This window comes from Actinomadura sediminis (assembly GCF_042675525.1).
Lineage (GTDB): Bacteria > Actinomycetota > Actinomycetes > Streptosporangiales > Streptosporangiaceae > Spirillospora > Spirillospora sediminis.
On record NZ_JBHTJA010000002.1, the window covers coordinates 54,508 to 165,114 of the forward strand.

Here is a 110,607-nt window from a genome sequence, read left to right on the forward strand (position 1 = left end):
CAGCGCAGGGCACGCGGCGGGGCCGGGAAACGTCCACGCCGACGACGATCCGGCATGTGCTGGGGAAAGGCGTCATCGTTCTCGTCTCGATCCGAGTGTGCACGGAAGACGGGGGCATCGGACCGGGTACGCGGTCCGATGCCCCCTTCGGCTGCTCCGGCCTACTTCTCGATGGTTATCCGCTTGGTCTCGCTCTTGGCGGCCTTGGGCACCGGCACGTGGACGGTGAGGATGCCCTTGTCGTAGGTCGCCTTGATTTCATCGGCGTCGGTGTCGGCCGGGAGTGTGAACGACCGGGTGAAGGAGCCGTAGTGGAACTCCGACCGGTGCGCGTTCTTCTTCTCCTCGTGGCGTTCGGCGTGGATGCGCAGGATGCCGCCGGCGACGGTGATCTCGACGTCCCTGTCGGGGTCGATACCGGGCAGCTCGGCGCGGATCACAATGCCGCCGTCCTCGACGTAGTTCTCCACGCGCATGGTCTGTCCCGCGGCGGTCCGGATGAGGCTGAACGGGGACTCGATCCAGTCGAACAGGTCCGGGAAGATGCCCCGTGTCTCGCGCCGCTCCAACCCGCTCATGGTGCCTCCTCAGCTTGGGGGTCTGCGGACGCCGCTGCAGGAGAGCGACTTCGTCGCGTTCTCCTCATCGGCGGCTGCCCACCTTCATGCTTTATCGGGCGGTGCCGTCCTCCCAAGGCCATGGGTCCTGCCCGTCCGGGACCAAGGTCCGTGCCGCCGGCCAACCGCTCGGCCAGAGCGGCAGGCCGCGGCCGCCGCAGGCCCGGCGTGGGCGCGCCTGCGGCCATCAGTCAGGGGCCAGACGGCCCTGGCCCGGGTGCGCTGCCGGCTGGGGGAGCACGGGCTCGACCCGGTAGAGGGACGGCATGCCTCCCGTGCGCGGAGAGGTCTCACGGTGGACGCCGGCCAGCGCTGCGATCAGGTCGTGAGCGGTGATCAGCCCGACCAGGCGCCATGGTCGTTAGCCACCGGCGCATAGTCTCGGCCCGTCTCCAGCATGCCCCGGGCCGCCGCGGCGACCGTGGATTCCGGACGCACCGCCGCCGGGCGCCGGGAGGGCAGGAGGTTCGTCACGGGCCGCCGGGCGTCGCGCGGGGCGGTGGCGTTTCAGGCGGAGGTCAGCGTCTGGGCGTCGACGACGCCCAGGAAGCCGCCCTCCACGTCGGTGACCGGCAGGTGTGGTGGACCTCGGCCTTGCACATCAGCTCCCAGGCCATGAGCACGGACTCGTCCTCGGCGATGGTGAGCAGGTCACGGGTCATCAGCTCGGCAACGGTGCGTTGCTCCAGTGGGGTGGCCGTGGCTCCCCTTTCCAGGCCTTTTGGTGCGGTCATCACCGCAGCTTGGCCAGTCGCTCGTCGTACTCCTCGGTGTCGATCTCACCGCGCGCATACCGCTCGGCGAGGCATAGCCACATCCAGCCGGGCCGCCGCCGGGGTCGGCGATCGCCAGGGCGTATCCGATGTTCATGTGACACCTCCTGACGTTTCCAGGCTCCCGGGCCTCCGGTAAGGGGCTCTAGGGCCGAAGGCCCCTGGCATCGGTGGACCCACGCCTCTGAACACCGCGTCCGCGGGCGACCAGGCTCGAAGGTCAGGAGGGGATGAGATGGACGGACGAGAGGTCCTGGTCGGTTTCGACGCTTCACCGGCCGCCGAACGCGCGCTGCGCTGGGCGGCGGTCGAGGCCTCCCTGCGGGGGATGCCCTTGGGGGTCTGTCACGCGTGGCACTGGCCGTATCCGCAACATGCGCAAGACCGTGGCGCGATGCAGATCGTCCGCAGGATGGGTGCGCTGACGTTGGACGACGGTCTTCGGCTCGCACGCGAGACCGTCCCCGGCCTGGACGTGCGGCCGGTGCTGTTGAAGGGCACGCCCTCGGGAGCGCTGCTGGCCGCGTCGGCGGACGCTGCGCTCATCGTGCTCGGCGCCCGGGGGGCGGGCGGCTTCGACAGGCTTCCGCTCGGGTCCGCGGCCGTGCACGTCCCGGCGCATGCCGACCGTCCGGTGGTCGTGGTGCCCGCCCATGACGAGCCCGAGCGGGCGACACGGATCGTCGTCGGGATCGACGGCTCCCCGGCCAGCGAGACCGCGCTGCGGTTCGCGCTCGCCGAAGCTCGCCTGCGCGGTGCCGTGGTGACGCTGGTGTGCGCATGGTGGGACCCTGGTGCGCTGCCCGGCCCCGACCGGCTCCCGTTCACCGGCCCGCAGGCCGTCAAGGAGCAGGCCAAGGCGCGGTTCACCAGCTCCGTGGGGCCGTGCCTGGTCGACTATCCCGACGTCGCGGTCGAAGAGCGCTTCGTGAGAGAGCGCGCCGGACGCGTCCTGGCCGACAACGCCCGCGACGCGATGCTGCTGGTGGTCGGCGATCACGGGATCGAATCGTCCCCCACCACGCTGCTCGGCGCGGTCACCCGGGCCGTGCTGCACGAGATGCCCAGCCCGGTCGCGGTCGTCCATGAACGCGACCCGAAACCGCAGGAGTCGTCATGATGCGAGTGCTGGTGGCCTACGCCTCCGAACGCGGAGGAACCGCCGAGATCGCCGACTGGATCGGCACCGCGCTGCGCGAGGCGGGGCTGGACGCCGACGTCCGCCCGGCCGGCGAGATCGCGGGGCTGGGCGGGTATGACGCCGCCGTGCTCGGTGGCGCCCTGTACGCGGGGCGCTGGCACCGGGAGGCGCGGCATTTCGTCCGCCATCACGCCGATGCGCTGGCGCACCGGCCGGTGTGGCTGTTCAGCAGCGGGCCGCTGGACCACACCGCCGAGGAGAAGCAGATCGCGCTCGCACCCGGCGTCGCCAAGGTCGCCCGGCGGCTGAACGCCCGCGGCCACGCCACCTTCGGCGGACGCCTGTCTCCGGACGCCCAGGGCTTCCTGGCCTCCAAGATCGCCAAGCGGTCGAGCGGCGACTTCCGTGACCGCGGCCAGGTCACCGAGTGGGCCGCCGGGATCGCTCGGGAACTGCGAGGAGCCGCGGTATGAGCAGGCCAGGCAGGAACATGATCGTCGTTGGGGCCGACGAGTCGGAATCGAGCCTGCTCGCCATCGACTGGGCCGCCGACGAGTCGGTCCGGCGCGGGGCGGCACTGCACGTGGTCAATGTCGTCACTCCGTGGTTGGTCGACGTCCCGGGAGACCCGGGAGCGACCCGGGTCCGGCAGCAGCTGCTCGACCACGGCCGCGACGTCGTCGGCCTCGCCGTGGCCCGCGCCCGCGATCGCGTCCCCGGCCTCGAGGTGACGGGGGAGCACGCCGGCGGGCAGCCCGCCAGGGTCCTCATCGAACGGGCCGCGGCGGGCGACTCGGTCAGCGGTTTTGGAGGTCACCAATCTTCGCCAAGCTCGGTATGAGCCGCCGCACCCAGGCCGCTGCCCGTCCTGCCCCCGGAGAACAATCCCTTCATGGACGACCACCTGGTCTACGCGATCGTGCTCATCGGCCTGGCCCTGGTCAACGCCGGCGACACCCTGGGCCTCGGCCGCTGGTGGGGCGACACACGCCTCGTCCAGCGCCTCCCCATCCTCAAGTAGACCCCGAACACCTAGGGACGCCTACGCAGGTAGGCGTCCCTAGGAATGGTGACGTCCCTCCTCCGTGCCCAGGACTTTCGGCTCTTACCTGCGGAAACGGAGCGATCGACACTGAAAGTAGGCGAGGAACCGACCTGAAAGAGGGGTGGACCGATGAGCGAGATGAGGGTCGTACACAGCGAGGGCCACGCTTCGCCGCGCTCGTCCGGGATCACGTGATCCATGTTGACCAGCCGTACACGGCAGGTGGCCTGGATGCCGGTCCGACACCTGTCGAGTTGTTCGTGGCATCCCTGGCCGCCTGCGCCGCGCATTACGCACGGCAGTACCTGGCGCGGTGCCACCTGCCCGCGGACGGGCTGGAGGTCACCGCGGGCTTCACCATGAGCGCGGGCGCGCCTGCCCGGGTGTCCAGGGTCGAACTGCGGGTGCGTCCTGCTCTCCGGTTGTCGGACGCGGACACCGGCGGACTCCTGGCGGCCGTCATGGGCTGCACGGTCCACAACTCGATCGTTGATCCGCCGCGCATCGACGTGCGGCTGGAGAGCGAAGCCCAGGCCGCCTGACTCCGGCGGCGGAGGACGCCACCCTTGCGGTGGTGGGTGCCCTGTCTGAGAAGTCGGAGGGAGAGGCAGTCGAGTGAGCATGGTGATGGCGGCCGATCTCGCGCACGAGCCGTTTCTGAGCGGCATGAGGACCGCCGATCTCGGCAGGCTGGCGTCGGCGGCACGGTTCACCAGCGTCCCCGCGGGGCGCCGCCTCTTCGAGGAGGGGACGCCTGCCGAGCGGTTCTGGCTGCTCCGGGAGGGGACGGTGGCCGTCGACCTGGACATGCCCGGCGGCGGGCGGGTCGTCATCGAGACGTTGGGGCCGGGGTCGGTGGTGGGCTGGTCGTGGCTGTTCCGCCCGCACCGGTGGAGGTTCGGGGGCGTGGCGGCCACGCTGGTTCGGGCGATCGAGGTCGACGGCCGGCTGCTCCGGACGCTGTGCGCCGTCGATCCGTCGCTGGGTTACGAGCTGACGCGCCGCTTCGGCGAGCTGGTCGTGGAGCGGCTCGAGGCAACCCGGAGCCGGCCGGCGGCGGATGCCCCGGCGAGGTAGGTCCGAGGACTGCTGGTCGGCAGGACGTCAGGGTGTCAGGTGAGTTCGTCCGTGGGGTCGATGCGTTCCGTGGTGACGCCGCCAGGGCGCAAGGGGATCCGGCGTCCGGTGATGCTGCGGGGGCTAAGCCGGACGAAGGATGCGTCGGCCCAGGCGAGGCGGCCGACCTGGACGCCGCGGAGCAGCGCCAGGCAGGTGACTCGGTCGAGCGTTTCCAGGTTGGGTGGTCAGGAGGCCTCGATTCGCGTGCCCGCGGTGCCGGACAGGAGCGCGGGGACGTCGGTGAGCGAGCCGATGACCGCGACGGCGCCGCAGCGCTGCTCGGCGAAGTGGCAGGCCGCCTAAGGTGTTCTGTCTTGTGAGGTGGAGGCCCGGGCCCCGCGGGTTGCCGCTGACCGTGCTGCACGCCTGGGGCGCCTATCACGGCGGCCCGATCACCGTGCCCGTCCTCGATGTGAGGAGGATCGCGGAGGACACTCTGAACGACGCATTGAGCATGTCCGGGAGGTGTCGCCCGACCTGAAGGTGCGGGCGGTGCTCCGGTGGTGGGCGGCGCCCGGCAGCCTGATCGAGGCGGGTGAAAGCGCGGATCTGGTCGTGCCGGCCCCCGCGGTCTCGGCGGGTTCGTCGGGCTGGTGCTCGGTTCGGTGGGTGCGCGGTGGCCGCGCATGCCGCATGGACGGTTCGGCGGCCTCGCGGGTGGCATTGGCGATGAGCTTCGCCGAGGCCGACGAGCGTGGGCTGTCGTTGAGCGTGGTGGTCGCCTGGGGTCCGGTGCCCGTGAGGGACCTGCCGCCGCTGGTGGACGAAGTGGGCCTGCGCGAGGCGACCGAGACCGCTCTCGCGCGGCCGTGATTCCGCTGCGCGAGCGCCATCCCGGGTGGACGTGCGGGCCGAGGTCGTGGCCGGAGCTCCGAGGGATGTCCTGCTCGACGCGGCGGGTGAGGCGTGTCTGCTCGTCGTCGGCTCGCGGGGCTCGGCGGCTTCCAGGGCCTGCCGCTCGGGTCGGTCAGTCACGCTTAGGTCCACCACGCGCCATGCCCGGTGGCGGTCGTCCACGCTCCCCGGTGAGGCGGAGGACCTCAGGGACGAAGGTCCCCCGGGCCGGTGACCTTGGGACGATGATCCGCGGACCGGACCCGTCCGACGCTGGAGGCATGGCACAGGACCTCACGAGCGCGCGGGTGTTCGCGCTGCTGACCGATGGAACGCAGGTCGAGATCAGGCGGCTGGACGCGGCGGATCGGGACGTCGTGTGCGAGCTGCACCGCGGCCTGAGCGAGCAAAGCCTGTACCTGCGGTTCTTCGGCCTCAATCAGGCGATGGCAGGACAGGTGGCCGACCGGATCTGCCGCTCCGGCGGCGGCGATCACGCGGCCCTCGGCGCCTGGCTGGGCGGTGACCTGGTCGGCGTGGCCGAGTACGAGCCGACCGGCGTGCCCGGGGAGGCCGACGTCGCGATGGCGGTGGCCGACCGGATGCATCACCGGGGCGTCGGGACCTTGCTCCTGGAGCATCTCGGGTCGCTGGCCCGCGCCAACGGGGTGGTGGCGTTCCGCGCGGACACCCTGGCCGAGAACACCGCGATGCTGCGCGTCTTCGCCGACGCGGGGATGTCGGCCCGCCGCGAGGCCTCGGGGGGCGTCGTGGAGCTGACGCTTCCGCTCGTCTCCGACGAGGGCTACCTCGACGCGGTGGCCGAGCGTGAACGCCGCGCGGACGTGGCCAGCCTGCAGCGGCTTCTACAGCCCCGGATGGTCGTGGTCGTCGGCGCGTCCCGCCGACGGGGGACGGTCGGTGCCGAGATCCTGCGCAATATCGTCGACGGCGGGTTCAAAGGAACCGTCTACGCGGTCAACCCGCATTCGGCGGGCGCCGATCTGCACGGGGTGCCGTGCGTGAACGCGCTCGCCGATCTTCCCGAGCCGCCCGACCTTGTGGTCATCACCGTGCCCGCGGGGGCGGTGCCGGGCGTGGCCGCCGCGTGCGGGCGGTCCGGGGCGTCCGCCCTCGTGGTGATCAGCTCCGGGCTGTCGGCCGCGCAGGGACGCGATCTGCTGGCGATCTGCCGCGAGCACGGCATGCGGCTGGTCGGGCCGAACTGCCTGGGAATCGCCAACACCGCGATCGGGCTGGACGCGACGTTCGGCGCCCACCGCCCCCTGGCCGGGGCCGCGGGCGTGGCGGTGCAGTCCGGCGGCGTCGGGATCGCCTTGACCGAGCGGCTGTCCAGCCTCGGCATCGGTGTCTCCACGTTCGCCTCCGTCGGGGACAAATACGACGTTAGCGCCAACGACATGCTCATGTGGTGGGAGTCGGACGAGACGACCCGGTTGGGCATCCTGCATGTGGAGTCGTTCGGCAACCCGCGCAAGTTCGCGCGGACGGCCCGCCGGGTCGCCGTGCGGATGCCGCTGCTGACCGTGCTGGCGGGCCGGTCGCTGCCCGGGACCCGGGCGGCCGCGTCGCACACCGCGGCAGCCGCGACCCCGGAGATCACCCGGCGGGCCCTGTTCGCGCAGGCCGGGATCGTGGCAACCGACGACCTGGGGGAACTGGTCGACGCCGCCGCGCTGCTGGCGACCCAGCCGCCGCCGGACGGGCCGCGGGTGGCGGTGGTGTCCAACGCGGGCGGCGGCGGGGTGCTGGCCGCCGACGCCTGCGCCGATGCCGGGCTCGCCGTCCCCGTCCTGGGACCGGCCACGCAGCGCCGCCTCGCCGACCTGCTTCCGGTGTGCGCGGCGGTCGCCAACCCCGTCGACACCACGGCCGCCGTGTCCGTCGAGTCGTTCCACCGTGCGCTCGATGTGGTCGCCGAGGATGAAGCGGTCGACGCCGTACTCGCGCTGGTGGCGCCGACGGCGCTAGGCGACCTGCGAGAGGCGCTCGCCGGCGGCGGCAAGCCGCTGGCGGGTGTGGTGCTGGGCCAGGCGGAGACCGTCGCGATCACCGATGACGGCGTCCCCTGCTACGCCTACCCGGAGAACGCGGTCCGCGCGCTCGCACACGCGTGGTCGCACGCCCGGCGGCTTGGTGCCCCGCCCGGCGCACCGCCCACGTTGCCCGGTCTGCGGCCGGACGAGGCGGTGGGCATCACCGCCGGGTTCCTGGCCGCCTACCCGGACGGTGGATGGCTACCGCCCGTCGACACCTTCCGGCTATTGGAATCCTACGGGTTGCCGCTGGCGCCCTGGCGCTGGGCCCGGTCGGAGGACGAGGCGGCCGCGGCCGCCGGGGAACTGGGCGGCCCGGTCGCGTTGAAGGCGCACGTGCCGGGGGTCGTCCACAAGACCGCGGCGGGCGCCCTGCAACTCGACCTGCACGGGGACAAGGACGTCCGCGGCGCCTTCCGGCGACTCGCCGATCGGTTCGGCGGCGACCTCGAAGGCGTGGTCGTCCAGGCCATGGCGGACGAGGGCGTCGAGGTGCTGTGCGGCGCCGTCCAGGAAGAGGTGTTCGGCGCCGTGGTCGTCTTCGGCGCCGGCGGCATCGACACCGACGCGCTGGCCGATCGCGCCGCCCGCCTGGCCCCGCTCACCGCTCAGGAGGCCGACGACCTGATCCGTGAGCCCCGCCTTTCCGTCCTTCTGCTGGGTCATCCCGCCCGCGCGGTCGGTGACGTCGGGGCGCTGCGCGACACGCTGCTGCGCCTGTCCAGGCTGGTGGCCGACCATCCCGAGATCGCCGAGCTCGACCTCAATCCCACCATCGTCCGCCCGGACGGGGTGGTGGCCGTCGACGCCCGCGTCCGTGTAGCGCCCCGCAGCACGTGGGACCCCTACCTGCGCCGCCTCCGCTAACGGGAACGCACAGGCCGGATCCGTTCGGCCGGGCGTTTGGCCCTGCTGGACGAAGCGCGGGAGCATGGAGGTCAGGTGGCCGTCCAGCCAACCGAGAGCGGCGGCGCAGGCGGTGCGGGTGCCGGCGCCGCAGTGCTCATCGAGCAGCGGGAACAGCGCGCGCATTTCGACGGCCAGCGGCGGGGAGACCGACCGGGCCACGTCGTCCAGCAGGACGTTGAACATCATGGCAACCCGGTGGGCTCCCGCCTCGTCGGCGTCGTCGGCGTGCGGTTCCGCGTTCATGGCCGACAGTAGCCGCCAGGCGCGCAGCAGCCGGGTCGGCGCGGTCACCTCATAGTCTTCGTGGTCTTCGTGCGCTTCGCGGCCGACGCCGATCGGGGTGGTCATCCGCGCCGGCCGGTGCGTCTGCGCGGGCCGCTTCCCGTGATCGTGTGGCCGGTGCCGGTGGTCATCAGTCTCGCCTCCTCGTGTTCGGAGCCGATCAGTCGGTTGAAGGTCAGGGGAGGCGGACGTGGCCGTTGCGGGCCTTCCACAGGAAGTACTTCTCGAGGGCGAGCTTGGCCACGCGCGCCTGAGGGCGGGGGAGCAGCACGCCCGCCTTGCGCGGCGGCAGCTGGCGGTCGGCGAGAATCATCACGCCGTTGCTGCCGGCGTCCATGACGCACACGGCGGGGCTGTCGCCGAAGCTCTGGTGGCGAGTCTGCTCCTCGCCGCGGATCCGATCGGCGACGTTGGCGGCCGCCACGCGCGCCTGGACCTCGGTGGGGAAGCCGGTCTTGGAGACGCCGACCGGGATGGCCGTCGTCCACGGGACGGTCACGGCGGCGGCGACGCCGACGGTGTGGATGTTCGGGTAGGTGATCGCCTGGTAGGTGTCGTGCACGGGGACGAAGCCCTTGGCGTCCGCGAGCCCGGGCGCGGCGGCGACGACCGGCCGGCCGAGGAACGGTTCGGCGCTCACGTAGGTCAGCGGCACCCGCTTGTTCAGCCCGGCCTTCCTGAGCTGGTAGGCGGTGTTGAACCGGAACTCGTACGCCGCGCCGAAGCAGTCGGTGCCCTGGACGGCGCCGATCACCATCGGGCCGGGGTCGTCCAGGAATCGCCGCCAGCCCTCGCCCGCCTCCTCGGCATCGGGCAGCGTGGTGATGGTATGGACGCCGTTGGCCGGTTTCAGACCGGCACGCGGCCATGTCGTTGCGGTGGCCGGTGGCGATGACCAGGCAGTCGTAGGCGTAGGTCCCCGCGGTCGTCTTGACCCGCTTGGCGAGGGGCGCGGTCGCCTTGGCCTCGGCGTGGACGAACTCGACGCCGTGCGTCTCGAAGGTCGGCGCGAGCGGGAAGGCGATGTCGGCTCCGGTGCGCTTGCCGAACGGAACCCAGATGAGCGACGGGTTGAACAGGAACCGGTCGGACGCCGACACCACGGTGACGTCCACGTCCCCGTTCCAGGGCGCGATTGACGCTGATCGCCGCGGTCAGCCCGCCGAAGTTCCCGCCGAGGACCAGGACCTTCTTGCGCATCACGCTCACCTTCCCCGCCAGGGGCCTCCACCTCCAGGCCCGCGCCGGGGCGGCCGTTCCGGTACGCGCGAACGTCCCCCGGGCAAGGACGTTCGGTCCTTCCAGCAGGACAAGGTCGGTGGCCCGGCTCAGGCCGGGACCCGCGCCCTCTCCTCGAGGAGTTCGCCGATGCCGTCGCGGAGGCCCGCGCACAACGTCCCGAGGTCGGGGACGGTGTCATGGTCGGCGGTGACCCCGAACGACAGGCCGCCGTCGTAGGAGACCACGCCGATCGAGATCCGCAGGCCGACGACGATCGGGATATAGGGGGCCAGCTCCAGCATCCTGCGACCCATCATGTACAGCGGGAGCGACGGCCCGGGGACGTTGGTGACGATCGTGTGGACCAGCGGCTGTCGCAACCGCAAGGCCGTGTGAGCGGCCACGGCGAGGACACCGGGGACGCCGCCGAGGAGGTTGACGAAGGCGTCGGGACCGGCGGCCCGCCCGCCGGTCTTCCAGGCGTCCATCTGCTCTCGGACCAGCCGGAACCGGCGCAGGGGATCGGCCTTGCCGCACGGCAGGTCGACCAGGACCGCCGACACGCGGTTCGACAGCACGCCGCGCTCGCCGTCCGGCCGCACGGACACCGGGACCACGGCACACACGACCGAATCATCCGTGAGCATGCGGCGCGCGGCCAGCAGACCCCGGACCCCGGACGCCGCCGCGGCCGGCGCGACGTCGTTGACCGACCCGCCGAACACGCCCCGGATCTGGTCCACCTCGTCCATCCCGACGCCGACCCGCGACCATCGGCGAGCCGGACCGGTCGGGCCGTTGAGTCTCGACGCACCTGATCCCCAGAGCCGCGCCGCGTACCGGGCAGTGCGCCCGTGACGGCGGCCGAATCCCGCAGCGCGGGCAGGAACAGCCGGGACGCCTGCCGCCCGAATCCCTTCAGCCCATCCGCGACCCCATCGCGTATGAGGGCCCACGCGGGCGGTTCGGGCTCGGGCGTCCATGTGTGCGGATCGGCCGGGGACCAGCCGGGCTCGAGGTCCAGCAGCACGGCGAGCAGGTCGATGCCCGCCAGCCCGTCGACCATGCAGTGGTGCACTGAAGATCAATGCCCAGCGGCCGTCCTCCAGGCCGTCGACCGGCCACACCTCCCACGGGGACCGGGACAGCTCCAGCCGCCGGCCGAGGATGCATCCCGCCAGTTCGTGCAGCTCAGCAGGCCCGCCGGGGGTTGGAGCGGTCGCATGGAGGACGTGGTCGCTGAACGTGAAGCGCTGATCGTCCACCCAGACGGGGTGGGCGAGGTGGAGTGGAATGGTCCGGACGCGCTGCCGGCAGCGCGGCGCGAGCCGGAGCCGGGCGAAGATCTCCCGCACCAGATCCGGGAACTCGGGCGCCGGGCCCTCGACCACGGTCCCGATCCCGATCTGGAGCGGCCTGGTGTCGTTCTCGGCGGTGCCGGCCGCCGGCTGCTTGCTCTTCGAGCGCCGCGACCTCACCGGCGACTGAACCGCCGCCCGGTCCCGGCCGGGAAGTGCAGGGCGAGGGCGCCGGGAAGGATCGGCAGCCAGAAGCTGAGCACCCTGTAGACGAGGACGGTCACGACGGCCTCGGTCGGCCCGGTCCCGAAGGCCACCAGCGCCAGCACGAGGACGGGTTCGACGATCCCCACGCCACCCGGAAGGGGGCCGAGCAACCTCAACGGGATCAGCAGCAGGTAGACGGCCGCCAGGACGGCGGGGGAGATCGGCGCGTTCATGGCATGACAGACGGCCAGGAAGGCGAGCACCGAGCAGGTGGTGACCGCAGAGCTGCCCGCGAGCAGCGCGATGAGGCGCCTGGGACGGTCCAGCCGTTGGGGCAGACCGGCCGCGGCGGCCCGCAGGGGTGGGAGGAGCTCGGCCCGGCGGCGCCACAGCAGGACCGTGCCGAGCGACGTGACCGCCGTGACGGCCAGGATCATGGGCTGCGACCAGTCCGGCGACTGCGGTGATCCCCAACCTTGCGCAGTGGCGGAGGCCAGCGCGAGAGACAGGGCGGTGAGGTGGACCAGCGCGCCGGTCAGCCGGGTGAGCGCGATGGTCGTGGCGGCCTCGTGCGGTCCGGCCCCGTGGTCGCCGAGATAGGCGCCGAGGACGGCGCCGCCGCCCCGGCCGGTCGGATGCTGGCGGGAGAGATAGGACGCGGCGGCCTGATGCAGGCAGGTTCGTCCGAATGCCAGGTCTCGGAGGGAGGCGCCCATAAAGGCGAGCGCGGCGGCGGCGTAGGAGGCCGCGACCAGCAGCGCGGCCAGCAGGAGCCATCGGAGGTGGACGTCCGCGAGCACCGGCACGGGGGAGCGCAGGCCCGTGACGCCGATGAGCGCGTGGTAAGTGGCGTATCCGGCGGCGACGAGAAGCAGCAGGGACCACGGCCGGGACGGGATCCGTGACAGCGGCCGGGGCGCGATGCCGGTGGCGCCCGCACCGGTCAGCTCCCGGCGAAGTTCGTCCAAGAGGAGGGGGCGGTCCCGGAGCGCCGTCCGGGTGGACCCCGCGAGGGCGAGCGGTTGCAGGTAGGGCACGGCGACCTCGGCGGCGGGGAGCCCGAGCACGTCGACCGCGGCCTGGACGGCCCGCCGCGGGCCGGTGACCAGTGCGGTGGAGACGAGGAGTTCGGCCACGTCCTGCGCCAGCCGCCCGTCGCCGGCGGCGTCCTCGGCGAAACCGAAGTCGACGAGCACGGGACGCCCGCCGGTGTCCACCAGGACGTTCGCCAGCCGCAGGTCGCGATGGGCGATCCGCGCCGCGCGGAGCTTCGCGACCTCCGACCACAGCCGCCGGAGGCAGGCGTCATCGAGCGGAGGGAGGGCACGGCCGCCGGTCTCGATCGCCTCCTCGGCGAGGATCCAGGTCCCGGGCCCCGCGGGCGCCACGCCGATGACGGCGGGGACGCGGGCGCCGGCGGCGGCCGCGCGCAGGAGCATGTACGCCTCGTGCTCCACCTGCCGCTTGGGGGTCGCCATCGGTGCCTCGTCCTCGACCTCGCGGTAGAGCAGGAACCGGGCGGCCTTGAACAGCAGATCGGCGTCGCGCTGGTCGCGGCCGAGCGCCTTGACGAAGACCGCACGCCCGTCGGCGGTGACGGCGGTGAAGGGGACCGAGCCGCGGGCATCGGCCTTGAGCGGAGCGACCTCTGCGCCGGTCAGGCCGCAGCGGGCGAGTCCCGCGGCGACCTGTTCGGGTGCCGGGACGTGGTTCGGCGTGCCGCAGACGAGGTGGACCGCGCCGCCGACCGCCCAGCCGAGCGCGGTCCCGGCGACGACGTCGAGCGGGAAATGGGCGCCGACGTAGACGCGGCTCACCGACACGGCGATCGCGACCGCCCACAGGACCCACCGGACCGGGCGGCGGACGTGCGCCGAGGCGACGGTGGCCAGCGCGGCGGACACGGCGGCGTGGCCGGACACGAATCCGAGCCCGCCCTCGTGCGCGCCGCGCAGGACGACCTCCGACAGCAGCGCACCGGGCCGTCCGCGGTCGGCGAGGTCCTTGACCAGCTTGGCCAGCAGCCAGGCGAGGGAACCGCCCAGAGCCAGGTCGGCGGCCAGCCGGACCCGACGGACGGCCAGCGCCGCCGCGGCGGTCACCGCCACGGCGCCGAGCGCGCCCGTCTGCATCACGACGTGGACCGGCCGGAACAGCCAACCCGGCAAGCCGTTGATCAGGCGTAACACGCCGGCCTCCGGGCCCAGCAGCAATCCGTCCGCGGCGAAGAGGGCCAGGGAGAGGCACAGGGCGAGCCCGGCGGCGACCCGGATCACGTCGGACGGATGCCGTGCCGTGGCGGGCGCCCCCACCGGGAACAGGCCGAGGCGGGGTACCGTGAGGTGGCGCGGGCGGAGCCGTCGCTTGCGAAGGGGCCCAGAAGGCACATGCTCTGGGCTGATGATGCGACGCGCCGCCGCAGGCGCGTGCGGCGTGGCTGAGGCCGTCATAGTGAGGAGCCGGGCCGCGTCCTCGTCGAGCAGTGCCGGTGTCGTATCGGTCTCCGCCCGCCCCCAGCCGACGATCCACGGCCGCCCCTGCCCGTCGACCAGGACGTTCTCCGGCGTGAGATCGCGGTGGGCGATCCGGTCGCGGCGCAGTGCCGCACCTTGCCGCCACAGGTCGTCCAGCGTGTCCCGCGCCGACTCGCCGGGCCCGTCCAGCGGCCGCCCGTCCACGTGCTCCATGACCAGGGCCCAGGTGCCAGGGCCGACCTCGGTCACGAACCTGACGGCCGGCACCCGCGCACCGGCCCGCCGAGCGCGCATGAGCAGATAGCCCTCGTGCTCGGCCAGGTGCTTGGCGGTGGCGAACGGCGGCTCGCCCGGCCTGCGCCGCCACAGCCGGCCGAGCCGGTGCAGGGTGTCGGCGTCGCGCTGGTCGCGTCCGATCACCTTGACGAAGAGCCGTCCGGCCGAGGTGTCCGCGGCGAACGGGACCGCGTGCCGCAGATCGCCCAGCACGCGGTGCGCGTCCGTCACGGTCAGCCCGTGCCTGGTGAGCGTCTCCCGGACCGCCGCGAGCCGGGGCCGGTGCCCCGGCGTCCCGACGACGAGCAGAGCCGCCGCGCCCGCCGCCCAGCCCACCGCCGCACCGCCGAGCGCGTCCAGCGGGAAGTGCGCGCCCACGTAGACCCGTGCCGTGCCGACGGCGGCGACCACCAGCCACAGGACGCGCCGGTACGGGCGGGGCAGGTAGGCGCCCGCGATCGTGACCAGGGCCGCGGCCACCGCGGTGTGCCCGGCGACGAAGCCGGTGCCCCAGGGGCTCGCGTCCGCCCGGAGTGCCACACCGTCCAGCAACGCCGCGGGGCGCGGCCGTCCGGACACGTCCTTGACGACCTTGGCCGCGATCCACGCGAGCGTCCCGCCCCCGCACAGCGTGACGGCCAGGCGGAACCTGCGCAGGAGGACGGCGCCCAGCGCGGCGAGCGCGACGGCACCGAGCCAGCCGGCCTGCATCAGCAGCCACACGGGCGGCTCGACCGCGTCGGGAAGGTCGTTCACCAGCCGGAACAGGTCGGCGTCCCAGCCGGGCACGCCCCGGCTCGCCGCGACCAGCGCCGCCAGCGAGGCCAGGGCGAGCACCAGCCGGACGGCGTCCATCGGGTGCCGGAACACCTCTTCGTGCGACCGCGCGGCGACCGCCGGGCGGACCCACCGCCACCACGGCCACAACAGCCCGCCCACCGGCAGGTAGAGCAGGTAGGTGAAGAACCGGAACAGCAGCACGCCCGCCGTCACCGCCGGCAGGTCGGCCCCGGTGAGATCCAGCCCGCCGATCAGCGCCAGGTCCAGCACGCCCGCGCTACCGGGCGTGAGCGGGATGACGGTCACCTGCCGCGCGACCGTATAGACGGCGAACGCCTCCAGGACCCCGACCCGGGTCACGCCCGCCGCCTGCAGCGAGGCGTACAGCACCGCGAAGACGCACACGTGGTAGCCCACGGACGACAGCGTCAGCGCCGGCCACCGGGCGCGGATCAGCTCACGCGCCCCGGCCTGGAACCTCGCCACATCACCGGTGTGGCCGTCCACCCCGCGGTGCAGCAGCCGCGCGACCGGACGCGCCGCGCGGGCACCGGCGGCCACGATGGCCGACGCCGCGCGATCGTTCCAGAGCATGACGCCCGCAAGCGCCACCATCACGGCGGCCAAGCCCAGCCCCAGCACCCCCGCGCCGCGCACCTGCGGCGGCACGTCCGACGCCAGCGCGAGCAGACCCAGCGCGAGCAGCGGCAGGGTCAGCCGGGTGAGGACGTTCCACAGGCCGGTCACCAGCACCTGCAGCGCGATCGGCCCCGCCCGGAAACCGAGCTCGCGGCACATCGTGACGTTCAACGCCGCCCCGGCGGCCCCACCGCCCGGCAGGGCGTAGGACAGCGCGGTGGTCACCACGTTCATGACCGATGCGGGAACGATCTTCAGGCCCGGGAGCGCCGCGCTGAGGCCAACGGCCGACAGCAGCACCGACAGGGCCGTGAGCCCTGCCAGCAGGACGAGCTCGAGGGCGCTCACCCGCGTCCGCAGGATCTCGGTGACCCTCTCCAGGTCCACCAGGCCGGGCAGCACCTTGCCGAAGATCGCGGCGACGACCAGGAGCGCGACGGCACGCCCGAACCACGTCCGGGCACGTCCCCGGGCCGTGTCGCGACCCTCGTAGGCAGATGAGCCGGCGTGGTCCGGCTCGACGATCCGCGTCACCGGCGTCTCCTTCCGGGCTGTCAGTGCGTGGCCGGGGCGTGGACATCGGCCAGAACGAAGTAGTTCTCTTCCTCCTGGGCGAAGTGCAGCCGGAGGACGGCGTACATCTCCTGGATGCTCCGCCGCAGGTCATCGGTGGTATCCGCTGATGCGGGGCTTGCTCGAAGCTCGGCCGTGAGCGCGCCGATGCGCCGGGCCAGCTCGGCGATCTCGGTGTGCCCGCGGCTCATCGGGCCGGTCGGGTCGCAGCCGCCCAGCGCCCGCGCGACGGCGGGGTAGAGCAGCCGTTCGTCTTTGCGTTCGTGGGTGGCGAGGTCGGTCAGGAACCCGGTGAGGGTGCCGATCGCCGCGTCGCGTTCCCGGCCGGCGGAGGCGGTGATCGCGTCCGCCAGGGCGGGCAGCCGTTCGATCCGAGGCCACAGGGCCCGGTGCTCCTCGTCCAGCTGGCGGACGAGTTCGGCCTCGTCGCCGCGCAGGCGCGGGGCGCGGTCGCGGCCCGGGCCGAGGACGCGCAGCGCGGACAGGATCGCGGCGACGTCGATGCCCTCCTGGAGCAGCGCGCCCGCCGCCGGGGCCAGCAGCCCGAACGCCGCCGCGACCATCGCGGCCAGGGACAGGCCCATGCCCGCCAGGACGCTCTGCCGCGCCACCGTCCGGGTGCGTCGCGCGATGGCCAGGGTCTCGGCCAGCCGCTCCAGCCGGTCCACGGTGATCACCACGTCGGCCGCCTCGGACGAGGCCGTGGCGCCGCGGGCACCGAGCGCGACGCCGACTCCGGCGGCGGCCAGCGCGGGCGCGTCGTTGACCCCGTCGCCGACCATCACGGTCGCCGCGCGGGTGCTCTCGGCGCGGGTGACGCCGACCTTCCCGGCGGGTGTCAGCCCGGGGTGGACGGCGTCGGCGCCGACCAGCTCGGCGATCGGCCCGGCGACGTCCGCGCGGTCGCCGGTCACCATGACCGTCCGGGCGATCCCGGCGTGGCGGAGCAGCCGGAAGGTGCGGGGCGCGTCGGGGCGGAGGCGGTCGCGCAGAAGCAGCGCGGCCGCGATCCGCCCGTCAACGCCGACGAACACGGTGCTCGCGCCACGTGCGGCAGCGCGGCTCCGCACCCGGTCCAGCCAGGCGGCGTCGCCTTCCCCGGCCCAGGTCGCCTTCCCGACGCTGACCCGGTGACCGTTCACCGTGCCCCGCACGCCCTGCCCCGGGGTCTCGGTGACGTCGGACGGCTCGGTGAGCCGCAGCCCGCGTTCGGTGGCGGCGCGCACGATCGCCGAGGCCAGCACGTGCGGGGAGACCTGGTCGAGGGAGGCGGCGAGCAGCAGCGGGGCCGCGGCGGTCACGCGGCGGGTGGGGACGATCTCGGTGAGTGCGGGACGTCCGGTGGTGACGGTGCCGGTCTTGTCGAACAGCAGCACCCGGACACGGGCGAGGCGCTCCAGCGTGCCGCCGCCCTTCACCACGACACCGCGGCGTGCGCAGCGCGACAGGCCGGAGACGAAGGCGATGGGTGCCGCGATGATCAGCGGGCAGGGGGTGGCGACCACCAGCACCGCGACGGCCCGCACCGGATCCCCGGAGGCGAGCCATGCGGCCCCGGCCAGCAGCAGCGTGAGCGGCAGGAAGACCGCCGAGTACCGGTCGGCAAGCCGCACGAACGGCGCGTTCTCGGCGGCGGCCTCTTCCGCCAGCCGGACGATCCCCGCGTAGGTGCTGGAGCGGGCGTCGCTGGTGGCGCGCAGCGCGAACGGCCGGCCGGCGTTGACCGTCCCGGCGCGTACCGCGTCCCCGGCGGGACGCTCCACCGGCAGCGGCTCCCCGGTCAGCGTGGATTCGTCCAGGACGGCGGTCCCGGACTCCACCTGCCCGTCCACCGGGACGGTCTCACCGGCCCGGACCAGTAGCCGGTCGCCGGGCCGGACCTCGCCGACGCCGACCGTGTCCAGACCGGTGGCGGTCCGGCGATGCGCGACGCGGGGCGCGAGCGACAGCAGGGCGCCGAGGTCGCGGCGGGCGCGGCGCCCCGCACGTTCCTCCAGCAGCCGGCCGCCGGTGAGCATCACGGCGATCACGGCGCCCGCGAATGCCTCGCCGACGGCCAGGGACCCGGCCAGCGCCAGCACCGCGATCACGTCGCTGCCGAACCTGCGGTGCAGCAGGCCGTCCACGACCCACCACACCGCCGGGCCGAGCGCGAGCACCGTCACCAGCAGCCAGACGACGTCACCGGCGTCCGTGCCGGCCGTCCAGCGCACCGTGGCACCTGCCGCCAGACCTCCGCCGGTCACGGTGAAGAGCACGTCATGGCCGTGCCGCATGAGCGTACTTCGTGCGTCCATAGCGCCGCCCTTCGAGTCTCGCCTCCCACGCTCGCCGGTGATGACCGGGGTCGCCCAGGGGCGGACGGGCGGCCGCGGGCGCGCCGATCGGCCCGTCTTTCGAGGGCGGGTGGCCACCCGCCGGGGGGACTTCCGGCCCTACGAAGGCGGCGCCCCCGCGATGAAGCGGGGAACCCAGTGGCCGTGTTCACCAGCCCCGACACCCGACCTGCTGGGCCGTACGGAACCAGCCACCGCCGTGAAGAGGAGGACCCGATGACCGAGCCGATCGTCGTCGGCGCCGACGGATCCGACGACGCCGGTCGCGCCCTTGACTGGTCCGCCGACGAAGCCGTCCTGCGCGACCGCCCGCTGCACATCGTGCATGCCGTGGAGATCCGGCACTACAGGGCGCCCGTGTTCGCACCGCCCGAGACGCGGAGGACCTGAACCGTGCCGGCGACAGCATCCTGGCCGCCGCCCGGGACCGCGTCCAGAAGCGCCGGCCGGACCTGCTGACGGCGACCGCCTTGGTCACCGGTTCTCCGGCTCCTCTTGCCGAGCTCTCGGTGCCTCTCGCTCCGTGCCAGTGGGGACGAACGTCCCTCACCGCCACGTGCGAAAGCCCCTGTGCGGAGGCAGGAGCCGGAGAAACCGTAGAAGCGGACACCGAGTCTGCAAGGAGAAGATGATGAGCACCGTCATCCGCAGAGCCGCGCTACCCGCCCTCGCCGCCGGTGCCTACGCCGCTCTGGTCCGTCCTCGCCTGCTGCGTTGGGGCGCGACCGCCGAAGAGTCGGCGGCCGTGTATCCAGGCGACGACCTCGTTCAGGACGCGACGGCACAGTCGACCATGGCCGTCTCGTTGCCCGCGCCGCCGGAGGAGGTCTGGCCGTGGCTGGTCCAGATGGGCTGCGGGCGAGGCGGATGGTACAGCTGGGACCTGCTCGACCACGGCGGGCGGCCGAGCGCCGACCGCATTCACCTCGAATGGCAGGAAACGGCGCTCGGTGACCATCTGCCCACGGTGCCCGGCGGCGGATCCTGCTTCCTGGTCGAGATGCTCGATAAGCCTCGGACCCTGATACTGCGGGCCGACCTGGAATTGCCGTCCGGTAGGCCGTTCGACCCGCGCGGCCCCAGGCCCAAGGCCTACACCGACGGGATCTGGGCGTTCCACCTGCGGTCGCTGCCCGACGGCGGGACACGGCTGGTCGTCCGCACGCGCGGGCGGGGGAGCCCCGCCATGGCAGACCGCCTCGTCGCCTGGCTGTTCGGCGAGCCCGCGCATTTCATCATGCAGCACCGGCAATTCCGCAACCTTCGCCGTCGTGTCAGCGGAGACGGAGGCGGGCGCGGGCCTTCGGGTCAGCGTTTGAGAAGTGCCGCACGAGCGTGCGGTAAACGGCGAAATGGCAGGAGAAATTCGACGAAGGCCAACGTCGGCGATTGGATAATCGTGCGCGGCCACCAGGTGGGAGAGCCGGCCCGCAAGGCGCTGGTCCTCGACATTCACGGGACCGACGGCACCCCTCCTTACGTCGTGGAATGGGACGACGGGCACGTCAGCACCTACTTCCCGGCCGCGGACGCCGTCGTCGAGGCGCACGCGGCGACCGGTCGGCCGAGCTGAGGGATGCGCGCCATTCCGGAGACGGCCATGAGCGGGGAGGGACGATGTTCTCCGATCGGCGGGACGCGGGAAGGCAGCTGGCCGCCAGGCTGCACCGATACAGCGGCACGAACGTGCTGGTACTCGGGCTCGCCGGGGGCGGGCTCGGCGTGGCGGCCGAGACGGCCGCGTCGCTCGGCGCGCCGCTGGACGCGCTCGTCGTGCGCGAGCTCACCCTCTCGGACGGTGCGCCTGTGGGCGCGATCTCGGAGGGCCGGGTACGCGTTCTGGACGAGGCCGCCGTCCGGCAGGCGAAGGCCGGTGACGAGGAGATCCGAGGGCTTGAGCGGCGTGCGCGCGCCGACGCGCGAACGCTCGGCCTCCGGCTCCGCTCGGGCCGCCCGCGCCGTCCACTGACCGGTCGCGCCGCCATCGTCGTCGACGACGGCGCGGCGTCCCGGCCCGTTCTGGATGTGGCGTGCCGCGACGCCCGGGCGGAAGGCGCGGCACGGGTCGTCGTCGCCGTGCCCGCCGCGTCACCGGCCGACGTCGACAATCTGCGGACGGTCGCCGATGAGGTGGTGTGCCTTCTTTCCCCTGCCTTCTTTACCACGGCGAGCGACTTCTACCTGGACTTCAGGCCGGTCGCCGAGGCCGACCTCACCCGACTGATCGTACGCGCGGCCGAGTACACGGCCTGACGGCCATCGCGACCTGCAGCACGTTTTCGACACCGGCCGGCTGGCCGGCACCGGATGCCTGTCGACCTTTCCGGTCGACCAACGGAGGAGCATGCCGCGGCCGCCTCGTTCGCCCCGAACCCCGCCTACTTCGACCCGGCCGCGCTGTGCGAGCTGGCCGTCGAGGCGGAATGCAACGCCATCGCCAGCACCGTCGGCGTCCCGGGCCATGACCTCCCGGCGGTACGCGCACCGGATCCCGTTCATCACCAAGACCAACCACAACCAGCTGCTCAGCTATCCCAACACCTACGACCAGGTGATGTTCGCCTCCGTCCGGCAGGCGTTCGACCTAGGCGCCGTCGCCGTCGGGGCCACGGTCTACTTCGGCGCCCCCGAGAGCATGCGGCAGGTGCAGGAGGTGCGGGAGGCGTTCACCACGTGCACGAGCTGGGGACGTTCACCGTCCTGTGGGCCTACCTGCGCAACAGCGCCTTCACCAAGGACGGTGTCGGCTACCACGTCAGCGCCGACCTGACCGGGCAGGCCGACCACCTGGCTGCCACCGTCGAGGCCGACATCGTCAAGCAGAAGCAGCCGCAGAACAACGGCGGGTTCCGTGCGCTCGACTTCGGCAAGACGGATGAGCGGGTGTACGGCGAGCCGACCACCGGGCACCCGGTCGATCTCATGCGCTGGCAGGTCGCCAACTGCTACATGGGACGGGTCGGGCTGATCAACTCCGGAGGTGCCTCGGCCGGAGGCGGCGACCTGGCCAAGGTCGTCCGCGCCGCCGTCATCGACAAGCGCGCGGGCGGCATGGGCCTGATCGTCGGACGCAAGTCGTTCCAGCGCCCCCGGGACGAGGGCGTCGCGCTCCTGCAGGCCGTCCAGGACGTCTACCTCGACGACACCGTCGCCATCGCCTGGCCACAACCCGTTCGGGCTGGGAAGACGGGGTACAGGTTCGATCCCTCGATCGGGTGATCACTCACCCCTCGGCACCGATTCAGTGGCTTATGTGGGGAATACTGGCTATGTGCCTGAGGACTCTGACGCCGGCCGGGACCGGGCGCGGCTGATCCTGCCGCAGTTGCAGCTGGACGATCTACTGACCGAGCTCCAGGCGCGGCTGGAGGCGGCGCGGTCGACGCGGGACCGCGTGCACGCGCTGCTGGAGGCCGTGGTGTCCGTCGGCAGCGAGCTGGACTTGGAGTCGGTGCTGCGGCGGATCACCGAGGCCGCGACCACGCTGGTCGATGCCCGCTACGGCGCGCTGGGGGTGATCGATGAGGGAGGCGAGCGGCTGGTCCAGTTCGTTACGGTCGGTGTCGGTGACAAGGAGATCGAGGCGATCGGGCACTGGCCGCACGGTCACGGGATCCTGGGGCTGCTGATCCGCGAGCCGCATTCGATTCGCCTGCCCGATCTCGGCGAGCATCGCGATTCCTACGGCTTCCCGGCGAACCATCCGCCGATGCGGACGTTCCTGGGCGTACCGATCCGGGTGCGGGATGAGGTGTTCGGCAACCTGTACCTGACCGAGAAGGCGGGCGGCGAGGAGTTCGATCAAGAGGACGAGGTCGTGGTGACCGCGCTGGCCACCGCCGCCGGCGTCGCGATCGAGAACGCCCGGCTGTACCAGGAGGCGCGGCGGCGAGAGCGCTGGCTGGAGGCTTCACAGGAAATTTCCACGGCGTTGCTGTCGGGCACAGACCCGCACGAGGTGACCACGCTGGTGGCCCAGCGCGCCAGGGAGATCGCCGACGCCCATTTGGCGACGGTGGCACTGGTCGAAGAAGGAGACACCGATTTCGTCGTAGAGTGCGCGCACGGCGAGGGCGCCGACGATCTCGTAGGACTGCGGGTGCCCCTGGACCATTCGGTGGCCGGTCCGGTGTTCGCCGAAGGTGTGGCGTTGCGGCTGGCCGACGGGAACGCGGCGGCACATGAGGCGAACGTCCCAGAGCGGGTGCCCATCGGACCGCTGATCGTGGTGCCGCTCGGCGTGGGCGCCTCGGCACGCGGGGTGATCTCGGTGATCAACCCGCCGGGCGGCCCGGTGTTCTCCGAGGGGACGCAGCGGCTGCTGGAGGCGTTCGCCGGGCAGGCGGCCGTGGCGCTGGAGCTGGCCGAGCGGCGCCGCGACGCCGAGCGGCTGACACTGCTGGAGGACCGCGACCGCATCGCCCGGGACCTGCACGACACGGTGATCCAGCGGCTGTTCGCCACCGCGATGGCGTTGATGGCGACGCTGAAGCTGGTGCAGCGGAAGGAGGTGGCGGTGCGGGTGCAGCGCGCGGTGGACGACCTGGACGACACCATCCGCCAGATCCGCTCGTCCATCTTCGCCTTGCAGGTCGCCGACGAGGAGGAGTCGCTGCGCAGCCGGATCCACGCGCTGGTCGACATGGCCGCAGAGCAGCTGCAGTTCGCGCCGTCGGTGAGGCTGGACGGGCTCTTGGACACGGTGGTCGACGAGGAGACCGGCGAGCATCTGCTGGCCGTCGTCCAGGAGGCGCTGTCCAACGTGGCCCGGCACGCCCAGGCCACCGAGACGGCGGTGAACATCGATGTCGGCGACGATGTCACGGTGCGGGTCGAGGATGACGGCGTCGGCATACCCGAGGACGGCCGCCGCAGCGGACTCCGCAACATCGACGACCGAGCCAGGACCTTGGGCGGCACGAGTACGGCCGAGCCACGGCCTGGCGGCGGGACCGCCCTGACATGGCAGGTACCCCTCAAGCAGAACTGACCGGTCAACGGCTCGCCAACCCCTGACCGAGCACACACCGGATCGCCTTACCGGGCGCCGGTCTCCCCGGGCTTCGGCCGCCGGCCCCTCCGTAAGGGCCGTTGGTCACCTGATCAGGGAACTCCGCCCTGGATTGTCTATACCTCTCCCGGCGATAGTCGAAGTGAGCGAGACCATCGGAGGCAGGGATGACGGCGATCGGGCTAGACGACGTCCAGCACGACCGATCCGCATGGCGCGGGTTTCACGGCAGGACGTGGCGGGAGCACATCGACGTACGCGATTTCGTCCAAGCGAACTACATACCTTACGAAGGCGACGCCTCGTTCCTCCAAGGCTCCACGGAGCGCACGCGCGAGGTCTGGGGACGGATCGCCGCCATGTTCGCCGAGGTGCGCCGCCGCGGCATCCTCGACGTGGACGCCTCGACACCGTCCTCGATCACCTCGCACGCGCCCGGCTACATCGATCGTGACCGCGAGCTGATCGTGGGCCTGCAGACCGACGCGCCGTCATGCCGGACGGCGGCCTGCGCATGGTGGAGAAGGGCCTGGGGGCCGACGGCTACTACCTGGACCCGCCCGTCCGGACCATCTTCACCGCGTACCGCAAGGCCCACAACGACGGCGTGTTCGACGCCTACACACCCGAGATCATGCGGGCCCGGCGCTCGCACATCGTCACCGGCCTGCCGGACGCCTACGGCCGGGGGCGCATCATCGGCGACTACCGCCAGGTCGCGCTCTACGGCGTGGACCGTCTGATCGAGGCCAAGCGCGCCGACCGGCGCACGCTGGACGACCTGCCCTCCAGCGTCGACGTGATCCGCGACCGCGAGGAACTCGCCGAGCAGATCCGCGCGCTGCACGAGCTCAAACACATGGCTGCCTCCTACGGATACGACATATCCGGCCCCGCTCGCACCGGGACGCGAGGCCCTTCAATGGCTGTACTTCGGCTACCTGGCCGCCATCAAGGAGCAGAACGGCGCCGCAATGTCGCTCGGTCGCGCGTCCACCTTTTGCGATACCTACCTGCAACGCGACCTCGACGAGGGCCGTCTGGACGAGACGGCCGCCCAAGAACTGATCGACGACTTCCTGGTCAAACTGCGGCTCGTCCGGTTCCCGCGCATCGCCCGCCGCGGTATCGAGACCTCCAACCGGCTCGGCCGGCACCGCTGGGTCGTCGAGCGCACCGTGTCGTGGATGAATCGCTGCCGTCGGCTGCACCGCCGCTACGAGCGCAAGGCCGAGCATTTCCTGGCCTTCGTCGGCATCGCCGCCACCCTCATCTGCTACCGCCACCTCACCAAATGAGACGACGTCCTAGACCGTGTCCTACCTGGTGGGTTTGATTAGGCGTTGTAGCAGGTGAGGGCGGCGGCGAGAGCGAGAAAGATCAGGTATTCGCGGGGAGCGTTCGTAGCGTGGGGGCAGGCGACGGTAGCCGGTCAGCCAGGAGATGGTGCGCTCGATCACTCGGCCGATGCCGTCCGAGCCGTTTGCCGGACCGGACACCGATACGGGCAACGCGCGGGAGGGTTCCCACGGTGCGGAGCCATCGGCGCAGGCCGGGACGGTCGTATGCCTTACCGCGTGCAGAACGTCGGCCTGGCGGAACCAGGCCCGTTTTGGGGCGTGTCTCGTTGGGAATCCGGCCAACATCGGCGCCAGGCTGTGCACGTCGCAGACGTTGCCCGCCGAGACGCCCACCACGAGGTGCAGCCCGGTCGCGTCGGACAGAACAAGCAACTTGGAGCGGTTCCCCTGGTCGACGGGACTGGGCACGGTATGCCCGCCCCACTTTCTTGAGCGCAGTGCCTCCGTCTCGGGGAGCCCGAATCGGGAGCCAGCACACTTCGCCCGCCCCGGACTGGAACGACGTGGGCAGGGCGTTTGTGCAGGTGAGAGGCTCCCCGATCGACTCAGGCCGACGTTAATCGACTTTCTTTTCTGCCGAGAACTAATGTTCTGGGGATGATGTATCCCGGGTCGCATGCCTGTCAACCCGTCGGTTCGGCGGAGACCGCCGATGCGCGACAGTGACCGCCATGACGTCCGAGAACGCCGCGAGCGCCGCCGGCCTGCGGATCCGTCCGCCGCGCCAGGAGCGCAGCCGTCAGGTGTGGGCGCGGATCCCGGACGTCGGCGTGCAGGTCGTCGAGGAAGGTGGGTACGAGGCGTTCACCATCGCCGCGGTCTGCGGGCGCGCCGATGTCGCGCCGCCCACCGTCTACGCCCGTGTCGACACCAAGGACGCCCTGTTCCTGGCCGTCTACGAGCACGGAATTGCGCAGGTCAGCGCCTCGCAAGAGGTTTTCAGTGATCAGCGGCGGTGGGACGGCCTCGCCCCCGAGCGCCTGGTGAGGGAAGCGGTCACCGAACTCGCCGGAGTGTTCTTCCGCCATGTGCGCTTCCTGCGGGCCGTGGTCCTGATCTCCGGTGCGCATCCCGAGGTCGAGCGGCGCGGTTCGGTCCACGCCCGCCGGCTGGGCGAGGAGTTCACCGCCGTCCTGCTGCGCGCCGCCGACCGCATCGCTCCCCGGACCCGGCCGCCGCGGCCCGCGCGTGCTTCACCATGCTCTTCTCCGCGCTGGTACTCCGCGTCGCCTACGAGTCCGGCTTCACCGCGCCGGCGACCACCGACGAGGTCTTCACCGCGCAGCTCGTCCAGATCGCGGCCGGCTACCTGCTGAACCCGCCCATCGGGCACGGGCCGGCGAGCCACTGAGGGCAAGCGCAGGAGGCGCCGGGGGGCGTGCCGGGGCCGGTCGAGTTCGAGACCGGGTTTCCGATCGCGCCGCCGGTCATGCCCGACCGGGACCGTTATCCGGTCCGCGTCCGGTTCTCCGCACGGTATTCGGCTCCACCTGGGCGGCTGTTAGCGCTATCTGAATGGGCCTTCAGCCGTGGACCGGGCCGTGAGGGGCGTGTTGGAGAGCCGGGCCGAACGGGCCTGCTCTTCCTGTGATCCGTTGTGTGTCCGGAATGCGAAGGCATTGACACGGCCGCGCGTTAGCGCAAACATTCGCTCAGCGCATTCGGGACGTGGAGGCACGATGGGCGAGTCGACGGCCAGGGGACCGGCCGAGGGACGGCGGGTCCTCATGGAGGACGTGGCGGCGCTGGCCGGTGTCTCTGCCATGACGGTCTCCCGCGTCCTCAACTCGCCCGAGAAGGTGCGCGCCTCCACCCGCGCCCGGGTGCTCGCCGCGGTTCGCGAGCTGGACTACCGGCCGAACGTGGCCGCGCGAGTTCTGGTGACCGGACGGTCCGGAGTGCTGGGCGTGGTCAGCTTCGACACCACGCTCTACGGTCCGGCCTCGACGGTGTACGGCATCGAGCGGGCGGCGCGCGAGCACGACTACCTGATCAACATCGTCAGCCTGGACACGCTGAACCGGCGGTCGATCGGTGAGGCCGTCGAAAGGCTGCGCGGTCAGGCGGTCGACGGCATCATCATCGTGGCGCCCCATGTGTCGGCGGCCCAGGGGCTGCGCGGTCTTCCCGCGGAGCTGCCGATCGTGGTGGTCGGCGCGGCCGAGGAACTGCCCTTCCCGCTGGCCGCGGTCGATCAGCACGCCGGGGCGGCGCAGGCCACGCGCCATCTCCTCGACATGGGCCATGAGACGGTCTGGCACCTGTCCGGCCCGACCGACTGGGTCGACGCCGACGGGCGGGTGGCGGGCTGGCGCGCGGCCCTGGCGGCGGGCGGGTGCCGGGAACCCGTTCCGCTGGTGGGCGACTGGACTGCCCAGTCCGGGTACGACCTGGGCAGGACGATCGCTCGCGATCCGTCCGTCACCGCGGTGTTCGCCGCGAACGACGCCATGGCCCTCGGTCTGCTGCGCGCACTGAGCGAGGCGGGCCGCCGGGTTCCCCGAGATGTCAGTGTCGTCGGCTTCGACAACGTCCCCGAGTCCCCGTTCTTCGCTCCGCCATTGACCACCGTCCGGCAGAACTTCGGTGAGGTCGGGCGGCACGCGTTCACCCTGCTGATGGACCGCATCGGCCGTCCCGGCACGGTCGGCGCCCACAATCGGCGCATCGTCGCCCCCGAACTCATCGTCCGCGAGAGCACGGCCGCCTTCCGAGGCTGAGCCCCGTCGTCGTCCGCCCAGTCCTGTCCGCTCACTCTTAATGTTAGCGCTAACACGCTGCCTTTCGCGCATTTCCAAGCCCACCGAAGGAGTACCCCCAATGTTGCGACGAATTCTCGCCGCCGTCACGAGCGCCGTGCTCGTCCTGACGGCCCTGACCGCCTGTGGCGACTCAGGCTCGGGATCCGGCTCCGGCTCGATCACCCTGGGGTTCTCCCAGGTCGGAGCCGAGAGCGGCTGGCGGACGGCGAACACCAGGTCGATCAAGGAGGAGGCCGAGGCGGCCGGGATCGACCTCAAGTTCGCCGACGCCCAGCAGAAGCAGGAGAACCAGATCGCGGCGATCCGCTCCTTCATCAAGCAGAAGGTCGACGTCATCGCCTTCTCGCCCGTCGTCGTCACCGGCTGGGACGCGGTCCTCAAGGAGGCGAAGGCCGCCGGCATCCCGGTCGTGCTCACCGACCGCGCGGTGGACTCCGACCCGTCGATGTACGTGACGTTCCTCGGCTCGGACTTCGTCGAGGAGGGCAGGAAGGCCGGCCGGTGGCTGGTCGAGGAGAACAAGGACACCAAGGAGCCGGTGAACATCGTCCAGCTCGAGGGGACGGTCGGCGCGGCCCCGGCGATCGACCGCAAGAAGGGCTTCGAGGAGGTCATCAAGACCAACCCGAACCTCAAGGTGATCGCCTCGCAGTCCGGTGAGTTCACCCGCGCCAAGGGCAAGGAGGTCATGCAGGCCCTGCTGAAGGCGCACAAGGACATCGACGTGCTGTACGCGCACAACGACGACATGGGTCTCGGCGCGATGCAGGCGATCGAGGAGGCCGGGCTCAAGCCCGGCGACGACATCAAGATCATCACGGTGGACGCCGTCAAGGACGGGATGCAGGCCCTCGTCGACGGCAAGTTCAACTTCATCGTGGAGTGCAACCCGCTTCTGGGCGGACAGCTGATGGAGATCGTCAAGAAGGTGCACGCGGACGAGCCCGTCGAGCGGCGGATCGTCACCGAGGAGACGGTGTTCGATCAGGAGGCCGCGAAGAAGGCCCTTCCCACCCGCAAGTACTGACCCTCGTGCTCCCGCCGTGTCCGCAGCGGCCGCCGCGGACCCGGCGGGAGCCGGCACGACAGGCCCATGAACGAGGCCAGAAGGTGAGGAGGGCACTGTGACCGAACCCGTTCTGGAGGTCACCGGCGTCTCCAAGCAGTTCCCGGGAGTCCGCGCGCTCGACGACGTGACCTTCCGGTTGTTCCCGGGAGAGATCCACGCCCTCATGGGGGAGAACGGCGCCGGGAAGTCCACGCTGATCAAGGTCCTCACGGGCGTCCACCAGGCCGACGAGGGCCGGATGACGCTGGACGGCGAGGAGCGGCGGATCCACGACCCGACGCACGCCCAGAGGCTCGGCATCAGCACCGTCTACCAGGAGGTCAACCTCTGCCCCAATCTGTCCGTCGCGGAGAACATCTTCATCGGCCGCGAGCCCCGGAGGTTCGGCCGGATCGACTGGCCGCTGATCAGGCGCAGGTCCGCCGAGCTGCTGTCCCGGCTCGATCTGGACGTCGATGTGGCGGCGCCGCTCGACGCGCAGTCCCTCGCCGTCCAGCAGCTCGTCGCGATCGTGCGGGCCGTCGACCTGGACGCCAAGGTCCTCATCCTGGACGAGCCGACGTCCAGTCTCGACCGCGGCGAGGTGGAACGGCTGTTCGGGGTGATGCGGCGGCTGCGCGAGGACGGCGTGGCGATCCTGTTCGTCTCGCACTTCCTCGACCAGATCTACGAGGTCTGCGACCGGGTCACCGTGCTGCGCAACGGCGGGCTGGTCGGGGAGTACCCGATCGGCGAACTCGGCCGGTTCGACCTGGTGTCGCGGATGACCGGCCGAGAACTGCGCGACCTGGAAGAACTGGAAGAGACCACGCCCGCCATCGAGCGCGGGAAACGGCTGATGTCCCTGGATCGCGCCGGGCGGACCGGCGCGATCGCCCCGGTCGATCTGGAGATCCACGAAGGGGAGATCGTCGGCCTGGCCGGGCTGCTCGGATCGGGACGCTCGGAACTGGCCCGGCTCGCCTTCGGCGCGGAGGCCGCCGACACCGGGCACGTCCGGGTGGGGGAGGAGACCGTTGCGGTGCGGACGCCGCGCGTCGCGATCGCCCACGGCATCGCGTTCTGCCCCGAGGACCGCAAGGGCGACGGCCTGATCATGGACCTGACCGTCGGGGAGAACATCGTCCTCGCCCTCCAGGCGGCCCGCGGGTGGATGCGGCCATTGCCGCCCGGCCGCCGCGACGAACTGGTCGGCGAGTACATCAGGACGCTGCGGATCCAGCCGCCGTCGCCGGGCACGCCGGTCCGCAATCTCAGCGGCGGCAACCAGCAGAAGGTACTGCTCGCGCGGTGGCTCATCACCCGGCCCCGGCTGCTGATCCTGGACGAGCCGACCCGCGGCATCGACGTCGGCGCCAAGACCGAGATCCAGAGGCTCGTCGTGTCCCTCGCCGGCGACGGGATGGGCGTGCTGTTCATCTCCGCGGAGCTGGAAGAGGTCCTGCGGCTCTCGCACAAGGTGGAGGTGCTGCGCGACCGGAGGCTCGTCGCGGAGCTCGCCAACGACGGGTCCCTCACCCCCGAGCGCCTCCTCGCCACGATCGCGGACGGAGCGTCATGAACGTCATGGACCGGGCGAACCTTGCCCATCTGACGAGGCACCGGCTGTTCTGGCCGGTCGCGGTGCTCGTGCTGCTGCTGCTGGTCAACGCAGTGATCACTCCGGACTTCCTCGCCATCAAGGTCCGGCAGGGGCACCTGTACGGCAGCCTGATCGACATCCTGCGGTTCGGCGCGCCGCTGATCATGGTGTCGCTCGGCATGACCGTGGTCATCGCCACCAGGGGCATCGACCTCTCGGTGGGCTCGGTGGTGGCGATCAGCGGTGCGATGGCCTGCTACCTGCTCAGCGGGGGGCACGCGCTGGCCACCGCCCTCGCGGTGAGCCTGGCGCTGTGCCTGGTGCTCGGCCTCTGGAACGGGCTGCTGGTCACCCGGCTGAAGATCCAGCCGATCATCGCGACGCTCATCCTCATGGTCGGCGGGCGCGGCATCGCCCAGCTGATCACCGGCGGGCAGATCATCACGATCGACCAGGACTCGGGGTATTCGACGATCGGCGGCGGCCACCTGCTGGGGCTGCCCGTCGCGGTCCTCATCGTCCTGGCCGCCGTGGCGGCGGCGGCCGTGCTCGTCCGCAGGACCGCGCTCGGGATGCTGCTGGAGTCGGTCGGCGGCAACGCCGAGGCGTCCCGGCTCGTCGGCATCCGCGCGTCTGGGCTGATCATGCTCGGCTACGTGTTCTGCGCCATGTGCGCGGGGGTCGCCGGGTGGATGATCTCCTCGGACGTATCCGCGGCCGACGGCAACAACGCCGGGCTGTGGATCGAGCTCGACGCGATCCTCGCGGTGGTGCTCGGCGGGACCGCGCTCACCGGGGGACGGTTCTCCATCGCGGGCACCGTCGTCGGCGCGCTCATCATCCAGACGCTGGCCACGACGATCTACACCGCCGGGATCCCGCCGCGCACCACGCTCGTGTTCGAGGCCGTCGTCGTCACCATCGTGTTCCTGCTCCAGTCCCCGGCGTTCCGCGCCAAGGTCGGCCGCCGCCGTCCGGGCGGCCCCCTTTCGCCGCCCACGGACCCGCCCTCCGCGGACAAGAAGGTGGAGATGCCCGCATGACCACCGCGCTCGCCCTGCCGGCGGTGCACCGCCGGCACGTCCCGGTCCTCGTGACGCTCGGCCTGTTCGTCCTGGCCTTCGTCACCGGGGCGCTGCGATACGAGAACTTCGGGACCGCGCAGGTCTTCGCCGACCTGTTCATCGACAACGCCTTCCTCCTCGTCGTCGCCATCGGCATGACCTTCGTCATCCTGAGCGGGGGCATCGACCTGTCGGTCGGGTCGGTCGTCGCCCTGTCGGGGATGCTGTGCGCCGTCGGCACGTCAGAGCTCGGCCTGCCCGGCCCGCTGGTGATCCTTTTCGTCCTGCTCGTCGGGACGGTGTTCGGCGCCGCGATGGGCTACGTGATCCACGTCTTCGAGATCCAGCCGTTCATCGCCACGCTCGCCGGGATGTTCCTCGCCCGCGGCCTGTGCTTCACCATCAGCGAGAAACAGATCTCCATCGAGAACGGCTTCTTCGACGCCGTCGCGCTGAACCGGCTGCCCCTGCCGGGCGGCGTCCGTGTCTCCGCGGGAGCGATCATCGCCCTCGTCGTCTTCTCCGTGGCCGTGTACGTCCTGCACTGGACGCGGACCGGGCGCAACGTCTACGCCGTCGGCGGCGGCGAGCAGTCCGCGCTGCTCATGGGCCTGCCCGTCGCCCGAACGAAGATCCAAGTGTACGCCGTCAGCGGGTTCTGCTCCGCCCTCGGCGGCGTCCTGTTCGCCTTCTACACCCTGTCCGGGGACGGCCTGCACGCCGTCGGCATGGAACTGGACGCCATCGCCGCCGTCGTCATCGGCGGCGCCGTCCTGACCGGCGGCTCCGGATACGTGTTCGGCACCCTTCTCGGCGTCCTGGTCCTGGCCGTCATCAAGACCATGCTCACCTTCGAGGGCACGCTCAGTTCCTGGTGGACCCGCATCGCCATCAGCGTCCTGCTGTTCGCGTTCATCGGCCTGCAGCGGCTGGTCGGCACCCGGAGAAAGGCCCGCTCGCCCGAAGGGTAGGCGTGCGGTACAACCGGCCTGCGGGGGCGACGTGCCGGCCGGAACCGCGATGGCGACCCGCCCGCGCCGCCGCCGTCCCGCAGGACGGGGCGACGCGGGCCGGGTCGCTCTAAGGAGTACACCGCGGCCCGCACGGCCGCGGCCTGCCGCGCCCTGGGCGTGGTGCAGTCGATGGGCCGGGTCGGCTGCGCCCTGGACAATGCCGCCGCTGAGGCGTTCGACAGCACCTTGAAGGTCGAGTTCGTCCACCGGCACCGCTTCACCACCCGCGCTGAGGCCCGCATCAAGGTCGCGACCTGGATCGCCGACTTCTACAACACCAGCCGCAGGCACAGCGCCAACGACGGACTCGCCCCGATCACGTTCGAGCGCCAGATGGCAGAAGCACGGAGAGCATCAACGGCCCAGCTCAGGGCTGAAGTGGCATAACAACGTCTCCACGCTTTGAGGGGATCGACACGGCAACAGCGCGATCGCACTGCCCACCGCACGGCTGCTGGTGCGCATCGCCGGCAACACCGATGCGCTCGACGCGATCACCACGTCCGTAGCCGTCACACGCTGGCTTGCCTCGCGCGGCTACCCCTGCGTGGAGCCCGCCGACGTAGATCCGTTCTCTGTCTTCGGACGAGTGGTCTCAATTTGGCGACTCCTGGACGTGGCCGAGGAGCCACCCGGAAGCGGCGCCGAACTCGGCCGACTACTCCGCGAACTACACCGCCAGCCCAACCACCGATCCCCTTGCAGCACCTCACCGACCCGTTCGAGAGCGTGGCGGCGTGCCACGCAAGGGCTACCCGCCGGAGTTCCGTCGCAAGGTGTTGGATCTGGTCGAGGCCGGACGCCCGGCCCGGGAGGTCGCCCGTGATCTAGGGATCAGCGATCAGACTATCTGCACCTGGCGCAAGCAGGATCTGATCGACGAGGGTCAGCTGCCCGGGGTCACGACGACCGAGCAGGCCGAACTGCTGGCCGCCCGTAAGCGGATCCGGGAGCTGGAGACCGAGCTGTCGGTCACCAAGCGGGCGATCGAGCTGGTGCGAGAGGTGGTGCCCCCAAAAGGCGGTTCGAAGCGATCGCGGTGATGGCCAGCGAAGGTCTGCCGGTCCAGGTCGCCTGCCGGGTGCTGGAGGTGTCAGAGTCGGGCTACTTCGCCTGGCGGAGCCGGTCGCCCTCGCCGCGATCGCTGCGGCACGCATGGCTGACCGAGCGGATCCGGCGGATCCACGCCGCCTCTCGTGGCGCCTACGGCGCGCGTCGTGTCCATGCCGAGCTCACCTTGGGCAGCGGCCTGGTCGTGTGGCACGGCACCGTGGAGATGCTGATGCAGCGCGAGGGCATCCGGGGCCTGCCCGGCAGCCGGCGACGCCGTCCGGTCCCACAGGTCCCAACCGCGGCCGATCTGGCCGACCGGGACTTCCACCGGGACGCCCCCAACAAGCTATGGGTCACCGACATCACCGAACACCCCACCCGTGAGGGCAAGGTGTACTGCTGCGTCGTCCTGGACGTCCACTCCCGCCGCGTGGTCGGCTGGTCCATCGACTCCACCCAGACATCCACGCTGGTCACCAACGCGCTCGGCATGGCTATCCAGAACCGCGCCCCGCAGCCGGGCGGGCTGATCCACGCCGATCACGGGGTGCAATTCACCTCCTGGGCGTTCACCCGCCGCGCGCAGGAGTCCGGCCTGGTTCCCTCGATGGGATCGATCGGCGACTGCTTCGACAACGCCGTCATCGAGTCCTTCTGGGGCCGCATGCAAGTCGAACTCCTCAACCGGCAGCGCTGGAAGACCCGCATCGAACTCGCCAACGCGATCTTCGACTACCTCGAGATCTTCCACAACCGGCAACGCCGTCACAGCGCCCTGGGGATGCGCACCCCCATCGAGTACGAGATGCTCTATCCGACCCGCCAACCGGCATGAAGTCCAGCAACGCGACTCCACTCAACACGGGGTACATCAGTCCGGCTGCCGGGGACGGCCGGCTGGCTATCCCTCCGTGAGGCCTGCACGGCCGCGATCGCTCCATCGTCGTGGCGCTCGTCCCTACCGGCGACCGGGTCTGGCATCGGCAGTGCTCATGAACCCTCCACCAGCGCCGGGGAGGGCCCCGTGGGGTCGTCCCGCCCCGGAGAAGAGACGTCTCCCCGACACCTGGCGAACGGTGATGCGGATGAACGCGTCCCGCCGGCCGGGCACCCACGGTCGCGGCAGGAGCCGCGCCAGCCGGTGCGCCTCGGCTTCGGAGGTCACGGCCCGAGCCGGGCCCACGACGGTGACGGACCAGCCCGTTCGGGCGGCGGTGTCGACGTCGTCGATCTCGAACGCGACGATCGCGCCGCGCAGCGCGGCATCGAACTTCGATCCTGGCGCGGTCCGTATGATCAGGGCCTGGTCGCCGTCCATGGCATAGGTGACCGGCAGGATCGCGGGCAGCGCCTGGTCGGTGTAGACCACCCTGCCGACGGCGGCCGACCGCAGCAGCACGAGGCATTCGGCCCGGCTGAGCACCGTGGTATTCGCGCCATCGTTCCTCATGTATCCAGGTTCGCCGCGGCGGTCGGGGGGCATCAGAGGCGAACGTCCCCGGTGAACCGGGCACGGGCGAGCGGAGGTCCTCGGACGGGCCGGACCTTCGGCACCGTGGTCGGCTCCCAGTGGGGTACGAGGCCGGACGAGCGAAGCCGGAAGGCCGATGACTCGATCGGAACGGGAACCCGCCGCGCAGCGGGCCGACGTCGTGAGCGGCGCGCGGATCAGAGTGCGAGCCGGTCCCGTCCGCCGCGGCCACCGGCTCGTCCCGGTGCCGGCGTGGTCCTGCTGGCGATCCGTCGCGAGGCCGAGCAGGAGGGCGGCCGTTTCCTTATCGGTCGGCCCGTGCGGGTGCGCCGGGCGGTGTCGTCGATCTTGCAGGCGACGGCGGTGCCGGTCAGCCGGGGCGCGACGTGGCCGGCGGCCTGACCCTGCGTGTCAAGGGCGACGGCGGCGGCCGTCCCGAGGACGGCCGCCGCAGTGGACTTCGGAACGTGCGGGAACGCGCGAAGGCTCTGGACGGCTCATTCGAGCCCCGGCTGCGCGACGGCGCCGATGCCCGTGGTCGCCACGCGAGGACGAACGTCCTTCTGAGATCGGGGCCAACGCATCTACGGGCGGCAGCGCCCGGAGCGTTGACTGATCAACGTCAGACAGGAGTTCGGGGTTCGAAGGAAAGGCGAGACGACCATGGCTGTCTCCGAGCACGACATCAGCGGGCGCCGGGCTCCGGTGAGCCTGAAGGCGACGGCGGCCGAGCCGCTCACCGAATCGCCCGCCGCACGGTACGTCTGGGCGGCCGCCCGGCTCGCCCTGGGCTGGGTGTTCCTGTGGGCGTTCCTCGACAAGACCTTCGGGCTGGGGCACGAGACCCCCGCCGCCAAGGCGTGGGTCGACGGCGGCAGCCCCACCGAGGGCTTCCTGGCGCACGCCCCCAAGGGCCCGTTCGCCGGGTTCTACAACGACCTGGCCGGGCTGGCCTGGGCCGACTGGCTGTTCATGCTGGGCCTCGCCGGAATCGGCGTCGGCCTGATCCTGGGCATCGGGATGCGCGTCGCGGTCGGCGCCGGTGCGCTGTTGCTGGTCATGATGTGGACCGCCGTGCTGCCCCCGGAGAACAACCCGTTCATGGACGACCACCTGATCTACGCCGTCCTGGCCATCGGGCTCGCCCTCGTCAGCGCCGGCGACACCCTGGGCCTCGGCCGCTGGTGGGCCGAGACCCCGCTGGTCCGGCGGTTCCCCATCCTCAAGTAGCCGCGCGACGGCGAGGAGGGGCGCTCACCACGGTGAGCGCCCCTCCTCCTTTTCCGCGGAGAGCCGGGCCTCTCGGACGATCGAACGGGCGGAGTCCCCCGACATGCTCGTCGAAGAGCACGATCCGGATGGCAGATCGGTCGGCACTGGACAGAGGGAGCCTCCGCAGGAGCCGAGTCGAGAGGGGACGGGATCGAGGTCGATCGTCCCGGGCCGGGTGGGACTTTCGCCTCCGGAAAGGCGCGGGCGCGCGGCCTAGCGTCAAGGGTGAACTGATGGACGTCCGGGAGGAACGGCGATGTCGAATCCGATCGTGGTGGGGATCGATGGCTCCGCGCACGCGTGGCGGGCGTTGGACTGGGCGGCGGACCGCGCCGTCCGTCACGGGCTCGACCTGCGTCTGGTGCACGGGTCGCGCGCCGTGGCCGAAGACGGGCACATCTCACCGCGCGCGCTGCGCCCGCTGGTCGCCGAACGGGAGGACCTGCTCGCCGAGGCCCGCCAGTACGCGCTCAAGATCCATCCCGATCTCCGCATCGAGACGCGGCTGCTGCCGCTCGAGCCGGGACGGGCACTGGTGCGGGAGGGCGAGAACGCCGACATGGTCACGGTGGGGTCGCGCGGCCTCGGCGGCTTCGAGGGCCTGCTGTTCGGGTCCGTCGGCCTGTACACGGCCGCGCATGCCGTCTGCCCCGTCCTGGTGGTGTCGCGTTCGGCCCCCTATCCCGCCGATGCCGCGGCCGAGATCGTGGTCGGCGTCGAGGGCCGCCCCGGCGACGACGCCGCCGTGGAGTGGGCGTTCAAGGAGGCCGCCTCGAAGGGCGCCGACATCCTCGCGCTGCACGCGGTCGGCGGGGAGATCGGATTCCCCCGGTGGCGGGTGATCGAGGACATGGAGTTGTCGCAGGCACTGGCCGGGATGGGGGCGCGGTACCCGGACGTCCCGGTCCGTCCTCTCATCTCGGACCGGACGCCTTCCCAGGCGCTGGTGGAGGCGTCCGAGAAGGCGGGGCTGATCGTGCTGGGCGCGCGTCGCCGCCGAGGCGTGCTCGGGATGGCGCTGGGCCGGGTCAACCACGCCGTGCTGCATCACGCGCGCTGCCCGGTGCTGATCGTGCCCACCGGGGAGTGAATCCGCCCCCTGACCCGCGGCGGCCGCCGCGGGCCAGGGGGCGAGGTCCGCCGCGCGGTCGGGCACGTAAGTGTGCGCGGCGCGCGGCGGGCGTGCGTAGCCCTTCGGGACGGGGCGCGGGGGCTCCACCTCGTGCTACGGGACGGTCGACAGCAGGTGGGCGATCATGTTGATGCGCGCTCGCCGCTTGTCATCGCTCTCCACCACGTACCAGGGCGCCTCGGGGGCGTCTTCCCAGCGGGTCATCGACCCAGGTCCATCAGTGACGGTTTCCAGCGCCGTATCGGGTCGTCGAGGCGGGCGCGGAAGCGGCGTTCCTGCTCTGCCTGGAGGCGTGCGAGCTCGCGCGCGTACACGTCGCGCGGTAGCCGCTTCACCTTGCCCGTCGGCTCGCCCATGGACGTCCTTTCGTTGCGGCGCCCAGAGGACTGCGAGCCCCGAGACGCGGGGGCGATGACGGCCGGCGCCGGCCGATCGATGGGGTTTCAGGCCTCGGCCCGGTCGGCCTCACGACGATGGTCCGTACCGTGCTCGGGGAGACGGCGGCCGGTGATGATCTCCGGGTGGACGCGGATGAAGTGACCGTGCTCGCCGGGCGCCCAGGACCGCAGCGGCAGGTCGCGCAGTGCGGCGAGTTCGGAGGGGTCGGCGACGGCGCGGGCGTGCCCGACCACGACCACCGACCACCCGGTACGCGCGGCCGCGTCGAAGGCGTCGATCTCGAAGGCGACGACGGCGTCGCGGGCCGCGGCGGCCAGCCGGGAGTGCGGGGAGGTGCGGATGACCACGTCGCCGTCGGCGAGAACGAAATTCACCGGCTGCACCGCGGGCAACGCCCGGTCGGTGAAGACGATGCGCCCGAGCGGCGCGGTGGCGAGCAGGGACCGGCACTCCTCGTCGTCGAGGATCTGCAGTCCGCCGTGGTCGAATTGCATACTCTCACTCTGCCGGAGTCCGTGCTTCCGTCGGCAGGGACGAAAGTCCCCGGCTGCCCGAATGCGCCGTCGGCCCACGGGGCAGGGGACGATGTCGCCCGATCGCGCCCCAGGGGCCCGGCCCCGGCGGGACGGCGGGGTCGGTGTACGGGTGGATGGTCAGGGGCGGCCGGTGGTGTCGAGGACGGTCACCCGGGTGACGCCGGGGACCGTGCGGGCGAGCACGTCGGCCAGTCGCCGGGTGGACTCGCCGGTCCGGCCGTGCAAGGTCACGATGCCGTCCTCGACGGTCACCGTCCAGCGTTGCTCCTCGCCGTACTCGGCGAGGAGCGCGGTGACGTCGTCGTGGATGCGGGCGTCGCCGCGGGCGAGGACGGCGATGAGGTCGCGGCGGCTGACGATGCCGGCGAGGGCGGTCCCGTCGAGGACGGGCACGCTCTTGATCCCGGTCTCGATCATCATGTCGGCGAGGGCCGCGGCGTCGGAGTTCGGCCGGGCGGTGCGTACTTCGGTGGTCATGACGTCCTCGACCCGGGGCGGGGGCGGTTCGCTCGCCGCTCGCACGGGGCGCGCGAAGGCGCGCGGGTCGGCTTCGAAGGCTCCGCGCAGCAGATCCATCTCGCTGACGATGCCGACCATGCGCCCGTCGTCGCCGACGACGGGCGCGGCGGTGACGTCGTGCTCGTGCAGGACGCGGATCGCCTGGCGCACGGTGGCGCGCGGGGCGATGGTGACCACGGGCGTCGTCATCACTTCGCGGATCAGCATGGCGCCTCAGATCGCGGGTGCGCGGTGCAGGAATCGGGAGTCGAGCCCGGTGACCTCCAGAATCCGGGCCACGATCGGACGGGCCCGGGTCACGGTGACCGCGCCATCGCACGCTTCGGCCAGGCCGCCGACCAGTTCGAGGGCCGCCAGGCCCGCGGAGTCGCAGAAGCGCAGCCCGGAAGCATCGATCACCACGTTCGGACGCCGGGCGCTGATGACCTCGGCCAGCGCCGTGGCGAAGCGCCGGGCGGTGGCCACGTCGAGTTCACCGGTCACGCGCACCCGTGTCGACGTGGACGTGACGGCCATCACCGCAGTGGTGAGTTCGGGCCCTGCCTCCCGGGTCCCTCTATCCGTTCGCATGCGAGCACCTCCATTGAGTCCTTCCCCGATCGGGGTCCATCCTGTGCGACCGCTCGGCGGCCCGGCAGGGTCCAAGGTCCCGGCCGCCGCTGGACGAGGTCCCGGCCGGCATGTGCCGTGCGGCAGCCGGTGACGCTCGTCCGTGAACGCCGGACGGCGAGACGGTTCGCGCTTCATCGGCATGGCGGGCGATCGTCTTGGCGAGTTCCACGAGGGCGTAGGCGAGCAGCGCTACCGCGACGGAGCCGGACACGTTCGCCACGACGGTGCGGGCCTCGGCCCGGGAGACGCCGCGTACCGCTCCGTGGAAGAGCCTCCGTCCGGCCCCCGGTACGTGTGCCCGGGTATGGGGAGACCATGCGCCGATCGCCGGTGAATGCGGAGGGCGGCGTCCAGGGGGGCCGGTGGCCGGTGTCCGGGGCGGCCAGGCGGTCAGCGGAGCGGGAGGCCGAAGAGGCGGCCCTGGTGGCGCAGTTCGTCGCGGGCGTCGGGGTGGGCGACGTTGTCGACGATCTCCTGTGCCTGGGTGGTGGCGTCGTTGCCCCAGATGGTGGCGGTGCCCTGTTCGCTGACGATGTAGCTGTGCTGGAACGAGGTGACCGGCCCGGACAGGCGGGGGATGACGGTGGAGACGTCCGCGCGGGGGTGCCAGGACGGCAGGGCGATGACGGCGCGGCCGCCGGGGGAGTGCAGGGCTCCGACGACGAAGTCGGTCTGGCCCCCGAAACCGGAGTAGACGGTGCCCCGGACCCGGCCCGCGTTGGCCTGGGCGAACAGGTCGACCTGGAGGGCGGAGTTCACCGAGACCAGCCGGGGCTGCCGGGCGATGAGGCCGGGGTCGTTGGTCTTCTCGGTGCGCAGCATCCGGATGCGCTCATTGCGGTCGGCCCAGTCGTAGAGCTCCCGGCCGCCGAACGCGAACGAGGCGGTGATCGGTGTCGCGGCTTCGAGCGCGCCGGCCCGCTCCAGGGCGAGGACCCCGTCGCTGAACATCTCCGACCAGATGGCCAGGCCGCGCCGATGGTGGAGCGAGGCGAGGACGGCGTCGGGGACGCCGCCGATGCCGAGCTGGAGCGTGGCGTTCTCGGGGACGAGCCCGGCCACCCGGGCGCCGATCTCCAGGGAGGTGTCGCCGGGCGGGCGCGGCACGGGCGTGGCGAGCGGCTCGTCGCACTCGATCGCGAAGTCGACCTCGTCCAGCGGCATCACCGCGTCGCCGTAGGTGTACGGCATCCGTGCGTTGAGCTGGGCGACGACCAGGCCGCCGCGGGCGCGCACGGCCTCGATCGCGGCGGGCAGGACGTTCACCTCGATGCCCAGCGAGACCGTGCCGTTCATCGGTTCGGACGTCTGGACGAGGACGACGTCGGGCGGCAGGGCGCCCTTGAGCAGGTTCGGCACGAGCGAGAGCCGGGAGGGGAAGTAGCGCAGGCCCGGGCGGCCGCGCATCCCGGGACCCACGAACGGGGTTTCCAAGACCACGCCCTCGCGGTCGGGCACGCCCGGCTGGGCGTTGAGCATGAACAGCCGGTACTCCGCCAGAGCGGCGTCGACCACGGCCAGCGCCCGCCACGGCGTGGCGAAGTTGCCGCCGGCGACCACGCGCGGGACGCCGGGCACCCCGGCCAGCACGGCGGCGAGGTCGTCCTCCGAGATCACCCGCATACCCGGCACCCTCCACGTCGTTCGTTCCGATCATCGCACCACCGGCTTGAAGTCACCGGCGCCAGGGGCGCGCGGCGGGGTCGTACGACGCCGGCGTCCGTGCGGCGCCGTCCCGCTCGTGAAGGCTCTGCGACCTCGGCCCGTCCGGTCCCTCGGACGGACCGGCCCGTGGCCGCTCTACCCGTGCATCGGACACGGGCACTTCCGTTCGCCTTCCTGTCGAAGGGCGTACGACCGCCGGCTCGATGCGACGCGGCGGAGGCATGCCGGGCGTCGGGAAGGTTCTCTCCCGTCGTGTACCGGCCAGCTCGCTGATGAGATCGTGGACGGTGAGCAGCCCTGCCAACTCACCCCCGGCGTTGACCACGGACACGTGGTCGGTACCGGTGTCCAGCATCGAACGAGCCGCCGTTCGCACGGAGTCGGCCGGACGAACATGGCCGCCCTGCCCACGGCCGAGCAGTGTCGTGACCGATTCGCCTGCTTTGCTCGGCCCCGACGATTGCGCGTGCCACACGGCGGTGAGCGTGTGAGCGTGCACCGTTCCCAGGAGTGTCCCGTCTTCGTCCAGCACCGGCAGATGGCGGACACCGGCCCGGCACATCAGCTCCCAGGCCGTGAGCAGGGACTCACCTGCGGAGATGGTGATCGGGTCGGCCGTCATCACGTCGGCCACCGTTCGCTCTCCGAGTGGGAGCGGGGCAATCCTCATCGTTTCTCTCCTTCCGAAGGCGCGGGCGGTAAGGATCAGTCGGGCGCGAGACGAGGACGGCGGTGCCAGACATGCTCGGCCCCGTACGGCCGCACGGCCGCCAGCGCCCGTGCCACCGACCCGTCGGGGGCGCCGCTGGTGTCGACCGCGGTGGCCTCCGGCCACGGATCGGCGGCCGCGGCCATGAGGGCGGCGATGGCGGGGTCCGCATCGGACGGTCCCCGCGGCCGGGAACGGAGGCGTTCGGCCGCGACGCTCCGGGGGACCCGGCACTCGATCGCGTGCAGTTCGGCCCGCACGTCACCGGCGAGGTCGGCGGCCAGGTCGCGGTCTTCGCGCGAGGTCCAGGAGGCGTCCAGCACGACGGTCTCGCCCAGCTCCAGCAGGCGTCGGGCCCGGCGGACGAGTTCGGCGTAGGTTCGCTCGCGCCACTCGGCGGTGTAGAGCCCGGTTCCGTACGCGGCCGCGGCGGAGTCGGCGGGCGACAGCCCCGCCAGCTCCTTGCGGACGCGGTCGCTGCTGAGCAGGGTGCAGCCGAGCCGGTCGGCCATCGCGCCGGCGAGGGTGCTCTTGCCGGTGCCCGGCAGCCCGCCGACCAGGACGAGCCCGACGGTCCCCGCGCGCAGGTGGCGCAGGGCGATCTCGGCGAGGGTCCCGGCCTCTGCCGCGGCCGCCGCGTCGCCCTGCGCGTGGCGGAAGCAGGCCACCTTGGCCCGCACGAAGGCGCGGTAGGCGACGTAGTGGTGCCGCAGCGAGGACGGGGCCGGGTCCCCGGCGAACCCGGCGTACCAGTCCGCGAAGCGTTCGGCGAGGTCCGCGGCTCCGAGACGTTCGAGGTCCATGGCCAGGAACGCGGCGTCGTCGAGGCCGTCGAGGAACCGGAGGCGCTCGTCGAACTCCAGGCAGTCGAGGACCCGGGGCCCGTCGTCGAGGCAGAACACGTCACCGGCCAGCAGGTCGCCGTGTCCGTCCACCACGCGCCCTTCGGCGATGCGCGTCTCGAACAGCGGAGCTCGCCCGGCGAGGAAGCGGCGCACGCGTTCCTCGATCTCGAGCGCGTCGCTCGTGTCGATGGAACGGCCGTGGAACGGCCGGGTCTGGTCGAAGCTCTCGGCCCAGCGGCCCAGCAGCGCGTCCCGGGTGCCCTGCTCGGAGATCCGGGGACCGCGCGGTGCCCTGGCGTGCCACTCCGCGAGCAGGCGGGCGGTGGCCCGCAGGGCGTCGTCGACGGGGGCGCGGTCCCGCAGCAGGGTCGACAGCCGCCGGTCCGCGGGCATGCGCCGCATCGTGACCAGGTGGTCGCATACGGCGCCCGCCGGGTCGTGGACGTCGGCGACGCCGAGGTACACGTCGGGGGAGAAGCGCCTGTTGAGACGCACCTCCTCGTGGCAGGCGCGCTCGCGCGCCCGGCGGGTGGTGAAGTCCAGGAATCCTAGATCGACCGGCTTCTTCATCTTGTACGCGCGGTCCCCGATGAAGAACACCGCACCGGAGTGCGTTTCGCTGACCGCGGCGCCCGGGGGGACGGAGTTCATCGCCGTCACGCCCGGGGGAACGCGCCGGGGCGGCCGTCGTCGCGGTCGTAGGAGAGGCGGTCGACGACGTCCACGACGCCCTCGGTCGCGGCGGTGAGCCGGAGGCAGATGGGGATGAGGCTCCTGGCCTCCAGCCGCCCGGACAGGACGACCACGCCTGCGTCGACCCGGACATCGATCCGGGAGGGGTCCTGCCACAGGCCGCGGACGATCACTTCGCGGACGATTTCGTCGCGGGTGTCGTCGTCGGAGCGCAGGAACAGGCGCAGCAGATCGGAGCGCGTCACGATCCCGACCGGCCGGCCGTTCCCGTCGACGACGGGGGCCTGCTTGTGACCGTGCGCGGCCAGGGTTCTGGCGGCCTTCGCGACCGGCGTCCCCGGCTCCAGCGTCACCACCGGCGCGCTCATGAGCCCGGCGGCGTCGGTGGCGGCCGCCTTCGCCCGAGCCGCGCGGTGCCGCCTGCTCTCGAAGCGGGGATGTCCTTCGGTGCCGATGTCCCTGAACTCCTCCTTGCGGAGAAGGTCGGCGTCGGTGACGATGCCGACGACGCGGCGGTCGCCGTCGACGACGGGCACCGCCCTGACGCCGTGATCGTCGAGTGCCGCCACGATCTCGGTGAACGGCGTCTCCTCGGTGACGGCGACGACCTCTCGCGTCATCACGTCGGCGACCTTTCGGTGCTGCATGGTGTCCTCCTCGGTGCCACTTCGACGCTAGGCGGCGGGCGGAAGGCGGGTGAGGGGCGAAGGTCCCCCGCTCGCGAGGCGTTGGTCGGACGGCGGCGGGAACGTGTCGGGCGCCGGCGGCGCCGGCCACCGGCGCCCGACGAAGGAATCACAGGTACGGGTAGTGCTGCGTGAAGAGGTCGTCGGCACCCCACTCCAGTTCGGAGCGCGCGGAGACGACGCCTTCGACACGGCGGATCTCGTGCATCAGGGCGGGGATGCGGGACCGGAGGTCCACCTTCCCGCGGACGGTGACCCGGCCGCGTTCCACGGTCACGTCGATGCCGGCGGGGCCGACGCCCCGGCCGCCGATGTCGGCGAGGACGTCCCGCCTGATCTCCTCATCGGGGCGCTCGTACACGCGCAGGACGTCCGACCGGCTCACGATCCCGACCAGCGCCCCGCTCCGGGGGTCGACGACCGGAAGGCGGCCGACGCGGTGCCTGCGCATCTCCTGCGCGGCGGCCCGCACGGTGGCGTCGGGCGTGGCGGTGCGGGCGGGCGCGGTCATCAGCTCGGCGGCGGTGGCGCCCGCCGCCTTCCTCCATTCGCGATGCCGGCGCGGTGTGGCGAACAGGTGCTCGTTGTCGGCGCCGGTCGGGTCGGCCTCCTTCTGGATCAGATCCGCGGTGGAGACGATGCCGACCGGGCGGCCCTCGGTGGTCACGACGGGGACGGCGTTGACACGGCCGCGCCGGAGCGTCTCGACGATCTCCTTGAACGTGGCCGTTTCCGGGACGCTCACCACATCCGTGGTCATGACCTCTTCGACGGTGGTTTCCATGAACCCTCCTCTGGGGGCGGCCGGGCACGGCCGTTGCGATGGCTCAACGATCGGCCGCCCCGCGCTACCGGGCCACCGACCAAGGTCCCCCGGTGGGCCGTCACTGGTCCTGGCCTCTCCGGCGCCGGGCGGGAGGACCGCCGGCCGCGCCCGTGCGGCCCCGGAAAGCCCGGCGTCCCCGGCGCCTGGACGGCGACACGGGGACGCGGCTGCCGCGGGGTTCAGGCCTTACGGGGCCTGACGACCGCGACGGGACAGTGCGCGTAGTGGACGACGCCGTGACTCACCGAGCCCAGTGCCGGGCCGGAGCGACCGCGCGTCCCGACGACCACGAGATCGGCATGCGCCGACGCTCCGATCAGGGCGTCGACCGGGTGGCTGATGAAGTCGTCCTCGACCACCCCGATGCCGGGACGGCGCTCCCGCCAGGGTGCGAGGAGCTCGGTGAGGTGTTCCCGGTGTGCGCGCCGGACCGCCTGGAGATCCACGCCCGCCTCGACCGCCAGGGGCGCCGGGCGCCAGGCGTGGACGGCCCGCACCCGCGCGCCCCGGGCCGAGGCCGCCGCGAACGCGTACTCCAGGACGGGGGCCGGATCCTCCTTGAGATCGAGCCCGGCGACGACCTCCCCGGACGGACGCTCCTCCGGGCCGCGGACGATGATCACCGGGCCGGGGACGTGCCCGGCCAGGCGCAGACCGGTCGAGCCGAGCAGCAGCCCGGAGAAGCCGCCGAGCCCTCGACTGCCGAGCACCAGCTCGTACGCGCCCTCGGCGAGCGGCGGCAGGCCCGCCGCGACGGTCTCGGCGTGCGCGAGCCGTGCCTCCACCGGCACGTCCGGGTGCTGCTTCGAGACGAGACCGCGGGCCCGTTCCAGGATGCGTTCTCCGTGGCCGGTGGACGGGCGTTCCAGACTCGGCAGGAGCCGGCTGGGAAGCGTGCGGATCCAGGGGACGGCGACGTGCACCACCCGCAGGGGCATGCCCCAACGGGCGGCCTCCGCGGCGGCCCACCGCAGCGCCCGCTCCGACGAGGCCGAGCCGTCGACTCCGACGACGATCGTTTCGGTGACGGACATCGTGGACCCGTCCTTCCTCAGCCGCCCAGCCGGGCGGCGATGAGCAGATCGTGCGCCAGCCGGGCCGCCCTCGCCGCCTCGGTGTCGCGGGGCCCGTCGAGCGGCCGGCCCTCCAGGCCGGCGGCCAGCGCCGCGACCGCCTGCGCGAGGACCGTCACCTGGCCTTCCAGTGCGGCGATCCGCCTCTCCAGCACGGCGGCCGACGTCATGCCGTACCCGGTGGCGATCTGCTTGGTCATTTCGGGCTCCCTCGGTCTCGTGCGCCGCGGCCCGCGGCCGCGGCGTTCCCGCCTTCCACCGCGGGACGGCCCGGCCGGCGTCGGCGCGCGGACCACGCCATCTCGCCACCTCCAGGTCGACGTGCGGTAGATCCGTCTCAAGGCAACGCGGCCGCGGCCGCGGCCAGTAGGGGCGAACGTCCCGCGCCGAGGCACTTCGGACGGTGGCGCCGCGTCGCGGGCGCAGAGCGATGCCCGATGACGGCGAGCTGGAGGACGAGTTCTCCGGCGGGGCGAACGCCGCGGCGCCGGGCGTTCACCCGGGGGACTCGACGCGGGTGCCCGCGCCTCCGGTGAGGAGCGCGGCGACGTCGGTCATGGCCCCGATGGCCGCGTAGGCGCCGGGCCGGTGCGCGGCGAAGCGTGCGGCGGCCTCGGCCTTCGGGCCCATGGAACCCGCGGGCAACCGGAGCCCGCGCAGCTGCCCGGGAGTGGCGTGGGAAAGGGGGCGAGCACGGTCGGTGCCGTAGCCGCGGAAGACCGCGGGCACGTCGGTAAGGAGAAGGAGCGCGTCCGCTTTCAGCCGTTCGGCGATGAGGGCGGCGGTGAGGTCCTTGTCCACCACGGCCTCGACGCCTTCCGGCCCGCCCTGGCCTTCGAGGACGGGCACGCCCCCTCCGCCCGCGGCGATGACGACGCAGCCGGCGTCCAGGAGCCTGCCGATCGTGGGCAGCTCGACGATTCCACGGGGCTCGGGAGAGGCGACGACACGGCGCCAGGCCGTGCCGTCCATCGCCATGTCCCAGGCGTACGCCGCGGCGACGCGTTCGGCCTCCGCGGCCGTGTACCCGCGGCCGACGAACTTGGCGGGGCGGGCGAAGGCCGGGTCGTCCGCCGCCACGACCGTCGTGGTGAGGACGGCGGCGATCTCCCGGTTCGGCACCGCGCGGCGCAGTTCGCGGGCCAGCCAGTAGCCGATCATGCCCTGGGTCTCGGCCCCGAGCACATCGAGGGGGTACGGGCGCGGCAGCTCTCGGTCCGCGGTGCTCTCGGCCGCCAGCAGTCCGATCTGCGGGCCGTTGCCATGCGTGATGAGCAGCTCGTGGCGGTCGGTGAGCGGAGCGAGCGCGCACACCGCCTCGGTGACGTGCGCCGCCTGGGTCTCGGCGTCGTAGGGGTCGCCGCGGCGCAGCAGGGCGTTCCCTCCGAGGGCTGCGACGATCCTCACCGGTCGCCCTCCGGCCGATCGCGCTCCAGCGGGCAGCTCATGCAGCGGGGACCGCCGCGCCCCCGGCCGAGCTCGCCGCCGGGAATGGTGATCACCTCGATGCCGTGGCGGCGGAGCATGGTGTTGGTGGTGACGTTGCGCTCGTACGCGATGACGACGCCGGGCTCGACGGCGAGGACGTTGTCGCCGTCGTCCCATTGCTCCCGTTCGGCCGCGGGCAGGTCCTGCGCGGCGCGGAGCACGCGCACCTCGTCGAGGTCGAGCGCTCGGGCGATGGTCGCGAACAGGGACGTGTTCTCGCTGACACGGACTCGCCCGGCGGGGCCCGGAGTGATCGAGTAGGAGCGCAGCTCGGGCAGTTCGGGGTACACGGCGAAGGCGTCCCGGTCGACCATGGTCATCACGGTGTCCAGGTGCATGAACGCCCGGCGCCGTGGCAGGCGGACCGCGATGACGCGGCGGGCGGCGTCCGCGTCGAAGAGCCTCTCCGCGAGCAGTTCCACGGCCTGCGGGGCGGTGCGCTCGCTCATTCCGACAAGGACGGCCCCGTTGCCGATGACGTGGATGTCGCCGCCCTCGAGACTGGGCAGGGGGACGTCGGCGCCGGGATACCAGACCGGGAAACCGGCGTCGGCGAACATCGGATGGTGGCGGTAGATCGCCGCCAGGTGCAGGGTCTCCCTCCGCCGCGCGGCCCTGGCCATGGAGTGGAGGGAGACCCCGCCACCGATCCAGGCCGAAGGGTCGCGGGTGAACAGGTGGTTCGGCAACGGCGGGAGGACGAAATCCCCGTCGTCGAGAGAGGCGAGCAGCAGGCTGTCCGCGGCCAGGTCGAGGTCGGCCTTGGTCAGCCCGCCGATGAGGTGGCGGGTCAGCAAGGCCGGATCCATGGCGTCCAGAGCGGCCCGTACCGGGCCGGCCAGCGTGGGCCCGAGGGCGAGCTCGGAAGCGGTGCGGTCCAGGACGTGGGCACGGCCCTGATCGAGCTTGACCGTTTCGGCCAGCAGGTCGGTCAGGTAGTGGACCTGGACGCCGCGCTCGCGGAGCGTGTCCGCGAAGACGTCATGCTCCTGCCTGGCACGCCGGGCCCAGAGGATCTCGTCGAACAGCAGCTCGTCCTTGTTGCCGGGGGTCAGGCGCTGCAGTTCCAGCCCGGGCCGGTGCAGCAGCACCTGCCGCAGACGCCCGGTTTCTGAGGAGACGGTGAACATTGGGGTTCCTTTCTCAAGCCGCCTGGGCCGGCGGCCTCGGCGCATCGGGGGCACCGGGCTCCTGCGCGACGGTGTGCAGGTCGTGGGCGTCGCGGTACTTCAGCCAGGCGTAGACCGGCATCCCGGCAAGGAGCAGCAGCGTGCCCTTGTAGACGACCTCGTAGCCGGACCCGGCGATCGCCCACACCGAGTAGCCGAAGGCGACCACGGCGATCGCGGCGCTTCCCGCGAGTCGACGTCCGGAGAAGGCGGCCCGGTCGGTGGCCAGCAGCACCAGCTGCGCCACGGCCGAATAGGCGTACGGAATGAGGGTGGTCAGCGTGGCCAGAAGGACCACGAAGGTGAACTGGTCGACCAGGCTCGCGTTGTAGTTCATCGCCATCAACCCGGTGACCAGCACGCTGGAGACGACCAGCCCGGTGACCGGGGTGCCGTTCCGGCTCGTGCGCGCGAACAGGCGGGGGAACAGCCCGTCGCGGGCTGCGGCGTACGGAACCTTGCCCTGGAGGAGGATCCAGCCGTTCAGGGCGCCGAACGCGCTGACGGCCGCGCCCGCGGCGACCAGGTCGGCGGCCCAGCCCCCGAACGCGGCGTCCGCGGCGTCGGCGAACGGTGCGGTCGAGGCGGCCAGAACCCCGGCGGGAACCAGGCCCATGACGGCGATCGTGCAGAGAATGTAGACGACGGCCGTGACCACGGTCCCCGCGACGGTGGCGCGCGGGATGGTGGTGCGCGGATTGCGGACGTCCTCGGCGGGGACGGTGGCCGACTCCAGCCCGATGAAGGCCCACAGGGTCAGCGCGGCCGCCGCGGTCACGGCGGAGAAGGCGCTGCCGCCGCTGGCGTTGAAGGGGCCGAAGTTGTCGGCCTGGATGAAGAACAGACCGCCGATCGCGATGAGCAGGAGCGGTACGAGCTTGAGCACCGTCGTGACGCCCTGCACCAGGCCTCCCTGCCGCACGCCCGAGGCGTTGACGGCGGTGAGGCTCCAGATGGCGGCGAGCGCGACACCGGCCGCCAGAACCTTGTTCGTGGCCAGTTCGGCCCAGAAGTGGGCCAGGTAACCGACGAACGCGACCGCGATCGCGGCGTTGCCGGCCCAGACCGCGATCCAGTAGCCCCATGCCGTCTGGAAGCCCACGAAGTCACCGAACGCCCGGCGGGCGTAGGCGTACGGCCCGCCGGTCCTGGGGTATGCGCGGCCGAGCCGCGCGAACACCAAGGCGAGCGCGATGGCCCCCATGGCGGTGAACGTCCAGGCGATGATGCTGATCGGACCGAACTCGGCGAGCGCGCTGGGCAGCAGGAAGACGCCCGAACCGATCATGTTGCCCACGACCAGTGCGGACGCCGTCCAGAATCCCAGGCCCCGGCGGGGGGATCTGTCGTGCATGGCGTGCCTCCTCGCAGGACGCGGGCGTAGGCCGCGTCGTCGCATCGAGAAGATCACTGATGGTCGAACCGGCGGGCCGGGCTTGAGGCCCGGATGGTGCGGACGAAAGTCATCGGGCCGGTGGGCCGTAAGTCAGCGATCCCCTGTGTCGCAGGCCGTCGGGGGAGGTGTCTCCGAGACTGCGGACGGAGGACGGAGTGCGCGGGCACGCCCGAACGGACCGACCGGCCGATTCCGACGTGGGGCATGCGAAGAGGGCACCGGGCGGAGCCACGGTGCCCTTTCACGTGGTCGGCTCCGGCCGTGGCCGGGTGCCGTCCCCGCGCCGCAGGCCGGGACCGGGACGGTTCGTCCGGAAACGTGCCCGGCCGGACGCGTCAGGTCGGGCGAGGAGTCAGAATTCCTCGTTCTTCGGAGCCGCGGCCTTGAGGCGGGCGGCGTAGGCGGCGGCCTGGGTACGCCGGTGGATGCCGAGCTTGGCGAAGAGGTTGGAGACATAGTTCTTGACCGTCTTCTCGGCCAGGAACATGCGTTCGCCGATCTGCCGGTTGGTGAGCCCCTCACCGATGAGTTCGAAGATCTGGCGTTCTTGGGCGGTGAGGACCTGCAGGGGGTCCTCCTTGCGCTCTTGCCGTTCGCGGACGCGCTGGAGCATGCGCGCGGTGGAGCGCGGGTCCAGCAGGGATTGGCCGGAGGCGACGGTGCGGACGGCGCCGACGAGGTCGGAGCCGTGGATCTGCTTGAGGACGTAGCCGCTCGCACCGGCCATGACGGCGTCGAACAGAGCGTCCTCGTCGTCGAACGAGGTGAGCATCAGGCAGGCGAGGTCGGGCATGGCCGAACGGAGCTCGCGGCACACGGTGATGCCGTCGCCGTCGGGCAGCCGGACGTCGAGGACGGCGACGTGGGGCCGGGCGGCGGGAATGCGGGCGAGCGCGTGGTCCGCGGTCCCGGCCTCGCCGACCACCTCGATGTCGTCCTCGGCGGACAGCAGGGCGGCCACCCCGCGCCGGACCACCTCGTGGTCGTCCATCAGGAATACCCGGATGGCGTCACCGCTGTCCCGCGCCAGGTCGGTCATGATCCCGTTCCCCTTGATCCTCATTGGTGATGGAATCGACCTTAGTTGGTGATGAAGAGCAGCCGGGGAGGCGAAATCCCCCCAAGAATGGGACCAAGGTCCCGAGTTCTGGTGGAGGTCGATCAGTGGCGGACGAACGACCCGGCGATGAGCGCGCGAAGCTGATCCTGCCACAGTTGCGGCTGGACGACCTGCTGGCGGAGCTTCAGTCGCGGCTGGACGCCGCGCGCGGTACCAGGGACCGGGTGCACGCGTTGCTCGAGGCCGTCGTCTCGATCGGCGGGGAGCTCGACCTGGAGGTCGTCCTGCGCCGGATCACCGAAGCGGCCGCGACGCTCGTCGACGCCCGCTACGGCGCGCTCGGAGTGATCAGCGAGGAGGGCGAGCGGCTCGTTCAGTTCATCACGGTCGGGGTCGGTGAGGAGGAGATCGAGGCGATCGGGCACTGGCCGCACGGGCACGGCATCCTCGGCCTGCTGATCAAGGAACCGCGGCCGCTGCGGCTGCCGGAGATCGCCGAGCACCCGGAGTCGTACGGTTTCCCGGCGGACCATCCGCCCATGCACACCTTCCTCGGCGTGCCCGTCCGGGTGCGGGACGAGGTCTTCGGCAACCTCTACCTGACCGAGAAGGCCGGCGGCGGGAGCTTCGAAGAGGAGGATGAGATCGTCGTCACGGCACTCGCGACGGCGGCGGGCGTGGCGATCGAGAACGCCCGGTTGTACGAGGAGACGCGGCGCCGGGAGCGCTGGCTCGAGGCGCTGGCGGAGATCTCCACGGCGCTGCTGTCCGGCACCGACCCGCGCCGGGTGACGGACCTGGTGGCCCGGCGCGCGCGGGAGATCGCCGACGCGGATCTGGCGACGGTGGCACTGGCGGACACGGAGAAGCGGGAGTTCGTCGTCGAGGCCTCCGACGGGCGGCGCGCCGACGAATCGAAACACGCGCGGATGCCGATCGACCACGCCGTCGCCGGCCGGGTGTACACGAGCGGTTCACCGCTGCGGCTCGCCGACGGCCAGGAGGCCGTGCGGGACGCCGGGCTGCCCGCCGATCTGGCCGTCGGCCCGCTGCTGGTCGTCCCGCTGGGGCAGGGGGAGTCGGCACGCGGCGTGCTGTCGGTCGTCAACGAGCCGGGGGGCGCGGTGTTCAGCGAGTCGACGCAACGGCTGATGGAGGCGTTCGCCGTGCAGGCGGCGGTGGCGCTGGAACTGGCCGACCGGCGCCGCGACGTCGAACGCCTGGCCTTGCTGGAGGATCGCGACCGCATCGCCAAGGACCTGCACGACACCGTCATCCAGCGGCTGTTCGCCACGGCGATGACACTGATGAGCACCATCAAGCTCGCCGAGCGGCCCGACGTGACCACGAGGATCCAGCGATCGGTCGACGATCTGGACGACACCATCCGGCAGATCCGCTCCACCATCTTCGCGCTTCAGGCCTCCGCGGAGGAGGACGAGACCCTGCGCAGCAAGGTCCACCGCGTCGTCGAGGCCGCCAGCGAACGCCTCGGCTTCGCCCCCTCGACCAGGCTGGACGGGCTGCTGGACACCGCGGTCCCCGCCGAGCACGCCGATCACCTGCTCGCGGTGCTCCGCGAGGCGCTGTCCAACATGGCCCGCCACGCCCACGCCACCGAGGCCGTCGTGAACGTCCGGGTCGGCGACGGCCTGGTTCTCCAGGTGGAGGACGACGGCGTCGGGATCCCCGAAGGCGGCCGCCGCAGCGGCTTGCGCAACATGGACGAGCGCGCCCGGACCCTCGGTGGCACGTTCGACGCCGGGCCCCGTCCCGGCGGTGGCACCGTACTCCGCTGGGAAGTCCCCCTCGATCGAGGCTGACGGCTCGGGCCCTGTGGACCCTTCCCTCCCGGGCCCTTCGCCCCTACGCGCGCGCCCCCGGCGCGACGTGTGATGAAGGGGAGCCCGAACGATGGAGGGATTCTTGAGCCGGAGTTCCCATGTCCTGGTCGGCTACGACGGGACAAAGGAAAGTGCGGCCCTGATGCACGAGGGCGAGGGCGCGGACCTGATCGTGGTCGGGTCCCACGATCGGGACGAACTCCCGGTGGGGTCGACGGTGCTGCGGCTGCCGGCGCGTGCCCGCGCCCCCGTGCTCGTCGTCCGGAGGACGGGGACGGAGTACGGGGAGGTCGTGGTCGGCGCGGACGGCTCTCGAGGGGGTGACGCGGCGCTGGGCTTCGCGTTCGAGGAGGCGGCGCTGCGCGGCTGGGGCGTCCGGGCGGTCTACGGCTGCTGGGAGGCCGAGGCGGTCGGTGGCGACCTCGCGCTGCTGGGCGACGACCAGCGGCCCCGCAAGCTCGCAGGCACGCGCCTGGAAAGGGCCGTCGCGCCATGGCGGGTGAAATACCCCCACGTCGAGACGCGCACGTCACTGGTGCTGCGCCCCGCGCCAGGCGCTGTTCGAGGCGGCCGAGAGCGCGGACCTGCTCGTCGTGGGCGACCGGGGTGCCGGCGGGTTCGACCCGCTGCGTCTCGGAGCCGTCAGCGGCGCGGTCCTGCAGCACGTGCCCTGCACGGTCGCCGTCGTCCCGTCCGCCCCACGCGGCTGACGCCTCAGCGGCTCGGGACCGGCCGACCGCGAATGACCGTGGTCCGGGGGTTCCCGCGGACCACGGTCATCATCGCGTCGCCGCGTGAACGCGGACCGTCGGTCACCGTGTCCTGGAACAGGGTCGGAGGCCACCGCGGTCGTCGGTGACGGCGCGATGGCTCATCGCCGTGGTCCTTCACCTCCCGTCACGGTGCGGCGCCGTCCCTTGTCATGCGTCCCCCAGTACCGGTCCATGTGCTCCACACGGGCGCGCAGGCGGCTGCCCGCGAGACCGATGGCATCGGCCATGGTGAGACCTGCCGCGTAGGCGTTCACCGGCCGGCCGTTGAGATCCACCCGGACGGTGACCAGGCAGGGCCGCGGCACGGCCGGATCGCTGAGCACGCTGAGCGTGACCTTGGCGAACAGGACCGGGCGCGGGACGCGGGCCAGAACACGGGCGACGACATCGCGTGCGCGCTCCACGTCCTCCTGGGGCACGTCATTGGTCGTCATGAACTGGATGCGAAGTTCTTCTGGCGCTGTGGCGGGCAACTCAGCCTCCTAAAGGTATTTCCGGCATTGCCAGGATCGTTCTGTCGGCCTTTCCGAGGGGCCTAGGTCATCATCGCGATCGCCGTACGTCCTATGAACATCGAGAATGCGGCGGAATTGGTCGCCGACGTCGACTAATTCCGATCGAGATCGGTTTCGTGGGAGCAAGGCTTCGAGGACCGGGTGGTCATGCGGGCGTCCCGATCCCGTGGGCGGTGGCTCGGTGCTCGGCCATCCGGCGCCCGCCGTGCGTCGGTCCGTCGACTAGCCGACCTCGGCCTGGGGAGCGGGCGAGTGATCCGCGCATATCACGATCGGGCACCGGGCGTGCTCACGCACGACCGGGACGGTGTCGCCGCCGAGCGGATTGCCGTGCCCGGAGTTCGCCCGGGCGCCGACGACGAGCAGCTCGGCGTGACCGGCCGCATCGACGAGCGCCTCACCGGGTGTGCCGCGGACCACGCGCAGCCGGGTGTTCAGGTGCTGGGCGTTCGGGAGTGCACCGGCGGCCAGGCGACGGAGCCGCAACCACTCTCGCAGCGTTCGCAAGTGCCGCGGGGAACGGTCGTCCGCCGGCTCCAGCACACGCACCACGTCCAGGCGAGCGTGGCGGTCGATGGCCTCCCGCGCCGCCCGGCGCAGCGCGGCGAGGGAATTGGGAGAGCCGTCCACCCCGACGACTACGGAGCGGTGTTCGGGCACGATCCACATGCGTGACCTCCTTCGGTCACCACCACCATCGTGCCGAAACGCGCCGGAGTTCAGTGCCGAGAGTCATCGCCGCCCGGGACTTTGGACCTGGGCCGACCCCTCGGTCCGCGAGTTCCGGTGGACGAGCGCGGCGGTCGGTGGCCGCTCCATCTGATGTTCGAGCAGCGGGGGTTCGCCACCGGGCGGCCTGCGAACGGCGAGGGCTTCGGAGGCGCCTTCGATGCGCCAAAGGCCATAAGTCCTGTGAGCAGTGGGCCGAGGTCCTCTTCCGGAACGGCGAGCCGAGCGACAAGGTGATGATGAAACACTCATTGAACGATGCTGGAGAGAAGATATGGGCGTGAATTTCGAAACCGGAATCATCGTCGGCTATGACGGCTCGAGAAAGGCGGCCCGGGCCCTGGACTGGGCGGCCTGCGAGGCGCGCGCCAGGAACCTGCCGTTGACGGTGCTCCACGCGTGGGACGTCCCTTTCGGTGGACCGGTGCCGATGCCGATCGCGGACCTGAGAGCGATGGCAGAGGAGACCCTGGAAGAAGGCCTCCGGCACGTCAGGGAGGCGGCACCGGACGTGCCGGTGCAGGGCAGATCGGAACGCGGACAGGCCGCGTCCGAACTGATCGGCGCGGGCAGAGACGCCGCCCTCCTCGTGCTCGGGCCGCGAGGGCTCGGCGGCTTCGCCGGGCTGGTGCTCGGGTCGGTCGGCACTCAGGTCGCCGTGCACGCCCCGTGCCCGGTCGTGATCGTCCGAGGCGATCTGCGTCCCCCCGAAGACGAGGAAGCCGGGCGCGTCGTCGTCGGCGTGGACGGCTCGCCGGCGTCCCGAGCCGCACTGGCGATGGGTTTCACAGAGGCCGCCGTGCACGGTCTCTCCGTCCACGCGGTCGTCGCCTGGGAGTCGGCGCCGGTGAAGGGGCTGCCGCCGCTGGCGGACGAGGCCGGCATGCGGGAGGCGGCCGAGGGACGCCTCGCGCGGCTGCTGGGCCCGCTGCGACGGCTGCACCCCGATGTCGCCGTCCGGGCCGAGGTCGTTGCCGGGCCACCGCGCGACGTCCTGCTGGAAGCGTCGGCCACTGCTCGCGTGCTGGTCGTCGGTACACGAGGACTGGGGGGTTTCCGTTCCCTCCTGCTGGGGTCGGTCAGCCGCGCCCTGGTCGAGCACGCCACCTGCACCGTGGCGGTCGTCCCGGCATCCGCGCGGGATGTGGACGGTTAGCCGTGTTGTGCAGGCGGCCTTGGCGGGTCGGCTAGGTCGCGCCTTGGCTTCGGGTCCTTCACGCGGGGCACCGGATGGTCGTGCGGGACTTTGGTCCCGAGCGGACTGGACTTACAACCTCTGCGGCGGCCGGTGGGAGGCGGCCAGGATGGTCGTGAAGGGCCGGTGGGCCGCTCTTCGAAGGGTGTGCTCTCACGGTCCGCCCTGGTACGCGAGCCGAGGGGGAGGCGAGCCGATGGGGACGGGAAGGGGCCGGGGTGACCCGCTGCCGATCGTCGTGGGAGTGGACGGGTCCCGACCGTCCGATCGGGCCGTCGCGTGGGCGGCCGACCGGGCGGTTCGCATGGACCGTGCCTTGCGGCTGGTCTATGTGTCCGAGGTGTGGCCGTATGACATGCCCCTCCGGGCGGTGCCGCATGACTCCGATCCGGTCACGTGGACGGAGAACCAGGTGCTGGCGGAGGCCGAGCAGGTCGCGCTCGCCCGCAGGCCCGAGGTGAAGGCGGAGTGCAAGCTCGCCGTGGGCGGTACCGTGCGGGTCCTGTGCGAGGGCTCGGAGCACGCGTCGGAACTCGTTGTGGGGCACCGGGGGCTGGGCGGTTTCACCGGTCTGCTCGTGGGGTCGGTGAGCGCGGGTGTCGCGGCGTACGCGCAGTCGCCGGTCGTCGTCGTGCGGGGCGAGACCGGAGGACGGCGCGGCGAGGCGGCGGTCGGGACGAGCCTCGACGACGACGCGCCCGTGCTGGAGTACGCGTTCGAGGAGGCGGCCTCGCGCGGGCTGCGCGTCCGGATCGTCCATGCGGTCCCGATTCCGAGGGGGACGGACGAGGAGCACCTCGCCGCGGATCTCGAACGTTCGAAGGACCGGGCGCGCTCACGGATCGCGGAGGAGTGCGCGGGCCTGCGGCGGCGGTTCCCGGAAGTCGAGGTGGTGGAGGACGTCGTGCAGGACCGGCCCGCGGCCGCGCTGGTGGCCGCGTCGGGCAAGTCCGACCTGGTCGTCGTGGGCGCAGAGCGATCGCCGGAGACCCGTTTTCCTCGACGGCACGCGGTAAGGCATGCGCTTCTGCATCATGCCGGCTGTCCGGTCGCGCTCGTCCGCGCCCGGGGGTGACCGGACGCTTCCGGAGGGCGTCCCTCGGCGAGGGGCGTCTCCCAGGACCCGCCCGGCTCGACGACGATCTCCTCGGTGCCGTAGACGATCGTGATCGGGCGGGCGCCGCCGGGGCGGAGCGCGACGTGGAGGCGGTCGGGGCGGAGGGAGAGGTCGATGCCCCAGTGCCCTCGGTAGCGGAGGCCCACGTGGAGCCGGGTCAGCGCAGGGGGCAGCCGGGGGGAGAGTTGCAATGTCTCGCCGCGGGTGCTGATGCCCGCGAAGCAGCGCTGGACGAGGTCGACCGTGCCGGCCATCGCGCCCAGATGGACGCCTTCGGCGGTGGTGCCGTGCTGGGAGTCGCCGATGTCGCTGCGGAGGGCGTCCAGGAAGGCGCGCCAGCCGAGGTCGCCGTCGGTGCGGGCGAGGATCCAGGCGCGTACGAGCATGCTCAGGGTGGAGCCGTCGCAGGTTCGCGTCAGGTAGTAGTCGATCGTCCGTTCGGGGAGCCCGGGGTCGCGGTCGTAGCCGAGCTGGAGCAGGACGTCGTCGAACTCGTGCGGCGCGAGCAGGTAGAAGAGCATCAGGACGTCGGCCTGCTTGGACGCCTTGTAGCGGTTCGGGGTGTCGCCTTCGGCCTCGAGGATGCGGTCGAGCCGGCGGATGTCGCCGTAACGGGCGCGGTAGCGGTCCCAGTCGAGCTCGCCGAGGTTCCCGTAGCCCTCGAACTGGCTGATGACGCCGCCGTGGAAGGGGACGCGCAGCTTCGTGGCGACGTCTTCGAAGCGGGCGGTCTCGGTGTGGGTGAGGGCGAGCCCTTCGCGCAGCTCGGTGCGCCGGTTCTCGGGGAGGAGCGCCAGGGCGTCCAGCGCGCGGCGCAGGACCCAGGCCGCGAGGATGTTGGTGTAGGCGTTGTTGTCGACGCCCGGTTCGTCCCGGTCGGGGTAGCCGTCGTGGTACTCGTCCGGCCCCATGACGCCGCGGATGTCGTACCGGTCGCGGGACCGGTCGTAGGACGCGATGTCGGCGAAGAAGCGGGCCACTTCGAGCATCATCTCGGCGCCGTACTCGGCGAGGAACTCCAGGTCGCCCGTCGACTCGTAGAACCGCCAGGCGTTGTGCGCGACGGCCAGGCCCGCGTGCCGCTGCAGGTGCGAGTGGTCGGGCAGCCAGCGTCCCGAGCGGGGATTGAGGTGAAGGGTCTGGGTCTCCTCGCGGCCGTCCGCCGCGCTCTGCCAGGGGTAGAGGGCGCCCTTGTGCCCGGCTGCGGCGGCGTTGCGCCGAGCGGCGGGGAGGCGCCGCCACCGGTACAAGAGGAGTGCGCGGGCGATCTCGGGGAAGCGGGTGCTCAGGAACGGCAGGATGAACAGTTCGTCCCAGAAGACGTGACCGCGGTACGCCTCGCCGTGCAGGCCGCGGGCGGGCACGCCGACGTCGAGGTCCACGGTGTGCTCGGAGACGGTCTGCAGCAGGTGGAAGACGTGCAGGTTGAGGATGCGCTGCACTTCCGTGTCGTCCACGCTCAGCCGGCAGCGCCGCCACAGGCGCGCCCAGGCCTGCGTGTGGGCCTCCAGGAGCCCGTCGAATCCGGGGGCGAGCGTCACGTGCCCGCGCGCCGCCTCGCCGTGGTCCTCCAGGGCCCGGTCGCGGGACGTGAACACGGCCGCGACCTTCTCGATCGTGACGGGAACGCCCTCGCGGGCGTCGACGCGGACGGTCCGGACGACGCGGTCCCCCTCGACGCGGGTCGAGGACGTGCTCGGGCACGATACGCGTGTGCGGGCGGCGATCGCGATCCCGATCCTGGACGACCGGGTGGTGGCGGTGACGACGTCCGGGTCGGCCTCGTCGTGCGGGTGCGGCGGGTCGCAGACCAGATGATCGCCGCGCAGGCCGCGGTACCGCGCGACGCCCGCGTTCACGACCCGTCCGTCCACGGCGGACCGGACCTCCAGCGTGCCGGTCCAGTTTTCGGGGACGATCGTCGTTTCCAGGGCTGCCAGGTGCGGATCGGCCATGGAGACGATCCGGCGCTGCGCGACGCGGAACGTCCGGCCGCCGTCGCGCCAGCGGAAGAGACGGGTCAGGACGCCGCGGTGCAGATCGAGTTCCTGACGGTATTCGAGCAGGTCGCCGCGGTGCGCGGCCTCATCGATGTCGAACCGGTCGCCGCCGGCGGCGCGGAAGGTGAGGGGCAGCCAGTCGGGCAGGTTCACGAGGTCGGCGTTGTCGGCGCGGTGCCCGCCGATCTCGGTGGTGAGCCTGTCGTAGCAGCCCGCGGCATAGGTTCCGGGGTAGTGGACGCCGTCGGCCGCCGACTCCGGCGCGGCTCCCCGGGTGGCGAAGTAGCCGTTGCCGAGCGTGCACAGGGCCTCCCTGAGCCCCTCCTCTGCGGCGTCGAACCCTTCGTAGACGAGTGTCCAGCGATCGTCCATGCGGCCTCCCCGGACGCGCCTCGAGCTCATCGGCCGGTTCGCGGCCGGTCCCTTCGAGCCTTCCTCCGCGACGGCGGGGTTCACACCGCTCAACGGCCCGGAACGGCGGGACCTTCGGCCCATGCGAGCCCGCGCCGGAGCGCGCACACTTCGAGATGAACCGGCGATTCCGAGCGGGAGGGGCAGCGATGAACGACGCACCGGCGGGCGGGCGGCCCAACGTCCTGCTCGGCTACGACGGGTCCGAGGACAACGACGCCGCGCTGCGGTGGGCGGTCGACGAGGCCGCACTGCGCGGTTGCGACCTGGTGATGTGCTACGGCTGGTACTGGCCCTATCCGGAATCCCATGTCGATCCGCGTGTGGAGGGCACCGTCAGGCGCGTCGGAGAGAACATCCTCGGCGAGGGCGTCCGGCGGGCGCGTGCGCTGGGCGCCGACGGGCCCGTCCGGACGTGCCTGGTGCGCGGTTCGGCCGCCGCGGGGCTGCAGCGGGAATCGGAACGCGCGGAACTGATCGTCGTCGGCGCGCACGATCGGCGTCCGCTGCCGGTCTGGTCGACGGCGCTGCGCCTCCCGGCGCACGCCCGGCGGCCCGTGATCGTCGCCCGGCGGGCGCGGGCGCGCCCCGGGCGGATCGTGGTCGGTTTCGACGGGTCGCCGGGCGCCGAGCCGGCGCTCGGCTTCGCCTTCGCCGAGGCCGCCCTGCGGGGATGGCCGCTGCGGGTGGTGCACGCCTGCTGGGAGCCGGGCGCCGCGAGCGAGGCCGAGCTTCCGCTGTTCGGTGACGCCGAGCGCCTGGTACGGGCGCGGACGGGCGGGGTGGCGGGCGCCGTCGCCCCGTGGCGGTCGAGGCACCCCGGCGTCGAGGTGGAACTGGCCGTCCTGCCGGATCCGCCGCGCGAGGCCCTGCAGGCGGCGGTCGGCGAAGCGGACCTGCTCGTCGTCGGCGCCAGGGGCATGGGCCGTCTCGATCCGCGGGTGCTGGGCACGACGAGCGAAGCGATGATCAACCGGGCGCCCTGTACGGTCGCGATCGTTCCCGCGTGGCGGCCCGGTACCGGGGACGGTCTCACGGAAGGAGCCGAAGGGGCGGAGCGCCCGTCTCCCTCGGCCGGGAGGGGACGGGTCTCCGCCGGCTGATCGGGGCCGTCGCGCCGTTCCGCGACGGCGGGTCAGTCCGGGGGCATGCCGCCGTCCGGACGCCGAGGCGTCTGCCGGGGGAGGACGGGCTCCATCCGGTACATCGACGGCATCCCTCCGCTCGGCGGCGCGGCCTCCCGGTGGACGCCGGCGAGGGCGGCGACGAGGTCCCTGGCGGTGAGCAGCCCGACGAGCCCGCCCGCGTCGTTGGTGACGGCGACGTAGTCGGCACCGGCGTCGAGCATGGCCCGCGCCGCCTCCGGGATCGGGGCATCGGGCCGTACCGCGCGAGGCGGACGATCCGGCAGCAGTTCGGTGACCGGGCGCCGCGCGTGCAGGGGCCCGGACGCGCTCCACGTGGCCGCGACGGTCTGGGCGTCCAGGACCCCGAGGAACGCGCCTTCGTCGTCGGCGACCGGAAGGTGGTGCACGCCCGCCTTGGACATCAGCTCCCACGCCATGAGGGCGGACTCAGACGCGGCGATGACGAGCAGGTCCCGGGTCATGAGCTCGTCGACGGTCCGGGACTCGGTCGGTGCCTCGATGTTCACGGTCTCCACCTCTCCTACGTTTCGGCCGGTGGCCGGCCGGCGGCCGCGGCGCTTCCAGCGTCCATCGCGGGAGCCCGCGGCGGCGAGGGCCGAACGTCCCCGGGCCGGACGCCGTTCGCCCCCGGACGTCCCGCCCGGTACGGACCTTTGGCCCTGCTCACGGCGACAACCGGTTGATGAGCTGGAGGGGAGACCTGCGAAGGAGTGAGCATGCGAACCAGGATCACCACCCCGGTGCCGCGGGAGCGGCTCGCCGAGGACGCCCGCCGCGCGATCGGAGACGCGGTCTGGGCTCCGTCGGTCCACAACACCCAGCCCTGGCGCTTCGGCGTCCACGGGGCGCGGATCAGCGTGCGCGCGGACGCCGACCGACGGCTGGGCGTCGCCGACCCGGCCGGCCGGGAGATGCTGATCAGCTGCGGAGCGGCGCTGTACAACCTGCGGCTCGCACTGCGGGCCCTCGGGTACGACCCGGACGTCCGGCTGCTTCCCGACCCGGACCGGCCGCACCTGCTGGCCGACGTCCACATGAATCCGGGGCGGCCGCCGGACGGCGACATCGAGGATCTGCAGGGCCGGATCAGGCGGCGCCGCACGCACCGCGGTGGATTCGGGCCGGGCGCCGTCCCCGACTCCGTGGTCAGACGAATCGTGGTCGAGACGCAGACGGAGGGCGCCCGCCTGATACAGGCGGTGGACGCCCACGTCGAGGGCGCCCTGGCCGCGCTCACCGACGCCGCCGAGCACGTTCAGCGGCGCACGCCGTCCTACGCCTCGGAGATCTCCCGTTGGGCCCCGGCGCAGAGGACCCGGCGGAGGGACGGCGTCCAGGAGGGCGGCTATCCGCGGGAGGAGCCGCAGACCGAACCCCGTTTCGCCGCTCGGGACTTCGCGCGCGGGCGGGACCAGGGCGTGCGGAGCCCGGCGGAGGGGAGCGACCGGGACGCGGGCCTCGTCATGCTGCTGGTCACCGAGACCGACGACCCGGCGGACTGGATCCGCGCCGGCCAGTCGCTTCAGCGGCTCCTGTTGCGCGCCGACCAGTTCGGTCTGGCGGTGGCCTTCCACACGCAGGCGCTCGAGGTGCCCGAGCTGCGGGACTTCGTCCGCACCCGGTTCTGCGCCGGTCGCCACCCGCAGGCGCTGCTGCGGATAGGTGCGGTGAGCGACGACGCCCCGGAACTCGAAACCGTCCGGAGGCCGGTGGAAGAGGTCACCAACGAGGAATGGTGGTGAGCGAGTTCCTCGCCCCTGCCGTGTGAGCGGAACAGGGAGCGGCTATTCCGGCGTTCGCGCGCCGCCTCCGGATTCGAGGTGTGCGGCGAACGCCGCGGCCTGGGTGCGACGACTCATGCCAAGTTTCGTAAAAATTGAGGAAATGTAATTCTTGACGGTCTTCTCGGCCAAGGACATGCGTTCGCCGATCTGCCGGTTCGTCAGTCCCTCGCCGATGAGACGCAGAACGTGCCGCTCCTGCTCGGACAGGCCGTGCAACGGGTCCTTCTTCTCCCTGCGGCTGCGGATGCGCTCCAGCATCCGCGTGGTGCTGCGGGGGTCCAGGAGGGACCGGCCGGAAGCGACGGTCCGGACGGCGCCGACCAGATCGGAACCGTGGATCTGCTTGAGCACGTACCCCGCGGCCCCCGCCATCACGGCCTCGAACAGAGCCTCCTCGTCGTCGAAGGAGGTCAGCATCAGGCAGGCCAGGCCGGGCATCCGGGAGCGGAGCTCGCGGCAGACGGTCACGCCGTCCCCGTCGGGAAGGCGGACGTCCAGCACCGCGACGTCCGGCCGGGCGGCGGGGACACGGGTCAGGGCCTGCTCCATCGTGCCCGCCTCGCCGACGACCTCGATGTCCTCCTCGGCCGACAGCAGCGCCGACACGCCCCGCCGCACGACCTCGTGATCGTCGAGCAGGAAGACGCCGATCACCGCGCCCGGCTCCGCGTCACGGCTTTCGGTCGTTCCGTTCATGGCGTCGCTCCCTCGAGCATGTGCTCATAAAACGAAGCTACCCTTCGTTTGCTTTTCGGAGCGGTTCCATCAGCCCTCGTCGGGACCAAGGTCGCCGAAAGCCGCATCGCCAAGGACTTCCACGACACCGTGATCCAGCAGTTGTTCGCCACCGCGATGGGCCTGATGGCCACGCTCAAGAACGTCCAGAAGCCCGAGGTGGGCGCGCGGGTGCAGCGGGCGGTGGACGACCTGGACGCCACCATCCCGCAGAGTCGCTCGACGATTCACGTGCTGCCGACACCTGCCGATCATGGGACGCTCCGCAGCCGCCTGCACCCTGACCCGCGTCGCGTCCCCGGCGCGGCGGCGCCCGTCCGAGGGCCCGCCGCGACCGGACCTTCAGCCGACGTCCACCCAGCGGGCCCCGCCCGGCCGCAGCGGGATGCGGCGTCCGGTCACGTGGCGGGGGACGAGGCGTACCAGATAGACCTTGGGGGAGTGCGGCCACGGATGCGGGGAGAGGGCCGGTTCGAGATCGTCCGCCTCGAAGGTCAGCGGCCGCCCGGCGCGGACGGCCTCCAGCTCGCCTCCCTCGGCGGTGCCGAACACGATCGAGGCGCCGTCGGCCAGGTGGTTGACGGGCAGGACGGTGACGCGGCCGTCGTCGTCCGCCCACGCGAAGCGCCCGACCGGAACGTCGCCGAGCAAGGACATGCAGGCGGCCTCGTCCAGATGTCGAAGATCGTTCATGACCTTGTCCGGTTCGGAGGTCTTCACAGCCCGGCGCGGCGGCGGTTCGACGCCAGATTCCGGGCTATCTCGTCGGCCCAGCGCCGGACGTCGTCCCAGTCGCGGTAGTCGCCGTAGCGGAAACCGAGGGCCCTGAACATGAGGCGTCCCGAATGCGGCAGGTGCTCGGGGCGGATCACCCCGGAGAACAGCCGGTGCCCCTCGGGGGCGAGCAGCCGCAGCAGCGGCTCGGTGACGTCCTTCTCCTCCTTGGGGGCCAGGCGCCGCCACGGTTCGGGGAGCGCGGCCGGCATCCCGACGCTGAACAGCCACACCGGACGGCGGGCGAGCACCTCGCGATTCTGCGAGACGAACTCGGTGGCCGAGGGAAGCCAGGTCATCTCGTGGACGGCGCTGCCGAGCACGAACGCGTCGTGCCCGTGGACCTCATGCCGCCGGTCTCCGAGCTCGTCCATTGGACGGACTTCCGTTGGCTCCCCGTGCTCGGCCAGGACCTCACCGATCCGGCGGGCGATGCTCGCGGTTGAGCCGTGAAAGCTCGCGTAGGCGATCAGGACGGTCATGTCACACCCCCCTGTCGGTTCCAGCATCGCTCGGTCGGCGCCGGGCCGCGCAGAGGCGAAGGTCCCTGGTCACGCCCCGGATACGGGACGTTCGCCCCTGGGGAGTGGAGCGGCTCGGCTGATGGGGTGGAATCCGGTACCGCACGTGAAGGAGGGGGCATGCCGGAACGCATCGTGGTGGGGACGGACGGGTCCGGAGGCGCCGACCTGGCGGTGGACTGGGCGGCGGACGAGGCGGCCCGGCGCGGAAGGCCGCTGCACATCGTGCACGCCGTCGAAGTGTGGCCGTACGCGTTCGGCGCTCCGCTGTACGCGCCGCTGCACATCGACGACTCTGTCACCACGTCCGGCCGCAAGGCGGTGATGGACGCCGCGCGACGGGTCCTGGACGATCGGCCGGACCTGAAGGTCACGACGGCGGTCGTCGCCGACGCCGTCCCGGTCGTCCTGCGCCGGGAGGCCGAGGAGGCGTACGAGCTGGTACTGGGCAGCCGCGGGCTCGGCGGGTTCCGGGGGATGCTGCTGGGCTCCAACGGGCTGCGGCTGGCCGGGCACCTGCCGGTTCCGGTTGTGATCGTGCGCGGACCTGGCGACGGCGAGGAGATCGTCGTGGGGGTGGACCTGCTGCGGGGCATGGAGGCAACACTGGAGTACGCCTTCGACGCCGCCCTCCTGCACGGGGCGAGGCTGCGGGTCGTCCACGCCTGGCAGCTGCCTCCGTCGATGCAGCCCACCGTGACCGCCGCCGACCGCGCTCAGACGCGGGAGGAACTCGGCAAGTCCCTGGCCGGGATCGTCGCTCCCTGGCGTATCCGCCATCCCGGTGTCGAGGTGGTCGAGGAGCTGCCCTGCGAGCAGCCCGTGGCGGCGCTCGCGGACGCGGCCCGGAATGCGCGGCTGCTGGTGGTGGGCGCGCACCGGCACCGACGCCCGCTGCCGGCGCTGGGCGCGGTGGGGCACGGCGCCGTGCATCACGCCCCCTGCCCGATCACCGTGATCCCTTCCCCGTGATTCCTTCCCCGGTGATCCCTTCGCCGTGGGGAGGACGCGATGACGTCCCGGCAGACCGAACAGGACTCCGCCGACCGGGTCTTTGCCCTGCTCAGCGATGGCGGGCAGGTCGAGATCCGGCGGCTCGCGGAGTCCGACGCCGAAGCCGTGCGGATTCTGCCCGCGGGGCTGTCCGACGAGAGCCACTACCGGCGGTTCTTCGCTCTCGACCGGTCCATGGCGGGTCGGCTGGCCGAGCGGGTCTGCGCGTCGCGAGCCCCGGTGAGCTGCCCGAACGCCTCGCTCTGGCGGTCATCGCCGTCCCGGCGGCCGTCGTCGTCGACGCGGCCGAGCAGTGCGGCCGCCGGGGCGCCCGCGCGCTGGTCGTCGTCAGCTCGGGGTTGACGGCGGCGCAGGGCGCCGATCTGCTCGCCGTCTGCCGCGAGCACGGGATGGTGCTGGCCCGCGCCTGGTCGTACGCGCGGCGCAGGGACCGGGCGTCCGGCACGTCGCCGGACCTGCCCGGTGTCCGGCCGGACGACGCGCACGCGATCATCGACGGGTTCTTCGCCGTCCACGAGGATGGGGGATGGCTGGCGCCCGTGGAGACCTTCCGGCTCCTGGAGTCCTACGGGCTGCCGCTCGCGCGGCGGCGGTGGGCCGATGGTGAGGTCGCGGCGGCGCGGGCATGCGCCGAGCTGGCCTCGGTCGCGCTCAAGGCGGACGTGCCGGGCGTCCTGCACAAGAAGGCGGCCGGTGGCGTCCGGCTGGGCCTGCGCGGCGAGACCGCCGTCCGCGCCGCCTACCGGGAACTGGCCGGACACTTCGGTGCCCGCCTGCCGGGCGTGGTCGTGCAGGCGATGGCCGCCGACGGAGTCGAGATGCTGTGCGGCACGGTGCAGGAGGAGGTGTTCGGGCCGGTCGTCGTCTTCGGCGCCGGGGGCGTCGACGCCGACGCCCTCGCCGACCGCACGCACCGCGCACCTGGCCCCGCTGACCGACGTCGACGCCGGCGAGCTGGTCCGCGGCGTCCGGCTGTCGCCGCTGTTGCTGGGGCACCCCGGCCGGCCCGCCGGGGACGTCGCCGCGCTGAAGGACACGCTGCCGCGGCTGTCGCGGGACGTTCTGGCGATCATCGCCGTGTTCCCGGCCCATCGTCTGGGGCGGCGACGGTCTCCGCCGCAGGGTCCGCTGGTCCACCGCGCGCACGGCCGTGCCGATCGGCGCCGATGGCCACGCACCGTTCAGCGCGAGTCCGGGCCGTCGTCCGGGCCGTCCGCCGCGGCCACGGCGGCGCCCTGGCCCGCGAGCTGCATCAGCATGGACGTCATCAGCGCGTCGAGCCAGCCCAGCGCGCCCGCGCACGCCATGCGGGCCTCCACCACGCCGGCGTCCTCCTCAAGCGGAGGGATCATCCGGTGCACTTCCCGCGCCAGCGGCGCGGACACCGATCGGATGATCTCTTCGCGGAGCGTGCCGTACGTCCGGATCGCGCGGTGAACCGCCCGGGCGTCGGTGGCGTCGGCGTGCAACGCGCCGTTCAGGGCGGTGAGGGTCCGCCAGGTGCGCATGAGGCGGGACGGCGAAGTGACGGCACAGCCGCGGCGCGCCTCGCGGGCCTCACCGATCACGATGGTGAGTCCGCGGGCGGGAGCCCCGGCGGCCTCCGAGCGGTCGCGTGTCCGTTGCCTGGCGATCATGGCGAGCCCCCTCACCGTTTCCGGTCCGCGTCCGTCGTCCATCGGGACGCGCCTCCAGCCTTCCACCGCCGCGGTCCGGCGTCGCAGCGGCCGAACGGCCCTTCGAGCGGGGGCTTCGGTCCGGCAGGCACCGGGGCGGCTCGGGACCTCCGGCCCTATACGCCCGTTGCCCCGCCGCAGACCATGTAAGTGCGACCGACCGAGGGGGAGTCATGGATACCAAGAGATGGGACGTGGGCATATACATCAGCGAGGACGGTGCGGACACCGTCGCGCGCGCGATCTTGTTCACCGACGCAGAGCACAGAACGGTGGGGCAGGGGCGGGCGCGCCGCAACCCCGCCGATCCCGAAGTCCCGGAAATCGGCGACGAACTGGCCGCGAGCCGCGCCCTGGCGGACTTGGCGGGACGCCTGCGCGGCGCCGCCCAGGAGGACATCGACCATCTCACCTCTCCGGCGTAGAGGGCGGCGCGACCCGGACCGCGACGGCACGGGCGGAGAGGCCCGTGCCGTCGCGGGCACCGAGAACCCGGCAGTGAGGAGCGGACATGTGCGAACCGGTCGTGGTCGGCATCGACGGGTCGGAGTGCGCGAACAGGGCGCTGGACTGGGCGGCCGGTGAGGCGGCTCGGCGTGGACGGCCGCTCAAGCTCGTCCACGTTCTGGACCCGTGGCCTCAGCGCATACCGATGTTCTCGCCGCCCGAGGCGGTGGAGCGCATGGCGATCATCGGTCATCGCGTCCTGGACGCGGCGGTGGAACGCGTCCACCGGGGCCGCCCGGACCTCGAGACGGCGACGAGGCTCACGGCCGAGCACACGCCAGACGCCCTGCAGGAGGAGGCCGAACGCGCCTTCGAGCTCGTGCTCGGCAACCGAGGGTACGGCGGTTTCACCGGTCTGCTCCTCGGTTCCACCGGCCTGCGGATGGCCGCGCGCACGCCCGTGCCGCTGATCATCGTACGGGGAAACACGGCCGAACGCGGAGACGTGGTGGTGGGGATCGATATGGCGAAGGACGAGGAGGCCGCCCTGGACTACGCCTTCGACGCCGCGGCGATCCGCCGGTCCCGGCTGCGGGTCGTGCATGCGTGGACGCTGTTCCCGCCCTATGAGGGCGTCGCCTTCCCGAAGGAGGCGATCGAGGTGGAAGCCCGCAAGAGGGTCGCGGCCGCGATCGATGGACGGCGCGCCGCCCACCCGCGGGTCGACGTGGTGGAAGAGGTCGTCAACGACCACCCGGTGTCCGCGCTGAGCGACGCCTCGCGCACCGCTCGCCTGCTGGTGACGGGGGCCCGCCGGCACGGCCGGGCCTCGCCGCGACCGGGATCGATCGGTCACGGAGCCCTCCACCACGCGCACTGCCCGGTCGCGATCGTCCCCCGGTGACGCTCATCACGGGCGGGCGTCCGGTGGACGGGCGGGATCGGCCGGCGGGGCCGTGGCGGCTTCGTCCTGCAGGGCCGCGATCTCTTCGGTGATGTCGATGCCGACCGGGCACCAGACGATGCAGCGACCGCAGCCCACGCAGCCGGAGGAACCGAACTGGTCGTGCCAGGTGCCGACCTTGTGGGTCAGCCACTGGCGGTAACGGCTGCGGGCGGACGCGCGCACGTCCCCGCCGTGCAGGTGCGAGTAGTCGCGGTCGAAGCAGGAGTCCCACAACTGCCAGCGCTCGGCGTGATCGCCGGTGAGGTCGGTGGTGTCGGTCACGCGCGTGCAGAAGCAGGTGGGGCACACCATCGTGCAGTTGCCGCAGCTCAGGCAGCGTTCGGCGACGTCGTCCCAGCGCCGCGCGTCCAGGGTAGTGGCCATGAGGTCGTGCAGGGCAGCCGGCGGGGGCATCCGCCGGCCCATCCGGTCGGCCGCCGCCGCGACCTCGGTACGGGCCCGCTCGACGTCCTCGGGCCGCGCGGACGGCGGGCGCAGATCGTCCATGACGGTCCGGCCGGCCTCGGTTCCGATGTCCACCATGTACCGGGGCTCGCCAGCGTCGGCCAGTTCGGTGAGCGCGAGGTCGTACCCGGGCCCGGCCGACGGGCCGGTGCCCATGGAGGCGCAGAAGCAGGTTTCGCCGGGTTCGGTGCAGTTGACGGCGACGATGAAATTGTCACGGCGTCGGTTCGCGTAGGACGGGTCGATGTGGTCGCCGCCCATGAGGACGCGGTCCTGCATCGCGATGGCGCGCAGGTCGCACGGCCGTACGCCGAGGAACGCCAGGCGGGGCCGCTCGGGTTCGGGCTCCCGCACGGTGAAACCGCCGGAGGTCCGGTCGGCCTCCCAGAGCTTCACCCGGGAGCGGTGGAGGAAGGGTTTCCAGGACTGTGGTCCGGCCGCATGGGCGAAGGCGGCGCCGTCGTCCCGGCGGTGGATGCGGTAGCCGCCGGGGGAGAGCGTGACGCCCCACCCGTGCGGGAGGTCGCCGGGGGAGTCCAGTTCGGCCAGGACGATCGCCTCGTCGCGCACGGTCGGGCCGACGACGGTGTACCCGGCCCCCCGGAGCGCGTCGAACAGCGGGCCGATGCCGCTCAGTTCCCGCGCCGTCATGACGGCCGCTCCCCGGTGCGCGGCCGGGACGGTCCCGCCGCGGACGGTGCGGGTGCGATGAGCATCTGTTCCTCCACAGGTGGTCGGCGTGCGGGCAGCGCGGGCGAGGCGGCGATCCGGTCGGCGACGGCGTCGACGGCGGCGGCGACGCGCGGGGTGAGGTCCCGGCCGAAGCCGAAGTCGAGCCCCTCGATCGCCAGGACCCGCAGGCGTCCGGGCATGCGGTCGACGGCGAGCCCGAGCGCGACGGCGCCCCCGAGCCCGAGCGCGTGGTCGGTGACCGGGCGCGCGGGGAACCGCACCGAACCGGCGGCTCCGGCGTCGAGTGCCGCCCCGAACTCGTGGACCCGTCCGGGATCGGGCGGGTCGGAGCGCACCGCGTCGACGACGATGGCGAGGCCGGCGCCCGCCCACAGGTCGATGAGCCGTGCCGGCTCGCCGTCGGTCACCGCGAGCGTCGCTGCGACCCGCCCCCGCAGCGCCGTGACGGCCCGGCGCCGTCGCCCCGGCGGAAGTCATTGCCCACGCCGATGACGACGGTCATGACCGCTCCACGGTGAGGTCGAGGAAGTGGGTGGAGCAGGAGATGCATGGGTCGTAGTTGCGGATCGCCTGTTCACATCGGTGCGTCAGGTCGTGGTCGTCCAGGTGCAGGCGCGAGGCGACGAAGCGGCCGAGGTCGTTCTCGATGGCGGCCTGGTTCTGGGACGTCGGGGGGACGATCCGGGCGGAGGCGATCAGCCCGTCCGAGCCGAGGACGTAGCGGTGGTAGAGGAGGCCCCGCGGGGCCTCGGTGACGCCGTGCCCGGTGCCCGCACGGGGCTCGACCGGCACGGACGGCCGGGGCGGCGGCTCGTAGCCGTCGATGATCCGCAACGCCTCGTCCGCGGCGTGAACGATCTCGACGGCACGGACGAGGATGCTGCGGAACGGGTTGCGGCACACCGGGCCGATGCCCGCCCCGTCCGCCGCCTCCCGGGCGAGCGGGGAGAGCCGCTCGCGGTTGAGGGAGTAGCGGGCCAGAGGGCCGGCGAGGTACGTGCCGCCGTCGGCGAAGCGGCGGCACCCCGCGGGTCGACGCCGGCCGCGCCGATCAGCGCGGTGATCAGCCCGACGTGCCCCGTCCAGCCCGGCGCGGGCTGGTCCACGGTCGCCTCGACCTGCGCGCCGCGCCGCCGCCACGCGACCAGTTCGCCCGTGTAGGGCAGGTCCGCGGGGGTGCGGGCGCCGATCAGGACGGCGATGCGGCCGAACGCTCCGCGGTCCTCCAGCGCCCGCAGCACCGCGGGCCGCAGCGGCGCCAGGCCGATCCCGCCGGCGGCGAACACCAGATCGCGGCCGCGCGCCTTCTCCAGGCCCCAGCCGGAGCCGAACGGCCCGCGCAGCCCGAGGACCTGCCCGGGACGCGTCGCGCAGAGAGCGCGCGTGACGGGACCGACCGCCCGTACCGTCTGCTCCAGCACGCGGCCGGTCCGGCTGACCGAGATCGGGACCTCGCCGACGCCGAACGCGTACATCATCGTGAACTGGCCCGGCGCGGGTTCTGGAATCGGCGCCCCGGCGGGCTCGAGGACGAGCGTCACCGTGTCCGCGGTCTCGTCCCGGCGGTCGGCGACCCGGTACGGCACTGGTGTCATGGGGGAGCCCGGGCCGGTCACGGCACCTCCTCGGGGTGCGCGTACAGATCCAGCACGCGGACCCGTGTGGCCTCCAGCCGGTCGAGCATCACCGCCCCGAACCGCAACGCCAGGTCGTGGCCGAGCACCGGGTCGTCCGCGCACAGCTCCCGCACCCGCCGCCCATCGAACCGGTAGGCGGTCACCGGCTCCACCGCCACCGCGCCGAACCTCCAGCGGTGCGGTGGGAACAGCCACGACCAGCCGACGATCGAGCCCGCGAGCAGGGTCTCCACCACCACCGCCCCCCGCCCGGGGACCTGCAGATCGAGCGCGACCCTTCCCGACCGCACAAGCCAGAACCATCCTGCGGTGCCCCCCTCCTCGAAGAAGCGGTGCCCGTCCGGTACGGCGACGGCGCGGGCGGTCACCGCGAGAGCGGCGCGATGCCGTCCCGGGACGTCCGCGAAGAACCGTTCCCGTGCCAATTCCGCGGCCGTGACGCTGTTCCTTGCTCCCACCTGCGAAGACCTGCCCCATGGACGCCCCTGCGAAGGTCGGGGCGCGGTCAAATTCCGGGGAGGCGACATCCTCGGCCACGCCGCGGCCGTCCTCGGGGACCTTCGGCCCTGTCCACGGAGCACCGCCCGGACCAGGCTTGAAGCCATCAGCCGGACGACCGAAAGGATCGATCATGAAGGCGCGCGAAGGCGACTGGGTGATCGTCAAAGGACATCGGACCGGTGACGCGGACCGCAAGGCGTTGATCACCGAAGTCCATGGCCGGGACGGGGCACCGCCCTATGTCGTCGAATGGGACGACGGGCACACGAGCACGTACTTCCCCTCGGCGGACGCGGTCGTCGAACGGCATCCCGCGCCGCACTCCCACAGCCGATAGCCGGCGCCGGCGACGGCCACGCCTATCGCCGACCGCCACCATCGGCGGCACGGGCGAGCTCGTCGCGGAGACGGTCGCGGCGGCGTTCGAGGCGGGCGCTGAACCGGACGTCGCCGGTGTCGGGGCGCCACAGCCGGGTGATCCTTTCGGGGAGGGCCGCGATGTCGGCGGCGCACCGCTCCCGCACGTCCGCGAGCGGCTCCATGTCGCCGGTGCGGCGTCCCGCCCTCATCACGGGCAGGAGCAGCGGCTCCGAGCCGTCGTCGGGCGGCGGCTCGTCCCGGAGCGCGACGACGTCCCCGTGCGGCCCGCGATAGACCTGCTTGGCGCAGGGAGCGGTCGCCTTGCCCGCCGACAACTTCATCACCGGCCGGTCGCCGTACGCGACGAGCTTGTACGCGCTGTCGAGGTACGGCGCGTCGGCCGACACGCCCATCCTCGTCCCGACCCCGTAGACGTCGATCGGTGCCCCGGCCTCGCGCAGTTCCGCGATCCGGTGCTCGTCCAGGCCGCCGCTCGCCACGATCCGCGTCCGCTCCATGCCGGCCTCGTCCAGGATGCGGCGAGTCCGGACGGCGAGGGCGCCCAGATCACCGGAGTCCAGGCGGACGCCGCTCGGGAACCGCAGGCCCGCCCGCCGGGCCGCATGGACGGCGGCTTCGACGCCGCCGAGGGTGTCGTAGGTGTCCACGAGCAGCGTCGTCCGATCGGGGAAATCGGCGACGAACGCGTCGAACGCCGCGTCCTCGTCGGAGAACGCCTCGATGTACGAGTGCGCCATGGTGCCCACGGCCGGGATGCCGTATCGCCTGGCGGCCTCGACGTTGCTGGTCCCCGCGAATCCGGCGATGCGGGACGCGCGGGCGACCGACATCGCCGCGTCGACGCCCTGCGTCCGGCGGAAGGAGAAGTCGATGACCTGCGCCCCGCCCGCCGCCCGCACGCACCGGGCGGCCTTGGTCGCCACCGTGGTCTGGAACGTGAGGTGGTTCAGCAGCACGGTCTCCACGAGCTGGGCCTCGGCGATCGGTGCCGTGACCTCCAGCAGAGGCTCGCCGGCGAACACGACCCGCCCCTCGGGCACGGCCCGGACGTCCCCGGTGAACCGCACCCGCTCCAGGGCCCGCAGCGTGCCGTCGTCGAAGCCCTGCTCGTCCGCCAGGTAGCCGAGGTCCTCGTCGGCAAGCCGGTAGCCTTCGAGGAACGACAGGCAGTCGGCCAGCCCGCAGGCCACCAGGAACCCGCGGTCGGGCGGCATCTTGCGGACGAAGAGGCTGAACGTCGCCGGCCCGGTCATCCGGCGCCGCAGATAGCTCGCCGCCATCGTCAATTCGTACAGATCGGTCATCAATCCGGTGCTCATGGGTGCTCCATCCCGAGGTTCGCGAGCCCATCGGGCACCGGATCCCCTTCCCCCCTTCCGCCAGACGTCACCACGGGCGGCCCGGTCCGTCAGGGGCGCGGGCGCTCAGGGCCCGGTGCGAGCGCGTCCGTGGTCGGCCGCGTACGCGGCGAACACCTCGGCGGGCGTCCCGTCCGTGTGAAGGAAACGTTGGTCGAGGACCGCCGAGAGGTCTTCCAGCGCGTCCGCGAGCACCCTGGCCGTCAGGCGCACATCACCCCGCCGGGCCTCCTGCCCGCGCCGGGCGAGGTGGAAGGCATAGCCGATCGTGGCAGCCAGGGAGGAGTCGTCCTCACCGTCATGGAAGTAGTACGCCTCGGCGTACTGGGTGAAATCGATACGGACACGGACCACCTCGGTGGCCAGGCCGTCCAGCAGCGCCGCCCCAACGGCGCAGTCGAGTTCCTGTTCGGACATGCCCGATCGGTGCAGCAGCGCCAATCTGATGGCGAGAACCCGTCGACGGGTCAACGTCGGAAAGATCTGCAGCACCCACGAGACGGTGGCCGTAAGGAGGACGAACCCGATGAGGGCCTCCAGAGGCGAGGCCATGCGAAGCCAGCCTTCCGCGGGCGCGATGTCCCCGAGCCCGAGGGTCGCGATCGTGACGAGCGACAGATAGACCGAATCGAGCAGCTCCGACTCCCGCGACAATCCCGAACGGGGCGCGAAAGCGAAGGAGTCCGGCATATGGGGCCAGTAGACGATGGCCCAGCCCAGAACGATGATGACGGCCCACATGGCGACCACGGCGACCATCGCGAGCGGGCCGACGAGCCCCACCACACGCGTGCGCGCCCGGAGACGTTTGGCCAGCTTCCACAACGCCGCCATGACGAGCCGGCTCAGCCCACCGTGGCGGGTGGGGTGCCAGATCGTATGGAACAAGTCGCGAAGAGTCGCCAGAATGAGTACGACTCCGACTAGCGAGACCACCCACTCCATTCATCTCTCCCGCGGTGGCCGCCGTGCGGAGCGGCGGGCCCTCGCGCGGCCACCCGCCCATGGACCCCTGCTGCACGCACCGTCGCTCAATGCATTCTCACCGTATCCGCGGCAGATGCCTCCAGACTGGAGCCAATGAGCAAACTGTCGCCGTAACAGACAATTTTTGCCTCGCTGTGGCGTGACGTCGCCTTCCGAAGTCGGGCCGGACGGAGTGCGGCCGGTCCGACGGGATCGGCGGCGGGGAGTGGCCGACCACCCGGTACGGGCAGCCGGGCACGGGGGCGTAACGGCCGTCACCGTACTGGTCGGCCCGCGTCGCCACCCGGGCTCCTAGGCCCGTTCGCATGCCTGCGCGCTTCGTCGGCGTGGCGGGTGACCGCCTTGGCGAGTTCCACGAGGGCGTAGGCGAGCAGCGCCACCACGGCGGCCCGGCCCCACGCGCCGCCGTCCAGCGGGGCGGAGCCGAAGACGTTGTTCATCGTGGGCGTGTACGTGTAGACGGCCTGGACGGCGATCAGACCGGCGGCGCCCGCGCCGATCCAGGGGTTGCGGCGGATGCCGCCCCACAGCATCGGCCGGTGCAGCGACAGGCAGTTGAACAGGTACGCCAGCAGGGTGAGCGCGAAGACGTTCACCACGACGGTGCGGGCCTCGGCCAGGGAGGCGCCGTGGCTCTGCTCCCAGTGGAACAGCCCGAACGCTCCTGCGAGCAGGATCGCCGAGACCAGCAGGATGCGGGCGTTGAGCCGCCTCGTGAGCAGGGGCAGCGCCGGATCCCGGGGCGGGCGCCGCATGATGTCGGCGTCGCGGGGCTCGACGGCGAACGGCAGCCCCAGGATCAGAATCGCGGTCATGTTGAGCCAGAGCACCTGGACGGGCTCGATCGGCAGCTCGCCGCCGCCGAGGACGGCCGCCATCAGCACCAGACCGAGGCCGATGTTGGCGGGCAGCGCCCAGACGATGAACTTCACCAGGTTGTCGAAAACGCCGCGGCCCTCCTCCACGGCGGCCTCGATGGAGGCGAAGTCGTCGTCGGTCAGGACCATGTCGGCCGACTCCTTGGCGACCTCGGTGCCCGCACGTCCCATCGCCACGCCGATGTCGGCCTGCTTGAGCGCGGGGGCGTCGTTGACGCCGTCGCCGGTCATGGCGATGATGTGCGCCCGGCTCTGGAGGGCCTGGACGAGGCGGAGCTTCTGCTCGGGGGAGACGCGGGCGAAGACGGCGGTGCGCTCGACCGCGTCGGGGAGGTCGGCGGCCGGGCACGCGGCCAGCTCCGCGCCGGTCATGACGCCGCCGCGCAGGCCGACCTTCTCGCCGATGGCGCGGGCGGTCGCGGCGTGGTCCCCGGTGATCATCTTCACCTGGATCCCGGCGTCCTGGCACGCGCGGACGGCGCGGGCGGCCTCCTCGCGGGGCGGGTCGTGCATGGCCTGGAGCCCGAGGAAGGTCAGCCGGGGCAGTTCGGTGAGGCGGTCGGCGTCGACCTCACCGCGGGCGAACGCCAGGACGCGCAGGGCCCGGCACCCGTAGGCGTGAGCGAGCTCCGTCACGGCGTCCGCGTCCAGCGGCTCGCGGCGGCCGTCGGCGGAGAGCCGGTCGTCGCAAGCGGCGAGGATGCGTTCGACCGAGCCCTTGACGTACACGGTGCCGTTCTCGTGGAGGGTGGCCATGTACTGGCGTTCGGAGCTGAACGGCATCGTGTCCGTGCGCGGCGGCACGGGACCGGCGGCCGCCTTGGCCGCGGCGGCGACCAGGGCGCCCTCGGTGGGATCGCCCACGAGCGTCCAGCCCTGGTCGCCCTCCGTGAGCCGGGCGTCGTTGCAGGCGGCCCCGGCCAGCAGGCACTCCATCAGCACCGGATGCTCGCCCGCCCGCACGGGGGCGCCGTCCAGCAGGACGTCGCCGTGCGGGGCGTAACCGGCGCCGGTCACCTCGTACAGGCGCCCGCCGGCGGCGACGGCGGTGACCGTCATCTGGTTCTCGGTGAGCGTCCCGGTCTTGTCGGTGCAGATCACGGTGGTGCCGCCGAGCGTCTCCACCGCCGGGAGGTGCCGCACGATCGCGTTGCGGCGGACCATGCGGGCCACGCCGAAGGCGAGGGTGACGGTAACGACCGCCGGCAGTCCCTCCGGGATGGCGCCGACGGCGAGGGCGACGGCGGCGGTGAGCATCTCCGCGGCGGGCTCGCCGCGCAGGGTCCCGACCGCGAACGTCACCGCCGCCAGGCCGAGGATCGCGATCGTCACCAGCTTGCTGAACCGTGCGATCTTGCGGGTGAGCGGCGTCCGGACCGAGGTGGCCTGGCCGACCAGCCGGTGGACCAGGCCGATCTCCGTGTCGGCGCCGGTGGCGGTGACGATGCCCGCTCCCTGCCCGTACGTGGCGAACGTCCCGGAGTAGGCCATGGAACTGCGGTCGCCCAGGACGACGTCCCCGACCGCAGCGGGGTCCTTGGTGACCGCGGCGGACTCGCCGGTGAGCGCCGACTCGTCCATCTTGAGCTCGGACGTGCGGAGCAGGCGCAGGTCGGCCGGTGCCCTATCGCCCGCCTCCAGCAGCACCAGATCGCCCCGGACCAGCTCCCGGGACGGGAGCCGCATGGCTCCGCCGTCCCTGACCACGGTCGTGACCGTCTCCGTCAGGGCGGCGAGCGCCGCCAGCGCCGCCTCCGCCCGCGACTCCTGCACGAACCCGACGACCGCGTTCACCAGCACCACGCCCAGGATGACGGCGGCGTCCACATGCTCGCCGAGCAGCGCCGTGATCAGCGCGGAGACCAGCAGCACGTAGATCAGCGGGCTGTTGAACTGCATCATGAACCGCGCCACGGGCCCCCGCCGCCGCGCGGGCGGCAGCGTGTTCGGCCCGTACCGTTCGAGTCGCGCCGCGGCCTCGGCGGAGCGGAGCCCGCGCTCGGTGTCGGTGCCGAGTTCCTCGGCGACTTGGGGGCCGGTGAGCCGGTGCGGCGCTTCGGAGTCGGTCGTCGTTGTCACTCCTAGAGCCTCGCCATTCCGGCCACCGGGAGATCAGGGACGAAGGTCCCTGAGGGGCCCGTCCGTTCGCCCCCGGTACGTCTGCCCAGGGACGGGGAGAGCATACGCCGATGACCGGTTAATGCGGAGCCCGCTGTCCGGACGACACAGAGCACTGTGTAGAACGCCGGTCGTCGCGATCTCTGCCGTGCAGACGCCCGGAGAATTCTGGGTCGCGGGCGGTGGAGCGGAAGGCCGAGGAGACGCCTTCGCGGCGCACTTCGTCGCGGGCGACGAGGGGGCGACGTCGCCGATGATGCTCTCCGCCCCAGATGGTGGCGGTGTCCTGTTCACCCTCAGAGTGTGTGTGCGTGGGCCGAGTCGAGGATGATTCGTGACAGGTCTGGCAGTCCCTCGTCGGGGAGCCGCTCCAGTAGGGCTTGGTGCAGCCGTGCCCACACCTCGGGCCCGCGACCGGCAGTTCTGCGGTGCACGGTCGATGTGACGCCCCGGGGCGGAAGAGGTCGCCAGGCGCGGCCGCTGGTCAGCACATGACGAGGGCTGCGAACACCGCCTGGTCATCGATGTTCGCCGTGCCTCCGCCCTGGGGCCCGCCTCGCTCCCGGGTGCGGTCGTGCGGACGGTCGGCGGCTGCCTCGGCCCGGCCGCCGACCAACGCTCGGCCGTGCCTCTCGGGCGCGGACTGCAAGCTCGCGCGAACTGCCTTGGAGCTCTTGACGTGCTATGGAGGGAGGTATACAAACGTTCATACACCAATCGAGGAGGCGGCCTTGGTCACTTACCGGACGGACGGGGTTTCCCGGCGCGGGTTCCTGGCGGGCGCCGGGTCCGCCACCGCGCTCGGCGTGCTCGGCTTGGGAACGGCGGCGTGCGGCGGCTCGGGAGGCGGCGGGTCGAAGGCCGCCCGGATCGGGTGGGTGGAGCCGAAGACGGGCCGGCTCGCCGCCGCCTACGAACCGATCTACGTCGGCGCCCGGCTCGCCCTGGAGGACATCGAGGCGGCCGGCGGGTTGCTCGGTGAGGACGTCCAGGTCACCGAGCACGACGACAAGGGGAGTCCGGCCAGCCAGCCGGCGGTGGCGCAGCGGCTGATCCGGGACGAGCCCACCTTCGTGGTCGGCCCCACCGGGAGCTCGCAGGTGCTGGCGTCGGTGTCGGCGCTCGCCCGCGCGAAGCTGATCCAGTCGGCGTGGGGCGGCGCGGAGCTGCTCGGCGACGGCGACCGCTTCCCGCACCACTACCAGCTCGTCTACAACACCACCCAGCAGGCCAGGGTCGCGGCGCGCTTCCTGCACGAGGTCCGGGGACTGCGCAAGATCGGCGTGATCGTGGAGAACTCGGAGTTCGGCACCTCGATCAGGGATGCCGTCGTGGCGACGCTGCGGGACGACTACTCGACCAAGCCGGTGGCCGTCGAGGTGTTCGAGGTGGACGCCTCCGACATGACGCCGTTCGTCCGCAACCTGGAACGCGCCGGGGTGGACGGGCTGGGACTGTTCACCGGCCAGCCGCAGGCGACGATCCTCATCCTGCGGGCGATGGCGGCGAGCGGCTTCCAGCCGGTGATCGTGTCGCACGACCTCAACTACATCGACGCGCTCGGGGAGTTCCCGCGGCCGCTGCTCGACGGTTTTTTCGGCACTACCTACCGCGGGCTCACCTACACCGCCCGGGAGAAACCGTCCGCGGAGGTGCGCAGGCTGGTCGAGCGCATCAACGAGCATCCGGACACCGCCGGTCTCGGCTACTCGGCGGTGACGAGCCCCTACTACGACTACCTGATGCTGATGGCCGAGGTCGTCGAGGACACCAAGAGCACCGACCCGGCCAAGCTCAAGGCCGCCCTCGACAGGGTGAGCGGTTATCCGGGCATCCGGGCGAAGGTCTCGTTCACCGCGAAGAAGCACTCCGGCATCGCCGACGAGGACATCACCATCGGGACCCTCATGTCGGCGAAGGAACCGGAGAGCCTGGGCGGGGTCCTGCGGCGCCGCGCGGACGGGATGTGACCGCTCGATGATCGCTGACATCCTGGTGGCCGGACTCGTGTTCGGCAGCCTGTACGGCCTCGTCGCGATGGGCTTCAACGTGCTGCACCGGCCGACGAACGTGGTGAACTTCGCGCAGGGCGAGCTCATCATGATCGGTGCGATGCTCATGGCCGCCACCCCGATCGGCGGGCTCCCCTGGGGCGTCGCGGTGGTCTGCGTGATGGCCGTCGTCGCGGTCGTGACGCTGGCCGAGGAGCGGGTGGCGGTCACTCCGGTGCTGCGCAGGTCGTCCCATGCCGCCGGCTGGGTGATCACCACGCTGGCGTTCTCGCTGCTGATCGCGGAGGCCGCCGGACGGCTCTGGACGGATCAGCCGAGCACCGTCGCGCCGCCGTGGCCGCTGACCCTTGACGTCAACCGCGTGGCGGGGTTCCGGTTCTCGACTTACCAGGTCGCGGTGGTGGCGGCCGCCGTCGCCGTGGTGCTGCTGCTCGGCCTGCTGGACCGCTCCCGGCTCGGCACCGCGCTGCGCGCGGTGGCCGCCGACCGAGACGGCGCCCGGTTGCGCGGTATCGACCCGAGGGCGCTGACCCGGCGTTCGTTCCTGCTCGGCGGCGCCCTGGCGGGGCTCACCGGAGTGCTGGCGGCGCCGCTGCTGCTGGCGTCGGTGACGATGGGCCTCGGCCTGCTGATCAAGGGTTTCGCCGCCTTGGCGGTCGGCGGGATCGGCGACAACCGCGGCGTGCTGGTGGCCGGATGGGTGCTCGGCATCGTCGAGGCCGCCGGCGCCGCCTACGCCTCGCCCGGCTCGCAGTCGGTCGTGCTGTTCGCGGCGATGCTGCTCATCCTGCTGGTCCGGCCCAACGGACTTCGCGGTCTGGCGGTGCAGCGCCATGTCTGAGGCCACCCGGACACGGACGGGCGCCGTACGGCGCGCCGCCCCCTGGCTCGTCCTGCTGGCGGCGGCGGCCGTGCTGCCGCCTGCGAGCGGCGACCCCACGATCACCTACCTCGCCACCACGGCCTCGATCTACGTGCTGGTGGGGACGGGGCTGAACATCATGTTCGGCTACACCGGCCAGGTCTCGCTCGGCCAGGGCGCGCTGGTCGCCGTCGGCGCCTACACGACCGGTGTCCTCATGGCCGACCACGGCTGGACGTTCTGGGCGGCGGCGCCCGCGGCGGTGCTGGTCACCACCGGCGCCGGGACGCTGATGGCGCTCCCCGCGTTCCGCCTGTCGTCCTGGTACATCGCACTGGTCACGCTCGGCGCGGCGATGGCGGCGCGCAGCCTGCTCGTGGAGTTCGAGGGGCTGACCGGAGGCTGGTCCGGGCTCGTCGGCATCCCGCGGCCCGCGATCGGGTCGCGGGAGCTGGGGGAGCGGGACGTCCTCTGGCTGGTCATCGCCCTGAACGCCGTACTGTTCATCATGGTCCGGAACATCGTCGACTCCCGGCTGGGGCGGGGCATGATGGCCGTCCGGGACGCGCCGGAGATGGCGCGGAGCGTCGGCGTCGGTCCCGTGCGGGCGAAGCTGTTCGCGTTCGCCTGCGGCGGCGCCACCGCCGGGCTGGGCGGGGCGCTGCTGGCCGTCCACCACGGGCTCGTGACGCCGGACGACTTCACGCTCGACTTCTCGATCCTGTTCCTGCTGGTCGTCATCATCGGCGGCGCGGCGCGCCTGGCGGGCCCCATCATCGGCACGCTGCTGTTCTTCGCGCTCCCGGAACTGCTGACCGGTCTGGCGGAGTGGCGCGGCCTGCTGTACGGCGCGGCGCTGCTCGCGCTCATGGTGTACGCGCCGCAGGGCGTCGCGGGGGCGTGGGACAAGCTGCGGGCGCGCCACCGGAGGGACGGCCCGCCCGTCGCGGCCGCTCGAACCGGCGACGGCGGCGCCGAGGTGGGGCCGCCGCGCGGCGCACCGCTCGGCGTCGAACTGTCCGGCGTCCGCAAGTCGTTCGGCGGCGTGCACGCCCTGCGCGGCGTCGACCTCACCATCGAGCCCGGCGAGGTGCACGCGATCGTCGGGCCGAACGGGTCGGGGAAGACGACCCTGCTCAACGTGATCAGCCGCCTGCTGTGGCAGGACGAGGGCCGGGTCCTCCTCGGCGCCGAGGACGTCAGCCGGGCCACCGCCGAGCGGCTCGCCCGGCGCGGCGTCGCGCGCGTCTTCCAGACGCCGCGGCTGCTCGGGGCGTCGAGCCTCCGCGACAACGTCCTGCTCGGCGCCTACGCGCGTGAACGGGCCGGCGGGCCGGCGACCGTCCTGCGGCTGCCCCGGGCCCGGCGCGAACGGGCCGCGCTGGCGGCGGAGGCCGACCGCCTGCTGGGCGCCCACGGCCTGGCGGGGCGGGCGGACGAGGCGGCCGCCGCGCTGCCGCACGGCGAGCAGCGGCTCCTGGAGGTGGCGCGGGCGATGATGGCGCGTCCGCGGCTGCTGCTGATGGACGAGCCGGCCGCCGGGCTCACCCCGCGCGAGCTGGAGGCGCTCGGACGCCTCATCCGCGCGATCCGCGACGCCGGCACCACCGTCGTCCTGGTGGAGCACCACATCGAGCTCGTCGCGGACGTCGCCGACGTGGTGACGGTCCTGGACCGGGGCGAACCGGTGACGTCGGGGGCGCCGGAGGACGCCCTCGGCGACGCCCGGGTCGTCGAACTGTACTTGGGGGCACCGGCATGACGGCGCGGGACGAGGAACTGATCACCGTGTCCGGGCTGAGCTCCGGCTACGGGGCGGTGCCGGTGGTCCGCTCGGTGGACCTCGCGGTCCGGACGGGCGAGGTCTTCGCGGTGGTCGGTGGCAACGGCGCCGGGAAGACCACCCTGCTCAGCACCATCTCGGGACTGCTGCGCCCCACGTCCGGGTCGGTGCGCTTCGGCGGCACCGACATCACCGGGTGGAGCCCGGAGCGGATCGTGGCGCACGGCCTCGTCCACATCCCTGAGGGCAGGCGCCTGTTCACCGGGCTCACGGTGGCCGAGCACCTGCGGCTCGGGCTGTGGAACGTCCCGAACCGGCGCCGGGTCGAGCGGGCGCGGACGGAACGGGTCGTCGACCTGTTCCCGGTGCTGGGCGAGCGGATGGACGCCTATGCGGAGGTGCTGAGCGGCGGGGAGCAGCAGATGCTCGCCATCGGCCAGGCGCTGATGCGCGAGCCCCGGGCGCTGCTGCTGGACGAGCCGTCCATCGGCCTCGCGCCCGTGATCGTCAAGCGGGTGTTCGCGGTGGTGGACCGGCTCCGCGAGCAGGGCCTGACGGTGATCCTGGTCGAGCAGCGCGTCGGCCAGGCGCTGGCGCTCGCCGACCGGGGGCTCGTCATGCGGCACGGCAGGGTGGAGGCGTCCGGTGACGCCGCCGCGCTGGCGGCGGACCCGGCGCTGCGGGTCGCCTACCTGGGCGCGGCGGCGGCCGGCGGGCAGCGGAACGAGGAGTGACATGAGCGACGGATGGTGGGGCCCGGTGGTGCCCGAGGCCGTGGACTGCGTGGTCGGGGAGCTCCTCGTCCGCCGTGCCTCTGAGCACCCCGACCGCGTGTACGCGGTCTTCCAGGACGGGACGCGGTGGACCTATGCCGAGACCCTGGCCGAGGCCGAGCGGGTCGCCGGCGGGTTGCACGGCCTCGGCGTGCGGCCGGGCGACACGGTCGTGTCCTGGCTGCCGAACGGGCCGGACGCGCTGCGGGTGTGGTTCGGCGTGAACCTGCTCGGCTGCACCCTCGTCCCGCTCAACACCGCCTACCGCGGCGGGCTGCTCGAACACGCGATCCGGCTGTCGGGGGCGCGGGCGGCGGTCGTGCACGCCGAGCTGGCCGGGCGGCTGGCCGGCGTCGACACCGGCGCGCTGGAACGCGTGGTGGTGCTCGGACCGGACGACGCCCGGCCGGAGGCGGCACCCGGGCCGGACGTGCTCGGGCCGGACGTGCTCGGGCCGGAGGCGCTGGCCGCGCCGGCACCCGGCTTCCGGCCGGAGGCGCCGGCCGCGCCGTGGGATCCGTACGCGGTGATCCTGACGTCCGGGACGACCGGGCCGTCGAAGGGCGTCCTGTGCTCGTACGTCCAGCTCGCGGCGTGCGCGCGCGCCGCGTTCACGGGTTTCGGAGCGGCCGATCGCTACATGGTGAACCTGCCGTTGTTCCATGCGGGCGGCACCATCGGCACCTACGCCGCGCTGCTGTTCGGCGGCGGGATCAGCCTCGTGGACGCGTTCGACACCGAGTCGTTCTGGCCGGCCGTCCGCGCGACGGAGACCACGCACGTCACGCTGCTCGGCGTGATGGCGACGTTCCTCGGCAAGCGCCCGCCGTCCCCGGACGACCGCGCGCACCCGCTCCGGCGCGTCTTCATGATCCCGCTCATCGAGGACAACGCGGCCTTCGCCGAGCGCTTCGGCGTCGACGTGGTCGCCATGTTCAACATGACGGAGGTCTCGATCCCGATCATCTCCGGACCCGATCCCCAGGTGCCGGGCACGTCCGGGCGGCTGCGCCCGGGCGTCGAGGCCCGGGTCGTCGACGAGCACGACCGGGCCCTCCCGGACGGGAAGGTCGGCGAGCTGGTGCTGCGCACCACCCAGCCGTGGGCGATGAACTCCGGCTACCTCGGGATGCCCGAGGCGACGGCTCGGGCCTGGCGCAACGGCTGGTTCCACACCGGGGACGCCTTCCGCAGGGTGGACGGCGAGTACTTCTTCGTGGACCGGATGGGCGACACGATCCGGCGGCGCGGCGAGAACATCTCCTCGGCCGAGGTGGAGGCGGAGCTGCTGGCACATCCGGCGGTTTGGGAGGCCGCGGTGGTCGCGGTGCCGAGCCCGCACGGCGAGGACGACGTGCTCGCGGTCGTCGCCCCCGTGGACGGAGAGGCCGTCGATCCCGCCGAGCTGCTGCGCTTCCTCATCCCGCGCATGGCGCATTTCATGGTGCCGCGCTATGTGCGCGTGGTCGACGCGCTGCCGCACACGCCGACGAACAAGATCGAGAAGCACCGGCTGCGCTCGGAGGGCGTCACGGCGGACACGGCCGATCGCGAGCGGCTGGGCGTCGTCGTCCGGCGGGACCGCATCGGCGGGACGTCCGCCACCCGCTGACCGGCTCCGGAACGGCCCGGCCGGAGGGCACGCCGCCCCGGACGTCCGGGGCGGCGTCCGGTCGCCTCGCGTGCGGGACCGTCCACCCGGCGGGCCGGCCGGGGCGTCAGGCCCGCTGCGGGTCGGCGCCGACGAGCTGGAGGGCCAGGAACGCGTACTGGTCGGCGAGATCGCGGGCCGTCACCGTGCCCTCCGGCCGGAACCATTGCCCGGCGTTGATGCACATGTCGAGGATGGCCTTGGCGACCACGTCCACCTGCGCGGGGCGCTGTGACCGCGGGTCGCTCAGCCGGAACCGGCCGACGGCCAGGCCGCGCTCCAGCGTGCGCTCGAAGATCCGGCGGACGCGCCGCTGCGCGTCCAGGACCTCGCGGGCCTGCTCCGGCGGGAGGTGGCGCCATTCGGTCCGGGCGACGAGGCCCTCGATGCGCCGCTCGGTGTGGAACAGGGTGAGCTCTCGCACCAGCTCCGCCAGCTGCCGGTCGGGCCGGTCGCCGCCGCGCAGCAGGCCCTCCTCCAGCAGGGCCTCGGAGTCCTCGTGGGCCCGCTTGAGGATCGCGTAGAGGACCTCCTCTTTGGACCCGTAGTGGTTGTAGAGCGAGCCCGCGGTGACCCCGCACGCGGCGGTGATCTTGCGGACGCTGGTGGCGGGGAACCCGTCCTCGTAGAACAGGCGTGCCGCCTCGTCGAGTATCCGCCGGCTCATCGAGGCCGCGGCCGGTGCGCCGGCGGCGGTCGTCCGGGAGCGTGTCGTAGCCACGCCTCGACGCTATCACCACATGAACGTTCATTGACCTATCGTCGGAGAGTCTGGTAAACAAACGTTTGTACATAGAGGAGGCCGTGATGCGTGAACCGGTGATCGACGTTTGCGAGGTCGCCTATGACACCGAATGCTGGACGGCCTATCTGCGCGCGCTGGCCACCGCCGCGCCGCGCTATGTCGTCCTGTTCGCCGGTCGGCTCGCCGCCCGCACCGGACGCCCGCCCGGCGAGGTCGCGGCCGACGCGGCGCGCGACCCGGTCGGCACGGCGGAGCGGCTGGCCGCCGCCCTCGGGGACGGCTTCGACATCGACCGCCATGTCAGCGCGCTCGCCGAGACGGGGGTGGCCCACCAGGTCCTGCACGGAGGGCCGTGGCCCGTCGGGGACGGCACGGTCAACGACCGGGTCGCCGGCTACGCCGCCCGGCATCCCGACCGGCTCAGCGCGTGGGCGGGCGTCGGCCTCGCCGATCCGCGGGCCGCGCTCGCCGAGGCGCGCCGCGCGCTCGGCGGGCTCGGCGCGACGGGCCTGTCGGTGATCCCGTTCCTCGACGGCGTCGACCCGTCCGGGCCCGAGCACGCGGAGTTCTGGCGGTTCGCCGCCGACGCCGGCGCCCCGGTGTGGCTGCACTGCGGGCAGCACTTCCGCTCGGCCGTCCCGATCGACGTCTCGGCGCCGCGCGTGCTGGACCGGATCGCCGGCGCCCATCCGGACCTCGTCCTGGTGGCCGGCCATGGAGGCTGGCCCTGGGTGACCGAGATGCTGGCCGTGGCACAGCGGCACGCCAACGTCCACGTGGAGTTCTCCTCGCACCGCCCGTCCAGGATGACGGCCCCGGGATCGGGCTGGGAGGCGCTGCTGACGCTGGGCGCCGGGCCCGTCCGGGACCGGGTCATGTTCGGTTCGACCAGCTGGACGCAGGCCCGCCCGCCCGCCGCGCTCGCCGCCGAGGTGGCCCGGCTCGGCCTGCCGGACGGCACCGTCCGGGCCTGGCTGCACGGCAACGCCGAACGGCTGCTGCACCGGCCCCGTTCCGGGGCGGCGGCGTGAACGGCCGCCGGGTCCTGGTCACCGGCGCGGCCGGGGGCATCGGCACCGCGCTCGTCGCCGAACTCCTCCTGCACGGCGCCCGGGTGCTGGCGACCGACGTCGACGAGGCCGGGTGCCGCCGCCTGGAACGGCGGTTCGGCGACCAGGCCGCGGACGGCCGGCTGCACACGATGCCGCTCGACCTGACCGGCGGCGGCGCGCCGCGGCGGCTCGTCACCCGCGCGGCCGAGCGGCTCGGCGGCCTCGACGGCCTGGTCAACAACGCGGGCGTCGAGCATCGCGCGCCGCTCGGCGAGCACCGCACCGCCGACTGGACGCGCGTGCTGGAGGTCAACCTGTCGGCGCCGTTCCGGCTGGCCCGCGAGGCGGCCCCCGTCCTCGCCGGGCTGCCGGGCGCCGCCGTCGTCAACGTCTGCTCGATCGCGGTGACCGGGTTCGCGGGGCAGGCCGCCTACGACGCGAGCAAGGGCGGGCTGCTGAGCCTGACCCGGTCGCTCGCCGTCGAGCTGGGACCGCTCGGCGTCCGCGCGAACGCCGTGTGCCCGGGCTTCATCGACACCCCGATGCTCGATGAGAGCGGACTCCGCGGCCTTGCCGAGAAGGTCGCCGCGCGGCTGCCGCTCGGCCGCTGCGGATACCCGGAGGAGGTCGCCGCCGCGGTGGCCTGGCTGCTGGGCACGAGCGCCGGCTACGTCACCGGCCAAGCACTGTTCGTCGATGGAGGGATGGTCCGAGCATGACGCAGGGGCAGCAGAGCACGGCGTCCGGAGGCGGCGGGGTCCTGCTGGTCTCACGGCCTGCGCCGGGGGTCCTGTGGCTGACCATGAACCGTCCGGACCGGCGCAACGCGCTCGACCGCGCGCTCGGCGAGGAACTGCTGCGCGCGTTCGAGCGCGCCGAGACCGACCCGCGGGCCCGGGCCGTGGTGCTGACCGGTTCCGGCAGTGCCTTCTGCGGCGGGGACGACCTCGGCGCGGTGGACGAGCACCTCGCCGGGGAGCGCAGGCACTCGCCGGTCCTCGGCGACACCGCCGACCCGGTGTACCTGCGGATCGTCGAGGCGATCGTCACGGCGCCGCAACCGGTCATCGCGGCGGTCAACGGCCCCGCGGCCGGAGCCGGCACCGAGCTCGCCTGCGCCGCCGACCTGCGGATCGCCGCGGGCACCGCCCGGATCGGAAGCTGCCTGGTCAACGTGGCGCAGACCGGCACCGCCGTCATGCTGGCCCGCATCGTCGGGACCGCGAAGGCGACGGAGATCTACCTGTCGGGAGGGCTGCTCGACGCCGCCGACGCCGAGCGCCTGGGCATCTACACCCGCGTCGTCCCGCCGGCGGACCTGCGGGACGCGGCGCTCGCCGAGGCCAGGCGCCTCGCGGCCGGCCCCACCCGGGCGATCGGCCTCTACAAGCAGTTGCGCGAGAGGGTGTACGGCCAGCCGCTCGAGCAGGCGCTCCGCACCCAGAACACCTTCCACATCCGCAACAACAGGGAAGTGCACGACGCGGCCGAAGGCGCGCGGGCCTTCGTCGAGAAGCGCAGTCCCGAGTTCACCGGCCGCTGAGGAGGAACACATGACCATGACGGACGGCGACGTCTTCGGCCGCCTCGACGGAAGGGTCGTCCTGATCACCGGCGCGGCGAGCGGCATCGGCGCCGCCTCGATGAGACTATTCCGGGCCGTGGGCGCCGAGGTCGTCGGCGTGGATCTGACGCCGGGGGAGGGGACCGTCCAGGCGGACGTCTCCGACCCGGCCCAGGTCGCCGAGGTCGTCGACACGGTCGTCGCCCGGCACGGCCGGCTCGACATCGTCCACGGCAACGCCGGCGTCAACGTCCCCGGGCGCCCGCACAGCCTCACCGACGCCGACTACCGCAAGGTGATGGGCGTGTGCTGCGACGCCAACTTCTACCTGGTGCGTTCCGCCGTCGGGCACATGCGCGCGGACGGCGGCGTGTTCGTGTTCACGTCGTCGATGTGCGGGGTCGCGGCGACACCCCGCTCCCCTGTCTACAACATGGCCAAGCACGCCCTCATCGGCCTCGCCCGGTCGGTGGCCGTCGACTACGGCGCGCAGGGTGTCCGTGCGGTGGCGCTGGTCACGGGGCCGACGCACACCGGGATGGTGGACGAGCTGTGGCCGCCGGGTCCGCTGCGCGACTCCCTCGCCGCGACGACGTCCGCCGGACGGCTCGCCACCCCCGAGGAGCAGGCCCGCGCCGCCGTGTTCGCCGCGCTGCCCGGCAGCTCGTTCCTCACCGGCTGCGCCCTGACCGTGGACGGCGGCGCGACCGCCGGATGGAACGAGATGGCCCGCACGATGCTCGCCCTCAAGGCGGTGTGACGATGGAACTGGGACGCATCGAAGGCGGCGTCGAAACCCCGATGCGGGACGGCGTGCCGCTGCGCGGCGACCTGTGGCGGCCCCCGGCCCCCGCCCCGGTCGTGATCTTCAGGACGCCTTACGGGCGGCGGCAGATCGGCTCCGACGCACTGCACCCCCAGCACTGCCTCGCCGGCGGGTTCGCCGCCCTGGCGCAGGACACCCGCGGCCGTTTCGACTCCGGCGGCGAGTGGCAGGCCGTCATGTGGGAGCAGGAGGCGGAGGACACCTACGACACCGTGGAGTGGGCGGCGGCACAGCCCTGGTGCGACGGCAACGTGTTCCTCGCGGGCACGTCCTACCTCGGCATCGTCGCCTGGCTCGGCGCGGCGCTGCGGCCGCCGCACCTGCGGGGCATCGCCCCGGCCATGACGACCGGCGCGACGGCGGACGCCCGCGACACCGGCGGCGCGCTCCGGCTCGACCACCTGGTCGGATGGCTGGCCTACATGGCGGCCGACTGGCTGGGCCGACGGGGATCGGACGCCGACCCGGCGCTCGTCGCGAAGGTCGCGGCCCTGATCCATGACCCGGAGCGGGCGATGCGGCGGCTGCCGCTCGCCGACATGCCGGAACTGGACCTGCCCGGATTCCCGGTCCGCATCGGCGACCTGCTGGCCGGCCGCGTCCGGGCCCTGCCCGACTGGGACCACGCGGCGGTGGAGGTACCGGTCCTGTCGGTGACGGGCTGGTACGACGTGTACGCGTCCGCGACCGTCCGCGGTCACCTGGAGATGCGGCGGCTGCGCCCGGACCTGCGGCACGAGCTGATCGTCGGGCCCTGGGCGCACACCGGGGCCCTGACCCACCTGCAGGGCGAGGTGAACTTCGGCGTCGCGGCCTCGGCGGCCGCCGCCCGGCTGCCCGCCCGGCACCTGGATTTCTTCCGCCGCTGCCTGGACGGGCCGGACGAATCCGCCCCCGTCCTGTACTTCCTGATGGGGGCGGACGAATGGCGCACCGCCGGGCGGTGGCCCCCCGCGGGCACCACCGGCCTCGCCCTGCACCTGACCGGCCCCGCGGTCGCGGGCGGAACGCCCGGCGGGCTGACCGCCGTGCCCGATCCGGCGGGCCCGGCGGAACCCGACGGCTACGTCCACGACCCGGCCCATCCGGTCCCGAGCCGCGGCGGCCGCGTCCTGCACCTCGGCCGCCTCGCCCCCGGGCCGCTGGACCTCGGCTCCATCGCCACGAGACCCGACGTCCTGCTCTACCTCGGCGACGTCCTCGACGAGGACACCGACGTCACCGGCCGGGTTCGGCTGCGGCTCTCGTTCGCGACCGACGCCGCGGACGCCGACGTGATGGCCCGCCTGGTGGACCGGCTACCGGACGGACGGTTGCTGCCGGTCTGCGAAGGAGTGGTCCGGCTGAGCCACCGTGACGGCCCGGGTACCACCGTGCCGAGCGGAGAACCGGTCCCGCTGGAGATCGACCTCGGGTACACGGCCCAGCGGTTCGGCGAGGGCCACCGCATCGGCCTGCTGTTGTCCAGCAGCGACTTCCCGCACTTCGACCGCAACCAGGGCGACGGGGAGCCGATCGCCACGGCCGGCCTCGGAAGACCGTCCGCCCAGAGCGTCCACTACGGCGAGTCGGTCCTGCTCCTGGGCGACGAGGCGGAGCAGTGATGCTGCGGCACCGGACCGTCCAACGCGCCGGCTGCGAGATCCACTACTGGACCGGCGGCCCGGTCGACGGACCCCCGATCGTCTTCACGCACGGCGCCACCCTCGACCACCGCACATGGGAACCACAGATCGAGAGGTTCGCCGCACGGCACCGGATCCTCCTGTGGGACGTCCGGGGACACGGCCGCTCCATCCCCAACCGGGCCGCGTGGTCCCTGGACGCGGCCACGGAAGACCTGCTCGCGATCCTCGACGGGGAGGGCGTAGAGCGGACCGTCCTCGTCGGCCAGTCGATGGGCGGAAACCTCTCCCAGGAGGTCGTCTACCACCACCCCGACAGGGTTTCGGCTCTGGTCGCGCTGGGCTGCGCCGGGAACACCCTGCCGCTGTCACGCCGGGAGCGGCTCCAGGCCGCGGCGGTCGTCCGCATGCTGCCCTGGTACCCGCGCAAGGCCCTGATCCGCCAGGAGGCCAAGGCGTCCGCCCGCGACCGCCGCGTCCGCGAGTACGTGCGCGACACCGCGAGCAGGATGTCGCACCCGGACATGGTCGCGGTCATGGCGAGCCTGGTCGGCGCCCTGCACCCCGAACCCGAGTACCGGATCGAAGTACCCGAACTGCTGCTGCACGGCGAACACGATCGGCTCGGCAACTTCCGCACCGCCATGCCCGTCTGGGAACGCCGGGACCCGCTGGCGCGGTACCTCGTCGTCCCGGACGCCGCCCACCTGGCCAACCAGGACAACCCCGAGTTCTTCACTGACGCCGTGCAGCGCTTCCTCGCCGAGCACGGACTCGACTCGCCCGAGGACTGACATGACGATGTGGACCCGGCAGGACGGCGACGGCGTCGCCGTCCTCACCTACCGCAACCCGCCGCGCAACTTCCTCACCTTTGCCGCGCTCGAAGAACTGGACGCGGAACTCGCCCGCCTGGAGACCGACCCGGACATCGGTGTCGTGACGCTCACCAGCGGCGTCCCCGGCTACTTCGTCGCACACGCAGACCTGGACGAACTCGCCGAACTGTCCCGGGGACCGGTGCCGCGGGCCAAGATCTGGTACACCGCGATGCGGCGCATCGAGCGCCTCCCGCAGCCGGTGATCGCCGCGATCGACGGCCAGGCGTGGGGCGGCGGCCTCGAACTGTCCCTGGCCTGCACGCTGCGCTGGGCCTCGGCCGACGCCCACTTCAGCCTCCCCGAGACGGCGCTCGGCATCATTCCCGGTGCAGGCGGCACCCAGCGCCTGGCCAGGCTGGTCGGCCCGGGCCGCGGGCCGCCGATGTCGTCCTGTCCGGCGACGTCCTCACCGCCGAACAGGCCGCGGCGGCCGGAATCGTCGAGCGGGTGCTCCCCACGCCCGTCTTCCAGGCGGAGGCATCGCGACTGGCCCGCCGCATGGCGGCCCGTCCCGCCTCCGCGCTCGCCGCAGCGAAACGCGCCCTGGTCGAGGGCTCTCGGCTGTCGCTCACCGAAGGTCTCCGCCTCGAAGCCGGGCTCTTCGCGGAGCGGCTCGCCGGCCCCGAGTCCCGGAACCTCCAGCAGGACGCGCGGCGCCGGTACGCCGAGGCGGCCGACGGAGACCGCATCACCTTCGGGGACCGCCGATGAAGACCGCTGCCTCCCGGCGGAACCGGACCGCGAAACCGCATGGCCCGCCGGCTTGACCTGGTGATGACGCTGGCCGGCGAACCGCGCCCCATCCTCCCGGACGAGCCCACCACCCGCCTGGGCCCGCGCGAACCGGCTCTCACAGCGGCGGTCGGCGGAGATCCCGGCGTCGCCGCGAGGTTCATCGTGCGCGGGAGGCCGCCCGACGACCGTCCCTTCGCCGCGGTGCCGCCCATCCACCGACATGCCCGACGACCTGGCGGACGGTGAAACCCACGACGGCGTTCTACTCGTCACTTCAGGGTCAGCTCGTCGGCTTGTGAGGCTCGGCGCGCCGAGGATGTACGTGGAGGAAAGGTAATTCGGACAGGTCTCGATCGACCCATGGTCGTGGCGATTTATCGTGGCTTTTGGAACGGGTCTTGTCGACGGGGATCGCAACGCGAGAAGCTCGGCCCGTCCGCAGGTGCGGTGCGGACGGGCGGAGCGGGGGATCTCAGTGGTGGCGCGGGGCCTCCGGGGCGGGGGGAGTGGTGGGCTCGGCGGTGGGGTTCTTCGCGGGCGGGTCCGACGGCCTGTCCGCCGGGGCCTTGAGCATGGCGGCCGTCGCGCCGGGGCCGCCGGTCTGCCAGCTGACGAGGTCGTCCACCACCATGCCGGTGACGCCGCCCGTGGAGGAGACCCGCGCAGCGAGATCGTGTAAGTGCCACCCGGGTCGAGTCCGGTGATGGTGCGCTGGACCTGTCCCGTCGCGTCCAGGTCCAGGTGGCGGCCGACGTAGCTTTGGCCGATGTGGTGCCCGGCCTGGTCATGCGACACCGGGGCGGTCACCGACCACGGGCCGAACGTGGCGCCCGCGCCGTAGTTGACCCAGCCGCCGAACCCCGCGGTGGTCGAGCCCGCCGACCGTGATGTTCGCCAAGACGGGCACAGCGGTGCCCTTGTGCCATGCGTGGCGCAGTTATACCTGGACGGCCCGGAGCGGCGGGTGACGGGCGCCAGGCCGGCCGTAGGCGGCCAGGTGCCCGGGGCGCGAAGGCCGCGGTGTCACCGATTCCACCACAATTTTGTGTGCTGGTCCTGATCTCGATGCCGGGCATCGAGATCAGGACCTAGGCGAGCGAGGGATCGAGGATCTCCTCCACCTGGACCGCGACCTGGCATCCGGTGGCACGGGCGACCGCGACGGGCAGCGCACCGATCGGGGCGGGTTGGCCGACCACCACCAGAACTTGGCCGTGCCGTTCCAGCCGGGCCGTTCGACCGTCCGGTTCTCGCTCTCCTCGCCCCGCTCCTCAGAGATCGTTGCGGTGGCTGCCGGGCAGTCGAACCTCGGCGGTCACCGGCAGGTGGTCGGAGGCGCCGGGGTCGGCCGTGACCACCGCGGCCGTCCGGGTGACCACCGACGAGGACGTGAGCACGTAGTCGATCCGGGCTGTGGGGTTCTCGCTGTTGTAGGTGTGCCCGGCGCCCACGCCGCGCTCGACCCAGGAGTCGGCCATCTCGTCGGTGAGGGCGCGGATCTCGGCGGACTCGGGGGTCGCGTTGAGGTCGCCCAGCAGCACGAACGAGTGCTCCGGGTTGCCGATCAGTTCCTCGATCGCGGTCACTTGCGCGAGCCGCTCGGCCGCGTTGTTGTGCTGAAGATGGGTGTTGTAGACGGTCAGCGGGACGCCCCGCACCCGGATGCGGGCCCGGAGCAGGCCGCGCTGCTCACCGCCGTCGAACCGGGGGAGCAAGGTGTTGTCCCAGTCGAGGATCGGGCTCTCGGTCAGGATCGCCGTCCCGTACTGGCGGCGCGGTTCCCCGGGCCGCGCCGGGTCGCGGTCGAGGTTGGCCCCGTACACCACGTGCATGCGGAGCCGGCGCGCCAGCCAGGACGCCTGGTCGACGAAGTCGCTGCGCTGCGACCAGTGCCGGTCGACCTCCTGGAGCCCGACGACCTGGGAGTCGGCCCCCTCGATGACCCGGGCGATGCGCTCCAGGTCGAGTTTCCCGTCAGTACCCTGTCCGTGATGGATGTTGAAGGTCATCACGGTCAAGGCCCGTGGCTTGGGCCGGGCAGTGGCCGGCGCGGTGAACTGACCCACGATCACCACCGTAAACAACATCGTCACCAGAAAACGGCTTGCGCGCATCAACGCCTCCTCGATCATCGACCGCGCGCAAGCGTGCTCCAGCCTCATGAAAACCAGGCGAACGGCAGGGAGACCGTTCCCGTCCGGACAACGGCGCCTCGCCGCCTGCTCGAACCGCGAGCAGGCCGACGTGAACCGGATCGAGTGGACGCCCTCGGCGTATCGAGCCTCTGGTCGTGGAACGTTTCGACCGTGATGCCGATGAAGCGACGACTTGCCTCCGGGTCAGATGAGTTCCGGCCACGGGAGCGGTCTGAGTTCCGAAACGGCCGAGGAGGGTGGTGTCCAAGTGGACTTGTACTGCGTCATGCCGGTGAGCGACCGGACCAAGGCACTGGAGTGGTTCGAGGTGTTCTTCGGGCGTGCCGCGGACGAGGTCATCGGTGCTGAGTACCTGTGGCGAGTCGGTGAGAACGCGTGGATCGTCGTCGACGAGCGGGCCGAGCGGGTAGGTGGCGCCGTGATCACGCTCGGTGTGACCGACCTCGACGACATCCTGGCCCGCCTCGCCGCGCACGGCATCGGGCACGAACCGGTGGAGACCTACGGCAACGGCGTGCGCCACGTCGTCGTGCCGGACCCCGACGGGAACAGCCTGTCGCTCGCCGAGGCCCCCGCCCAGTAGGCCGCAGACCGGGGTTGCGGGACGGCCCGCCAGGCGTCGCCCGACTCTCGTTGGCCGGCTTTCTCGCCGAGTACGGCGTCATCAGCGCGCATCGCCACCAGCGGCGCGGGCACACCGTCGATCCGAGGCGCTCAGCGCTGATGGTTTCCATCACCGGCCTGAGTGCCAAATGATCGTCTGCCATCACGTGAATGAAATGAGGGCGATCAGCGAGTGGAATCCCTGGGCGGTCAAGCCTGACGCCGAGCGGGAGCGGTGGCAGTTCACCCCACTGCAGAGTCATGTTCAACGAGGTGGTTGCCGACGACAGGGAAATGATCCCCGACATCGAATGGTCGATCGTCTAAGGACCGTGTCCTATGTAGTGGGTTTGATCAGGCAGTCGTAGCAATTGAGGGTGCGGCGAGATCGAGAAAGGTCAGGTAGCTGCGGGCGTTGCGTTCGTAGCGCAGGCTCCGGTAGCCGGTCAGCCAGGAGACGGTGCACTCGATCCAGCTAACGGGTAAGTTCTCGGTTGCTAGCGGGGTGCCCCGTCCCGCTCGTCTCTTTGGGTGGGGTGCTGGAGTTGCCCTTCGTGCACGTCGCTCACCCACTCCCAGCCGGGCTTGGCCGATGGGCCGACCCGCGGGTCGGCGGGATCTTGGCCGTTCCGCAACGCGAGTACGTACGCCCGGTCCCGGTCGATCCGTTCCTGTACCTGGTCGGCTCCGCCGACGGAACCGTGGCCCGGGACGACGACATCAACGTCATCCGCCACGCCCTCCAGCAGCCGCAGCGCGGTGAGGTAGTCCTCGATCGGGTTCGCGGTGGCGTCCAGGTCGAGCATCGGAACCAGGACATCGGAGAGCATGTCGCCGGCGACGAGAACCCCACGTTCCTCGATCAACAGCGCCGCGTGGCCCGGGCCATGCGCTTGATGCTCGATGATCCGGACTGCAGGGCCCTGCCAAGGAACGTGCGTGGTTTCGGCGGGCAGGCCGGTGATGAGGCCGAGTAGTTCCAGCGGTACCTGCCCGGCGATTTCCGTTTCGAGCAGGTGGTCGGCGATGCGGGCCTTCGCGCCCGGATCCGACAGCTCCTCTGCGATAGTGGCCGCGCAGCGCGCCGTGCCGTAACGGGGAGCTGTGCCGAGCCGGGTGTGCCAGAGCAGGTGATCCCAATCCGGATGCGTGGAGAACCCCGCCACAACGGACTCACCCAACTCGCGAAGGTCGTTCGCCAGGCAGTCGATCTCGGAGACGGTCACCCCGGGGTCGATGAGCAACACACCGGACCCACCCTGCACCACGACGGCGTTGCTCTGCACGAACTCGCTCTCGTGGACGAGCACACCCTCCACGACTTGCCTCAGCACGAGCAGCCGCCGTCCGGCCCGACGGTACGGCCGCCAGGCGAGACGCTCGTCGAACGGGAAACGCTGCGCATCAAGAGTCCTCCTCGGTCACGGGTACGACACTGAGACGCCCGGACACCGCAGAACTCATCTCTGCCTCCCTACTGGGCCGCTGGATCAGGCCGGTCGGCGAGGGTGCTTTCGGCGGTCTTGAGAGTCTTGTGGACGACGCCGACCGAGACCTTCACTCCGGCTGCGATGGTGCGGACGGACTCGCCGCGCTCGCGGGCGGGCGAGGATGGCGGCGCGTTCGTCGGCGGGACGCGCCGTCGGTCCCGGCCGACGCCGAACGGCGCCGCGAGACGTCGAACACACCAAGGCGGTCAGCAAGACCAAGATCGAGCGGTTGCTATCGCGCCGCGAGATCCCCCTACGGGAACGCACCCTGTGGCGGATGCTGTACGAGACCGCCGCCCGCGCCGCCGAGACACTCTCCCTGGACGTGCAGAACCTGGAGAACCGGCGCGTACCGCTGAAGTCCAAGGGCGGCGACATCGAATGGGTCTACTGGGACGCCGGCACCGCCCGCCTCTCGTCCGCACCCACGGGCCGCTGTTCCTGTCCAACCGCCGGTCCGTCCCCGCACGCCGTCCGAGCCCAGAGCTCATCTGCCCGCACATCGGACGGGTCCGACTCGGCTACGACCGCGCCCGCGTCCATATCCGGCTGCAGTCAATGACTCGTGAGTCCCAGGGCCGCGGGGAGGTCCAGGGCAGTCAGCCTGCACTCCGGGTCGGGTCTCCGCCTCGGCGCACTGGTAGATCACCTTGGTGACGGCGAGCTGGAGTTCGGCGGAGTCCTCCCGTAGCAGCGCGGTGACCGGTACCGAGAGTTCCTGGTGCCATGTCCGAAGCGTTCAGCGTCGAGTGGGCTCGGTTCGTTCGGTGACGAAGGCGGCGATGTCAGGCAGCGTCGGTTTGTAGCCGTCTGAGGTATCGACCGTCAGGGTGGGGACGTCCATGCGGATCGGCACCCAGGAGTCCAGCGAGTGCTGTCCGTTGGCGATCGCCTCCAGGAGTTCGTGGTCACCGTGGGCGGCTCGATGGGCGTTGTCTCGGGCACGCTGCATGATCCGGTCATGGGCGGAGGCGGCGTCGACGGTGCAGCGCACGACGCGGAGATGGGCGATGGCTGTGAGGGGCTCGAGGTTCGGGCGCCATAGCCGGTCTTGGAAGGCGGCTTCGGCGACGACGGTGACACCGGCGCTCAGGAGGGTCTTCAGCACGCTGAAGAAGGCGTCGAGGGTGGGGCGGTTGAGGGGGTCGTCGCCGCCGGCCCGGTAGCCGGGAGCGGCCAGGACCATTCCCTGCTTGATCTCGTCGCGGACGATCGCGGGACATCCCAAGGTCTGGGCGAGTTGGTGGGCCAGGGTCGTCTTTCCGGTTCCGGGGCCGCCGCTCACCACGGTCAACGTCGGAAGCGTCATGAAGAGATGTTCCCATCGAGATCGGTGATACGGGCTCAGGCCGTCGTCTTCGGCGTGGGCCTGTGGTCAGCGGGCGGCTGCGGCCTTCGGTAGGCGATAAAGCCGGGCTGGCGGGTGAGCTTGGCGTGGTCGGCCGGATGGTGCCGAGCCATCGTTCTTTGCGGCTGGTGCTCGACTGGGCTTCCCCCCAGCACGGACAGATGACCTAGCGCGCCGAGTCGTAGGACATGCGAGGTACTGAAAGCCCAGCTTAACGCCGCCCTACCAGCAATCCTGGCAGACGGTGCCATCCGATCATCTCGATCACTGACATCACTTCAGGTGAAACGTCGTCCAGTATCAGTGGTGCGTGCTTGGGTAGTTGGCTGGCGTGGTGAGCGAGCATGTTGAGGCCGCCCAGGTCGATAAAGGCGAGCCGTGATAGATCGAGATGTACTGGCTCGTCTGAGAAATTGGTCATCTTGAGCAACTCGTTGAGGATCGTTAGACGTGCCGCATCGACCTCCCCATCGATTCGTAGTCCTGGAGGTGCGAACGTGCGAGTGATGCGTAGGACTCCGTCGTCATACTCGGGGTTGGCTTCCACGAGGAATTCGTGGGCGTCTTCCAGGGCGGCCAGTTCTTCTTGAGTGCAACGGCGCCTGTCCACCTGACAGATGACCATAGCCATCGATGTGGCGAATACTTTTTCGCTGAAACGTTCCTCGCTGTGAAGTATGCGTGTCAGGTCAGATGCTGCGGATTTGTTGAGTGTCCAGGTGAGGTCGGTCGTTATCCGGACTGCCCGATAGCCTTGATCGAAAGCTTCGCCGACCTGTTCTTCGAGCGTTTGTGTCATCTGATCATGGTCAAACCGACCGCGGGAGTCGAGACACGCCTCCTCTCGCGGGATGAAGCGCAGTTGTCCTGTGCGAGTGAGGACGGGTAGGTTGTAGCCATAGTTGGGAAGGACCCCTGCGAGTTGCCCGGGGTCGCCATTGGTGATGTAGACGACCTTCTCGTTAGTGTCGAACGCCTCGCGGATGAAGGCCCCGATCACCCGATCGCGTTCCGGTTTGTTGCTGAAGGCTAGCCATGCATGGTCCCCCGGCCGTATTGAGCTCACCGGACGTTTGGTCAGCCGCTCGAATGCTTTTCTGGGGCGTTTTAGATTGACCCCTGCAAGCGTGCTAGATAGGTGTGCATCCGTATCGATACTCTGGCGTAGCCCAGTTTCGAGTTGCTGACCTGCGTTGTTGAGCACTGTGTCTAGTTCTGTGTCGGTCATGCGGTGGGGTGATGTTGCTGGCGGCTGCTGGCCAGTCACTTTCGCCTCCTTTCTGCTTGCGTCTCCAGCAAGTTCTTGAGTCGTTCGCGTGCACGTTGGAGGGATTTTCGGACGTTCTCGGGTGTGGTTCGTAGTTCCAGCGCGATCTGTTCGGGCTTGAACCCATCGATCGTCCAGGCCATGACCTCTCGTTGACGGGGTGGCAGGGTCCGCAGTGCGGCCAGCACGACGTCTCGTTCAGCGACGCGCTCTGCGTGGTCATCACAGGCCTTGGTGTTGAGCCAGCGAAGTGACTCGTCCGATGCCTGCGCGGCTCGTCGGTCACGATAGAGACTACGGATGGCGACAGTGCGGACCCAGGCCCGTGGCCGGTCGATCTCGTCCCAGCGCGCGAAGGCTTCGGCATAGGCCGTCTGGGCGGCGTCCTCGGCCGCGCACTGCCCGGCTCCTAGTGTCATGAGAAAACCGACGAGCCGTGGGAAGTCCTGCTCGAAGCAGTTGCCGAACTCACTGTGCACGGCGGCTGTCCCGCCGCCCTGCAAAGGCCGGGGCCTGGCTGCTGGGGCGTTGTAGTGCTTTCGCGTCTGGACTTGGCTTCGGCAGTTCAGTGCTGTTGTCGGAGGTGCTCCCACGACCGACCTCGATGACAACGGAGCCGCAGTCGAGGTCGATGAATCGACTCCCGGGAGCCAGGACGCGCACTACCTCGCTTCGGCCGTCCACGCGGGTTCGGTGGAGCCTCTCGAGTGTGCGTCCGCGAAGCCAGGTACTGGTCACCCCAGCTGCGATGCCAAGGACACTCACCAAGGCCGCCAGCATGGTCGGGTCTGTCATGTGCTCACACTCCTGTTCTCTAGGCGCCGACTGGTCGTCCGCCAGCGACTATGGGGACGCGGTGTCGACGCTGTTCGGTCATCACCTATGAGTGCATTCCGAAGGGCCAGGGCGTGACTCTCAAGACTCAGGTTCTAGGGATGCAAGCCGGGCCAGGCCGAATACGCTGAGGTCATCACTGCGCCACGGCCGGTAGCGGCCACCTTCTATGAATCGACCACCTACACATGGCACCGACGTGTAGAGCAGTGCGTTCGCAACCAAGCGTCTGTCTGACCGCCCAGGTCGAGGATGGTGGTACAGCCGGGTTGATTCGCGCTGTACGGGCGTTACGCGGTTGGCGTTACCCGCGGGCCAGGCGGCGATGCAGCATGAGCCGGCCCAGGGTGCGCTCGGCGACCTATCGGCGGGCGGCCGGGGTGCCGGGCTCGCGTTGGACGATGTGCATGTCGATGCCGCCGGGGGCGGCGTGTTCGACGAGGTGCCCCGGCGGTAGCTTGCGTCACCCGGGTCTTGCGGATGCTCGGATGGTCGGTGGCCAGCCGGTCGATCAAGGCCATCTCTGCGACCGACTCCTGGACAGAGGCGGCGGTGACCAGGACCGCCACCAGCAGCCCGAGGCTGTCACCACGATGCTGCGTTTCGTCCTTTCGAGCGTGGTCAGTCAATTGCCGACGGTCTGCGCACCGTTGCCTCGTACACGTGTCTGGCAAACCGGGGAAACGGCACGCAGTCCGTGCCGCACGGGGAGATTGCGCCCGACCCTTCCGGAGCGCCGCCACCGTGTCGTTCGACGTCGGCACTCGTCGTTGGGTCGATGTTCTCCCCGTCATCAGGGGGCGTCGCGTCCTCGTCGTCGACCGTGAACCCGTCATCGGGCAGGGCCCGCCGGTTGGCGTCGAGGTCACGGCAGGGAGCCGAGTCCGAAGGCATCCGGTGACTCAGAGAAAGGAGGGACCGAGCCTGCCGACCAACGCGGTGAGCGCCTCCGCACCCACAAGCTCTCTCGGCGGCAGCGGGACGTTGAGCAGCGGTACGTCCGGGACCTGTTCTCGCAGCCGGGCGAGGTGCGCGTCCTCCTGCTTCCGGTGCTGGGCGAGCAGCTCCGCGGCACCGGCCGGGGAACGGCGGTTGGCGAGCAGGGCCTCGGTCCAGGAGGTGAGCTGCTCGGGCAGCGCGAGCAGCCGGAGCGTGTGGCCGGACGGTGCCGTGTCGAAGACGACGAGGTCGTACGCCTCCTCCCCGAGTTCCACGGCCTCGGCGATCCGTTCCAGGACCGCGGACTCGTGGGTGCCGGGCGCTTGCCGGGCCAGCTCCAGGTGGCGGGCGGCGGGTGCGTGCATCCGGTCGGGGAGCAGCCGCCGCATCGTCCCGGCGACCGCGGACAGGTGCCGCTCGACCGTCCGTTCCGGGTCGATCTCCAGCCCGTCGACGTGACCCGCCGTCCCGGTCCCCGCCCCGGGGACGAGATCCCCGGGGCCGGCGAGGCACACGGGCTCGTCGCCCAACAACGCTGAACGATACATCTAGAGCGCGTGACCATTGGGCGGGCAGCTGGCCTACTTGACGCCTCGGTGAGAACCTCCCGGCTCGGCACGGCATCCTGCCTCGGCGGGCGGCCGCCAGATGTAGAGGGCGTGTCCGCATAATGCGGACATGCCGATCCGTCCCGAAGACGCCGCCGTGACTCTACGCCTATCCGCCGACGAAGATCGCCCGCTTTGGCTCTGCTTCGAGCCATGGGCCAATGAGTACACGCTTGAACCGGGCATGGAAGCGGTGATCTGCTTTCCCACCACCGAGATCGAGATGACGCACGTCGAGGCCGGTATCGTCTTCTTCACCATGGGCGCCCACCCCGACGTCTGGGGTGCGACCGGCGAGGAACTCCTGATCTGGAGCGATGACATGCCGCCCACTCCTGGCACACCCAACGCCGAAGCAATCACGCGCCTCGCGATGGCTTCGGTGCCGCCCCGTCCGCCGAAGCCGGTCAGCCGACGAGACGAGCGGGACGACTAGCGGATGCCGCCAGTCCGGAGGCCGAACGCAGGGCATCGCCGCCTTCGATGCCGGTTTACGCCCACCGTTCACCGTTCCTTCGACCTTGGCGGCCCGGTCGGCACCTTGCCTGTGTTGAGTGCGGGTTGTGGCGTCGGCCTCGCTACGGTGGAGCTCGGTCAGATGTTCGGCGCACAAGTGATCGTTGACGCCTCGTCTGCGGCCAAGCGTGGGATGTGCCTGGTCAATGGGGCCTTCCGTGGAGGCTGTCCCGATAGCGGAGCGTTTACTTGGGTGCTCCTTAGAGGGGCGTAAATTATGGGAACCGGAGGTTCCTCGATCTTCCTTGAAGGGGTGTGTCGGACAGCGAATGAGTCCCTCTGACCTGGGCTGATACTGAAAAGGGTTCCCGGGTGGGGTAATCCGGTCGTGTTCACACCGAAGAGGCCGCTGGTTCGAACCCAGTATCGCCCACATTTTCCGCAGGCCAGAGGCTTGCTCCCGTACAGAGCGGACCTCTTGTCGCTGTTCGGTCCTGCCGAAGTGGTCACACGTTCGCAGAAGCATCACCGCAGGTCAGTCGCTCGACTCGCATCGCGCGTGATGGGGCGTGTGGACTAGATCCCTGCCAGGTTCTCGCGCACGGGTGAGGGTCGGGCCTGGCGTCCGGCGCGGCGACTACGCCGTCCCCCCTGCCCGACCACTCTCGTGCAGGGCGCCGCCCGGTGCCTGGAGGACGCGTCCGTCCTGGCGGAACTGCTCCTGGCGCGCGGAACCGCCGCCCAGACACTGTTCGACGACCGCCGGATCGTCCGCACCGTCGTGGAGACCTCCCTGCGTATCGCCGGATGGCAGATGGAACCCGGACCCGACACCGACGTCGCGGGCGGCATGGCCCGTGTCGCCGCCATGATGACCGGCCGCCCCTGGCTCCGATGGGCAGATCGGGGCGGCCCCGTCGACCACCGCGTCTTCATGGCGAGGACGTCCGCGCGTTGGTCACCTGACGGCGCCGCCACCGGTCGTCGGTCACATCCTCCGGCCCGCGGGCTGAGCGTCAAGTGCCAGTGCGGATCTGGTGAGGGGCGGAGGCATGATCGTGTGCGTGGTCCGCCGTCCGGCCGGGCCTGAACCCGCGGCGGACGAACGCGATCAGGGAAGGTCCTCCGCGGAAGCACCACAGGGCGATCACCGGATCGCAGATGGCGCACGCCATGGACGAGTCGTGGTAGAAGGGCAGGATCGGATTGCCCTTGAGGTGGTGGGCCATGTCCCAGGCCGTGTGGAGCAGCCAGCCGATGCCGATGAAGGTCCAGGAGTCCAGACCGCGGTAGGCGACGTAGGCCGTGAGCGCGACGAAGGGGATCTCCCACCCGCCGAACCCGCCCCCGCTCAGGTAGGCGGCGCCGGCTCCGCCCACCATGATCGCGTTGAAGCGGCGTCGGTGAGGTTCTTTGATCAGGGACATCAGCAGGCAGTAGATGATGCCGACGATCACCGGTGACACGAGGTTCATGAGGGGACGACTTCTTCCTCCTGGGCGACTTCCATCGGGGCCCTCCGAAGTCAACCGGCCTTCCGTGTACGCGCCCAGTGGCACTACTGACAGGTTCCAACGGAATAATGCCAACGTCCTTGTACCGGACGTGAGCTGCGCTTACATGGATCATCAGCCTCGACGTGAGGAGCCGGTGGGGAGGTAGGTTCTGGCCATGCACACGGTTGCCGTCCTGGCGCTGGACCGGGTGATCCCGTTCGACCTGTCCACCCCGATCGAGGTCTTCTCCCGGACCCGCCTGCCCGACGGACGGCCCGGCTACCAGGTCCGGGTGTGCGCGGAGCGCGACGAGGTCGACGCCGGAGCCTTCACCCTGCGTGCCCCGTGGGGGCTGGAGGGCCTTCGGGGCGCGGACACGATCATCGTGCCGGGCGTCGCCGATCCCGGTGCCCCACTCCCTCCCGCCGTCCGCGACGCGCTGCGGTCGGCCGCCGCCGAAGGCACCCGGATCGCCTCCATCTGCGTGGGCGCCTTCCCCCTGGCCGCCACCGGGCTTCTCGACGGGCTGCGCGTCACGACCCACTGGCGCGCGGCCGGGCTTCTGGCCGCCGCCCACCCGGACATCGAGGTCGACCCGGGCGTCCTCTACGTCGACAACGGCCAGTTGCTCACCTCGGCGGGCGCCGCGGCGGGCATGGACCTGTGCCTGCACCTGATCCGCCGCGACTACGGCTCGGCCGTCGCCGCCGACGCCGCCCGCCTGTCGGTCATGCCTCTCGAACGGGAGGGCGGGCAAGCGCAGTTCATCGTCCACGACCACGCACCCACTCCGCAGGGCTCCGAGTTCGAGGTGCTGCTCACCTGGCTGCAGGAGAACCTGGCCCGCGACCTCACCCTCGCCGACATCGCCGAGCGGGCCGGGACCAGCACCCGGACCCTGATCCGGCGCTTCCGCGACCAGACCGGCACCACCCCGCTCCAGTGGCTCCACCGGGCCCGCATCCGCCGGGCGCAGCACCTGCTGGAAACCACGGAGCACTCCGTGGAGCGCATCGGCTACCAGGTCGGCTTCGGCTCGCCCACCGCCTTCCGTGACCGCTTCAAACGCACCACCGGGGTGAGCCCGCAGACCTACCGGCGCACGTTCAGCTGAACCGGTGCCGTGTCGCCCCATGCCGCTGACCGTAGAAGACCGATGTCAAGGAGTTCGACGGCGTCGCCCCCCTTGCCAAAGGACTTTCAATCGGGTTGTCAGGGGGTGGGGGAGAGCCGGTAGGCGTCGCCATGGGGGATCACATGGCCCGCGGTGGGTGGCGCGAAGTGGGTGCCCAGCACGAGGGCGCCGGTGCCGGCGAGCGAGGCGAGGAGCTTGCGGCGTGTGACTTCGGCCTGTTCCGGGTCGATGTCGACGCACGAGCCGATCGCGGGATGGGCGAACTGGACCGGGTGATGGATGCAGTCGCCGGTGATCAGCGCCGTGGCGCTCCGGCTGGTCACTTGGACGGCGACGTGGCCGGGGGTGTGCCCGGGGGTGGGGATCAGGCGCAGGCCGGGGACGATCTCGGCGCCCCCGGCTGGGACGTCGATGGTGTCGAGCAGTCCCGCCTCCTCGACCGGGATCACCGAGTCGCGGAACATCTGCCTGCGCGGTTCGTCCATGTCGTGGCCGGCCCAGAAGTCGCGCTCGGCGCGGGAGGCGACGTGGCGGGCGTTGGGGAAGGTGGGGACCCACTCGCCGTCCATCTCCCGTGTGTTCCAGCCGACGTGGTCGGTGTGCAGATGTGTGTGGATCACCAGGTCCACGGTCTCGGGGGCGAATCCGGCGGCCGAGAGGCGTTCGAGGTAGTCGGTCCGCAGGTCGTGCCAGGCGGGGTTGGCCCGGGTCTTGCCGTTGCCGATGCCGGTGTCGACGAGGACGCGCAGTCCGCCGACGGTGAGGGCGAAGCTGTGGCTGTCGATGTGCAGGATGCCGTTGGGGTCGGCGAAGTCGGGACGCAGCCAGTCTTGTCGGTCGATGAGGTCGGGGGTGGCGTCGGGCAGGAGCCAGGGGCCGGTCGCGGGCGGCAGAAGGACCTCGTCGATGCGGTGCACCGTGACATCGCCCACGGTCCAGGAGGCGGCGGGTGACGTGCTCATGATGGTTGTCTCCTTGGTTTTCAGTGAGTGTGGTCCGCTGCGGTGGGGAGCGCCTCGCGCCGTCTCGCGGCGAGTGCCGCCACCGCCGCGACGGCGAGGAGGGCGGAGCCCAGGGTGTAAGCGTGGGAAGTGGCCCGCAGACCGAGGTGCTGGGTTGCGGCGCCTGCGGCGATGGCGGGCAGGCTCATGGACAGGTAGCTGAGGACGTAATAGGAGGCCAGGGTCGCGGCGCGGTCCCGTTGGGGGAGCGAGGCGAGCAGCATGCGCAGCGCTCCCTGGGAGACGGCCCCGAAGGCGACGCCGGCCAGGGCCGCGCCGCCGTATACGGCCGGCGGGCCAAGACCGTGCAGGCCGAGCAGGGTCAGGGCCGCGGACGCGACGACGATCAGGCTTCCGCCCGTGACGGCGGTGAACGGCGCCGCCCGCCGCAGTGCCCACACCGTGAGCGCGGCGGCGGCGCTGACGGTGAAGAAGACCTTGCCGCCGACGATGTGCGGAAGGCCGGGGGCCACGAGGTGCACGAGCGCCGGGCCGAGGGAGGCGTAGAAGCCGCCGAGTGCCCAGATGGCGACGATTCCGGCGCCGGTCGTCAGCAGTGCACGGCGCGCCGATGGCGGCGCGGAGAGCCGCGGGCGCAGGGAGCGCAGTGCTCCGGGGTGGGGACGCGCCGTCTCCCCGGTGCACGCCGCCGCTATCGCCTGGGCGGCGAAGAGCGCCGCCAGCAGGACGTACACGGTGGACGTCGGGGCGGGCGCGAAGCGGACCAGGAGGGTGGCGAGGAGCACGCCGGCGGCCATGCCGGCGACCGGGGCGATGCCGTTGGTCAGGGCGGACCGGTCCGGACGGCGGGAATCCGCCAGGTCCAGGAGTGCGGCGCCCGCGGCGCTGGTGGCCGCGCCCGTGGCCGCTCCCTGCACGACGCGGGCGATGATCAGCTCTCCGGCGCCGTCCGCCGAGGCCAGGAGCAGCATGGAGGTCGTCTCCAGGAGCAGGGCGCCCGCCAGGACGGGACGCCGTCCCAGGTGGTCGGAGAGCGTTGCGGTGGTGAGCAGGGCCACCAGCAGTGTCAGGGAGTAGGCGCCGAAGACGACCGTGACGGTCAGGGCCGTCAGGCCCCACCGGTCCTGATACAGGGGATACAGGGGCGTCGGCGCGCTGGACGCCGCCAGAAGGGCCGCCAGGATCGACGCGTCGAGGACGAAGGGCACCGTGCGGCTCGCCGTGCCGAGAGACGGGTGGGGGCAGGGTGCGGGCGCGCCTGGTGAGACGCCGGGCATGTGACTCCTCTCCCGCTAAAAGCAATGATTTTGCTTTAAGGAAGCGTAGGTCGTAGAGTCACTTAAAGCAAACGGTTAGCTTTTGGCGTGGGGCTGTTCAGCCGCCCCCGCCAGGTCAGGAGAGAACACCCATGTCCGCCGATGACCTCACGCCGCCGGAGGCGGCACGCTGGGCCGGCCGCGCCGGTCTCCCGCTACCGGCCGACCGCCATGCCCCGGTGGCCGCCACGGCGAACCACATCCACTCCGTAGTCGCGGTCCTCCGGGACCTGGACTTCGGCGACACCCCGCCTGCCGCCGCCTACCGCGCGGGAGAGGAGGAGCACGATGCAGCCGTATGAGCTGTCCCTGACCGCGGCGGCCGACGCGGTCCGCGCCCGGAAGCTGTCCCCCGTCGAGCTGGTGGACTCCGTACTCGGCCGCGTCGAGGAAGTGGAGCCCCGCCTGGGGGCCTACGTCACCATCACCGCGGAACGGGCCCGCGGGGCCGCGCGCGAGGCCGAGCGGGACGTCGTGGCCGGCCGGTTGCGCGGCCTGCTGCACGGCATCCCCATGGGCCTGAAGGACCTCGTCGACGTCGCCGGCATGGCCACCGCGGCCGGATCCCGGGTCCGCGGCGAACATCGCGCCGAGCGCGACGGCACGGTCGCCGCCCGCCTGGCGGCGGCCGGAGCGATCCTGGTCGGCAAGACCCACACCCACGAGTTCGCCTACGGTCTGACCACCCCGCAGACCAGCAACGCATGGGGCCGGGACCGGGTCGCCGGCGGCTCCAGCGGCGGGTCCGCCGTCGCCGTCGCCGCGGGGGCCGCCACCTTCGCCCTGGGCACCGACACCGGCGGGTCGATCCGCGTGCCCTCCGCGCTCAACGGGGTCGTCGGGCTGAAGCCGACCTACGGCCTCGTCTCCCGTCACGGCGTCACCTCGCTGTCGTGGTCGCTGGACCACGTCGGACCGATCACCCGCACCGTCGAGGACGCCGCGCTGGTCCTCGACGTTCTGGCCGCCCACGACCCCCGCGATCCCGCCTCCCTCGCCGCGCCCTCCGCGGACCGCCGACCGGGTCCGGGCACGGATCTGACCGGGCTGCGCGTCGCAGTGCCGGACAACTACTACTTCGACCACGTCGCCCCCGAGATCGAGAGCGCCGTCCGGCACGCCATCGACCATCTCGAAAGCCTCGGCGCGCGGCTCGTCGAGGTCGAGATCCCCATGGCCCGCTACATCCACGCCACCCAGTGGGGCCTGATGGTCCCGGAGGCCACCGCCTACCACGAGCGCACCCTGCGCGCGGTTCCCGAGCTGTACCAGGCGGACGTCCGCATCCTGCTGGAAGCCGGCGAACTGATGCCCGCGGGCGACTACCTGCGCGCCCAGCGTTCCCGCACCCTCATGCGGCGGGCCTGGGCACGCGTACTGGAGGACGTCGACGTGATCGCCGCCCCGACGGTCCCGGCGACCGCCGTGAAGGCCGGCCAGTCCACCCTCACCTGGTCCGACGGCACCGTCGAGGGCGTCTCCGACGCCTACGTACGCCTCTCGGCGCCGGCCAACATCACCGGGGTGCCCTCGCTCTCGGTACCGGTCGGTCACGACACGGCGGGCCTGCCGATCGGCATGCAACTGCTCGGCCGCCCCCTCGGCGAGGCCGTACTGCTGCGGGTGGGCCACGCCTACGAGCAGACGCGGCCCGCGCGCGAGCTCGCGACGGCGTGACGGTCGGGGAACAGTGCGGCCCGGGCCGGACACCCAGGACGGCCGGGGCCGCCCGAGCCCTTGAAGCAATCGATTAGCTTTAAGCTTGTTCCATGACTCGGAAACCGTTGGTCCGCCCCGGTGGGCGCAGCGCCAGGGTCCAGGCGTCGGTGCATGCCGCCGTACGCGAGCTCGAGTCGGAGGTCGGCCGGGAAGCGCTGACCGTCCCCCTGGTGGCCACCCGGGCCGGGGTCACCCCGTCCACCATCTACCGCCGCTGGGGCGACCTGCAGGAGCTGCTGTCGGACGTGGCGGTCGAGCGCCTGCGGCCCGACACGGAGCCGGAAGACAGGGGGGACCTGCGGTCCGACCTGGAGGCCTGGGCCGAGCAGTTCTTCGAGGAGATGGCCTCCCCCGCGGGACGCGCCTACATCCGTGACGCCCTGCTCGGCGACCCGGACGGCGGTAACGCCGGCCAGTGCTCGGCCTACGCGGCCGAGCAGATCGACGTCGTGCTCGCCCGCGCCGCCGGCCGAGGAGAACGCGCACCCGCGGTCGAGACGGTCCTCGACCGCGTCGTCGCCCCGGTGATGTACCGCATCCTCTTCCGCCCCGACAAGCTCGACGCCGCCTACGCGCGTCGGCTCGTGACCGGGCTCCTCGACCCGGCCGACCGGTGACCGTGCGCCTCGATCCGCCGGACTCCGAACCCGACGGCTTCCCCATCCGGCTCAGCGACGTCCTGCCCGGCGGAGTCGCCGGTATCGAAGCGGCCCGCGCACCGGCGCGCCGCACCGATTCCTCGTCGCGCACGTCGCCGGCGACCGCGAGCGCGCTTCCGCCCGCGGCCTCGATCTGCTCGGCGGCCGTGTGGATGGTCCCGGACGGGCGGGCGTCAGGCCTTCCCGTGGCCGCCGCCGGACATGAGCAGGGGCGACCGGCGAGGCTCATCCGGTGATCTCCCTGCCGAAGACGTTGCGCGCGTCGACCCACTTCAGGTTCTCGTTGGCGCCCTCGTACATCTCGCCGATCTTGCCGTCGCGGTAGATCGCCTCGACCGGGCCGGGGGGCCGTCTGCGCTCAGCTCGCGGACGAAGCCGAGGCCGCCGAAGGCCTCGCCGGCGTCGTGCCGGAGGGCCGCCTTGAGGTAGAGGGTGCGCCCGCCGCGAACGCGCCGACCAGGCCGCCCTCGGCCACGGGCCGCAGCCAGCGCTGCCGCTGCGCCTCGGTGCCGTGGGCCAGCGCATGCAGCCGGGCGCCGAGGTCCTCGGCCAGGACGTCCGTGAGCGTCTGGTTGCCGCCCTCAGGCAGCGAGAAGTTCGGGACCTTGCCCGGGTCCGCCGGCAGGACGCCCATCGAGTGCACGAACTGCGTGGCGGCGGTCTCCTCGGGCTCGCAACCCATCCACTGTCCTGGCGCGGGCCACCTCCGAGCGGACGCCGCGCAGCACGTACGTCGCCGGGGCGGCGTCGAGCGTCGCTCGGACGCGCTCGCCGGAGCGTTCGGCACCCGCTTCCCGTCGCCGGCGGACGTCGCGATCGAGCGCGCGTGGGGCGGGTGGATCGCGATCACCTCGTCCTGGATCCCGGTCGCCGGCCGGATCGGCGACGAGGTCTACTACTCGATCGCCTGCAACGGGCACGGCCTGGCCCAGGCGCCCTACGCCGGGACCCTCATCGCCGACGCGATCGTCGACGGCGAGCGGCACGAGGACCTGCAGACGTTGTGGCGCGACAAGTCCCGGTTCCCGCGGCCGATGATGAAGGGACGGACCGGGCTCTGAACCGTCTGGGCCGTCGACCGGTTCAACGACCTGGTCAACGGCAGCCGGCGCAACGCTCGACGGGGTGCCCCGCACGCCGCCGGATGACCACGGACCCTCGTGCTTCGGCGGGTGGGGGCGGGCGCCGGTTCCACTCCTTCTGGTCTCGGTCGATTCGAGGGATTCACGCGGTGGCCGTGTCCCACCATGGGTCCGGATCGTGCCGGTAGGCGTGTTCAGGGGGTGGCCGGCTTGCGGGCGGTGAGCAGGCGGGTCGGGACCCACGGACTGCCCCACCACGCGCGCCAGCCGAGGCCGCGCACGCGGACGTCCTGGGCGCCCAGCCGGGCCAGCACCGCAGCGTACTCGCGGGGGC

Annotated in this window: 108 protein-coding genes and 11 pseudogenes (1 of these 119 only partly in view); 65 read left to right on the forward strand and 54 right to left on the reverse strand. The window is 72.0% G+C overall.

The window, feature by feature from the left end; translation table 11 throughout:
- Nucleotides 1-161: 161 nt before the first annotated feature.
- From ACFQ11_RS01935 to ACFQ11_RS01945, 3 genes are all read right to left on the reverse strand, one after another.
- Nucleotides 162-578 carry an Hsp20/alpha crystallin family protein gene (locus ACFQ11_RS01935; RefSeq protein WP_378295968.1) on the reverse strand — a complete coding sequence of 139 codons (417 nt, stop codon included), beginning with the start codon at nt 576-578 and terminating at the stop codon, nt 162-164.
- 557 nt (nt 579-1,135) lie between these two features.
- Nucleotides 1,136-1,279 (reverse strand): CBS domain-containing protein, encoded by a 144-nt coding sequence (locus ACFQ11_RS01940; protein ID WP_378295969.1) that lies wholly within the window; start codon nt 1,277-1,279, stop codon nt 1,136-1,138.
- A 71-nt stretch (nt 1,280-1,350) separates the two neighbouring features.
- Complete coding sequence (locus tag ACFQ11_RS01945) at nt 1,351-1,434, reverse strand: SHOCT domain-containing protein (protein WP_378296168.1); 84 nt, start codon at nt 1,432-1,434, stop codon at nt 1,351-1,353.
- Nucleotides 1,435-1,625: 191 nt separating this feature from the next.
- Here ACFQ11_RS01945 and ACFQ11_RS01950 point away from each other — a divergent pair, with 191 nt between their 5' ends.
- The 9 genes from ACFQ11_RS01950 (at nt 1,626) to ACFQ11_RS01990 (ending at nt 8,750) form a co-directional block, all read left to right on the forward strand.
- Nucleotides 1,626-2,510 (forward strand): universal stress protein, encoded by an 885-nt coding sequence (locus ACFQ11_RS01950; RefSeq protein ID WP_378295970.1) that lies wholly within the window; start codon nt 1,626-1,628, stop codon nt 2,508-2,510.
- Nucleotides 2,507-3,004: a flavodoxin domain-containing protein gene (locus ACFQ11_RS01955; protein WP_378295972.1), complete on the forward strand. Its 498-nt coding sequence runs from the start codon at nt 2,507-2,509 to the stop codon at nt 3,002-3,004. Before ACFQ11_RS01950 ends, ACFQ11_RS01955 begins: the two co-directional genes overlap by 4 nt.
- The gene (locus tag ACFQ11_RS01960) at nt 3,001-3,372 is read left to right on the forward strand and encodes a universal stress protein (RefSeq protein ID WP_378295973.1); all 372 of its coding nucleotides are present in this window, start codon (nt 3,001-3,003) and stop codon (nt 3,370-3,372) included. The genes ACFQ11_RS01955 and ACFQ11_RS01960 overlap by 4 nt, the downstream gene beginning before the upstream one ends.
- Before the next feature lie 51 nt (nt 3,373-3,423).
- Entirely contained in the window at nt 3,424-3,552 is a 129-nt protein-coding gene (locus ACFQ11_RS01965; protein ID WP_378295974.1) for a hypothetical protein, read from the forward strand.
- Between the two features lie 284 nt (nt 3,553-3,836).
- The gene (locus tag ACFQ11_RS01970; RefSeq protein ID WP_378295975.1) at nt 3,837-4,118 is read left to right on the forward strand and encodes an OsmC family protein; all 282 of its coding nucleotides are present in this window, start codon (nt 3,837-3,839) and stop codon (nt 4,116-4,118) included.
- A gap of 79 nt (nt 4,119-4,197) precedes the next feature.
- Nucleotides 4,198-4,653 carry a cyclic nucleotide-binding domain-containing protein gene (locus ACFQ11_RS01975; RefSeq protein ID WP_378296169.1) on the forward strand — a complete coding sequence of 152 codons (456 nt, stop codon included), beginning with the start codon at nt 4,198-4,200 and terminating at the stop codon, nt 4,651-4,653.
- A 507-nt stretch (nt 4,654-5,160) separates the two neighbouring features.
- Nucleotides 5,161-5,508: a hypothetical protein gene (locus ACFQ11_RS01980; RefSeq protein WP_378295976.1), complete on the forward strand. Its 348-nt coding sequence runs from the start codon at nt 5,161-5,163 to the stop codon at nt 5,506-5,508.
- A gap of 302 nt (nt 5,509-5,810) precedes the next feature.
- Nucleotides 5,811-8,453, forward strand: coding sequence for a bifunctional acetate--CoA ligase family protein/GNAT family N-acetyltransferase (locus ACFQ11_RS01985; RefSeq protein WP_378295977.1), 2,643 nt, complete (start codon nt 5,811-5,813; stop codon nt 8,451-8,453).
- 75 nt (nt 8,454-8,528) lie between these two features.
- Nucleotides 8,529-8,750 (forward strand): hypothetical protein, encoded by a 222-nt coding sequence (locus ACFQ11_RS01990; protein WP_378295979.1) that lies wholly within the window; start codon nt 8,529-8,531, stop codon nt 8,748-8,750.
- A gap of 202 nt (nt 8,751-8,952) precedes the next feature.
- Here the strand turns inward: ACFQ11_RS01990 and ACFQ11_RS01995 are convergent, their stop codons facing one another.
- The 3 genes and pseudogenes from ACFQ11_RS01995 to ACFQ11_RS02005 form a co-directional block, all read right to left on the reverse strand.
- A complete protein-coding gene (locus ACFQ11_RS01995) occupies nt 8,953-9,534 on the reverse strand; it encodes an NAD(P)/FAD-dependent oxidoreductase (RefSeq protein WP_378295980.1) in 582 nt (193 codons plus the stop codon).
- A 571-nt stretch (nt 9,535-10,105) separates the two neighbouring features.
- Complete coding sequence (locus tag ACFQ11_RS02000; RefSeq protein WP_378295981.1) at nt 10,106-10,750, reverse strand: WS/DGAT domain-containing protein; 645 nt, start codon at nt 10,748-10,750, stop codon at nt 10,106-10,108.
- A 59-nt stretch (nt 10,751-10,809) separates the two neighbouring features.
- Nucleotides 10,810-11,064: pseudogene (locus ACFQ11_RS02005) on the reverse strand (hypothetical protein); the annotation flags it as partial.
- 227 nt (nt 11,065-11,291) lie between these two features.
- On the opposite strand from ACFQ11_RS02005, the gene ACFQ11_RS02010 reads away from it, so the two are divergent.
- Complete coding sequence (locus ACFQ11_RS02010) at nt 11,292-11,486, forward strand: hypothetical protein (RefSeq protein WP_378295982.1); 195 nt, start codon at nt 11,292-11,294, stop codon at nt 11,484-11,486.
- Here ACFQ11_RS02010 and ACFQ11_RS02015 read toward each other — a convergent pair.
- Together ACFQ11_RS02015 and ACFQ11_RS02020 are read right to left on the reverse strand one after the other, a co-directional pair.
- On the reverse strand, nt 11,473-16,206 hold the full coding sequence (locus ACFQ11_RS02015) for a lysylphosphatidylglycerol synthase domain-containing protein (protein WP_378295983.1): 4,734 nt from the start codon (nt 16,204-16,206) through the stop codon (nt 11,473-11,475). The two genes, ACFQ11_RS02010 and ACFQ11_RS02015, sit on opposite strands and share 14 nt — an antisense overlap.
- A gap of 20 nt (nt 16,207-16,226) precedes the next feature.
- Nucleotides 16,227-18,542, reverse strand: coding sequence for a heavy metal translocating P-type ATPase (locus ACFQ11_RS02020; RefSeq protein ID WP_378295984.1), 2,316 nt, complete (start codon nt 18,540-18,542; stop codon nt 16,227-16,229).
- Nucleotides 18,543-18,797: 255 nt separating this feature from the next.
- Between ACFQ11_RS02020 and ACFQ11_RS02025 the strand changes: the two genes are divergently transcribed.
- The 17 genes and pseudogenes from ACFQ11_RS02025 to ACFQ11_RS02105 all read left to right on the forward strand — a co-directional run bounded on the left by ACFQ11_RS02025 (nt 18,798) and on the right by ACFQ11_RS02105 (nt 34,331).
- Complete coding sequence (locus ACFQ11_RS02025; RefSeq protein WP_378295985.1) at nt 18,798-18,971, forward strand: universal stress protein; 174 nt, start codon at nt 18,798-18,800, stop codon at nt 18,969-18,971.
- Nucleotides 18,972-19,212: 241 nt separating this feature from the next.
- Nucleotides 19,213-20,154 (forward strand): DUF1918 domain-containing protein, encoded by a 942-nt coding sequence (locus ACFQ11_RS02030; protein WP_378295986.1) that lies wholly within the window; start codon nt 19,213-19,215, stop codon nt 20,152-20,154.
- A 44-nt stretch (nt 20,155-20,198) separates the two neighbouring features.
- The gene (locus ACFQ11_RS02035) at nt 20,199-20,834 is read left to right on the forward strand and encodes a phosphoribosyltransferase family protein (protein WP_378295987.1); all 636 of its coding nucleotides are present in this window, start codon (nt 20,199-20,201) and stop codon (nt 20,832-20,834) included.
- A 208-nt stretch (nt 20,835-21,042) separates the two neighbouring features.
- Nucleotides 21,043-21,800: pseudogene (locus ACFQ11_RS02040) on the forward strand (class I fructose-bisphosphate aldolase).
- A 106-nt stretch (nt 21,801-21,906) separates the two neighbouring features.
- Nucleotides 21,907-23,571: a GAF domain-containing sensor histidine kinase gene (locus tag ACFQ11_RS02045; RefSeq protein WP_378295988.1), complete on the forward strand. Its 1,665-nt coding sequence runs from the start codon at nt 21,907-21,909 to the stop codon at nt 23,569-23,571.
- A 188-nt stretch (nt 23,572-23,759) separates the two neighbouring features.
- Nucleotides 23,760-24,436: pseudogene (locus ACFQ11_RS02050) on the forward strand (pyruvate formate lyase family protein); the annotation flags it as partial.
- 19 nt (nt 24,437-24,455) lie between these two features.
- A pseudogene (locus ACFQ11_RS02055) lies at nt 24,456-24,692 on the forward strand (pyruvate formate lyase family protein); the annotation flags it as partial.
- Between the two features lie 6 nt (nt 24,693-24,698).
- Nucleotides 24,699-24,890, forward strand: a pseudogene (locus ACFQ11_RS02060) (transposase); the annotation flags it as partial.
- 734 nt (nt 24,891-25,624) lie between these two features.
- Complete coding sequence (locus tag ACFQ11_RS02065) at nt 25,625-26,269, forward strand: TetR/AcrR family transcriptional regulator (protein ID WP_378295989.1); 645 nt, start codon at nt 25,625-25,627, stop codon at nt 26,267-26,269.
- A gap of 411 nt (nt 26,270-26,680) precedes the next feature.
- Nucleotides 26,681-27,673, forward strand: a complete 993-nt coding sequence (locus tag ACFQ11_RS02070; RefSeq protein WP_378296170.1) for a LacI family DNA-binding transcriptional regulator — start codon at nt 26,681-26,683, stop codon at nt 27,671-27,673.
- Nucleotides 27,674-27,773: 100 nt separating this feature from the next.
- Nucleotides 27,774-28,742: an ABC transporter substrate-binding protein gene (locus ACFQ11_RS02075; protein ID WP_378295991.1), complete on the forward strand. Its 969-nt coding sequence runs from the start codon at nt 27,774-27,776 to the stop codon at nt 28,740-28,742.
- A gap of 97 nt (nt 28,743-28,839) precedes the next feature.
- Nucleotides 28,840-30,345, forward strand: coding sequence for a sugar ABC transporter ATP-binding protein (locus tag ACFQ11_RS02080; RefSeq protein WP_378295992.1), 1,506 nt, complete (start codon nt 28,840-28,842; stop codon nt 30,343-30,345).
- Nucleotides 30,342-31,409, forward strand: a complete 1,068-nt coding sequence (locus tag ACFQ11_RS02085) for an ABC transporter permease (protein WP_378295993.1) — start codon at nt 30,342-30,344, stop codon at nt 31,407-31,409. Before ACFQ11_RS02080 ends, ACFQ11_RS02085 begins: the two co-directional genes overlap by 4 nt.
- On the forward strand, nt 31,406-32,401 hold the full coding sequence (gene yjfF, locus ACFQ11_RS02090; protein WP_378295994.1) for a galactofuranose ABC transporter, permease protein YjfF: 996 nt from the start codon (nt 31,406-31,408) through the stop codon (nt 32,399-32,401). Before ACFQ11_RS02085 ends, yjfF begins: the two co-directional genes overlap by 4 nt.
- A 159-nt stretch (nt 32,402-32,560) precedes the next feature.
- Complete coding sequence (locus ACFQ11_RS02095; RefSeq protein ID WP_378295995.1) at nt 32,561-32,830, forward strand: integrase core domain-containing protein; 270 nt, start codon at nt 32,561-32,563, stop codon at nt 32,828-32,830.
- A gap of 70 nt (nt 32,831-32,900) precedes the next feature.
- Nucleotides 32,901-33,269 (forward strand): hypothetical protein, encoded by a 369-nt coding sequence (locus ACFQ11_RS02100; protein ID WP_378295996.1) that lies wholly within the window; start codon nt 32,901-32,903, stop codon nt 33,267-33,269.
- Nucleotides 33,181-34,331 (forward strand): annotated as a pseudogene (locus tag ACFQ11_RS02105) (IS3 family transposase). The gene ACFQ11_RS02100 and the pseudogene ACFQ11_RS02105 overlap by 89 nt, the downstream one beginning before the upstream one ends.
- A gap of 123 nt (nt 34,332-34,454) precedes the next feature.
- Here ACFQ11_RS02105 and ACFQ11_RS02110 read toward each other — a convergent pair.
- Entirely contained in the window at nt 34,455-34,946 is a 492-nt protein-coding gene (locus ACFQ11_RS02110; protein ID WP_378295997.1) for a pyridoxamine 5'-phosphate oxidase family protein, read from the reverse strand.
- A gap of 273 nt (nt 34,947-35,219) precedes the next feature.
- On the opposite strand from ACFQ11_RS02110, the gene ACFQ11_RS02115 reads away from it, so the two are divergent.
- From ACFQ11_RS02115 to ACFQ11_RS02125, 3 genes are all read left to right on the forward strand, one after another.
- Nucleotides 35,220-35,369: a hypothetical protein gene (locus ACFQ11_RS02115; RefSeq protein WP_378295998.1), complete on the forward strand. Its 150-nt coding sequence runs from the start codon at nt 35,220-35,222 to the stop codon at nt 35,367-35,369.
- Nucleotides 35,370-35,630: 261 nt separating this feature from the next.
- Nucleotides 35,631-36,197, forward strand: coding sequence for a hypothetical protein (locus tag ACFQ11_RS02120; protein WP_378295999.1), 567 nt, complete (start codon nt 35,631-35,633; stop codon nt 36,195-36,197).
- Nucleotides 36,198-36,495: 298 nt separating this feature from the next.
- Nucleotides 36,496-37,329 carry a universal stress protein gene (locus ACFQ11_RS02125; RefSeq protein WP_378296000.1) on the forward strand — a complete coding sequence of 278 codons (834 nt, stop codon included), beginning with the start codon at nt 36,496-36,498 and terminating at the stop codon, nt 37,327-37,329.
- Between the two features lie 135 nt (nt 37,330-37,464).
- Here ACFQ11_RS02125 and ACFQ11_RS02130 read toward each other — a convergent pair whose 3' ends face one another.
- From ACFQ11_RS02130 to ACFQ11_RS02205, 16 genes are all read right to left on the reverse strand, one after another.
- Entirely contained in the window at nt 37,465-37,575 is a 111-nt protein-coding gene (locus tag ACFQ11_RS02130) for a hypothetical protein (protein ID WP_378296001.1), read from the reverse strand.
- Nucleotides 37,572-37,727: a hypothetical protein gene (locus ACFQ11_RS02135; RefSeq protein WP_378296002.1), complete on the reverse strand. Its 156-nt coding sequence runs from the start codon at nt 37,725-37,727 to the stop codon at nt 37,572-37,574. Before ACFQ11_RS02135 ends, ACFQ11_RS02130 begins: the two co-directional genes overlap by 4 nt.
- Nucleotides 37,728-37,814: 87 nt before the next feature.
- Nucleotides 37,815-38,264, reverse strand: coding sequence for a pyridoxamine 5'-phosphate oxidase family protein (locus tag ACFQ11_RS02140; protein ID WP_378296003.1), 450 nt, complete (start codon nt 38,262-38,264; stop codon nt 37,815-37,817).
- Between the two features lie 159 nt (nt 38,265-38,423).
- A complete protein-coding gene (locus tag ACFQ11_RS02145; RefSeq protein WP_378296004.1) occupies nt 38,424-39,032 on the reverse strand; it encodes a CBS domain-containing protein in 609 nt (202 codons plus the stop codon).
- 6 nt (nt 39,033-39,038) lie between these two features.
- Nucleotides 39,039-39,341, reverse strand: coding sequence for an STAS domain-containing protein (locus ACFQ11_RS02150; protein ID WP_378296005.1), 303 nt, complete (start codon nt 39,339-39,341; stop codon nt 39,039-39,041).
- A gap of 486 nt (nt 39,342-39,827) precedes the next feature.
- Nucleotides 39,828-41,060, reverse strand: a complete 1,233-nt coding sequence (locus ACFQ11_RS02155; protein WP_378296006.1) for an acetyl-CoA hydrolase/transferase family protein — start codon at nt 41,058-41,060, stop codon at nt 39,828-39,830.
- A gap of 52 nt (nt 41,061-41,112) precedes the next feature.
- A complete protein-coding gene (locus ACFQ11_RS02160; RefSeq protein ID WP_378296007.1) occupies nt 41,113-41,736 on the reverse strand; it encodes a CBS domain-containing protein in 624 nt (207 codons plus the stop codon).
- Nucleotides 41,737-41,807: 71 nt separating this feature from the next.
- On the reverse strand, nt 41,808-43,307 hold the full coding sequence (locus ACFQ11_RS02165; RefSeq protein ID WP_378296008.1) for a bifunctional aminoglycoside phosphotransferase/ATP-binding protein: 1,500 nt from the start codon (nt 43,305-43,307) through the stop codon (nt 41,808-41,810).
- Between the two features lie 5 nt (nt 43,308-43,312).
- Nucleotides 43,313-43,996: a CBS domain-containing protein gene (locus ACFQ11_RS02170; RefSeq protein ID WP_378296009.1), complete on the reverse strand. Its 684-nt coding sequence runs from the start codon at nt 43,994-43,996 to the stop codon at nt 43,313-43,315.
- 148 nt (nt 43,997-44,144) lie between these two features.
- Nucleotides 44,145-44,819: a CBS domain-containing protein gene (locus tag ACFQ11_RS02175; protein WP_378296011.1), complete on the reverse strand. Its 675-nt coding sequence runs from the start codon at nt 44,817-44,819 to the stop codon at nt 44,145-44,147.
- Between the two features lie 221 nt (nt 44,820-45,040).
- Nucleotides 45,041-45,895: a universal stress protein gene (locus ACFQ11_RS02180; RefSeq protein WP_378296012.1), complete on the reverse strand. Its 855-nt coding sequence runs from the start codon at nt 45,893-45,895 to the stop codon at nt 45,041-45,043.
- A gap of 17 nt (nt 45,896-45,912) precedes the next feature.
- Nucleotides 45,913-46,134 (reverse strand): hypothetical protein, encoded by a 222-nt coding sequence (locus ACFQ11_RS02185; RefSeq protein ID WP_378296013.1) that lies wholly within the window; start codon nt 46,132-46,134, stop codon nt 45,913-45,915.
- Nucleotides 46,135-46,429: 295 nt separating this feature from the next.
- Complete coding sequence (locus ACFQ11_RS02190; protein ID WP_378296014.1) at nt 46,430-47,341, reverse strand: carbamate kinase; 912 nt, start codon at nt 47,339-47,341, stop codon at nt 46,430-46,432.
- Nucleotides 47,338-48,552 (reverse strand): arginine deiminase, encoded by a 1,215-nt coding sequence (locus ACFQ11_RS02195; RefSeq protein ID WP_378296015.1) that lies wholly within the window; start codon nt 48,550-48,552, stop codon nt 47,338-47,340. The genes ACFQ11_RS02190 and ACFQ11_RS02195 overlap by 4 nt, the downstream gene beginning before the upstream one ends.
- 13 nt (nt 48,553-48,565) lie before the next feature.
- Nucleotides 48,566-49,945 (reverse strand): amino acid permease, encoded by a 1,380-nt coding sequence (locus tag ACFQ11_RS02200; RefSeq protein ID WP_378296016.1) that lies wholly within the window; start codon nt 49,943-49,945, stop codon nt 48,566-48,568.
- A gap of 394 nt (nt 49,946-50,339) precedes the next feature.
- On the reverse strand, nt 50,340-51,050 hold the full coding sequence (locus ACFQ11_RS02205; protein WP_378296017.1) for a response regulator transcription factor: 711 nt from the start codon (nt 51,048-51,050) through the stop codon (nt 50,340-50,342).
- Nucleotides 51,051-51,151: 101 nt separating this feature from the next.
- Between ACFQ11_RS02205 and ACFQ11_RS02210 the strand changes: the two genes are divergently transcribed.
- The 3 genes and pseudogenes from ACFQ11_RS02210 (at nt 51,152) to ACFQ11_RS02220 (ending at nt 53,601) form a co-directional block, all read left to right on the forward strand.
- A complete protein-coding gene (locus tag ACFQ11_RS02210; RefSeq protein ID WP_378296018.1) occupies nt 51,152-52,870 on the forward strand; it encodes a GAF domain-containing sensor histidine kinase in 1,719 nt (572 codons plus the stop codon).
- Between the two features lie 163 nt (nt 52,871-53,033).
- A pseudogene (locus ACFQ11_RS02215) lies at nt 53,034-53,096 on the forward strand (hypothetical protein); the annotation flags it as partial.
- A gap of 388 nt (nt 53,097-53,484) precedes the next feature.
- Complete coding sequence (locus tag ACFQ11_RS02220; protein WP_378296019.1) at nt 53,485-53,601, forward strand: universal stress protein; 117 nt, start codon at nt 53,485-53,487, stop codon at nt 53,599-53,601.
- Between the two features lie 161 nt (nt 53,602-53,762).
- On the opposite strand, the gene ACFQ11_RS02225 is transcribed toward ACFQ11_RS02220, so the two are convergent.
- Entirely contained in the window at nt 53,763-54,098 is a 336-nt protein-coding gene (locus tag ACFQ11_RS02225) for a hypothetical protein (RefSeq protein WP_378296020.1), read from the reverse strand.
- A 303-nt stretch (nt 54,099-54,401) separates the two neighbouring features.
- Nucleotides 54,402-54,848 carry a universal stress protein gene (locus tag ACFQ11_RS02230; RefSeq protein WP_378296022.1) on the reverse strand — a complete coding sequence of 149 codons (447 nt, stop codon included), beginning with the start codon at nt 54,846-54,848 and terminating at the stop codon, nt 54,402-54,404.
- 334 nt (nt 54,849-55,182) lie between these two features.
- Here ACFQ11_RS02230 and ACFQ11_RS02235 point away from each other — a divergent pair, with 334 nt between their 5' ends.
- Nucleotides 55,183-56,064, forward strand: coding sequence for a universal stress protein (locus ACFQ11_RS02235; RefSeq protein WP_378296023.1), 882 nt, complete (start codon nt 55,183-55,185; stop codon nt 56,062-56,064).
- Nucleotides 56,065-56,299: 235 nt separating this feature from the next.
- Nucleotides 56,300-57,178 carry a universal stress protein gene (locus ACFQ11_RS02240; protein WP_378296024.1) on the forward strand — a complete coding sequence of 293 codons (879 nt, stop codon included), beginning with the start codon at nt 56,300-56,302 and terminating at the stop codon, nt 57,176-57,178.
- Here the strand turns inward: ACFQ11_RS02240 and ACFQ11_RS02245 are convergent.
- Nucleotides 57,136-59,592 carry a glycoside hydrolase family 65 protein gene (locus ACFQ11_RS02245; RefSeq protein WP_378296025.1) on the reverse strand — a complete coding sequence of 819 codons (2,457 nt, stop codon included), beginning with the start codon at nt 59,590-59,592 and terminating at the stop codon, nt 57,136-57,138. The genes ACFQ11_RS02240 and ACFQ11_RS02245 overlap by 43 nt on opposite strands.
- A gap of 188 nt (nt 59,593-59,780) precedes the next feature.
- Here ACFQ11_RS02245 and ACFQ11_RS02250 point away from each other — a divergent pair, with 188 nt between their 5' ends.
- Nucleotides 59,781-60,734, forward strand: a complete 954-nt coding sequence (locus ACFQ11_RS02250) for a universal stress protein (RefSeq protein WP_378296026.1) — start codon at nt 59,781-59,783, stop codon at nt 60,732-60,734.
- Between the two features lie 32 nt (nt 60,735-60,766).
- On the opposite strand, the gene ACFQ11_RS02255 is transcribed toward ACFQ11_RS02250, so the two are convergent.
- Nucleotides 60,767-61,285, reverse strand: coding sequence for a CBS domain-containing protein (locus ACFQ11_RS02255; protein WP_378296027.1), 519 nt, complete (start codon nt 61,283-61,285; stop codon nt 60,767-60,769).
- Between the two features lie 210 nt (nt 61,286-61,495).
- Here ACFQ11_RS02255 and ACFQ11_RS02260 point away from each other — a divergent pair, with 210 nt between their 5' ends.
- Nucleotides 61,496-62,521 carry an Acg family FMN-binding oxidoreductase gene (locus tag ACFQ11_RS02260; RefSeq protein WP_378296028.1) on the forward strand — a complete coding sequence of 342 codons (1,026 nt, stop codon included), beginning with the start codon at nt 61,496-61,498 and terminating at the stop codon, nt 62,519-62,521.
- Nucleotides 62,522-62,563: 42 nt separating this feature from the next.
- Here the strand turns inward: ACFQ11_RS02260 and ACFQ11_RS02265 are convergent, their stop codons facing one another.
- Nucleotides 62,564-63,259, reverse strand: a complete 696-nt coding sequence (locus ACFQ11_RS02265; RefSeq protein ID WP_378296029.1) for a response regulator transcription factor — start codon at nt 63,257-63,259, stop codon at nt 62,564-62,566.
- Between the two features lie 48 nt (nt 63,260-63,307).
- On the opposite strand from ACFQ11_RS02265, the pseudogene ACFQ11_RS02270 reads away from it, so the two are divergent.
- Nucleotides 63,308-63,532, forward strand: a pseudogene (locus tag ACFQ11_RS02270) (histidine kinase dimerization/phosphoacceptor domain-containing protein); the annotation flags it as partial.
- Nucleotides 63,533-63,640: 108 nt separating this feature from the next.
- On the opposite strand, the gene ACFQ11_RS02275 reads toward ACFQ11_RS02270, so the two are convergent.
- Together ACFQ11_RS02275 and ACFQ11_RS02280 are read right to left on the reverse strand one after the other, a co-directional pair.
- Entirely contained in the window at nt 63,641-63,991 is a 351-nt protein-coding gene (locus ACFQ11_RS02275) for a pyridoxamine 5'-phosphate oxidase family protein (protein ID WP_378296030.1), read from the reverse strand.
- A gap of 23 nt (nt 63,992-64,014) precedes the next feature.
- A complete protein-coding gene (locus ACFQ11_RS02280; RefSeq protein WP_378296031.1) occupies nt 64,015-64,554 on the reverse strand; it encodes a flavodoxin domain-containing protein in 540 nt (179 codons plus the stop codon).
- Between the two features lie 159 nt (nt 64,555-64,713).
- On the opposite strand from ACFQ11_RS02280, the gene ACFQ11_RS02285 reads away from it, so the two are divergent.
- From ACFQ11_RS02285 to ACFQ11_RS02295, 3 genes and pseudogenes are all read left to right on the forward strand, one after another.
- Nucleotides 64,714-65,565 (forward strand): universal stress protein, encoded by an 852-nt coding sequence (locus ACFQ11_RS02285; RefSeq protein ID WP_378296032.1) that lies wholly within the window; start codon nt 64,714-64,716, stop codon nt 65,563-65,565.
- A gap of 39 nt (nt 65,566-65,604) precedes the next feature.
- Entirely contained in the window at nt 65,605-65,949 is a 345-nt protein-coding gene (locus tag ACFQ11_RS02290; RefSeq protein WP_378296033.1) for a hypothetical protein, read from the forward strand.
- Nucleotides 65,950-65,996: 47 nt separating this feature from the next.
- Nucleotides 65,997-66,482: pseudogene (locus ACFQ11_RS02295) on the forward strand (acetate--CoA ligase family protein); the annotation flags it as partial.
- A 306-nt stretch (nt 66,483-66,788) separates the two neighbouring features.
- Here the strand turns inward: ACFQ11_RS02295 and ACFQ11_RS02300 are convergent.
- Complete coding sequence (locus ACFQ11_RS02300) at nt 66,789-67,244, reverse strand: hypothetical protein (RefSeq protein ID WP_378296176.1); 456 nt, start codon at nt 67,242-67,244, stop codon at nt 66,789-66,791.
- Nucleotides 67,245-67,456: 212 nt separating this feature from the next.
- Between ACFQ11_RS02300 and ACFQ11_RS02305 the strand changes: the two genes are divergently transcribed.
- Together ACFQ11_RS02305 and ACFQ11_RS02310 are read left to right on the forward strand one after the other, a co-directional pair.
- Nucleotides 67,457-67,708: a DUF1876 domain-containing protein gene (locus tag ACFQ11_RS02305; RefSeq protein ID WP_378296034.1), complete on the forward strand. Its 252-nt coding sequence runs from the start codon at nt 67,457-67,459 to the stop codon at nt 67,706-67,708.
- Nucleotides 67,709-67,794: 86 nt separating this feature from the next.
- Nucleotides 67,795-68,634: a universal stress protein gene (locus tag ACFQ11_RS02310; RefSeq protein WP_378296035.1), complete on the forward strand. Its 840-nt coding sequence runs from the start codon at nt 67,795-67,797 to the stop codon at nt 68,632-68,634.
- 6 nt (nt 68,635-68,640) lie between these two features.
- Here the strand turns inward: ACFQ11_RS02310 and ACFQ11_RS02315 are convergent, their stop codons facing one another.
- From ACFQ11_RS02315 to ACFQ11_RS02335, 5 genes and pseudogenes are all read right to left on the reverse strand, one after another.
- Nucleotides 68,641-69,792 (reverse strand): 4Fe-4S dicluster domain-containing protein, encoded by a 1,152-nt coding sequence (locus ACFQ11_RS02315; protein WP_378296036.1) that lies wholly within the window; start codon nt 69,790-69,792, stop codon nt 68,641-68,643.
- Nucleotides 69,789-70,241, reverse strand: coding sequence for a hydrogenase maturation protease (locus ACFQ11_RS02320; protein WP_378296037.1), 453 nt, complete (start codon nt 70,239-70,241; stop codon nt 69,789-69,791). Before ACFQ11_RS02320 ends, ACFQ11_RS02315 begins: the two co-directional genes overlap by 4 nt.
- A 91-nt stretch (nt 70,242-70,332) precedes the next feature.
- Nucleotides 70,333-70,737: a nickel-dependent hydrogenase large subunit gene (locus tag ACFQ11_RS02325; RefSeq protein ID WP_378296038.1), complete on the reverse strand. Its 405-nt coding sequence runs from the start codon at nt 70,735-70,737 to the stop codon at nt 70,333-70,335.
- 164 nt (nt 70,738-70,901) lie between these two features.
- Nucleotides 70,902-71,429: pseudogene (locus tag ACFQ11_RS02330) on the reverse strand (ferredoxin reductase domain-containing protein); the annotation flags it as partial.
- A 17-nt stretch (nt 71,430-71,446) separates the two neighbouring features.
- Nucleotides 71,447-71,929, reverse strand: a complete 483-nt coding sequence (locus tag ACFQ11_RS02335) for a Crp/Fnr family transcriptional regulator (RefSeq protein WP_378296039.1) — start codon at nt 71,927-71,929, stop codon at nt 71,447-71,449.
- A 173-nt stretch (nt 71,930-72,102) separates the two neighbouring features.
- On the opposite strand from ACFQ11_RS02335, the gene ACFQ11_RS02340 reads away from it, so the two are divergent.
- Entirely contained in the window at nt 72,103-72,309 is a 207-nt protein-coding gene (locus ACFQ11_RS02340; protein ID WP_378296040.1) for a DUF1918 domain-containing protein, read from the forward strand.
- A 22-nt stretch (nt 72,310-72,331) separates the two neighbouring features.
- On the opposite strand, the gene ACFQ11_RS02345 is transcribed toward ACFQ11_RS02340, so the two are convergent.
- The 3 genes from ACFQ11_RS02345 to ACFQ11_RS02355 all read right to left on the reverse strand — a co-directional run bounded on the left by ACFQ11_RS02345 (nt 72,332) and on the right by ACFQ11_RS02355 (nt 77,655).
- Nucleotides 72,332-73,672: a nicotinate phosphoribosyltransferase gene (locus ACFQ11_RS02345; RefSeq protein ID WP_378296041.1), complete on the reverse strand. Its 1,341-nt coding sequence runs from the start codon at nt 73,670-73,672 to the stop codon at nt 72,332-72,334.
- A 105-nt stretch (nt 73,673-73,777) separates the two neighbouring features.
- Complete coding sequence (locus tag ACFQ11_RS02350; RefSeq protein ID WP_378296042.1) at nt 73,778-74,599, reverse strand: potassium channel family protein; 822 nt, start codon at nt 74,597-74,599, stop codon at nt 73,778-73,780.
- A gap of 353 nt (nt 74,600-74,952) precedes the next feature.
- Entirely contained in the window at nt 74,953-77,655 is a 2,703-nt protein-coding gene (locus tag ACFQ11_RS02355; RefSeq protein WP_378296043.1) for an HAD-IC family P-type ATPase, read from the reverse strand.
- A 770-nt stretch (nt 77,656-78,425) separates the two neighbouring features.
- On the opposite strand from ACFQ11_RS02355, the gene ACFQ11_RS02360 reads away from it, so the two are divergent.
- From ACFQ11_RS02360 to ACFQ11_RS02380, 5 genes are read left to right on the forward strand one after another with little or no spacing between them, the layout of a single operon-like run.
- Complete coding sequence (locus tag ACFQ11_RS02360; protein ID WP_378296044.1) at nt 78,426-79,664, forward strand: ABC transporter substrate-binding protein; 1,239 nt, start codon at nt 78,426-78,428, stop codon at nt 79,662-79,664.
- 7 nt (nt 79,665-79,671) lie between these two features.
- The gene (locus tag ACFQ11_RS02365) at nt 79,672-80,547 is read left to right on the forward strand and encodes a branched-chain amino acid ABC transporter permease (protein ID WP_378296046.1); all 876 of its coding nucleotides are present in this window, start codon (nt 79,672-79,674) and stop codon (nt 80,545-80,547) included.
- Entirely contained in the window at nt 80,540-82,330 is a 1,791-nt protein-coding gene (locus ACFQ11_RS02370; protein ID WP_378296047.1) for a branched-chain amino acid ABC transporter ATP-binding protein/permease, read from the forward strand. Before ACFQ11_RS02365 ends, ACFQ11_RS02370 begins: the two co-directional genes overlap by 8 nt.
- Nucleotides 82,327-83,085 (forward strand): ABC transporter ATP-binding protein, encoded by a 759-nt coding sequence (locus tag ACFQ11_RS02375; RefSeq protein ID WP_378296048.1) that lies wholly within the window; start codon nt 82,327-82,329, stop codon nt 83,083-83,085. The genes ACFQ11_RS02370 and ACFQ11_RS02375 overlap by 4 nt, the downstream gene beginning before the upstream one ends.
- 1 nt (nt 83,086) lies before the next feature.
- A complete protein-coding gene (locus ACFQ11_RS02380; protein ID WP_378296049.1) occupies nt 83,087-84,736 on the forward strand; it encodes an AMP-binding protein in 1,650 nt (549 codons plus the stop codon).
- A 106-nt stretch (nt 84,737-84,842) separates the two neighbouring features.
- On the opposite strand, the gene ACFQ11_RS02385 is transcribed toward ACFQ11_RS02380, so the two are convergent.
- Nucleotides 84,843-85,496, reverse strand: coding sequence for a TetR/AcrR family transcriptional regulator (locus tag ACFQ11_RS02385; RefSeq protein ID WP_378296050.1), 654 nt, complete (start codon nt 85,494-85,496; stop codon nt 84,843-84,845).
- 86 nt (nt 85,497-85,582) lie between these two features.
- On the opposite strand from ACFQ11_RS02385, the gene ACFQ11_RS02390 reads away from it, so the two are divergent.
- From ACFQ11_RS02390 to ACFQ11_RS02425, 8 genes and pseudogenes are all read left to right on the forward strand, one after another.
- Entirely contained in the window at nt 85,583-86,551 is a 969-nt protein-coding gene (locus ACFQ11_RS02390) for an amidohydrolase family protein (RefSeq protein WP_378296051.1), read from the forward strand.
- Nucleotides 86,548-87,291, forward strand: coding sequence for an SDR family NAD(P)-dependent oxidoreductase (locus ACFQ11_RS02395; RefSeq protein WP_378296052.1), 744 nt, complete (start codon nt 86,548-86,550; stop codon nt 87,289-87,291). Before ACFQ11_RS02390 ends, ACFQ11_RS02395 begins: the two co-directional genes overlap by 4 nt.
- Nucleotides 87,288-88,115: an enoyl-CoA hydratase-related protein gene (locus tag ACFQ11_RS02400; protein ID WP_378296053.1), complete on the forward strand. Its 828-nt coding sequence runs from the start codon at nt 87,288-87,290 to the stop codon at nt 88,113-88,115. The genes ACFQ11_RS02395 and ACFQ11_RS02400 overlap by 4 nt, the downstream gene beginning before the upstream one ends.
- A gap of 10 nt (nt 88,116-88,125) precedes the next feature.
- A complete protein-coding gene (locus ACFQ11_RS02405; RefSeq protein WP_378296054.1) occupies nt 88,126-88,896 on the forward strand; it encodes an SDR family NAD(P)-dependent oxidoreductase in 771 nt (256 codons plus the stop codon).
- A 2-nt stretch (nt 88,897-88,898) separates the two neighbouring features.
- A complete protein-coding gene (locus ACFQ11_RS02410; RefSeq protein ID WP_378296171.1) occupies nt 88,899-90,566 on the forward strand; it encodes a CocE/NonD family hydrolase in 1,668 nt (555 codons plus the stop codon).
- Nucleotides 90,566-91,381 carry an alpha/beta fold hydrolase gene (locus ACFQ11_RS02415; protein WP_378296055.1) on the forward strand — a complete coding sequence of 272 codons (816 nt, stop codon included), beginning with the start codon at nt 90,566-90,568 and terminating at the stop codon, nt 91,379-91,381. The genes ACFQ11_RS02410 and ACFQ11_RS02415 overlap by 1 nt, the downstream gene beginning before the upstream one ends.
- 7 nt (nt 91,382-91,388) lie before the next feature.
- A pseudogene (locus ACFQ11_RS02420) lies at nt 91,389-91,823 on the forward strand (enoyl-CoA hydratase/isomerase family protein); the annotation flags it as partial.
- A 35-nt stretch (nt 91,824-91,858) separates the two neighbouring features.
- Nucleotides 91,859-92,179 carry an enoyl-CoA hydratase-related protein gene (locus ACFQ11_RS02425; protein ID WP_378296172.1) on the forward strand — a complete coding sequence of 107 codons (321 nt, stop codon included), beginning with the start codon at nt 91,859-91,861 and terminating at the stop codon, nt 92,177-92,179.
- A gap of 496 nt (nt 92,180-92,675) precedes the next feature.
- Here the strand turns inward: ACFQ11_RS02425 and ACFQ11_RS02430 are convergent, their stop codons facing one another.
- Nucleotides 92,676-92,834: a hypothetical protein gene (locus ACFQ11_RS02430; protein ID WP_378296056.1), complete on the reverse strand. Its 159-nt coding sequence runs from the start codon at nt 92,832-92,834 to the stop codon at nt 92,676-92,678.
- A 640-nt stretch (nt 92,835-93,474) separates the two neighbouring features.
- Complete coding sequence (locus ACFQ11_RS02435; protein ID WP_449193540.1) at nt 93,475-94,365, reverse strand: endonuclease/exonuclease/phosphatase family protein; 891 nt, start codon at nt 94,363-94,365, stop codon at nt 93,475-93,477.
- Between the two features lie 241 nt (nt 94,366-94,606).
- On the opposite strand from ACFQ11_RS02435, the gene ACFQ11_RS02440 reads away from it, so the two are divergent.
- The gene (locus ACFQ11_RS02440) at nt 94,607-94,942 is read left to right on the forward strand and encodes a VOC family protein (RefSeq protein ID WP_378296058.1); all 336 of its coding nucleotides are present in this window, start codon (nt 94,607-94,609) and stop codon (nt 94,940-94,942) included.
- Between the two features lie 517 nt (nt 94,943-95,459).
- On the opposite strand, the gene ACFQ11_RS02445 is transcribed toward ACFQ11_RS02440, so the two are convergent.
- Nucleotides 95,460-96,281, reverse strand: a complete 822-nt coding sequence (locus tag ACFQ11_RS02445) for an MBL fold metallo-hydrolase (protein ID WP_378296060.1) — start codon at nt 96,279-96,281, stop codon at nt 95,460-95,462.
- 448 nt (nt 96,282-96,729) lie between these two features.
- Here ACFQ11_RS02445 and ACFQ11_RS02450 point away from each other — a divergent pair, with 448 nt between their 5' ends.
- Nucleotides 96,730-97,014, forward strand: coding sequence for a hypothetical protein (locus ACFQ11_RS02450; RefSeq protein WP_378296061.1), 285 nt, complete (start codon nt 96,730-96,732; stop codon nt 97,012-97,014).
- A 177-nt stretch (nt 97,015-97,191) separates the two neighbouring features.
- Here the strand turns inward: ACFQ11_RS02450 and ACFQ11_RS02455 are convergent, their stop codons facing one another.
- From ACFQ11_RS02455 to ACFQ11_RS02470, 4 genes are all read right to left on the reverse strand, one after another.
- Nucleotides 97,192-97,761, reverse strand: a complete 570-nt coding sequence (locus ACFQ11_RS02455; RefSeq protein ID WP_378296062.1) for an AAA family ATPase — start codon at nt 97,759-97,761, stop codon at nt 97,192-97,194.
- Nucleotides 97,762-98,011: 250 nt separating this feature from the next.
- Nucleotides 98,012-99,067 (reverse strand): MEDS domain-containing protein, encoded by a 1,056-nt coding sequence (locus ACFQ11_RS02460; RefSeq protein WP_378296063.1) that lies wholly within the window; start codon nt 99,065-99,067, stop codon nt 98,012-98,014.
- The gene (locus ACFQ11_RS02465; protein WP_378296065.1) at nt 99,064-99,546 is read right to left on the reverse strand and encodes a sigma-70 family RNA polymerase sigma factor; all 483 of its coding nucleotides are present in this window, start codon (nt 99,544-99,546) and stop codon (nt 99,064-99,066) included. The genes ACFQ11_RS02460 and ACFQ11_RS02465 overlap by 4 nt, the downstream gene beginning before the upstream one ends.
- 1,257 nt (nt 99,547-100,803) lie before the next feature.
- Nucleotides 100,804-101,373, reverse strand: coding sequence for an ArsA family ATPase (locus tag ACFQ11_RS02470; RefSeq protein WP_378296066.1), 570 nt, complete (start codon nt 101,371-101,373; stop codon nt 100,804-100,806).
- 145 nt (nt 101,374-101,518) lie between these two features.
- Between ACFQ11_RS02470 and ACFQ11_RS02475 the strand changes: the two genes are divergently transcribed.
- Nucleotides 101,519-101,884 carry a hypothetical protein gene (locus ACFQ11_RS02475; RefSeq protein ID WP_378296067.1) on the forward strand — a complete coding sequence of 122 codons (366 nt, stop codon included), beginning with the start codon at nt 101,519-101,521 and terminating at the stop codon, nt 101,882-101,884.
- Nucleotides 101,885-102,920: 1,036 nt separating this feature from the next.
- Here the strand turns inward: ACFQ11_RS02475 and ACFQ11_RS02480 are convergent.
- The gene (locus tag ACFQ11_RS02480; RefSeq protein WP_378296068.1) at nt 102,921-103,379 is read right to left on the reverse strand and encodes a DUF6010 family protein; all 459 of its coding nucleotides are present in this window, start codon (nt 103,377-103,379) and stop codon (nt 102,921-102,923) included.
- Between the two features lie 196 nt (nt 103,380-103,575).
- Between ACFQ11_RS02480 and ACFQ11_RS02485 the strand changes: the two genes are divergently transcribed.
- Entirely contained in the window at nt 103,576-104,514 is a 939-nt protein-coding gene (locus ACFQ11_RS02485) for a GlxA family transcriptional regulator (RefSeq protein WP_378296069.1), read from the forward strand.
- Between the two features lie 98 nt (nt 104,515-104,612).
- On the opposite strand, the gene ACFQ11_RS02490 is transcribed toward ACFQ11_RS02485, so the two are convergent.
- Both ACFQ11_RS02490 and ACFQ11_RS02495 read right to left on the reverse strand, forming a co-directional pair.
- Complete coding sequence (locus ACFQ11_RS02490; RefSeq protein WP_378296070.1) at nt 104,613-105,497, reverse strand: MBL fold metallo-hydrolase; 885 nt, start codon at nt 105,495-105,497, stop codon at nt 104,613-104,615.
- Nucleotides 105,498-105,517: 20 nt separating this feature from the next.
- The gene (locus tag ACFQ11_RS02495) at nt 105,518-106,705 is read right to left on the reverse strand and encodes an MFS transporter (protein ID WP_378296071.1); all 1,188 of its coding nucleotides are present in this window, start codon (nt 106,703-106,705) and stop codon (nt 105,518-105,520) included.
- 200 nt (nt 106,706-106,905) lie between these two features.
- Here ACFQ11_RS02495 and ACFQ11_RS02500 point away from each other — a divergent pair, with 200 nt between their 5' ends.
- The 3 genes from ACFQ11_RS02500 to ACFQ11_RS02510 all read left to right on the forward strand — a co-directional run bounded on the left by ACFQ11_RS02500 (nt 106,906) and on the right by ACFQ11_RS02510 (nt 109,149).
- Entirely contained in the window at nt 106,906-107,115 is a 210-nt protein-coding gene (locus tag ACFQ11_RS02500) for a hypothetical protein (RefSeq protein WP_378296072.1), read from the forward strand.
- Nucleotides 107,102-108,490: an amidase gene (locus tag ACFQ11_RS02505; protein ID WP_378296073.1), complete on the forward strand. Its 1,389-nt coding sequence runs from the start codon at nt 107,102-107,104 to the stop codon at nt 108,488-108,490. Before ACFQ11_RS02500 ends, ACFQ11_RS02505 begins: the two co-directional genes overlap by 14 nt.
- A 149-nt stretch (nt 108,491-108,639) precedes the next feature.
- Nucleotides 108,640-109,149 (forward strand): TetR/AcrR family transcriptional regulator, encoded by a 510-nt coding sequence (locus tag ACFQ11_RS02510; RefSeq protein WP_378296074.1) that lies wholly within the window; start codon nt 108,640-108,642, stop codon nt 109,147-109,149.
- A 400-nt stretch (nt 109,150-109,549) separates the two neighbouring features.
- Here ACFQ11_RS02510 and ACFQ11_RS02515 read toward each other — a convergent pair whose 3' ends face one another.
- Nucleotides 109,550-109,873 (reverse strand): hypothetical protein, encoded by a 324-nt coding sequence (locus ACFQ11_RS02515; protein WP_378296075.1) that lies wholly within the window; start codon nt 109,871-109,873, stop codon nt 109,550-109,552.
- Here ACFQ11_RS02515 and ACFQ11_RS02520 point away from each other — a divergent pair.
- Nucleotides 109,842-110,252, forward strand: a complete 411-nt coding sequence (locus ACFQ11_RS02520) for an FAD-dependent oxidoreductase (protein WP_378296076.1) — start codon at nt 109,842-109,844, stop codon at nt 110,250-110,252. The genes ACFQ11_RS02515 and ACFQ11_RS02520 overlap by 32 nt on opposite strands.
- A 215-nt stretch (nt 110,253-110,467) precedes the next feature.
- Here the strand turns inward: ACFQ11_RS02520 and ACFQ11_RS02525 are convergent, their stop codons facing one another.
- Nucleotides 110,468-110,607 carry the end of a class I SAM-dependent methyltransferase gene (locus ACFQ11_RS02525; RefSeq protein WP_378296077.1) on the reverse strand. Its footprint extends 595 nt past the window's final position, so the window shows 140 of its 735 coding nt (coding positions 596-735); its start codon lies beyond the right edge, outside the window; the stop codon is at nt 110,468-110,470.

Excerpts from the sequence above, each read along its gene's own strand:
- ACFQ11_RS01935 (WP_378295968.1), bottom strand. The coding sequence starts at position 578 with ATGAGCGGGTTGGAGCGGCGCGAGACACGGGGCATCTTCCCGGACCTG.
- ACFQ11_RS01940 (WP_378295969.1), bottom strand. The coding sequence starts at position 1,279 with ATGACCCGTGACCTGCTCACCATCGCCGAGGACGAGTCCGTGCTCATG.
- ACFQ11_RS01945 (WP_378296168.1), bottom strand. The coding sequence starts at position 1,434 with ATGTGGCTATGCCTCGCCGAGCGGTATGCGCGCGGTGAGATCGACACC.
- ACFQ11_RS01950 (WP_378295970.1), top strand. The coding sequence starts at position 1,626 with ATGGACGGACGAGAGGTCCTGGTCGGTTTCGACGCTTCACCGGCCGCC.
- ACFQ11_RS01955 (WP_378295972.1), top strand. The coding sequence starts at position 2,507 with ATGATGCGAGTGCTGGTGGCCTACGCCTCCGAACGCGGAGGAACCGCC.
- ACFQ11_RS01960 (WP_378295973.1), top strand. The coding sequence starts at position 3,001 with ATGAGCAGGCCAGGCAGGAACATGATCGTCGTTGGGGCCGACGAGTCG.
- ACFQ11_RS01965 (WP_378295974.1), top strand. The coding sequence starts at position 3,424 with ATGGACGACCACCTGGTCTACGCGATCGTGCTCATCGGCCTGGCCCTG.
- ACFQ11_RS01975 (WP_378296169.1), top strand. The coding sequence starts at position 4,198 with ATGGTGATGGCGGCCGATCTCGCGCACGAGCCGTTTCTGAGCGGCATG.
- ACFQ11_RS01985 (WP_378295977.1), top strand. The coding sequence starts at position 5,811 with ATGGCACAGGACCTCACGAGCGCGCGGGTGTTCGCGCTGCTGACCGAT.
- ACFQ11_RS01995 (WP_378295980.1), bottom strand. The coding sequence starts at position 9,534 with ATGGTGATCGGCGCCGTCCAGGGCACCGACTGCTTCGGCGCGGCGTAC.
- ACFQ11_RS02000 (WP_378295981.1), bottom strand. The coding sequence starts at position 10,750 with ATGGACGAGGTGGACCAGATCCGGGGCGTGTTCGGCGGGTCGGTCAAC.
- ACFQ11_RS02010 (WP_378295982.1), top strand. The coding sequence starts at position 11,292 with ATGGTCCGGACGCGCTGCCGGCAGCGCGGCGCGAGCCGGAGCCGGGCG.
- ACFQ11_RS02020 (WP_378295984.1), bottom strand. The coding sequence starts at position 18,542 with ATGGACGCACGAAGTACGCTCATGCGGCACGGCCATGACGTGCTCTTC.
- ACFQ11_RS02025 (WP_378295985.1), top strand. The coding sequence starts at position 18,798 with ATGACCGAGCCGATCGTCGTCGGCGCCGACGGATCCGACGACGCCGGT.
- ACFQ11_RS02030 (WP_378295986.1), top strand. The coding sequence starts at position 19,213 with ATGAGCACCGTCATCCGCAGAGCCGCGCTACCCGCCCTCGCCGCCGGT.
- ACFQ11_RS02035 (WP_378295987.1), top strand. The coding sequence starts at position 20,199 with ATGTTCTCCGATCGGCGGGACGCGGGAAGGCAGCTGGCCGCCAGGCTG.
- ACFQ11_RS02065 (WP_378295989.1), top strand. The coding sequence starts at position 25,625 with ATGACGTCCGAGAACGCCGCGAGCGCCGCCGGCCTGCGGATCCGTCCG.
- ACFQ11_RS02070 (WP_378296170.1), top strand. The coding sequence starts at position 26,681 with ATGGAGGACGTGGCGGCGCTGGCCGGTGTCTCTGCCATGACGGTCTCC.
- ACFQ11_RS02075 (WP_378295991.1), top strand. The coding sequence starts at position 27,774 with ATGTTGCGACGAATTCTCGCCGCCGTCACGAGCGCCGTGCTCGTCCTG.
- ACFQ11_RS02085 (WP_378295993.1), top strand. The coding sequence starts at position 30,342 with ATGAACGTCATGGACCGGGCGAACCTTGCCCATCTGACGAGGCACCGG.
- yjfF (WP_378295994.1), top strand. The coding sequence starts at position 31,406 with ATGACCACCGCGCTCGCCCTGCCGGCGGTGCACCGCCGGCACGTCCCG.
- ACFQ11_RS02110 (WP_378295997.1), bottom strand. The coding sequence starts at position 34,946 with ATGAGGAACGATGGCGCGAATACCACGGTGCTCAGCCGGGCCGAATGC.
- ACFQ11_RS02120 (WP_378295999.1), top strand. The coding sequence starts at position 35,631 with ATGGCTGTCTCCGAGCACGACATCAGCGGGCGCCGGGCTCCGGTGAGC.
- ACFQ11_RS02125 (WP_378296000.1), top strand. The coding sequence starts at position 36,496 with ATGTCGAATCCGATCGTGGTGGGGATCGATGGCTCCGCGCACGCGTGG.
- ACFQ11_RS02130 (WP_378296001.1), bottom strand. The coding sequence starts at position 37,575 with ATGACCCGCTGGGAAGACGCCCCCGAGGCGCCCTGGTACGTGGTGGAG.
- ACFQ11_RS02135 (WP_378296002.1), bottom strand. The coding sequence starts at position 37,727 with ATGGGCGAGCCGACGGGCAAGGTGAAGCGGCTACCGCGCGACGTGTAC.
- ACFQ11_RS02140 (WP_378296003.1), bottom strand. The coding sequence starts at position 38,264 with ATGCAATTCGACCACGGCGGACTGCAGATCCTCGACGACGAGGAGTGC.
- ACFQ11_RS02145 (WP_378296004.1), bottom strand. The coding sequence starts at position 39,032 with ATGCTGATCCGCGAAGTGATGACGACGCCCGTGGTCACCATCGCCCCG.
- ACFQ11_RS02150 (WP_378296005.1), bottom strand. The coding sequence starts at position 39,341 with ATGGCCGTCACGTCCACGTCGACACGGGTGCGCGTGACCGGTGAACTC.
- ACFQ11_RS02155 (WP_378296006.1), bottom strand. The coding sequence starts at position 41,060 with ATGCGGGTGATCTCGGAGGACGACCTCGCCGCCGTGCTGGCCGGGGTG.
- ACFQ11_RS02165 (WP_378296008.1), bottom strand. The coding sequence starts at position 43,307 with ATGAACTCCGTCCCCCCGGGCGCCGCGGTCAGCGAAACGCACTCCGGT.
- ACFQ11_RS02170 (WP_378296009.1), bottom strand. The coding sequence starts at position 43,996 with ATGCAGCACCGAAAGGTCGCCGACGTGATGACGCGAGAGGTCGTCGCC.
- ACFQ11_RS02175 (WP_378296011.1), bottom strand. The coding sequence starts at position 44,819 with ATGGAAACCACCGTCGAAGAGGTCATGACCACGGATGTGGTGAGCGTC.
- ACFQ11_RS02180 (WP_378296012.1), bottom strand. The coding sequence starts at position 45,895 with ATGTCCGTCACCGAAACGATCGTCGTCGGAGTCGACGGCTCGGCCTCG.
- ACFQ11_RS02185 (WP_378296013.1), bottom strand. The coding sequence starts at position 46,134 with ATGACCAAGCAGATCGCCACCGGGTACGGCATGACGTCGGCCGCCGTG.
- ACFQ11_RS02195 (WP_378296015.1), bottom strand. The coding sequence starts at position 48,552 with ATGTTCACCGTCTCCTCAGAAACCGGGCGTCTGCGGCAGGTGCTGCTG.
- ACFQ11_RS02200 (WP_378296016.1), bottom strand. The coding sequence starts at position 49,945 with ATGCACGACAGATCCCCCCGCCGGGGCCTGGGATTCTGGACGGCGTCC.
- ACFQ11_RS02205 (WP_378296017.1), bottom strand. The coding sequence starts at position 51,050 with ATGAGGATCAAGGGGAACGGGATCATGACCGACCTGGCGCGGGACAGC.
- ACFQ11_RS02225 (WP_378296020.1), bottom strand. The coding sequence starts at position 54,098 with ATGACGACCAATGACGTGCCCCAGGAGGACGTGGAGCGCGCACGCGAT.
- ACFQ11_RS02230 (WP_378296022.1), bottom strand. The coding sequence starts at position 54,848 with ATGTGGATCGTGCCCGAACACCGCTCCGTAGTCGTCGGGGTGGACGGC.
- ACFQ11_RS02235 (WP_378296023.1), top strand. The coding sequence starts at position 55,183 with ATGGGCGTGAATTTCGAAACCGGAATCATCGTCGGCTATGACGGCTCG.
- ACFQ11_RS02240 (WP_378296024.1), top strand. The coding sequence starts at position 56,300 with ATGGGGACGGGAAGGGGCCGGGGTGACCCGCTGCCGATCGTCGTGGGA.
- ACFQ11_RS02245 (WP_378296025.1), bottom strand. The coding sequence starts at position 59,592 with ATGGACGATCGCTGGACACTCGTCTACGAAGGGTTCGACGCCGCAGAG.
- ACFQ11_RS02250 (WP_378296026.1), top strand. The coding sequence starts at position 59,781 with ATGAACGACGCACCGGCGGGCGGGCGGCCCAACGTCCTGCTCGGCTAC.
- ACFQ11_RS02260 (WP_378296028.1), top strand. The coding sequence starts at position 61,496 with ATGCGAACCAGGATCACCACCCCGGTGCCGCGGGAGCGGCTCGCCGAG.
- ACFQ11_RS02265 (WP_378296029.1), bottom strand. The coding sequence starts at position 63,259 with ATGAACGGAACGACCGAAAGCCGTGACGCGGAGCCGGGCGCGGTGATC.
- ACFQ11_RS02275 (WP_378296030.1), bottom strand. The coding sequence starts at position 63,991 with ATGAACGATCTTCGACATCTGGACGAGGCCGCCTGCATGTCCTTGCTC.
- ACFQ11_RS02280 (WP_378296031.1), bottom strand. The coding sequence starts at position 64,554 with ATGACCGTCCTGATCGCCTACGCGAGCTTTCACGGCTCAACCGCGAGC.
- ACFQ11_RS02285 (WP_378296032.1), top strand. The coding sequence starts at position 64,714 with ATGCCGGAACGCATCGTGGTGGGGACGGACGGGTCCGGAGGCGCCGAC.
- ACFQ11_RS02290 (WP_378296033.1), top strand. The coding sequence starts at position 65,605 with ATGACGTCCCGGCAGACCGAACAGGACTCCGCCGACCGGGTCTTTGCC.
- ACFQ11_RS02300 (WP_378296176.1), bottom strand. The coding sequence starts at position 67,244 with ATGATCGCCAGGCAACGGACACGCGACCGCTCGGAGGCCGCCGGGGCT.
- ACFQ11_RS02305 (WP_378296034.1), top strand. The coding sequence starts at position 67,457 with ATGGATACCAAGAGATGGGACGTGGGCATATACATCAGCGAGGACGGT.
- ACFQ11_RS02310 (WP_378296035.1), top strand. The coding sequence starts at position 67,795 with ATGTGCGAACCGGTCGTGGTCGGCATCGACGGGTCGGAGTGCGCGAAC.
- ACFQ11_RS02315 (WP_378296036.1), bottom strand. The coding sequence starts at position 69,792 with ATGACGGCGCGGGAACTGAGCGGCATCGGCCCGCTGTTCGACGCGCTC.
- ACFQ11_RS02340 (WP_378296040.1), top strand. The coding sequence starts at position 72,103 with ATGAAGGCGCGCGAAGGCGACTGGGTGATCGTCAAAGGACATCGGACC.
- ACFQ11_RS02345 (WP_378296041.1), bottom strand. The coding sequence starts at position 73,672 with ATGAGCACCGGATTGATGACCGATCTGTACGAATTGACGATGGCGGCG.
- ACFQ11_RS02365 (WP_378296046.1), top strand. The coding sequence starts at position 79,672 with ATGATCGCTGACATCCTGGTGGCCGGACTCGTGTTCGGCAGCCTGTAC.
- ACFQ11_RS02370 (WP_378296047.1), top strand. The coding sequence starts at position 80,540 with ATGTCTGAGGCCACCCGGACACGGACGGGCGCCGTACGGCGCGCCGCC.
- ACFQ11_RS02375 (WP_378296048.1), top strand. The coding sequence starts at position 82,327 with ATGACGGCGCGGGACGAGGAACTGATCACCGTGTCCGGGCTGAGCTCC.
- ACFQ11_RS02380 (WP_378296049.1), top strand. The coding sequence starts at position 83,087 with ATGAGCGACGGATGGTGGGGCCCGGTGGTGCCCGAGGCCGTGGACTGC.
- ACFQ11_RS02390 (WP_378296051.1), top strand. The coding sequence starts at position 85,583 with ATGCGTGAACCGGTGATCGACGTTTGCGAGGTCGCCTATGACACCGAA.
- ACFQ11_RS02400 (WP_378296053.1), top strand. The coding sequence starts at position 87,288 with ATGACGCAGGGGCAGCAGAGCACGGCGTCCGGAGGCGGCGGGGTCCTG.
- ACFQ11_RS02405 (WP_378296054.1), top strand. The coding sequence starts at position 88,126 with ATGACCATGACGGACGGCGACGTCTTCGGCCGCCTCGACGGAAGGGTC.
- ACFQ11_RS02410 (WP_378296171.1), top strand. The coding sequence starts at position 88,899 with ATGGAACTGGGACGCATCGAAGGCGGCGTCGAAACCCCGATGCGGGAC.
- ACFQ11_RS02415 (WP_378296055.1), top strand. The coding sequence starts at position 90,566 with ATGCTGCGGCACCGGACCGTCCAACGCGCCGGCTGCGAGATCCACTAC.
- ACFQ11_RS02430 (WP_378296056.1), bottom strand. The coding sequence starts at position 92,834 with ATGGTGGTGGACGACCTCGTCAGCTGGCAGACCGGCGGCCCCGGCGCG.
- ACFQ11_RS02435 (WP_449193540.1), bottom strand. The coding sequence starts at position 94,365 with ATGAGGCTGGAGCACGCTTGCGCGCGGTCGATGATCGAGGAGGCGTTG.
- ACFQ11_RS02450 (WP_378296061.1), top strand. The coding sequence starts at position 96,730 with ATGCTGTACGAGACCGCCGCCCGCGCCGCCGAGACACTCTCCCTGGAC.
- ACFQ11_RS02455 (WP_378296062.1), bottom strand. The coding sequence starts at position 97,761 with ATGACGCTTCCGACGTTGACCGTGGTGAGCGGCGGCCCCGGAACCGGA.
- ACFQ11_RS02475 (WP_378296067.1), top strand. The coding sequence starts at position 101,519 with ATGCCGATCCGTCCCGAAGACGCCGCCGTGACTCTACGCCTATCCGCC.
- ACFQ11_RS02480 (WP_378296068.1), bottom strand. The coding sequence starts at position 103,379 with ATGAACCTCGTGTCACCGGTGATCGTCGGCATCATCTACTGCCTGCTG.
- ACFQ11_RS02485 (WP_378296069.1), top strand. The coding sequence starts at position 103,576 with ATGCACACGGTTGCCGTCCTGGCGCTGGACCGGGTGATCCCGTTCGAC.
- ACFQ11_RS02490 (WP_378296070.1), bottom strand. The coding sequence starts at position 105,497 with ATGAGCACGTCACCCGCCGCCTCCTGGACCGTGGGCGATGTCACGGTG.
- ACFQ11_RS02500 (WP_378296072.1), top strand. The coding sequence starts at position 106,906 with ATGTCCGCCGATGACCTCACGCCGCCGGAGGCGGCACGCTGGGCCGGC.
- ACFQ11_RS02505 (WP_378296073.1), top strand. The coding sequence starts at position 107,102 with ATGCAGCCGTATGAGCTGTCCCTGACCGCGGCGGCCGACGCGGTCCGC.
- ACFQ11_RS02515 (WP_378296075.1), bottom strand. The coding sequence starts at position 109,873 with ATGGGTTGCGAGCCCGAGGAGACCGCCGCCACGCAGTTCGTGCACTCG.